This window comes from Metapseudomonas boanensis (assembly GCF_018704125.1).
Taxonomy (GTDB): Bacteria; Pseudomonadota; Gammaproteobacteria; order Pseudomonadales; family Pseudomonadaceae; genus Metapseudomonas; species Metapseudomonas boanensis.
The window spans coordinates 1-114,082 of the sequence record NZ_JAGTIS010000003.1; the positions used below are offsets into that span (position 1 = coordinate 1).

A 114,082-nucleotide genomic window follows, 5' to 3' on the forward strand; every position below is an offset into this window, starting at 1 on the left:
GAGGTGCTCGCGGCAGCGAAAAAGAGCGTGAAGCGCAACGGATCTGGGTGTTATGGATCGAGTGGACGCTTTCAAAAACGGCAGGCGCTGAAGTTAGCCAGAAACGCATGGCTACTTCAGACCATCCTTAGTGCTTGATACAACATTTCGTATTTATGCTAATGAATTATATGATGACCGCCTCATTCTAAAGCAGAGTGGATGCGACTACTTTGTCATAGATGACACAGGTAAGACTTGGCCGACGCACGATATGAAGGCTAGCTTAATAAGCTACTCCAAAAAATGCGCCAGACTCTTTGAGTTAATTTATGACGAGGTTTATCTGTGTCATTCTAGATTTACAATGCTCGTGTTCGAAAGGCTTTTCGAGCAGACGCTCAGTCAGGGAATATCGAAGAGTATTCATGATCCTGTGAGGGTGCGCCATTCATATCTGTTGAATAGAATGAATAACACGATTGCTATTCCAACAACCGACAGGACGAGTGCTTGCCTGCCTTTGGAGTGGTTTCAGGTTAAATCGGAACGAATTGCCGATCTCGATATAGTTGAATATCTCGCAGTGAAAGATGTTCATGTGCTACCGGGGAGGTTCTTCTATTGGGAGGACAGTAGTAGGCCGCCGTGCACCGCGTTTCGAGTATCGCTCTCAAGAACAAAGCAACGGTTATACAAGAGCGTAGAGCATCTCCGGGCTGCGATTGTTGACTTCGAGCATGAGCGAATTGTGGAGGGTGCAAATGTATTCTCCTAAGCTGTTCCCAGAATTGTCGAAAGTTCCATCGGGCTTTTCAAGTGGAGAAGTGCTGGTAGAGCCGTTATCAATTACACATGCGATTATCGACTTTGAAGCTGTCTTTGTGAGCAAAGATCGTCTTTATGCAAAATATAAGTCTGATAGTGGATGGCCGCTCAATATAACGCTGCACGACAATATTGTGGATTTGGGGTGGCATGAGAAAGAGTTTAGAGATGGAAGTTCATTTGCCTACACGGTAACGAATCATACACGAAGCAAATGTTTTGGATGTATATATGTCTTTCCAAGTAATGGAGAGGCAATTATGTCGTTCTGGCTTCGTGAGGATGGTGTCTCTCCGATAGACGAAGTTGAATTTGCCGAGCTTCTAGTCCAATGGATCGCTACGGAATGGCGCGGCGTACATATAAAAATTACGTAAATTAGGGAACTAAAATGTGCGGCGTGTTTGCCTCGTTTTCTCGGCGTATGTGCTCGAATTTAGGTCATTGGCGTAATGAAGGTTTAAACGCACTGAGGCACCGAGGCCCAGACTTCCTTGACTGTTATACCAGTTGCGATGAAAGGGTCTTCCTGGGACATACTCTCCTTTCAATCTCCACGTCCACCTTAGGAAATGGGAAGCAGCCAATGAAGACCGACAGGTCTGTAATGGTCTTCAATGGAGAGCTCTATAACCATAAAGCGCTCCGCGAGAGATTAGTTTCTCAAGGCATAAATTTAGATGGTGACTCCGATACGGAGATTCTCCTACGAGGAATCGAGAGCCATGGCTGGGCATTTCTTGATGCGGTCGAGGGGTGCTGGGCAGTTATCCTATATGAGCTGGCCACAGGTAAGCTCTATTTCTCTCGTGACCCCCTGGGGGAAAAGCAGCTCGTATACAAATTGGATCATAACGGGCTGATTCTTGCGTCGGAGGCTAAATCAATCTTGGTGACCCAGGATGAAGTGCATTTGGACGCACCTCGAATCCTCTCGGATCTAGTCTTCGACTTCTTTTCAAATCGGGAGTGTACTTATTTTCATAATATAAAGAACTGCCAGCCAGGCAGGTTCTACAGTTACGATGTAAATGGAAATTTACAAGAAATATATAGCTGCGGTATTGGGGCTCAAAAGCCTGACTTGCCACTTAGGCGAAAGCTTGCCCACGCAGTTAGCTCTATGGTTCCTGAGCATCATGCATGTGCTGTGGTTCTGTCGGGCGGCTTAGATAGCAGCATTATTGCGAGCCTCCTTAAAACAGAAACGCGTAATATGCCATTTGTGGCGGTAACTGCTGCTTACGACGAAGGTAGCAATGATGATATTTATTACGCTCGACAATTGGTTGAACATCTAGGTGGTGTTGATCATCAGGAATTAAAAGTTGACAAAAAGTCGGTCGAGCAAAATTTTGTGACGGTTCAGGCTGTGCTGGAGGAGCCATTGCATGATCAGGTGTATATAACGCAGTACTTGATCTACCGGCATATAGCTACTCTGGGCTTGCGGGTCGCTCTGAATGGGCAGGGCGCCGATGAGTTTTGGGGGGGATATTATTATCACTACGGCTTGCACGATCTTTATTCCGCTGATATCGAGACGGCGATAAGATACTTTCACAAGCAGGCGAATAATCGAGGTTTACATAGTTTACTGACTCAGGCTGAGCTAATTCGACTAATTGAGGATAACCTTGCTCCACGGTGGGCGAAGTCTACTGCGTTGCAAAACATCCTAATGGAGGGCCATCTACAGGCAATGATTAGTCATGAGGATAAGTTGTCAATGGCATCAGGTGTCGAGGTTCGGCTGCCCTTTCTTAATCAAGCTTTAGTCAAGCACGCACTTAATTTGTCAATTGAAGAGAAAGTTCATTTGGGGGTAGAGAAGGCCCCCCTTCGCTACGCCATGAGCGGGATACTAAATGATCAAATACGCGTAAGACGCAAGCAGGCGTTCCCTGATACACCTAAGAACGCATATATTGGCTCAGACTTTTTATCGGGCTTGGGCGGACATAGAAGTTTGTTCTCGAAAAATGAGATCAAGGCCGTTTCCAAATGCTGTCCAAAACTAGAGTGGCGTATGAACGCGATAAATGCGTTTTCTGGTGTGGTTACGAGGGCGTGCTGAAATGGACGTAACATCCAAGGAGATTCTTCGCCGAGCGTTGCCATTAGGCCTGGCAAATATGTCAGTGGTGCTCATGCCTTTATTGGATTCGGTGATGCTGGGTAGACATGATGTTTACAGCATGGCATCTGGTGGCTTAGCCATGCAGATCTACCTGATTTTATTTATGTTGGGAGAGGGTATTGTCTTTGGTTTCGGCCCTATCTACGGCAGGTATTTGGATGCGGGCGATGAGCAAAAGATGGCAAGCAGCAAGTTGGCAATTTACTTCCTCTTGCTGGTGTTCGGTGTGCTTGCTTTGTTTGCATTGCTATTTGGCCCAGAGATATTGTTGAGTCTTCAACAGTCACCCCGTCTGGTTGATGAGGCTAGGGGCTATCTGATTTGCCTTGGGCTATCGATTCTACCCAACCTATTGTTCATCCATTATTGGGAGATTCTCGCATTTCACGATAAAGGGAAGATAGTGGTTGCGGGCGCCACAATTCAGTTGGTTGTCGATATTGTTCTCAACTATGTGTTGATCTATGGCAAGTGGGGGGCGCCTGAGTTGGGATTGCTGGGTGCCGGGATCGGTACTCTTATTGGAGCAATGGTAGGGGCGAGCGTGCTCTTCGTGTTCATGTCTTGGCATACATCTAGCCCAAGAGTTGACATTCGAGAGCTAAAGAAGGTTTCTACTCTTGTTCCTTACATGCTGGAGACATTAAAGATAGGCGTGCCTATTGGCTTTAGCATTATAAGCACTGTTGCATTCTTGTCTGCCTCCGTTTTTCTCATGGGGTGGTTCAGCGAGGAGGCTCTTGCAGCACACTTGGCAATCCTTCAGGTGAACGAGCTTATTGTCGTTTTTATTCTAGGATTTAATGAGTATTGTGCGATTCACGTCTCGTCAAATGCAAGCCGTGTAACAGGAAAATCTTTGCGTGCCTTTTTATATAAGGTGAGCATGACAGCATTTATATTTATTGCTGTGCTCTTGCTTGCAATGTTTGTATTTCGTCTTCAGATTTTCTCTCTTTTCTTGGGTGCGCCAACAGAAGGAACATCTCCGGTTTATGCGCATATGGAGGATTTCTTCTCCTTTGCCCTTCCATTTCTTTTGGTCGACGCGTTCATCCTGCTGCTTACAGGGGTGCTCCGGGGCTGTGAGGTTACTCGTTGGCCACTTGCAATTAATATTATCGGCTTTTGGCTATTTGGGTTGTTAACACAACTTTTGTTAGTCGATGCATATCCAACAGTGCCGTTGGTGATTTGGGTTGGCATGCAGGTTGGTTTTGTTGTCACCGCCATTGGATTGGCCGTGTTCTTTATGCGGTTTAGTTCGAAGTCGCAATTCGGAATGTATTCAGCCACGCATTAATAGGGAGATTAATAATGGGTAATAAAGTTACCAACATCGCAATCCTAGGGATGGGGACAGTTGGTAAGGTGCTTGCGTCTGCCTTTGCTAAGAAATACCAGGATGATGGCTATTCTTTGCATCTGGTCGCTCGTACTGACGCTTCGGCAGAGCTGGTAGCCAATCAAGTAGCGAGTAAATACGGACTAGCCGCTAAGCACTATGGCTGCGACGTACGTGACGTCGAAAGTCTTGTGTCTGTTTTGCGTGAAGCGGGGGCCAACATTGTCATTAATGTGGCAACGCCGGATACACATATCGATGTAATGCGGGCCTGCTTGACCGTCGGCGCGCATTACATTGATACGGCGCTCTTCGAAAATGGCACCGACTACAACGTACCGCCGCCTTGGTACTCTCGCGAGCTAGAGTTGCGAGAGGAATTCAAGAAAAAGGGTCTCACTGCTATCCTTTCAATTGGTTTTGATCCAGGTGTTGTTAACGTGTTCTGTAAGAAGGTACAGAATGATTACCTAGACAGCATCGACACTATCGATGTTCTTTGTGCGAACGCGGGTAGCCATAATCAATTCTTTGCAACCAACTTTAACGCGGCAGTATTCCTGAAGGAACTCTGCGAGGATACTGTTTACTGGCAAGGAGGGTCGTGGCATTTTGCGCCTCCATTCTCGCGTCATATGGAGTTTGATTTTCCGGAAATTGGTCGGCAGAAACTATATTCCGTCGGGCATGAGGAAGTTCATTCGCTATCTATGAATATGCCACAGGCAAAAATTGAATTCTGACTGCGAGTTGGGGATAGCTTTAGGTCGACTTTTGAGACTCTACAGAAAGTTGGCCTGCTTTCGTTAAAGCCAATTGATATCGGAGATTTAAGCATCGCGCCACTTAACTATGTCGCGAAGGTCATGCCTGCCCCTGAGTCATTTGCAAGCGAATACCGTGGTACTGTTTGCGTTGGAGCATTGCTAAGTGGGAAAAAGGGAGGTAGGTCATCGAAGATATTCATGCATAGCATCTGTAATCACGAAGATTGCTATGACGACCTAGAAACTCAGGTAACAGCGTTCACGACGGCCATTCCAGCAATGGCGGCGGCAATACTCATTATCACTGGGCAATGGGATGCTGGGACAATGGTTCATCCGGAAGAGCTTCCCCCGGATCCCTTCCTTAATAAAATTCGTGAGTTAGGTCTTGATTGGCGCGTGACAAGCATTCCTGTGCCCAATGAAAGTTTTGATAGCGTGGAGTTGGTCGGGCTGTAAAGTCTGGCGCTTGAAAGGGAATTATAAATGAAACTCGACACTCAGTCTTTCACGTATGGCCTAGAGTCTATCTATAAAAATTCTCGCATGGAAGTGCAGGAAGACAGCTACGATACGCTCGAAATTCAGAAACATATACGCCAAAGGTGGATCAATGAGAAAGTTGATCTTCTGGCTCGAAACAAATGGACGACCCAGCAAAAGCTGAGCTATGCGCTTCCGAAGCTTTCCAGTGTTGTAGACTATGCCTTTGAGAATATCCCGTTCTACCATGAATTTTACAAGTCTCATGGATATAAGTTGGGAGAGATTCGCTCAGTTGATGACTTTAAGTGCCTCCCGTTGCTCAACAAAGGAATACTTCGTAGTGTAAAAACTGAGGATTTCATTCCTCGGGGTATTTCGAAGGACTCTCCAGAGTTCTTTTGGTCTAGCACTTCGGGGTCGAGTGGTGTTGCCTTGCCAATTCTTCGTGATATAGGTTCGGTCTCTAATAATGTGCTGAGCTACTATCGTATGTTTCAGCAGTTGGCTGGAGACGAGTTCAGTCCAGATCGCTGGATTTACAATATCCACCACATTAGAAGTTGGACGTCCTCAATGTGCGGGGATTATCCAACATTTACGCTTAACGATATTGTTGAGCCAGAGGAGTTCGTGCGACACCTAGAGCAGATCCGTCCCGTCATTCTTAACCTGTTGCCAAGTTACCTGCCTGTTTTGGAACCCTACGCCACGCGCATTTCAGCGCTGAAAATGAAAGCGATCATAACAAACTCCGAAGCTAGTTCAAGGCATGAGCGCGAGTACTATTCAGCGATTTTCAACACCTATGTTCTTGATGAGTACTCATCTGAAGAGGTCGGAATAATAGCTTTGGAATGCCCTCACAGGCATTACCATCCTGATCCCGACCAAGTGTACGTGGAGCTTGTGGATATTGAATCCTCCTCTGGAGATGCAAATCTGGCCAGTGTGTACTGCACGGATTATCTCTGCCGCACAATGCCTTTTATTCGATATGATCATGGCGATATCGTTTCCACAGGCGGTCATGATGCCTATCAATGTAAGTGTGGAAAGTACGGTCGAACAATCGAGCGTGTTGAGGGTAGGAAGGATGATTGTCTCAAGACTTTGGGTGGGCACTACGTGCCTACTGCGATTGTAACCAATACATTAGACAGTCATTTCAACGCGACGCCGCATGTTGAGTCGTTTCGGTTGGTTCAGAAGCGTAATATTTCTGATCTGGATTTCTTGTATGTCGGATCGGATGTTAATCTTGTGGAGGCATTAGTTGCGTCATTTGCTTCCGAGTTGAAACGAATCCTTAAGATGGACGTCAATCTGAAAACGATACGAGTTGACGCACTTCCGACTACCGCGAGCTACAAGCGCAAAAAAATCATCTGTGAGGCTTAATTAGCCTCACTTACTAGGTCGCCAGGAATAGGAGTTATCTACGGTTAGTAGTAATAGGGGACTAGTAATAGGGGACAGACCACGATTTAGTGGTGCGCCTCCTTATGGAGCATGCAATGAAAAGGAGATTCAGCCATGCCACGTCGCGCCAGACTGCAGCTTCCAGGCGCCACTCTGCACTTGATTCAACGGGGCAACAATCGCTCGGCTTGTTTCTATGCAGACGAAGATTATCTCTATTACCTGAAAATTAATTGGGGTCTGCCCACTATTGTTCCCTATTGTTTAAGCGCAAATGGAACTCGACATGGTTGAGCAGATTCGTAGTGCCACAAATGGAAACTACGCCCTTGGCAGTCCCCGCTTCCAAGCTGAAATAGCTGCGGCGCTCAAGCGAAGGGTGACAAAGGGAACAGCGGGCAGGCCAAGACATTCGAAGCCTGATGAAGAGGATCTCTTCTAATTAATTGGGGTCTGTCCCCTATTGTTCCTATTGTTTCGGCAACTCGTCAAAGAAAGACGGGGTTTATGGAGCGGATACTGTACAAGGCGATCCGCAAGATCGAGAAAGCCAAGGCCCAGGTGCGGGCGAAGGTCGAGCATCCGTTTCGAGTGATCAAGCGGCAGTTCGGCTACACCAAGGTGCGTTTCCGAGGGTTGGCCAAGAATGCCGCGCAAATGGTGACGCTGTTTGCCCTGTCAAACCTGTGGATGGCGCGCCGGCATTTGCTGGCCAGCGCAGGAGAGATGCGTTTGTAATGCGGGAAATGGCCGCCGCGCAGTGCTCGCGGCGGCGAAAACATAGAGAAAAGCGGGTGCTCTGGATAATTGAGATCGTTTGGCCGCTTTCAAAAATCAGCGGGCGCTGAAGCCAGCCAGCAATACGGGGCTATTTCAGACCATCCTTAGAGCGTGTTCCCCTCTGGTTACGAGATCGTGAGCTCCGGTGAGGAGCAGAAGCGTCCCCGCCGGGCTATCGTCAATCATCACCGGCGATTGGCTGGGCTTCAGATCACGACCGCACAAGGAGGCCCCATGAATCCAAATCAAGAACTCTGGGAAAAAGGCGACTTCACACGTATTGCTGAAACCATGCGCGAGAGTGGAGGAGCGCTTGTCAACGGTTTCGGAATCCGCAAAGGCCTGAAGGTCCTGGATCTTGGATGTGGCGACGGAACGACGGCTCTGCCAGCGGCAAGGCTGGGAGCGGACGTGCTAGGCGTGGATATCGCGAGAAATCTGGTCAATGCCGGAAACAAGCGTGTCGAAAAAGAAGGTCTCGCGAATTGCAGGTTCCAGGAAGGCGATGCGACCAATCTGCACGAACTCGCGGACCATTCGTTTGATCTGGTTGTATCTATTTTTGGCGCCATGTTTGCACCAAAGCCGTTTGACGTCGCGAAGGAGATGGTGCGGGTAACTCGGCACGGCGGTCGAATCATCATGGGCAACTGGATTCCAAACGATCCGACATTGGTGGCGCAAATCTTGAAGATCAGTTCCGCCTACACGCCGCCTCCGCCTGAAGGCTTCATCAGCCCGATGTTGTGGGGAAATGAGAGCAGCGTTATCGAACGTTTTGTCGGCGCTGGAGTTCCTGCTGAAAACATCTCCTTCGCTCGGGACACGTTCACGTTCAACTTCCCTGGTCCCCCTGCGGCGTTCCTGGATGAATTCCGAAAATATTACGGGCCGACCATGAATGCCTTCGAAGCGGCGGAAAAGAATGCCCAAGCCGCCGACCTGCAGAAGGAATTGGAAGATCTGTTCAACCGACAAAACAAAAGTTCGCAGAAGGATGCCACATCCATTCCCGCAACGTTCTTGCGCGTTACAGTTGCGCTTTAAAAAGTCGCGGCCTATAGCGAAAGAAACCATGGTGAGCCTGATAACATGCGGCAGCGGACGTTGGGGCAGATCACTGGAGCAGTGATGTCAGCGGCTCAATGATCGCTGTCGCTGGTTGTGGCGATTGTCGGTTTTATCGGCAATCCTGAAACATAGGCGCACACACATCCGTTCTTGCTCGTGGCTGATCAAGCTACCGGCCTCGCCATCGTTTGCAGCATCGGCTGAATGACTGCCAATGCCCCTTGAAAGTCCAATTGATCCATTGCCAGGTCCAGCACGGTCAAATCATTACTGCCCAGTTCAGCAAGCAATGAAGGTCGCATGCGGTTGTAGAGTTGGCAGGCATCCAGGTTCTGTTGCTGCAGCAGGGCGTAAAGCTGAGTTATCTGGGCGAGATCGCAATCCGAGGGAACATGCTCGCTGGTTTCAGAGGCTGCTTGCCTTGCGAGCCAGAGTTTTGCAGCCCTCAGCGTGGCTTCCAGATTCCGTGTGACCACCGGGAACAGCGCATCGACACGTGCGCGGTCGTTGTCGTTGATGGCCTGTTCGATTTGCAGGGCGGTTGCGGCAAAAGACTGCGCCCCTAACGTACCCAAGGATCCTCGCAACGTATGGAACAGCCTCGCCGCATCGGGATTCCGCCCTTCCTGCCATGCGAGATGCGCGTCGGAAATGGGGGTGAGACCATTGGCTACGGCCCTCCTGATCAACGCAATGAGGGTATCAAGATAGGCCTGGTCGACCTTGCCAACGCTGAGCAACGGGCCAACATCAAAGACTTCCAGGGTCTCGATCTGGCGCGGCGGGGCCATTGCGGGCCTGGATGGTGTCAGCGCATTTGCTGCCTGGTTGGCAGGACGCAAGTGTTGACGGATGGTGGCTAGCATCTGCTCGTCATCAACGGGCTTTGCAATGAAACCATCCATGCCAGCCGATGCGCACTGCTCGCGTTCGTAATTCAACACCCCAGCGGAAATGGCCAGTATGGGCAATTCCAGTCGCAATTCATTGCGGATTACACGGGTGGCAATAAAACCATCCATGACAGGCATGTGCACGTCCATGAGCACCAACTGATAACGCTGCGGATCGGCGCGCAACCTGTCGACAGCCTGCTGGCCGTTGTCGGCGACTTCCACGATCGCGCCGGCGTGTTCCAGCATGCGCTTGGCTACGAACTGGTTCAGTGAGTTGTCTTCGACCAGCAGCAGGCGCACGCCTTGCAATGGATTACTTGATGCTGAATTCACCGTATCAGGGTGGTCGGAAATCTTCGGATCCATTCGTGCCGCCTGCACCTCATGCAGGGTATCGAACAGGTTGGAACTGGTGACGGGCTTGATCAATACAGCATCTATGTCCGCCGACTCGGGTGCTTGCGTGAGTGTGCTGTGATCAAAGGCACTGACCATGACGATAGCGGGAATGGCCCGCATCGGGAGCAACGCGCGGATGTCCTGAACGGTGCCCAGACCATCCATTTCCGGCATCTGCCAATCTGCGATGACCACATCATAGAACTCGCCGCGTTGGGCCTGCGTACGCACCCGCTCCACTGCCTGTTTGCCGGACGCCACTCCATCGACTTGCCAATGCCAGCCGGCAATCGCTTTGCATAGATAGTCAAGGCTGGTCGGGTTGTCATCAACGACCAGAATGCGCAGATCGCCCACGCTGCTTCGAGACCGAGTCGTGTCTTCAGTGGCTGGGCGTTGCTGCCGCACAAGCGGAAGCACAACGCGGAACTCGCTACCGGTGCCAACCGTGCTGTCAACGGTGATGGTTCCGCCCATGAGAGACACCAACTGTTTCGAAATTGCCAGCCCCAGCCCCGTGCCACCAAAACGACGGGCGATGGAACTGTCAGCCTGGGTAAATGGAGCGAACAAGCGCGCCTGCTGCTCGGCCGTTATGCCGATGCCGGTATCGCGTACCCGGAAGCACAGGCTGACGGTCTCCGCATCGGCGCCCACCGACTGCACGAGTAAAGCGACCTCCCCGTGCTCGGTGAACTTGATGGCGTTGCCAACCAGGTTGACCAGCACCTGCTGCAACCGCTGCGCGTCACCGATGAAAGCGACCGGCACATCGGGTTCGACCCCGATCACCAACTCCAGATCCTTGTGGGCAGCGTTGACTGACATCACGGTGGCCAGCGCACTGAGCACATCGTCCAAGCGGAACGGAACGGGGGCGATTGCCAAATGCCCAGCCTCCAGCTTGGAGAAGTCCAGCACATCATTGAGGATGGTGAGCAAGGATTCGCCCGCCCCCCTGAGCATCTGTAGATATTTACGCTGGTCTGCGGACAGGGGGGTGCTCGACAGCAGTTGGGTGATGCCCAGCACCGCATTCATCGGGGTGCGAATCTCGTGGCTCATGCTGGCGACGAAATCGCTTTTCGCACGACTGGCATCTTCAGCTCGCTCCATGGCGTTGCGTAACTGCTGCGCCGCTTCCTTCTCATGGCTGATATTTTTGGCAATACAGAGGAAACCCATGATCTCGTCCGCCGAATCACGCACGGCGGTAACCGTAAGCTGCACGGGGAGCCGTGAGCCATCCTGGCGCACATAAGTCCATTCGTGCGTTTCGGCCCGACCTTGGCGTGCCATGGCGACAAGCACGTCGAAACCTGTAACCGAGCTGCCCAGAACCTGACTCAATTCAGCGCCGCGTGCTTCCACTTCCTCGCGGTCATGAAATACGGATGGCGTCTGCTGATTGACGAGGTCCACGTCGCGGTAACCCAGCATCTGCTCGGCCCCGGTGCTGAATACCTTGATGGTGCCACGGACATCGGTAGCAATGATCGCGAACTCACTGGCCGCATTGACCAGCGTGCCAAATCGGATCTCTGACTCGGTAAACGCGACGGTCAATTGCTCGGCAAGCGCCTTGGCGTCCTCACGCAAGGTGGTCAGATTTCGCACTACAAAGAACAGCAGGAGGCTGATAAGCGAGCCTCCAACCAGCACAACAATCGATTTCTGACGGTCTATCGACGTTTCAAATGCCGGCAGGGTCGTGACCTTGAGCGTCCATTGATGCTCAGCAAGCGATATCGGGGTTTGCCGGGTGAGCGGGTTGGGATATTCGGCCTGTTGCTCAGGTGAGAGCGAGCCACTGGAGTACATCAGGGCAGATTCGGTGGTCTCATTGCCATCAAAAATCTGCACGGCAATTTCTGCGGTATTCATGCCGAGCGTGCCAGCCATGAAATCGTTCATCCGGAAGGCGCTATACACAAAGCCTTCCAGCGCCTGGCTGCGCTCGACTGGCGTCGCGAGCGGTGCACCTTTACGGTAAATCGGCAAGTACAGCAGGGCACCGGTCTGTACGTCGTTATCTGTCTCCTGCACCAACCTGACCTTGCCCGAGAGGGCGGCCCGGCCCGAGTCTCTTGCCTGGGCCAGGGCGGTGCGGCGCACCGGTTCGGTCAGCATGTCGAAGCCAAACGCGCGCAGGTTGCGCCCGGTAAACGGTTCAAGAAACAGGACCGAGGTGTATTCCTCGCGCTCGCCCACGGGCCAAACCCGAAAGTCCGGGAAACCCTCACCCCGCACGCTGTCCTCCAGCGCGGCCTTCTGCCCAGGCGTAAAGCGTTTGGCGTAACCGATGCCCTGGATACCCGGATAGCTCTGCGCGAGGTGTTGGGCCAGCACGAACTCCCGCCATTCCTCTCGTTCGACCGAGGTGGATGCGCGGAACAGGCCTTGGCCGCTGCGCAACACTTGTTCATAGGCTTTCAGGCGCTCGTCGATACGCTGCTGAACGTCACTTACCAGGAATTCAAAACGATCATGAGCTTGAGCCTGCGTTCCCGACGCCACGAAATGCCAAGCCAGCACGGTCAGGCCGAGGCTGATAAGCAGCGCCAACCACTGTGGGCGAACCTGACGAAACGGTACCGTGCCCAACGTCCCCCGGAGGGCTTTCGCCCGTTCTGCGAGGTCAGCTGCCAATACCAGACCTGTGACACTGGCGAGTGCAATAAAGACCTCCAGAGTCAGCAAGGACTCATTCAGCGTGCCGGTCGCAAAGGGGCCGTAACCCTGTGTCGTGCTCCAGACGGCGCTACCGGTGACCAGCAACAAGACCACCGTGACGCCACGCAATCCGTACCGATAGGCGGTCCATGCAATGGCCGGCAACAGCAGATACACCAACGCCCGATTTCCGGCATCGCTGGGTAGACGTTGGCCGAACAGGACCAGTAGTACCAGCGCCAGCGCCAACGCTGACAGTGCGATTTCGACGGCTGACCGCGCGGGGCCGGGTGGCCCGAATCGGGCGGCCCAACTGACCAATAAGGGCGTCAGCATGACAATGCCGGCGGTATCGCCCAACCACCAGGTCGTGAAGATGACCGTGTGCGCGGCTTCCGGCGCGATGCCGCTGAGGATCAGGCTGCTGGTGCCAACGCCTGCACTGACCGTGCACATCAGCAGGGTGATCAGCACAAACTGGGCGACCGATAGCGGTGTCGCCAGGAAGTGTTCGGATTTCACCCAGGCATGCAACAAATAGCAGCCGATCACGGCTTCGAGGGTGTTACCAATGGCAATGGCCAATGACACGACGATCGAAGTGCTGCCAGCGGCAACATGATTTGCGGCAAACACGGCGAAGTTGGCAGCAAAGGCACCGATGGTAATTCCAGGCCAGACGCGATAACCGAACAGCAGCAAGGCAGCGAAGGCAATGCCCGACGGTGGCCAGACCGGGGACGCGTTGGTGTTGGCAAAAGCCAGCACAAGCCCGAGTCGGGCTGCTGCATAGTAAATGCCGGCCAGCGCAAGGAGCGTGACCAGCCATTGCACGTGAGTCGTTGGGCGCAGCGCGTCATGCCGCATGGGGAAAGCCCCTTCCGGTCTGTCTGGCAATCATGGCCAGTTGTTTACGATGGCTCGGTTGCGACCAGCCGTTTTCGCCAGGTAAAGCGCCTGGTCGGCTGCAGCAATCAGCTGTTGCGCGGAGCCCTCGACAGGCGGCACCACCGCGGCCAAACCGACGCTGATGGTGACCGTAGGTGCGGTTGCTGAACTTTGATGGGGGATTTGTAGATCCCGTACGAGCTGGCAGAGCCACCGGCCGTACCTCTCGGCGCCAGCGGCGTCGGTGTGCGGCAGGATGACCGCGAATTCTTCGCCGCCGTAACGCGCCACCCGTTCACCCGGCCGGCGGGCGACGGTGCTGATGGCAGTAGCCACGCTCTGCAAGCAGACATCTCCCTGAGGGTGGCCGTAGTGATCGTTGTAGGCTTTGAAATGGTCGACGTCGATGATCGCCAGTGCCAATGGCAATTGCTGTCGTCGGTGCCGCTCGAACTCCAGCGACAACACCTCATCGAGGTAGCGACGGTTGTACAACCCAGTCAAACCGTCACGGTTGGCGAGCTGGCGCATCATGGCCGTGTGTTGTTGCAAACGCAGGTGAGTCTGAACGCGGGCCCGCACCACAGGCGGATTGAAAGGTTTGGTAATGAAGTCCACCGCACCGGCTTCCAGCGCGGCGATTTCGTGTTCCATACCGGTGTTAGCAGTGACAATGATGACGGCGCAATCTTGGGTAGTTGGATCGGTCTTCAGCGCGGCACAGACCTCGTAGCCGTTCATGCCGGCCATTTCCACATCCAGCAAGATCAGTGTCGGCTGCTGCATCTGGGCCAGCCGTATGCCCGTTTCACCATTGGTAGCAAACAGGATCTTGCCTTGATCCTTGAGCATGCTGCTCAGCAAGCGAATGGTATCGACGCTATCGTCGATGATCAGGATCAGGTTCGATCCGGCGTCAAGCTCCGGCATTGAGACATCCCTATCGTTAGGCTCGTTGGCCGTTACGGCGACACCTCAGCCGAACTGTAAAGTATCGCCAGGCGCACTCTTCCCATCGTTCTGCAGTCGTGCGGGCCGGCGTGATGCCGCCACCAGGTCAAATCAACCCGCCTCAAACGTGTTGTGCCAACCGGTAAGTGCAGGCAGGCGTCATGGGTCCCTATCGGTCCGGTAACTTCCGGGTCAAACAGACATCCGGGCAGCGATGTCCGTCACAGTGAATACCCGGAAATCATGATTCCGGCCACCTGTTCCAGTGTAGATACATTTCTACTCTGCTTGCGATTGGCGTTGTGCGGCTTTGCTGGTGCCAGTTGCTGCAACAACGGAGGAGACGATTCTACTTGGTACACCGCCACATTGTGGTGGGCCGGACGCTCATCTCCATCTCCCGTCGATCTGTCCCGGGAGCAACTAGGAATCAATGGCCGGGCTGAGAGCCTTGTAGGAGCTGGGGGACGTTGAGTTCCTACAAGGAATGCCGCCACTTGCAAGACTCAACGCAGACAGAGCCGTCCCATTCGCTGCCCGCTGCAAGAGAAAGGAAAATCAGCTGTACTGAAGACTCCCGGCACTTTGGAAAGAGGAGGTTATGTCATGCCAAATCTTCGGTTTCCTACTTTGGTAGCTGCAATGCTCCTGGTGGCTTCGACAGGAGCCTCCTGGGCCACAGAGCAGGCCCAACAACGTCGTGCTGCGCGGGAGGTCCGTCAGGAAACGCGTCAGGATGCGCGCCAGATAAAGCAGGAGTGCCGCGCCGCCGACCAGCAGAGCAACCCCCAATGCCGGCAGGACAAGCGGCAGACTAAACAGCAAGGGCGGGAGAGAGCTCGGGATATCAAGTACTGAGTAGCGAGTACGAATCAGCGAACATGGAAACCTCTGACGACGTACCCAAGAGGAGAGCGGCATTGCGCGCCCGATGCGACTGACAGTGCGCAGCGACCCGTACAGCCGCTGTAATCCGGATTTCGCTCCAGGCTACATCAACGCCCTGCAGATGAACGGTGCCCTGATCGCCGCGCAATTTGCCGACGCGCTGCCGACAAGCAGGCAGGGACCCGCTGGCGAATCTCGATCCGGGGCGAATTGTGGAGCAGCTCGATATCGCCCCGATCGCCCTCCCCTCCCTATCCCGCGCCGGTCACGGTCAGTCCCATGGCCGGGTGTGGCAGCCCGAACGCAAGAGGTGCAATTGCGCCTTCCAGGTGTATGCGGAAGCAGCGGATTGCTTCTGCAGGCCCGAGTTCGCCTGCAGCTTTTGGCTGCACCGCTCTAAAGCAGATCGCGTGGGGAGACCCGCGTGGTCTGCCAGGTCCTCTTGCCTCAGTCTGTCAACCCTGCGCGATCTGCCACCCTTCGTTTGACACGTGTTGGGTTGCGAAGCCAGTCAACTGCAAGAGGAATTCCACCACGCATGATGGATACCCCCCATCGTCTTCGCCCGCCACGGACCACCAACTGCGTGCGGTGATGATCGATCACCAGCCCTGGTTCGTCGCCCACCACTTCGCCTGCCTGACTGGCGCCCGTCGTCCCTATCGTCTGCCCCAACGCGTGAACCCGCACCAGCGTCGGGCCATCTGGTTGCAGTACGCCTGCGGTGCGGTCGAGGAGCTGGAGGCGATCAATGACGCCGGGTATACCGCGCCCTTTACCGCTTCAACCATCCGGAGCACCGCTGCATCAGCCTGTGGATCAGCGACGAGGTGCTGCCGGGGCTGCACGATTACTATCGCGAGCCGGATGCCAGCCCGCAGCGGGCACTGATGACCTGGGCCAACCGACGAATCGACGTGCTCAAGTGACAAGGCGAGGTGTGGATTCCACGGCGGGATGTGCCGCGCTTTCTGGCCACGCAGGATGAAGGGCTGGACGACGGGCCGAGCTCCATGAGCGCTGAGCAGGGCAATTCGGCGCGGCAGGCATGAAGCGCACCGACTCCTGACTGGGTATGCGGCTGGCGCGACGGGTCACTCGTCCCCGACCATCGGTTGTACCGCCCGTGCTTTTAGGTTGTTGGTTCTAGCCCGGCAGGCGGACCCTTGCCCCCGAAACATGCCTCCAAGAAGAACAAGGCACGTGCAGTCACACACACCACTGCCGGATCGAACCAGGGGGTCACCCCCCGGGGAGGAGCCATGCGTATACGTTGCTTTCTGCTGGGTTGTATCTGGAATGACGGTTTTCACACTGAGGTCGGCTCAGAACCCATGATCTGCCAGCGATGTCGACGCTGCGGCGCCCATCGCTATGTCAGCCAGCCGACACCAGAGGTCCGTACCAAGTCCGCGGCCTGAGCCACGCCGGGCGTTCCTGGCTGGAGCACCCGGCGCTTTTTCGTTATTTGAACTCTTTCATTAATAGCAATTTGACAGCACGCCGCAACCCTCTAGTTTTATCTGGCATCGCCGATGGCCTGAACAAGGCCCGTTCGTGCGGCCGCCATCCTGGCTAGGGAGTGCATGATGTCCACCCCGTCTTCCGCTAACGCGTCCCTGCAGGATCTCGCCCTGCATTCCCTGGTCTGGCTCGCGTGCGCCGGCATGCTGGCTGCAGGGCTTCCCGAATGGTTGGCCTTGGGCGCTGGCTGGGTCGCCAGCCTGTTGCCGGTCTGGCTGCGCGCCTGCTCGAACGCATGGTGAGGCTGCTTCGGCCTGACGGTCTATTCTTTGCAGGGCACTCGGAAAGCTTCGTCCAGGCCAACCACCTGGTGAAGCTGGTCAACCGGACTGTTTACCGACCCGCACAGCAAGGAGCACCCGCATGAAAGGAGACACCCCCGGCGCCATCGCGGCGAACCGTTACTACGACCCCGACTTAGGCCTCCCGGCCGTCAAAATCCTCCCCGGCGAGCACTACGCGACAGGCGAAGACCGGGTATTGGTCAGCGTGCTGGGCGCCTGCATTGGCGTGTGCCTGCTGGACCCCGAGTGCGCTGTCGGTGGCATGAACCACTTCCTCCTGCCCGACACCGGCACCAGGGTGCGTGAGGCCCACGATGCCGCCGGGCACGGCAAGCTGGCCATGGATCAGCTCCTCGATGCCCTGTACAAGCTCGGCGCCCGGCATGAGCGGCTGGAAGCCAGGGTCTTCGGTGCGGCCAATCTGCCCAACGCGCTGCTGAGCCCTGACGCCGCCCTGCGGGTCGTGGAGTTCGTTCACTCCTACCTCGACAGCGAAGGGATACCGCTCATCACCGAGGACGTGCTCGGCGAATATCCGCGCAAGATCTACTTCTTTCCGGCCAGCGGCAAAGTGCTGCTGAAAAAGCTCAAGAGCCTGCACAACGAAACACTCCTGCAACGCGAACTGGAATACATCCTCTACCTCAAGCGCGCCGAAGTGCTGGGTCCCTACGACCTGTTCCAGGAGTGAGCCGTGCCGAAGAAGGTCAGGCCGTCCATGCGTGGCAATCGGGTGTAGCGCAACGGCCCGCGCCACCTGCGGGCATTCATTCGCAATACAGGCCACCGGCCTGCCCTCGGAGACTCTGCCCAACCCCACCCCTCTCCCAGAGGGAGAGGGGCTACCGGCGTTTCCCCCCGCTCCTACAAGGAATGCAGCCAATTGCAACACTTGACGCAGACAGCCCAATTCATTCGCAAAGCGCGACCACCAGCCTGCTCCGCATTTCCTCCACGCAACTGACGCTGTTTTAAGCTCCTACCCTGCATCCATAGTGACAAGCTCGCCTCGGGAGCCCGTCGTCATGCTCCAGGGCATGCTTTGCCTGCTCGTCTTCCTGTTGCTCGCCTGACGAACAACACACAAGAAACTGAGGACTTCACCATGGTTGCCTTGCATCTGCTCGACCACCCCCTACCCGCCGAGGAGCTGGGCGCCCGGCTGCTCAATGGCGAGATTCTGGTCTGGCGTGAGGTGGAGGCGCTCGCCGAGCTGCGCATCGAACTGGACCGGATAATCCGCCAGACATTGGCCGACGATGCCCCCACCACTGCGGAAAAGCGTCTGCCGGGTGAGGTCTTCATCGAGCGCATTCGCCAGTTACGCAGCCAGGTCATGAAAGACTTGAACCTGCACCGCCCGATGAAGGCCGCAATGGAATACGTCGGCCTGGATCTCGACGACAGCTACTGGGATGCGCTGCAACTGCGGGTAGTGCCCTCCGCCGCCAGCCATCAGGCGCGGCGCATCATGCCGCTGCCGATGCATCGAGATAACTGGGGCTCGAACATCGCCCAGCAACTGAACTGGTGGACGCCGATCTACCCCACTGACGCGGACAACACCTTGGCTTTCTACCCGGCGTACTGGAGCCAGGCAGTCGAGAACGACAGCGCGAACTGGGACTACCTGGCGTTCAAGCAGCGCATGCGCGAAGGCAAGGCCGCCTCCCACCCGGTGCTCCCAACGCTGACCGAACCCCTGCCAGCGGCGCAGTTACTGCCGCTGGTGATCCAGCCCGGCGACCTGCTGGCCTTTTCCGGCCAGCACCTGCACGGCAGCATCGCCAACGCCCACGGTCGTTCGCGCTTCAGCCTGGAAACCCGCACGGTATCGCGCGACCACCTCACCACCGGCCTCGCCGCGCCCGCTCCGGACGGCGCAGCGCCGTACCGGGTCTGGGAATGGTTCAAGCACATGTGCGATGGCACACCATTGGGTGAAACCGAGCGGCTCTGAAAGGCGCGCACCCGCCAGCAACTGTTCCGAACTCCCGGCCCCCAACTGCGCCTGTTCAAGGCACTGACCCAGGGCTAGGCTGCACGCCCACACTACCCAGGGAGTGGTTCATGGACGCGGAAACGCTACGTACCGCACTGACGTTGATGGCCGCCATCGGGGTTTCGCTCGGCGTGCGCTGGTACTTGATCCATGGCTTGGCGGGGGAGGACAGGCCTGAAAGTGGCGATGACTGGATGGCGTGAGGACTGAGGGTGCTGTTCCTGTGGGCCATTATGTGGGAGTTCATTCGCGAAGCAGATAGCAGCCCGCCAACTCGAGCATCCCTCACCCCAACCCTCTCCCAGAGGGGGAGGGGGCGACCCGCGTCGGGGGTCCGCGTGGGGGCTGGGTCTTGCATCCCACGCAGGCCGCGGTCGGGTGAGGGAAGCCGGCGACCCTCGGTTTCCCTCAGGTCGGCAACACCTCACGCTGGCGCGACATGGTCAGCGCCAGGTCTTCGATCATGTCTTCCTGGCCACCCACGGTGCCGCGACGGCCCAGCTCCACCAGCAGCTCGCGAGCCTGGATGCCGTACTTCTGCTCGGCACGCTTGGCGAACAACAGGAACGAGCTGTATACGCCGGCATAACCCAGGGTCAGGGCATCGCGATCGACGCGGATCGGCTGATCCATCATCGGCACCACCAGGTCCTCGGCCACGTCCATGATCTTGTAGAGGTCGATACCGCTCTTCACGCCCATGCGCTCCAGCACCGCGACGAACACCTCCAGCGGAGTGTTGCCGGCGCCAGCGCCCAGGCCTGCCACCGATCCGTCGATACGCGCAGCGCCGGCCTCGATGGCCGCCAGCGAGTTGGCAATCGCCATGCCCATGTTGTGGTGGCCATGGAAACCGACTTCAGTCTTGGCATTCAGGCCGGCACGCAGCACGCCGATCTTCTCGGTCACTTCATCCGGCAGCATGTAGCCGGCCGAGTCGGTGCAGTAGATGCAGTTGGCGCCGTAGCTTTCCATCAGCCGGGCCTGCTCCAAGAGTTTTTCGGCGCTGACCATGTGCGCCATCATCAGGAAGCCCACGGTGTCCAGGCCCATCTTCGCGGACATGCCAATGTGCTGGCCGGAGACGTCGGCCTCGGTGCAATGGGTCGCGACGCGGATGGTGGATACACCGCAATCGTGGGCCATCTTCAGGTGATCGACCGTGCCGATGCCCGGCAGCAGCAGGGCCGAGACCTTGGCCTGTTTCAGCTTGGGAATCACCGCGTCGAAGTATTCTTCATCGGTATGGGCCGGAAAGCCGTAGTTCAGCGAAGAGCCACCCAGGCCGTCGCCGTGGGTGATCTCGATCAGCGGAACGCCAGCGGCGTCGAGGCCGGTGGCCACGGCCACCATCTCTTCCAGGCTGATCTGGTGGCGCTTGGCGTGCATGCCGTCGCGCAGGCTCATGTCGTGCAGGCGCACGCGCTTACCTTGCAGGTTCATGTCAGGATCTCCAATCAGCGGGAAGGCAGTTGCAGGGCGCCCTTATGGGCTTCTTCGGCGAACATCTCGGCGGTACGCAGACCGGCGGCCGTCATGATGTCGAGGTTGCCGGCCGACTTGGGCAGGAAGTCGCCCAGGCCCTCGACCTCGATGAAGATCGACACTTTGCGGCCGTCGAACACGGGGCCGTTGATCAACTTGTAGCCAGGCACATAGCGCTGCACTTCCTTGACCATGTGCAGTACGGACGCGCGGATTTCGGCCTGGTCCGGTTCGCCTTCGGTGAGGCAGTGGATAGTGTCGCGCATCATCAACGGCGGTTCGGCCGGGTTGATGACGATGATCGCCTTGCCACGCTTGGCGCCGCCGATCTTCTCTACCGCGCCTGCAGTGGTACGGGTGAACTCATCGATGTTCTGGCGGGTGCCCGGCCCCACGGAGCGGGAGGACACGGTGGCGACGATCTCACCGTACTCCACCGGCTGCACACGGGACACCGCCGCCACCATCGGGATGGTAGCCTGGCCGCCGCAGGTGACCATGTTGACGTTGAGTGCGAGCTTGGCCGCGTGCTCCTTGAGGTTCACCGGCGGCACGCAATACGGGCCGATGGCAGCCGGGGTCAGGTCGATCATGATTACGCCGAGCTCGTTGAGCTTGCGGCTGTTCTCGGCATGCACATAGGCCGAGGTGGCATCGAAGGCGATGCGGATGTCATCGTCCAGCACATGCGGCAGCAGGCCGTCGACGCCTTCGGCGGTGGTCTTCAAGCCGAATTCGGCGGCACGCTTGAGGCCTTCCGAAGTGGGGTCGACACCAACCATCCACACCGGCTCGATCCATTCGGAACGGCGCATCTTGATCAACAGATCGGTGCCGATATTGCCCGGCCCGATGATGGCCGCCTTGAGTTTCTTGCTCATCTTCACTCCCCCGGAGTCAGGCGCGGAACGACACCCGGGCGGAGCCCAGGCCGTCGATGGTCAGTTCGAATTGGTCGCCGGCACGGGCCGGCTCCAGTGGTACCAGCGAGCCGGAGAGGATGATTTCCCCAGCCTTGAACGGGATGCCGAAGGCGCCCAGGGTGTTGGCCAGCCAGGCCACCGCGGTGAGCGGGTTGCCCTGCACGGCCGAACCCAGGCCTTCGCTGATCTGCACGCCGTTCTTGAATACCTTCATGCGCAGGTTCGGCAGGTCCAGCTCGCGCGGGTCGGCTGCCTCACGGCCGATCACGAAGACCCCGCAGGAGGCGTTGTCGGCCACGGTGTCCTGGATGCGGATCTTCCAGTCGTGGATGCGCGAGTCGACGATCTCGAAGCACGGCATCACGCATTCGGTGGCGTCCAGCACGTCCTGCTCGGTGACACCCGGCCCCACCAGGTCCTTCTTCAGCTTGAAGGCGATCTCGCCCTCAGCACGCGGCTGGATCAGGCGATTGCCGGAGAGGGAAATCTCGTCGCCATCGTCGAACCACATGTCGCGGGTGATGAAGCCGAAATCCGGCTGGTGCACGTTGAGCATCCGCTGCACGGCTTCGGAGGTGACGCCGATCTTCTTGCCGACGATGGCGTCACCGGCGGCAACTCGACGCTCGATGCTGTAGAGGGAAATGCGGTAGGCATCCTCGATGCCGATATCCGGCCAACGGGCGGTCAGCGGTTGCAGGGTCTGGCCATTCAGCAGCGCCTGGTAAAGCTCCTCGCCATATTGGCGATGCAGGACCTCGCTCATCGCCGGCCCTCCGCCAGGAAGTCCAGGCAGGTGCGGTTGAACAGCTCGCGATGCTCCACCATCACCCAATGGCCGCACTCGCTGAGCATCACGAAGCGGATGTTGCGACAGGCTTCGAGCATCGTCTGGGCGCCGGAAGACGGGCAGAACTTGTCGTTCATGCCCCAGAAGCCGAGGATCGGGCAGTTCAGCTCGCCGAGGCGCGCCGCCATGTTCGGCACCTGCATGGTGGTCAGCACGCAGCGCGGCTGCTGTTGCACCACGGCTACCCGTTCAGCCACGGTTTCATCGCTGATCAGCGAGGCGTCAAAGAGTTGCAGGCTGAGCAGGCGGCGCATGCCGACGGCATCGTTGAGCTCACCATTGGCGAAGGCGGCGCCCATTTTCTGGATGCCTTCCATCTGCAGGTAATACTGTTCTTTCTCCATCAGGCCACCCGGTGCCATCAGCACGAGGCGGCTGACGCGCTTGGGCTGGTCCAGCGCCATCTTGAGCGCGATAGCGCCGCCCAGAGAGTTGCCCACGAGCACGCAGCGCTGTATGTCCAGGGCGTCCAGCAGGCTGCTCAGGGCGTTGACGAAGAAGTCCAGGGTGTAGGCGGTTTCCGGCTTGTCGGACGCGCCGTAACCCGGCAGGTCCGGCACGATGACGCGGTAGCCCGCGCTTTCGAATACCGGGTAGTTCTGCTTGAAGTTGCTATGGCCGCTGGCTCCTGGGCCGCTGCCATGGATAAAGACCACCGGCTCGCCCTCGCCAGCCTCCAGGTAGTGCAGTCGCAGGCCATCTGGCAGCGTGACGAATCGCCCTTGTGGTAGCGCGCCCATGGGACTCTCCTCGGCTTGTTGTTTGCCGGGATTATTCGGGTGCCCCACCGGGCCAACATCGTCCGAGAGGACTAGCAACCCACGCAGCAGGCCAGCTTTTCCGTGGGGGCGATTTCAATCGCTATGCAGACCGCAGGTCTGCCCTTCAAGGCCGGATGGGACAGCTGCGCTGCCCTTGGCGAATGAATTCGCCCCCCATAACAAGGCACGCTCCTCCCTAGTCCTCTCGGACGTGGGCGAAGCCATCGGCAACCCCTAGCCTGCCGCTATCGATAATTCACAGACGAGGCAGCCATGGGCAGCGTGTTGGACTTCACCGGCAAAGTGGTGCTGGTAACGGGCGGCGGCAAGGGTGTGGGACGGGGCATCAGCCTGCGCTTCCTGCAGCAGGGCGCCGAGGTGGTGATCTGTGGGCGCCTGGCGCCGGAAAGCCTGCCCGAGCACGGCGGCCGTAGCGCCTACTTCGTGCCGTGCGATGTGCGCGACGTCGACCAGCTCCAGGCCTTGGTGGAGGGCATCAAGGCGCGCTTCGGCCGCCTCGATGTGCTGGTGAACAATGCCGGCGGAGCCCCCCATGCGGATGCGGCCACAGCGTCGCCGCGCTTCTCCGAGTCCATCGTGCGCCTCAACCTTCTGGCCCCGCTCAATCTCTGCCAGCTGGCCAACCGGGTGATGCAGGAGCAACCCGAGGGCGGCGCCATCATCAACATCTGCAGCGTCAGCGCGATACGCCCCTCCCCCGGCACCGCCGCCTATGGCGCCGCCAAGGCCGGGCTGCTCAACCTGACCCGCTCCCTGGCGGTGGAGTGGGCACCCCGAGTCCGGGTAAACGCCGTGACCGCCGGGCTGATCCTCACCGAGCAGGCCGAACTGCACTACGGCGACGCCGAAGGTGTTGCCAGGGTGGCCGCAAGCATTCCGCTGGAGCGGATGGCCAACCCAGGCGACATTGGAGACGCCTGCCTGTACCTGGCCTCCCCCATGGCGAGTTATGTCAGCGGAGTGGATATCTGCGTGCACGGTGGCGGGGAGAAGCCAGCGTTTCTGGAAGCGGCGGGGGTGAATTGAAGAGCTGATGGGTATCGCTCCGCTCCACCCATCCTACGGAGTGCCAAGTAGGATGGGTCGGGCGGCGTTCCGCGAGCGAAGCGAAACCCATCAGGTCCGCGCAGCGGACTCCACCATCGAATGCGCCCTGAACGCCGTCTCGACGATCTTCCACTGCCCGTCGATACAGCGATAGCGATCCTGATAGACCCCACCCAGCTGCCGTGTGGCGCCGGTCTCGGCATCGAGGTTGAAGTAATACAGTGCCCAGCGTGCCTTGGCCTCATCCTCGGTGACCAGTTCGATCTCCGGATTGGCACCGTGGTGCAGGTCGATCACTCGCTCATTGCACGCCAGCGATTCGTAGAGCGCGACGAAGCTGTCGCGGTCCTTGAAACTGCCGACGGGGCCGTAGTCGATGTTGATTTCGCCCGTGGCGAAGCAGTCGCGGATCTCCGCCACCTGCTTCAGGTCGCAGGCGTTGAGGTAGCGATGCTTGAGCTGGCGGATGGCCTCCAGCGCTTCCAGGCGAGCAATGCGGTGTTCCAGGGTCATGGCTGTTCCCTCGCGATCATGTTGGATTCGCCCCAGTAGGCTTTCATGGAGCGGATGCGGCCTTCGGCGTCGAACTCCATCACGTCGATCACCTCGATGGTGCGGAGGCTGCCGCCCCAGTCGAGGTCGACGCAAAAGGGCACGGCGCCGCAGTTGCGGGTGGCGCGAATCGAGCCGTCGAGGCGGGCCGTGGCGTCCAGGCGCCCCAGCCCCTCGCGATAGAAGCGCGAGATGGCCTCGATGCCCACGTAGGGCGGCTTGCCCACCGGGTCTTCGACCGTGGCGTCCTCGGCATAGAGCGCGAGGATGCCGTCGATGTCCCCGGCGCCCACCAACTCGACATAACGGGCAAGACTTGCCCGCACTTGCTCTTCACTGATCATGCAAGCCTCCTCAAGCCACTTCGAACAGCGCAGCGGCGCCCATGCCACCACCGATGCACATGGTCACCACCACGTAGCGCAGACCGCGGCGTTTGCCCTCGATCAGGGCGTGGCCAACCATCCGAGCGCCGGACATGCCGAACGGATGACCAATGGAAATGGCGCCACCGTTGACGTTCAGGCGCTCGTCGGGAATCCCCAAGGTGTCGCGGCAGTGGATCACCTGGCAGGCGAAGGCCTCGTTCAGCTCCCACAGGCCGATGTGGTCCATCTTCAGGCCGTGGCGCTTGAGCAGTTTGGGAATGGCGTAGACCGGGCCGATGCCCATTTCGTCGGCATTGCAACCGGCCACTGCCAGGCCGCGATAGATGCCCAGCGGCTCCAGGCCACGACGTTCGGCCATCTGCGCGCTCATCAGCACCGAGGCGGAGGCGCCGTCGGAGAGCTGCGAGGCGTTGCCGGCGGTAACGAAGCGCCCTGCGCTGGTCCACTGACCGCCCTGCCATACCGGCTCCAGGGCCTGCAGGCTTTCACGGGTGGTGTCGGCGCGGTTGCATTCGTCGCGGGTCAGGGTCACCGATTCGTGGCGGCTCTCGCCGGTGGTCTTGTCCAGCACCAGCTTGCGCACGGTCAGCGGCGCCAGTTCGGCATCGAACAGCCCGGCGCTCTGTGCCAGCGCGGTACGCATTTGGCTGTGGTAGCTGTACTCGTCCTGCTGCTCGCGGGAGATGCCATACCGTTCGGAGACGATCTCTGCCGTCTCGATCATCGGGATATAGGCACGCGGGTCGCGCATCAGCACCGCTTCGGACTGGTTGCGGTAGCTGTTCTTGTGCTTGTTCTGCACCAACGAGATGGACTCCAGGCCACCGGCCACTGCGATGTCGATCTCGTCGCACATGATGCTCTTGGCCGCCATGGCGATGCTCATCAGGCCCGAGGAGCACTGGCGCTCCACCGCCATGCCGGAGACGCTGTTCGGCAGACCTGCCGCAACCGCGCAAAGGCGGCCGAGGTTGTAGGCCTGGGTGCCCTGCTGAGCAGCGGCACCGATGATCACATCATCCACTTCACCCGGTTCGATGCCCGCCCGGCGCACCGCCTCACGCACCACATGGCCGCCCATCAGCGGCGCCTCGGTGTCGTTGAAGGCGCCGCGGAAGGCCTTGCCGATGGGAGTACGGGCGGTGGAAACGATTACGGCTTCTTTCATCCTGGGTTCCTCTGAATAAGTGGGGGGAGGGGCATCCCTCATCCGAACGCAGCCCGCCCCGACCCCGCTCCCGTGGGAGAGGGGAAAAATCTTGTAGGGGCGAAATCATTCGCCAAGCAGGCCGAAGGTCTGCCCTGCCTGATCTCAGGGGGCAGCGGCGCTGCCCTTGGCGAATGACTTCGCCCCCACAGGAAAAGCGAAGGCCTCTCGTGCTAGGCCGGGTAGTAGCGGCTGATGGTGTCCACGACGCAGCCGGGGCGCTCTTCGCCCTCGATCTCCACGCTGACGCGGATGGTCGCCTGCACACCGCCCTTCACTTCTTCCGCTGCCACCAGTTGCGCGCTGCCGCGCACCCGGCTACCGGCGCGGACCACATTGGGGAAGCGGACCTTTTCGCAGCCGTAGTTCACGCCCATGGATATGCCACGCACTTCGACGATCTGCGGCAGGAAGAGATTGACCAGCGCCAGGGTCAGGTAGCCATGGGCGATACAGGCGCCGAATGGGCCGTTGGCGGCGCGTACCGGGTCGACGTGGATCCACTGGTGATCGCCCGTGGCCTCGGCAAACTGGTCGATGCGCGATTGCTCCACGCTGATCCACTCGCTGTGACCCAGTGCCTCGCCCACGCGCTCGAGCAGCTCGGCGGGCGTCTCGAAAATCATCGTCATGCTCAGGCCCTCTGGCTGGAAACCGACAGCACTTCGCCGGTCATGTAGGAGCTGTAGTCGCTGGCCAGGAACATCATCACGTTGGCCACTTCCCACACCTCGGCGGCGCGGCCGAAGGCCTCGCGGGAGGCGAGCTGGTCCAGCAGCTCCTTGGGCGCGGACTTCTTGAGGAAATCGTGCAGGGCAATGCTCGGACTCACCGCGTTGATGCGGATACCATGCTCGGCAGCCTCGACCGCCGCACAACGGGTCAACGCCATCACCCCGGCCTTTGCGGCGGCGTAGTGGCTCTGTTCTTTCTGCGCGCGCCAGCCGAGTACCGAGGCGTTGTTGACGATCACGCCGCGCTGGCGCTCGATCATCTTCGGCAGCATGGCGCGGGTCATGCGCATGGTGCCGGTAAGGGTCACGTCAAGGACGCGGTTCCACTCCTCATCGCTCATTTCTACCAACAGGCGGGAGCCGCCGAGGCCGGCGTTGTTGATCAGCACGTCGACGCCGCCCAGGTCACGCTCGGCGGCAGCCACCAGGGCCTGCACCTGCTCTTCCTGGGTGACGTTGCACTCGCGGGTAAACACCTGGTCCAGCCCGGTGGCTTCGCGAATTCTCAGCGCGGCCTCCTGCAGGCGACCTTCATGGATATCGCTGATCATCAGCGCGCGGCAGCCTTCTTCGGCAGCGCGCAGGGCGGCGGAGTAGCCGATGCCGGCACCAGCGGCGGCGGTGATCAGCACCGATTTGCCGCGCAGCAGACCGTGGCCGGGAACATAGTTGGGAATACTGCTCATGATTCTTCCTCGACTCAGGCGCGCACGCGCGGTTCGCGGGGCATGCCCAGCGCGCGTTCGGCGATGATGTTGCGTTGGATTTCGTTGGTGCCGCCGTAGATGGTGTCGGAGCGGCTGAAGAGGAACATCGACTGCAGGCGGTCGAGCTGGTACGGCGCGCCCTCCAGCAGCTCGGCCTCGGCGCCGAGCACGTCCATGGCCAGCTTGCCCAGGTCGACGTGCCAATTGGCCCAGCACAGCTTGTAGATCATGGCCTCGCGACGCAGCGAGCCGTCCTGCGCGCCAGAGAGCATGCGCAGCGAGTTGTAGCGGAGGATGCGCAAACCGCTCCAGGCCTCGGCGATGCGCTGGCGCAGCAGCGGGTCCTGCGCAGCGCCGTTAGCCTTGGCAATGCGGATGATTTCCTCCAGTTCGTTCTGGAACAGCATCTGCTGGCCGAGCGTGGACACGCCGCGCTCGAAGCCCAGCAGCGCCATGGCGATCTTCCAGCCGTCACCGGGCGCGCCAAGGATGTTCGTCGCGTCGGTTTCAGCGTCGTCGAAGAACACCTCGTTGAACTCCGAGGTGCCGGTCAGCTGCTCAATCGGGCGCACCGTGATGCCCGGCTGGGCCATGGGCACCAGCAGGAAGGACAGGCCCTTGTGGCCGACACTGCCCGGCTCGGTGCGGGCGATCACGAAGCACCACTCGGATTCGTGGGCGAGCGAGGTCCAGACCTTTTGCCCGCTGATTCGCCATTTCCCACTGGCCTCGTCGAGCGTGGCGCGGGTTTTCACGTTGGCGAGGTCGGACCCCGCACCCGGTTCGGAATAGCCCTGGCACCAGAACTCGGTGCCGGCGACGATCCCAGGCAGCAGCCGACGCTTTTGCTCTTCGGTGCCGAAGGCGGCGATGGTCGGCCCAGCCAGGCCTTCGCCGATATGGCCCATGCGGCCAGGCCCACCGACGCGAGCGTATTCCTCGTGGAAGATCACCTGCTGGCTGATGGACAGGCCGCGTCCGCCATGCTCCGGCGCCCAACCGACGCAGGTCCAGCGGCCTTCGGCGAGCTTGCGCTCCCAGGCTTTGCGTTCCTCGGGGAAGCTGTGTTCATCGCCCGGTCCACCGCGAAAGCGCAGCGGCTCGAACTCACCACAGAGGTTCTCCGCCAGCCAGGCGGCCACTTCGGCGCGGAAGGCTTCATCCGCGTCGCTGAAACTGATCTTCATGCGGATTCTCCCAATAGCGCAGCGGCGATTCGCTCGCGGTGCCAGGACGGCGAGCCGAGGAAGGCCTCGCTGGCGCGAGCGCGCTTGAAATAGAGGTGCGGGTCGTACTCCCAGGTGAAGCCGACACCGCCATGCAACTGGATGGATTCCGCCGCGCAGTGGAAGAACGCCTCTGAGCAGCGCGCCTTGGCCAAGGCGGCGGCCAGCGGCAGCTCGGCGGCCACCACGGCATCGCCATTGGCGGCCAGGGCTTCCTCGGCCACGCAGGCTGCGTAGTAGGCGGCGGAGCGGGCGCATTCCACTTCCAGCATCATGTCCGCGGCGCGGTGCTTGATGGCCTGGAAGCTGGCGATGGATCGGCCGAACTGCTGACGCTCGGCGGTGTAGGCCAGGGTCAGGTCCAGGGCCTGCTGGGCGCCACCGGTCTGTTCGGCAGCCTGGGCTGCGCAGGCGAGTTGCAGCACGGTCTGCAGCAGTGTCGCGCCCTGCCCCACTTCGCCCAGCAAGGCGTCTGGCCCGACGTAGACTTGCGACAGCGTCACTTCGGCGAGCTTGCGGGTCTGGTCCAGGGTTGGCTTGAGGCTACGGGTAACGCCCGACGTGGCAGCGTCCACGGCAAACAGGCTGATGCCCTGCTCGCCCCGCGCGGCAACGACCAGCAGGCCGGCGCTGTGGCCATCGACCACATGGCGCAGCACACCATCGAGGACGAAGCCCTCACCTTCGCCCCGCACCGTCGCCTGCACCGCGTCCACACCCCAGCGGTTGTCGGAGGCATAGGCCAGGGTGGCGGTCAGACTGCCGTCAGCGATCTGCGGCAACCAGCGGGACTTCTGCGCTTCGCTGCCGGCCAGCAACAGTGCGGGCGTGGCCAGGCAAGCGGTGGCAAAGAATGGGGAGCAGAGCAGGCGCCTGCCCATCTGCTCCAGGAGGATCGCCAGTTCGACGAACCCCAGGCCCAGGCCACCGTACTGCTCGGGAATATGAATGGCCGGCCAGACCATCTCGCCACACAGGCGTTGCCAGAGCTTCGGATCGTAGCCCAGCTCGGTGACCATCGCCGCACGCACGGCGACGGAATCGGAAACGTCCGCGAGAAAACCCTCGGCGGACTCGCGGATCATGTCCTGCTCGTCGCTGAACGCGAATTCCATAAAGCTGCCTTCTTTTTGGTCGTGGGAGCGCCTGCCATCCGCGCCCCGGTGCGGTGAGTCTGGCGGCTTGCGGAAGGCAGGGAATCGTCCAGATGGACGACGAGGAGAGCGAAGAGGTGAAGGAGAAATCCTGTGGGGGCGAATTCATTCGCTAAGCAGACCGAAGGTCTGCCCTTCAGGGGTGGATAGGGCAGCTGCGCTGCCCTCAGCGAATGAATTCGCCCCCACGAAATGCTTCGCCGCTGGAGGGGGCGGGCGGAGCTCCGCGGGGCGCAACGCACACCCCGTCCCCCGAGCTCGCTCAGGACTGGATCGGGCGCAAGCGCCCCTGGGCGCCGGTGCTCGCCGGATGCGCCTGCTCCACCCCCAGCCAGACGGCCAACGCCGGCAGCAGGAAGATGGCGCCCAGCACGTTGACCAGGAACATGAAGGCCAGCAGGACGCCCATGTCGGCCTGGAACTTGAGCGCCGAGAAAGCCCAGGTGCCCACGCCGATCGACATGGTCAACGCGGTGAACACGGCTGCGGTGCCGCGCTGGCGCATCGCCTCATAGAAGGCGTCTCGCAACGGCAGACCGTGCGCCATCTCATGCTGCAGGCGTTCGTAGATGTAAACGCCGTAGTCCACACCAACCCCCACACCAAGGGCAATCACCGGCAAGGTGGCCACCTTGAGGCCGATGCCAAGCAAGGCCATGAGCGCATTGCAGAGGATGGTCACCAGGACCAGCGGCACGATTACGCAAAGCACCGCACGCCACGAGCGGAAGGTCAGCCAGCACAGCAGCGTGATGGCGGCGAAGATCGAGGCGAGCATTTGCACTTCTGCCTGCTCGACGGCTTCATTGGTGGCAGCCGCAACGCCGGCGTTGCCCCCACCGAGGCGAAAGCGGATGTTGGGGGTGCTCTCTTCGGCGATGAACTTCTCCACTTCGCCGGTGACATGCTTCAAGGTCGCGCCCTGGTGGTCATTCAGGTACACGAGCAAGTTGAGCGTCCGGCACCCTTCGGTGTTCAACCCCAACTCCGGATTCGCCGCACCGCCACCGATGCGCAATGCCGACTCCGAGCGCTGCAGCGCTGCCCAGCGCGGATTGGCCTCGTTGTTCGCCGCAGCGAACAGCTTCACGCCCCCGGCGACCGTGCTGACCGATTGCACCCCATCAACCCCACGCAGACGCAGGTCGAAACGCTCGATGGCGTTCATCACCTCCCAGTTCAGGCAGGCTTCTTCCAGGTTGGAGGTCTCGGCATAGACGGACAGCACGTCCATGCTGATCGAGTAGCTCTTGATGATGGCAGCGTTGTCCTGGTTGTAGCGGGATTCCGCGCGCAGTTCGGGGGCGCCAACGCCTACGTCGCCCGTCAGCAGGAAGCGCGAGTGGTAAGTGCCGGCAGCCAGGAGTGCCGCCATGACAGCAAAACTGGCCAGCGCCGGACCGGGCTCCGCGAGCGCCGACACCGCCCACCAGACCCGATGCTTGCCCCCAGGGGTTGACGATGCTCGGGCCATCGGTTCGAGATAAAGATGGGACAGGATGATCGGCAGGAACATCTTGTTGGTGACGATCATCAAGGCAACGCCCAGGCAAGCGGTCAGCCCCAGTTCATGGACGATCGGAATATCGATGACCATGATCACCAGAAAGCCCAGGGCATTGGCCAGCAGGGCAACGGTCCCTGGAATGGCGAGCTTGCGGAAGGCAGCCTCCGCCGCCTCCTGCGCAGAAACCCCGGCGAGCACGTCCTGCTTCCAGGCGTTGGTCATCTGCACCGCATGGGATACGCCGATGGAGAAGATCAGGAACGGCACCAGCACGGACATCGGGTCGATGCCATAACCCATCAAGGGCAGCAAGCCGAGCAGCCAGATCACCGGCAGCAGGGCGACGCTGAGCGCCAGGATCGTCAGCTTCAGCGAGCGGGAATATAGCCACAGCAGCAGCGCGGTAACGCCGAAGGCGATGGCAAAGAACAGGACGACGCCCAGCAGCCCGTCCATCACCTCACCCATGACTTTGGCGAAGCCGACGATCTGGATGTCGATCAGATCGCTTGCGTAGGTCGCACGGATCGACTCGAGCTTCTGCGCCACTGCCGCGTAGTCGAGTTTCCGGCCGGTTTGCGGGTCGATCTCCAGCAGATCGGCCTGGACCATGGCGGAACGCAGATCGTTGGCGACCAGTTGCCCGATCTCTCCCGACTTGGAAACGTTGGAACGAATCTGCGCAAGGCCGGCTGCGTCCGCTTCGAAGCGCGAGGGTACGACCACGTCGCCGGTGAAGCCGGACTCGGTCACCTCGATGTAGCGCACGTTCGGCGTGAACAGGGAGCGGACACGGCTGCGGTTTACACCCGGGGTGAAGAACACTTGATCGGTGACCTTGCGAAGCACACCGAGGAACTGCGGGTTGTACAGATCACCAGCCCCCTTCCAGTGCACGCTGACCATGATGCGGTTGGCGCCGGAAAAGGTCGTGCCGTGTTCCTGGAAAGCCGCCATGTAGGGATGCGAGAGCGGAATCAGTTTGTTGAAACCCGGGTCAAGCCGGGTGTTGAGGGCCGATGTGCCGAGGCCGATGGTCAGCAGCAGGAACAGGAGGCCCAACGGCAAACGCCACGCAATCAGGCCTCGGGCCAGGGCAGCGACCAGGCGCTCGGTTCGGGTCGTAGGGATCGAGGTCGTCATTACGGTGTTCCCTGATGGGACGAGGTGATCGGGGATTGGGCCGCAGTCAGCCCGTCTGCGGCCGACAGGGCGAGGGTGCGCAAACCGGCGTCACTGGCAAGCAGCCAGGGGCCCGAGGCTGGGACGAAGATGTCGGTCAGGTTCTCCTGGCCAGTCTCGCGCAAGACTTCGAACGTCAGGCCCCGGTCATCGCTGGCCAGGACAACGCCGCCCTGGCCGGCAAGCAGCAACCTGCCGTCAGGGAGCACGGTGTCGGCGTAGAGGGAGACTGGCCTGGGCATCTTGACAGCGGACCAATTGAGACCGTCATCCGTACTGCGGAACACCTGGCCGCGCATGCCATACGTGACCCAGGTGGAAGCGCCCAGGCTGACGGCGCCATACAACGAACCGTTGTAGAACGGCTCAACCACCTGCCAGTGCTGGCCACCGTCGAGCGAGCGCAGGAGCGTCCCCGCCTCGCCGACGATCAACCATTGCCGGCGATCCGCCGAGAACGCGATAGCATTCAGGTGCCAGTCCGTCAGTCCCGGTATCGACTCGCTCTCCCACCGCTTGCCACCATCGCTGGACCGCAACACACGGCCGAAGGCGCCGACGGCCAGCCAGTCGCCGGAAGGCAAGCGGGCGGCGTCCAGCAATGGCTCACCGCCCTCCTCCTGAAATGCCGCCTCCTTCCAGTTCCGTCCGCCATCGGCCGTACGCAGGATCCATCCTTCATGCCCCAGGGCAAGGCCATGGGTATCGTCGGCAAATACCAGGCGGGTGATCAGGGCCTGGCGTGCCGAGGCGGTTGTCGCGCTCGACCAGGACCGTCCCTGGTCGCGCGATATAAGGATGTGCCCCAACTCCCCGGCGGCGACCCAACCAATGCGCGTTTCCTCGATACCATTGAGCTGCATATGCTCGAGGGGGACTTCCGTTGGCCGCAGCGTGGGCATGGAACGGGGGGAAAAGGCCAATGCGCCTGCCAGCCCCACCAGCACCGAGACCCCGAGCCCTACTAACACTTTCATGGAGAACTCCTTGATGCATGGCGGGTCATGCAGGCCGCACCATGGCCAAAAGGCCACAACGCTTCCGGCATGCCCCACCACAAACTCGGTCAGAAGCTGTACTTGGCACTGATCGCCAGGTAATCGCGGTCAGCCAGGGGTCGCTTCTCCAGGTCGGCATCACCGAGGAAGGCGTTGTAGCTCATGCCCAGCTCCAGGTTGTTCAGGTACTTGGCGTTGACTCCGACGCTCGCGCGCTTGTCGCCCTCGCCGACCAGGCTGCCGAAAGCCCCGCCCACGGCGGCGGCTCCACGGACCTGGTGAGCGAAGGTGATCGGCATGTTGAGATCCCAGCCGTCGACGACGTTGTTCCAGGAAGGGGTCATCAACAGCTGGTAGGCCCAGGAGTTGCGATCGAGGGTGAGCTCATCGGATTGTTCGCCAGCGAACTCGAACGGGTCGACGTCGTTCACGTGCAGGTAGCTGACTTCACCGATGAAGGTGGTCTGGTCCGACAGCACCATCGGCCCCATCAGGTAGATGGCGGACAGGTTCCCCTGAGTGGCATCGGCGCGCGTTGCCGACGGGCCAATCAGCGAATCGACCAAGACCGGCACGCCATCCTTGTAACTGACCTCGCCGGCGACGTTGAAGTCGCCCAGGCGCGTCGAGAAACTGGCTCCGGTCAGCGCGATGTCGTCGAAGTACACCACGTTGTAGTCGGTCGGGAACGGGCCATCGAAATTCATCACCACATTGGGATTCTTGTCGTGGTAGCGCAGGTAGTAGAGGCTCAGCTCGCTCTCATTGCCCAATGAGAAGCGGGTGCTCACCCCCCATTGGCCGCTGTCGCGGGGCTGGTCGTCCGGGGACCGTGGAATGTTGAAGCCCGGAGCTGCGCGAATGAACTCCGCACCTGGCCCGACCACGTCGGTGTAGGAGAAGTAGGTGCCGACCGGGTCCAGCTCGGTGCGCTTGTACTCATACTGGTAATACGCCGCCACGCCGAAATCCGGAGTCAGCTGCCACTGGCCCGAGAACTGTCCGACGGGCAGCAGAATGTCCTTCACCTCGGTGCCCGGCACGTTGGCCTTGGTGGCATCGGCGGGTGATTGGGCGCCCGCGATATTGGGGAAGAACAGGCTCTCCCCCCACTGCACCACCTGCCTTCCTGCGCGCAGGTTGAGCATGGATTGCTCGGCGGTCTGGAAGCTGCCGTAGACATAGGCATCGAGGAAGCGGCTGCGACTGCCCGCCAGGTTCTGCGCATGGGTGGTGAAATGGTCGTGGGCACCGCTCTTGTTGACGGTGGCAGGCGAGTCGTTGTCGTTGGGATGCTGGTACACATCGTCGTAGAAACTGCTGGCGCGGACGAAGGCGCCGTAGTTTCGGTACTTGATGTCCATCTCGCCCAGCAGCGAAAGACGGTTGTTGATCAGGCTGCCCTGCTTGAAGTTACGGTTGCCATCATCGGAGTTGACCGTGGTCGGCAGGCCGCTCGCCGGATCGATCGGGCCATCCACCAGGGCCCGCGATGGGTCATTCAGCCGGTAGGCCGCACCGTAGGTCACGTTGAGCAGGTAGTCGACATTGACCTCCTCTCCCACGCTCAGCGAGCCCGCCCACACCGAAGCCCCCAGCGGCGCCACACATAGTCCGAACATCCAGGGGCGCAACAGCGAGCCCCGCATCAACTGGCTTCCCCGTACTACCTTGCCTGCAAAATGGTTCATGTACCGCCTCCTGTTCGTCGGTCTGCGCGTTTGCCCCGCCGTGGCAGAGCCCCCATCGCGCAGCCGAGCACCCTGGCGACGGGCGTGCCGTCGCCAGGGATGCTGTCTCGTAAAAAAGGTCCGTTAGGAAAATTCGTGTCCGAGCGCTAAGTCCGCTCCACTTACCTGCCCGATTGGCGCAGCAGGTCGGTGGTGAACATGAAGGGCTTCAAGCGGTCGCCATTGACCAGCGGCGGATCGATCTCGTTGGTCAGGCGGTCGGCCAGGTAGGCCCCGGACACCAGGTCGTGATAGACGGTGACGCCGGAATGGAACAGCTTCGCGCCGTAGGCGTAGTAAGTGTTCATGAAGTTGGTGCGCCACAGCTCGCCGTGCGCGTCATAGTTGTCCGCCATGACGGCAAGCCAGGTGTCTTCGTCGACGTACAGAACGCGCTTGGCGTATTGATGGCGGAACCCTTCCTTCAGCGTCGCTTCCAGAACCCATACGCGGTGCGGCTCATAGCGCATCAGCTGCGGGTCGATACTGCCGGGACGCAGCAGGCTCACGTACTTGACCCCGGCGTTCTCCAGCCGATAGCCGTTGTAGGGGATGAACAGCTCGCGCTTGCCGACGAGTTTCCAGTTGTAGCGCTCGGGCGAACCGTTGAAGAGGCGGTCGTCATCGATAGTGCGGAATCCGCCGACACCCAGCGGCATGTCGAAACCGAAGCCGGGAGACTGGCGGACACGACGTGTGCCGGGGTTGTAGGTCCAGCTCGTCTGCGGGTTCTTCGCTTCATTGAAGTAGGTGTAGGTGAGCATCACCTCGCCCTTCTGGCGCTCGGGCTTGAGGATGGTCACCCGCGAGTAGGCGAAGATGCCCTCAGTCGGCTTGCCAAGGTCGTCATGACCACTGGTCTGGTCGAGGATCTCCATACGCATCTGCCCCCAGGCGATGTTGCCGTTCGGGTAGACCACGGCCTGGTCGTACACGGCATCTTCCTGGTGGGCGAAGACCGGCAACAGGATGTTGCGCAGCAGCTCGTCGCCCGTCTTCGGCATCGGGAACGGAATGCCTCCCTTCAGCGCACGCACACCCATGTTGCCGTCTTCCAGCACCGAGCTGACGGCATTCTTGCGGTTCAGGTCGCAGCGGTAGTCTTCGTAGCGGAAATCGCGATGACTGGGGTAGACAGGAATCGAATAGCTGTCGGGATACTTCTTCAGCAGCGCCTTCTGCCCGTCGGACAGCCTGTCCGCGTACTGCGCCATATTCTGCGCGGTCACCACGAACTGCGGTTTTTCCGCGGCATAGGGATCAGGGTGGCGTGTGCCAAGCCCACCAAACTCGACGCCGGGCGGCGTGCCCAGCCACTGCCCACCAAATGCTGGGATGGAGCCATCGGCATTGGCGCCCTTTTCTGCGCCAAAGCAGGTGAGCTCAGTACCGAGCTTCGCCGCCTCGACTTCGGTTGTCACAGCCCCGGCCCCCTGGGCAACCAGCATCAGCGTTGCCAGCAGGGGCAACGTCCTACGGAATTTCATGTTCATGGTGTCCTCTATCCTCTTGCAGAGACCGGACTTCCCCCGGAAGGCGATCTCATCGTGATCATCAGGCAGTTCCAGTGCGCTCCCGGACTTCAGGCAGCGCGGACTTTCCTCAGGCGTAGAGATCGCGCTTGAGCACCGTTTCGGTCTCGATCAACCGGCCACCGGTCTCCTGTGCAAAGGCGCGCACATAGGCCTCCGCGTCCAGGCAGACTTCGGGCGCCAGCAGGCCCTTGCCGGCCACGCCACCGGCCAGCCAGGCCTCGATGACCAAGCGGGCGCAGGTCGGCGTCGGGTCGGCAGTACTGTCCTCGGCCTGCTCGGTGGGCAGGTCCAGGTGATGCTCCAGTACGCAGCGCACTTCGGCGCCGCTGCGCTCGCCCACCACCTCCACACGGGAAGCGACGGCCCAAGGCTCGTCCGAAAGGTCGACGGTCACGCTCTTGCGACCGACATCGCTGGACAGGTGATGAGTGAGGAACTTGAGCGGCGAGATGCCGAGCCCCTCGATCACCTCGGAATTGCCCAGCCCCAGGTCGATCAGAGAACGCCAGACTTCAGCGCCGGCTTCGGGGAAGAAGGCGATGCGGTTGGTCACCTGATCCAACCCCTTGATGAAGTGCGGCAGGGTGACGGTTTCGCCGTGGCCTATGAAGAAGGACGGATAGGCCTTGAAGGGTGCTGCATAAGGCACCTCGAGCCGGCCGCCCCAACCCGGCATCTTGCGGTACTCCCCGTCGACGAACTGCACCACCTCTCCGGCAGTGATGTGCATCATGTGGTCGATGACCGCCGGCGACAGCAGGTCCGGCACGAAGGGCACGGCGGTGGCCAGATGGATCTCGCGCACCTTGTCGAGGCGGTCGGCGAGCATCCTGGCCATTACATTGGTCAGCCCCGGTGTCGAGCCGCAGCCGATGACCAGTTTGATCCCCGCCTCCAGGGCACGCTGGTGGTATGACGGATCAAGGAACAGCGCCTCGGCGACATCGTGATCGTCATTGATATCGATGTAGTCGACACGCGCACGCAGCGCAGCCTCGATGACCGGCACGGCACTGCGGTAGAACGGCCCGACAGCGTTGAACACCAGGTCGACACCATCGAGCAGCGCATCCAGGCGTGCCGGGTCGCGAATGTCGGCGCTGACTGGGGTCGCCCTGGGGCCGAGTTCGGCGGCCAGCTTTTCGGCGTTCGCGAGGTTGAGGTCGCCGATGATGCACTCGATCTCGGGGTGACGGGGCACCAACTGGCGCGCAACGTTCGCACCGACGTTGCCGCAGCCCAGTAGCAAGATTTTCATTGTTCAATCTCCAGCTTTTGTTTTTGTGTATTGGCGATTCGATGCCGCCGGACCACTCCATCCCAGGCGGGACGTCCTTGCCCATTGGTCCGCACAGGCGTTCTTGCAGCTACCTACCAACGCGTCCGTCAAACCAGATTCAGCTTGTCGGCCCACCTCGCTGCGGGAATCAGCACGCGTCGGATCTTGGTTTCGAACAGGCCCGGGAAATGCACGGCCTGCGGGGTTTCCAGCGGGAGCAGGAAGTCCTGGGGGCGATCGCTGGCCAGCGCCTGGCCCAGGTTGGCGCCCATCATCGGGCCCATGACGTTGCCCCATGAGCCGAAATTCATCAGGGCCAGCACCCCATCGGCCACCTGGTACAACTTCGGGTAGGCCGCCTCGTAGAGGGAGGACGAATTGGCCGTCATGCCCGTCCAGTAGGACTCCAGTTCGATGTGGGTGCCGCGAAGCCGCGGATAGGTGCGATGCAGATATCTCAGGAAATAGGCGAAATAGGTTTCCGCCCTCTGGGCACGGCCAGGACCCGGAATGGTCGCAGTGATCAGTCTATTGCGGCCGTCGATGATCAACGGATACAGGCCGGCGGGATGCTGCATGAGGCTGACCCGGGCCGGATTGACGATGTCCAGCACCGACTGCGGCAGTGGCCGCGTGGCCATCCCGCAGGCCACCAGCGGGAACTGGGTGCGGGCAAGCTCCGGAAAGAAGGCATTGCCGGCATGGCCGTTGGTGCAGATCACCACCTGCTGTGCGCGCACACTGCCGGTGGCCGAACGGACCCGCCAGTGCGACCCGATCCGTTCGCAGCCGACCACACAGGTATTGCCATGAACCCTCGCGCCCAGGCGGACGGCGGCGCCAATCATGCCGTTGGTGAAGAGGTAGGGATTGACCCGGCCGCCCTCGCGCCAATGGATGCCGTAGCCGTATGCATCAGTGCCCAGCAGTTCCTTGAGCCGGGCAGCCCCGACGATGTCGACGTCATAGCCGAACGCCTTCCACTGGCTCACCTTGTTCTCGAGCGCGGCATGCTTGCGATAGGCCGCATCGACCATGCCGGACTTCACCGCATCCGCCTGCAGTCCGTGTTTTTGGCAAAGGTCGAAGACGATGTCGCGGTGCTGGATGAAGTACTCGGTGAAACGCTTCCCCTGGTCGGCGTGCGCCCGAAGTGGCTCAACGGAACCCAGGTAGGGCTGCACATGCCCGGCATTGCGACCGGATGCACCGCTACCGGGTTGATCCGCCTCCAGAACCACCACACGTACACCACCCTCGGCCAGATGCAAGGCCAAGGAAGCCCCAACCAACCCGGCACCGACGACGACCACATCAGCTTCGATGTCCTGGTCCAGTGCTGGGTAGGCAGGGCCTTGCTGTGACAAAGGCCAGCCGCTGAAGCGAATGGGCACCACACCCGACTCATACGCGCCTGCAATCGGAAAGACCGGAACCTGTCCCGCTGCCGCACGCCGGTATTCTCTCCAGCTCACTACTGCCTCCTCGAATTCATTCCAGAAACCTCATTTCGGACTGATCGAGGCTGAACGGGGTCGACCCGCTAATGCCTGCCACAGCGTGATCGATCCTATTGAGAGAGCGAATGAACGAACCAGTACCAACTGGTACTGGAGCAAGAGATCGACGGACAACTAAAGATGCCTAGCCCCAATGGGCGATATCCGGTGGTCAGGCGATGGATAGACTCCGGACGCAAAGTCCCGACCGATAACAACAAGAGAGCTTCGATATGGCGCGTTTGCAAAACACTGTGGTTGGGCTGGATATCGACGCGGTAGCGGCGGACCGCACTGGCCCGTCCACAAAGGCTGAGAGCCACCCGAACCAGCGCCAGGGTTGGACCCTAGTCCTTGGATTGGCGGTGGTACTGTGCATCATCTTCGGCACTACCCTGAACGCCATCAGCGTATTCACCCTGCCGATCACCACGTCCCTGGGATGCACCAACGAAGAGGCCGCGCGCCTGGCCACCGCGTTCATTTTCAGCATGACCCTGGCAATGCCCGTGGCGGGCTGGCTGCTCGATCGCATCTCGCCGCGGCCGGTCATGACAGCGGGCGCCATCTTGGCTGCGCTGGGCTATCTGCTCGCCTCGCGGAGCCCTGACATCACCCAACTCACGCTTGCCATGGCGTTGAGTGGCCTTGGCGTTGGCGCCTCGACCTATGTCCCGGCCATCACCCTGGCCACGCGCTGGATAGTGCCAAACCGGCAAGGCCTGGCCTTCGGCATCCTGCTCTCAGGCGCCTCCATTGGCGCCATGATCTTCCCCATACTGCTCACCCACACCATCGCTGAGGTGGACTGGCGCAGTACGATGCAGGCTATCGCCGGCATGATTCTGCTGATCTGCGCTCCATTGCTGCTATGGCTGGCACGCATGCCTGGCAACACATCGGTCGTGGGCCTGCAGCCGGCGGACGAGCCCCTTGGTCATGGAATCGGCCACGCGTTACGCATGCCGCGGTACTGGATGTGGATCGCCATGCAGCTGCTGCTGACCCTGAGCAGCCTCGGCATCTTCATCGCGCTCGTTCCCTATCTCATCTCTGCCGGATATTCGGCCCAGGACGCTGCCGTCTTTTACGCCGGTATCGGCGCTGCTGCGTTGATCGGCAATTTCACCTTCGGCTTGTTGAGTAACCGCTGGAGGGCAAAGAACATCCTGCTGATCGGCACCGTCATCGGTACCGCAGGCATCCTGTGCCTCCTGGGAGCGAACGATCCGGTATTGGGCCTGGGAGCAATCGCGCTTTTTTCCCTGACCTGGGGCACCACCTTCAACCTGGTCAACCAACTCTCACCCTTGCTGCTGGTGGAGGCGATGGGGCAACGCAACTTCGGTAGCCTGCTCGGCATCGGCAACCTGATGGCCGGCCTCGGCTCCGCGTTCAGCCCGGAAGCCGTCGGTTACCTCGTCGACACCACGCACACCTATACCCTCCCCCTGCTGCTCTGCGGCGCCCTGGCGGCCACCGCCCTGCTGCCAATTGCCTTGCAACACCGGCCCCGCGCCTGATCGAGAACGGCTCGAGGGTCAGCGCAGGAGGGCAAAACTCTTGCACACGATCCGCACGAGGTCGGTCTGGCCCTTGATGCCCAGCTTCGCGTAGATGTTCTTCGAGTAGTTGCGCGCGGCGGTCACCGCAATGCCCATCTGCTCAGCCGCTTCGCTGATGGTTCGGCCCGCGGCCAACAAGGCGGCGAGCTTGGCTTCCTGGCGGGTCAGGTCAAACAGCTGGGCGATCAGGTCCGGAGGGGCGCTCTTCGCAGCCTGCAGCGCCGCAAAGCTTTCGGTCAGTTCCGAGAGGTAGATGATGACGCTGGGCACATGCTTGCCCTGGTAGTACGGAGCCAACGGTACCGGCGTGACCAGCATCCCCAACAGCACGCCATCCTGGGCGTGCAATCGCACCAACTCACCGTGGCAGCCCCCACCGCGCTGCATTCTGGATGCAATGGCATTGGCCATGGCCTTCTCGAGCACCCGTTGCATCATGCGGTCCTGCAACTGCACCCGTTCATGGTTCAGTTCAATACCCGGATACTTGTCGATGATGGCCCTGGCGGCGCGATTCACGCATATCACCTTCGCATCGCCATCGAGCACCAGGCAGCCCAGCACCAAGTGATCCAGGCTGCCTTCATAGATCGACTTTTCTGCCTCCTGGCGCTTGATCCGTGCATAGAGTCCAAGGGCACGGGTGAGATGGGGCAACAAGCCTCTGATCAATTCCAGGTCTGCGGAGGAGAAAGGATGCTCCGGTGTCCTGCGGGCACGTATCACATCAACCCAGCAGCGCATGCCCCCCGGCTCGGCAAAGCAGGTCCTGAGGCAACTGGCGATATTGAGAGAATCCAGGAAAGCGGCGCAATCGGGCTCCACATCCGTGGGGCCGAACACGATGACATCGCCCGGCAGCACCGATTCGGGTCGAACCAGTTCGATGTGGGTAAAACGCTCGCGGTGAATCTGTTCCGCAAGTAGCCAGTCGGTATCGTCATCCTCATCGACGGACATCACCTGCACATCGCAAGGCAGGTCGTCGGAGTGGTGCAAGGTGACCGTGACATTGAGCGCCGCCCACAGATGGCGGAGCCGCTCGGCAAAGCTGTACCACGGCGTGGCCTCGTTCAGGCCTTCATAGACGAGGCCGATCAGCTCGGACAGAACGTCGCCCGCTCCAACTTGCGCCAGCAGCGCATGCGCCGTGGGAAGCCTTGTCTCCCACCCAGTTGCAGGCGCGGGTTGCGCAGATCCTGCGCAACCCGGCACGGGCCTGAAGGCAACGGCAGGCTTAGCTGCCATACACCTTCTGCGCCGGCACCGCCTCGGCCAGCAATTGCTCGACGACCCCGCCCAGTTCCTCGGGAACGAAGCGCGCGCCCTTGTCAAACTCGGGGCCACGGCGCCAGCCATCGCCGATGGACAGCTTGCCGCCTTCCACCTCGAACATCCGCCCGGTGATGGCCTGGGAGGCTTCCGAGCCGAGCCAGACCACCAGCGGCGCGACGTTTTCGGGTGCGAAGTAGTCGAAGCCTTCTTCCGGCTTCTTCATCACGTCGGCGAACACCTGCTCGGTCATGCCGGTGCGAGCGGCCGGGGCCAGGGCGTTGGCGGTGATGCCGTAGCGCGCCAGCTCAGCGGCCTGGACCAGCGTCAGCGAGGCGATACCGCCCTTCGCCGCGGCGTAGTTTGACTGGCCGATGGAACCCTGCAGGCCGGCGCCCGAGCTGGTGTTGATGATCCGCGCCTTGACCGCGACGCCGCCCTTGGCCTGCTCGCGCCAGTGCTTCACCGCGTGGCTGGCCAGGCAGAAATGACCCTTGAGGTGCACGGCCATCACCGCATCCCAGTCGGCTTCGGTGAGGCTGGCGAACATGCGGTCGCGGCAGATGCCGGCGTTGTTCACCAGCACGTGCAGGTCGCCGTAGGCCTCTACGGCCTGGCGCACGATGTCGCCGGCGGCGGCGTAGTGGGTGATGTCGCCGTTATTGGCCAGGGCCTCACCGCCTTGTTCGCGGATATCGGCCACCACGGCCTCGGCGGCTTGCAGGTTGATGTCGTTGACCACGACCTTGGCACCCTCGGCGGCGAAAGCCAGGGCATAGGCCCGGCCCAGCCCGCCGCCGGCGCCGGTGATGATGACTACGCGGTCTTTGCAGATTGGCATTTTGGTTCTCCGGTGATTCTGAATTTGGGGTCGGCTTTGGCTGCCCTCTCCTCTTCAGGGAGAGGGTCAGGGGAGAGGGTCGACAGATTCAAAGCCGCTCGATGATCGTCACGTTCGCCTGCCCGCCACCTTCACACATGGTCTGCAGGCCGTAACGCCCGCCACTGCGCTCCAGTTCATGGAGCAGCGTGCACATCAGGCGGGTGCCGGTCGCACCCAGGGGGTGGCCGAGAGCAATTGCGCCGCCGTTGGCGTTGGTGCGTTCGTGCGGGTAGCCGGTTTCCTTGAGCCAGGCCATGGCCACTGAAGCGAAGGCTTCGTTGATCTCCACCCGGTCGATGTCACCCAAGCTCATACCGGCGCGCTTGAGCGCGTAGGCAGTGGCCGGGATCGGTGCGGTGAGCATCCAAACCGGGTCTTCAGCACGCACGCTGATGTGGTGGATGCGAGCACGCGGGGTGAGGTTGTAGCGCTTCAGCGCAGCCTCGGAGACCACCAGCATGGCGCTGGCGGCGTCGCAGGTCTGGCTGGAGACGGCAGCGGTGACGCGGTCGCAGCCGAACAGGAATTCCAGCTCGGCCATCTTGTCCAGGCTGGTCTGGCGCGGGGTTTCGTCATGCTGCACACCGGCCAGCGGGACGATTTCGCGAGCAAAACGGCCCTCCTCGATCGCGCGCAGGGCACGACGGTGGGACTCCAGCGCATAGGCTTCCAGCGCCTCGCGGGACAGGCCCCACTTCTCGGCGATCATCTGCGCCGAGCGGAACTGGGTGGGCGGCTGTTTGCCGTAGCGACGCACCCAGCCTTCGGAACCGGAGAAAGGATCGGTGAAGCCCAGCGGCTCGGCTGCGGTCATCGCCGAGGAGATGGGGATCTGCGTCATGGTCTGCACGCCGCCGGCGACCACCACATCCTGGGTGCCGCTCATCACCGCTTGGGCGGCGAAATGCACGGCCTGCTGGGATGAGCCGCACTGGCGGTCGATGGTGGTGCCGGGCACGGCGTCGGAAAGGCCAGCGGCAAGCCAGCTGGTGCGGGCGATGTCGCCGGCCAACGGGCCAATGGTGTCGACGCAACCGAAGATCACGTCGTCGTATTCGTCATCGGGAATGCCATTGCGCGCCACCAGCTCACGCAGTACGTGGGCGCCGAGGTCGGCGGCATGGATCTGGCTCAGGCCGCCCTTGCGCCGGCCAGTTGGGGTGCGCAGGGCGTCGACTATGTAGGCTTCGGGCATGGGGTACCTCGGGTCTTGAAATTTGGAGTGAAGCGGAGCTTCCCTCTCCCCCAGCCCCTCTCCCGGAGGGAGAGGGCTGGGGTGAGGGATGCCGTATCAGAAGGTGTTGCCAGCCCCCGGCAGAATCGCCCCGCCAAACAGCGCCTCGCGAATCCGTGCCTTGTGCCAGCCGCGGTCGCCCCAGACCTTGTCCAGGGCCCAGGCGCGTTTCATGAACAGCTGCAGGTCGACTTCCCAGGTGTATCCCATGGCGCCATGGGTCTGGATGGCGTTCTTGGCGGCCAGCAGGGCTGCTTCGGTGCAGGCCAGCCGGGCGTGGGAAACTTGCGCGTCCTGCTCCGAAAGCCCGTTGGCAATGGCATAGGCGGCGCGGTACAGGGGACCCTTGGCGAACTCGATCTGCACGGCCACGTTGGCCATCAGGTGCTTGATTGCCTGGAAGGAGCCCACTGGCTTGCCGAACTGCTTGCGCTCGAAGCTGTAGTCCACGGCCAGGTCGACCATCCGTTTGGCGAGGCCGAGCAATTGCGCGGCAGTGGCCAGAGCGCCGCGATTGACGGTATCGGCCCACAACGTGCGGCCCTTCTCACCCGCGGCCACGCAGGTGGCGGCGGTGGGCGTCCAGTCAACGCGAAACAGTTGCCGGCTCGGGTCTACCGAAGCGTTGCGCACCAGTGCCACGGCTGCGCGCGGCACGGCGTGCACTTCATCGCCGTGGGGCAGCAGCAACAGGTCGGCCACATGGGCGTCGGCCACCAACGGGTTGCCGGGTTGGCCCACGGCCAGGCGGGCCTTGCCTTCGGCAATGCGGGTCAGCCATTCGCTCTGCAGGTCGAGCTGCTCGTTGCCCAAGGCAGCGAGCAGCGGCACGCCGACCAGCACGGTGTCGACCAGCGGCTCGGTCAGCGCCGCGTAGCCGCACTCCTGGGCCAGCAGGATGAAATCGAGTTCGTTCATGCCCAGCCCGCCGAAGCCATCGGGCACGGTCATGGCCGGCAGCCCCAGCTCGGTGAGCTGGGTCCAGAGGTAGTCGCAACGGCCGCTCTCGGTTTGCCAGAGGTCGCGGATGCGCTCGGGCGTCACTTCATTGGTGAGGAAAGCCCGCACATTGTCCTGGAACAGCAGTTGGTCGTCACTGAAGGTAAAGTCCATGGTGCCCCCGTTATGCGCGCGGCATGCCGAGCATGCGCTCGGCGATGATGTTGCGTTGGATCTCGTTGGTGCCGGCGTAGATCGGACCGGCCTGGGCGAACAGGAAACCATCCAGCCAGTGGCCGACGTCGCCGGCGTCTGGCGCTTCGGGCAGCAGTTCGCCTCGCAGGCCGAGGATCGACAGCGCGGTCTCATGCATGCGCTGGTCCAGTTCGGACCAGAAGATCTTGTTGGTGGAGGATTCCGGACCGATCTTGCCGCCCTTCACCAGGCGCGAGGCGGTCATGTAGGTGTTCAGGGTGTAGGCCTCGGCATCCAGCCAGGCGCGCATCACCGCTTCACCGATGGCTGGGTCCTGGTCAGCCGCTTCGCGGTTGGCCTGGTAGAGCTGCACCAGACGGCGTGCGGTTTCCTGGAAGCGCGCCGGCGAGCGCAGCATCAGGCCGCGTTCGAAACCGGCCGTGGACATCGCCACGTGCCAGCCCATGCCCTCCCCGCCCAGCACGTTTTCCACCGGTACCTTGACGTCGTCGAAGAAGATTTCAGCGAAGCCCGGCAGACCATTGAGCTGTGGGATCGGTCGCACGGTGACGCCCGGACTGTTTAGCGGCAGCAGGATGAAGGTGAGACCGTGGTGACGGCTCGAACTCGGGTCGCTGCGGAACAGGCCGAAAAGCCAGTCGGCCCATACGGCGCGGGTCGACCAGGTTTTCTGGCCGTTGATAACGAAGTGGTCCCCCTTGCGTTCGGCACGGCAGCGGATGGCCGCCATGTCGGAGCCGGCGTTCGGCTCGGACCAGCCCTGGGCCCAGACTTCCTCGCCCGTGGCCATCTTCGGCAGGAAACGCGCCTGCTGCTCGGGGGTACCGAATTCCATCAGGGTCGGGCCGAGGAGAAAGATACCGTTCTGGTTGACCCGAGCCGGGGCACCTGCGCGGTAATACTCTTCCTCGAAGATCAGCCACTCGATCAAGTCGCAGCCGCGCCCGCCCAGCTCCTTCGGCCAGGTCACCATGCCCCAGCGGCCCTCATTGAGCTTGGTTTCCCAGGCGCGATGCTGGGCAAAGCCCGCTTCGCTGTCGAAGGACTGCAGCGGCTCGGCCGGCACGTTGGCCGCCAGCCAGGCGCGTACCTCGTCACGGAAGGCCTGTTGTTCCTGCGTATAGGTCAGTTCCATAGGTTTTCAGCCCTTGAAGTTGGCATCGCGCTTGTCGACGAAAGCATCGCGGGCTTCCTGGGAATCCAGCGAGCGGTAGGCCTGCAGGGTGAAGCCTTGCTCCCAGCGGTATTTGTCTTCGAGATTGCCGTCCTCTATACCGGTCAGTGCCTCCTTGGCGAGGGCGATCATGGCCGGGCTCTTGGCGGCGATCTGGCGGGCGATCGAGAGGGCCGCATCGCGCAGATCCTCGCGCTTGACCACGCGTTCAACAGCGCCCAAGCGGTAGGCCTCGGCGGCATCGATCATCTCGCCGGTGAAGTACATGTGGCGCACCTTCTGCACCGGGAACAGGCGCTGCAGGTGAGCGCCGCCACCCATCGCGCCGCGGTCCACCTCGGGCACGCCGAAGCGCGCGCATTCGGAGGCGACCAGGATGTCCGCTGCGCCGCACAGGCCAATGCCGCCGCCGAGAACGAAGCCATGCACGGCGATGATCACCGGCTTGGGATTACGGTGGACGGCCTTGAAGCTGTCGTAGTTGCCCTTGTTCACAGCGACGATCAGGTCGCCGTTGGCCGCCAGTTCCTTGATGTCGACCCCGGCGCAGAAGCCTCGTCCCAGGGCGCGGATGACGATGACCCGTACCTCGGGCGCCTCGCCCAGGCGTTCCAGCTCGGCGGCGATGGACGCCCAACCCTGGCTGTCGAAGGCATTCACCGGCGGACGGTCGAAGACCATCTCGGCGATGCCGTTGTCGAGGCTGACATGAAATGGTGTTGCCATGGCCTTCTCCCCCTCAGGATGCACGGCGGCACAGCTCGGCGAGACGTTGCTCGGCCTGCTGCACGATGGATTCGATGAGTTCGGCGCAGCCCGGCAGGCTGTCGATGCTGGCGGCGACCTGCCCGGCGGGCAGCACGCCCTCTTCGGGCTGGCCGTCGACCATGGCCTTCTGGATCACCATGGGCGCGTTAGCGGCCATCAGCGTCTGCGCGGCGGTCAGGCCGTCGCTGCCACTCATCTTCAGGGCGCTGCCGAGCAGCTGGGCGATGCTGGCGCCGCTGTGCCGGCGATAGGCCAGGGCACTGCGCAGGGCCAGGAGCAAGCGGCGCAGGCCACCCGAGCGCTCCAGACGGTCGAGCAATTCGTTGCGGATCATCCGCTGCGGCATGCCGTCGATGGCACGGCTGACGATGATCGCCGCGGGGTCGCGGACGGCCAGGTAGCGCGCCAGGGTCGCCTGGGGCACCGGGCTGTCGGCGCTCATCAGGAAGCGCGTGCCCATGGCGATGCCTTCGGCGCCGAGCGCCAGGGCCGATACCAGACCACGCCCATCCTTGAAGCCACCCGCGGCGATCACAGGCACATCGACCGCGTCCACCACCTGGCCGAGCAGGATCGAAGTGGGCACCGAGCCAGTATGGCCACCGCCCTCCCCGCCTTGCACGGTCACGGCGTCGGCCCCCATTTCCACGGCTTTCACCGCGTGTTTGAGGGCGCCCACCGTAGGGATGCAGACCACGCCGGCATCCTTGAGTCGGCCGATCATCGCCTTGCCCGGCGAACGGCTGTAGCTGACGGCGCGCACCTTGTGGCGCAGCACCAGTTCGACGATCTCGGCGGCGTTGGCCTGATACATGTGGAAATTGACGCCGAAGGGGCGGTCCGTCCGTGACTTGGTCTGGAGGATCGCAGCCTCCATTTTGTCCGGTTCGATGGTGGCGCCGGCAAGGAAGCCGAAACCGCCGGCATTGCCGGTGGCGGCAACCAGTTTCGGGTCGGCGACCCAGCCCATGGCAGTCTGGATGATCGGGTAGCGGCAACCCAGTAGCTGGGTCAGGCGGGTATCGAGGGAAATCGCCATCACGCCTCCGCCGATTTGCGCTGGGACTGGGCCATGGCGCGGGCGTCGTAGCCGCCCAGCTTGTCGCCACTGACCAGTTCGTTGTGCACATGAGCGAAGTGATGCAGCCCGAACACCATGTCCATGGTGGCGCGCTTGCCCATCAGGTCCTCGGCATTGTTCACCGCCTGCTTGGTCAGTTGCAGGCCCAGGCGCGGCATCTGCGCGATGCGCCGGGCCACGTCCATCGTCACGTCTTCCAGCACGTCGCGCGGCACTACCTTGTTGACCATGCCCATCTGCCAGGCGCGCTCGGCCGGCATGCGCTCGCCGAGGAAGAGGAACTCCTTGGCGATGCGCGGGTTCAGCTCATGAACGTGGGCGAAGTACTCGACGCCGGGAATACCCATGCGCACCACCGGATCGGAGAAGTAGGCGTCATCCGAGGCGATGATCAGATCGCAGACCCAGGCCAGCATCAGGCCACCGGCGATGCAGGCACCCTGCACCATGGCGATGGTCGGCTTGGGCATGTCGCGCCAGCGCCGGCACATGCCGAGGTAGACCTCCTGCTCGCGGGCATAGAGGAACTCGCCGCCCGGCTTGTTCACGTGGTCGTACCAGAGGCTGGCGCGGTCGAAGCTCTGATTGACGTCACGGCCCGGCGTGCCGATGTCGTGCCCGGCTGAAAAGTGCTTGCCAGCGCCCCGCAGGACAATGACCTTCACGGCATCATCGTCACAGGCGCGCTTGAAGGCGGCATCCAGGGCATAGGTCATCCGCGAGTTCTGCGCGTTGTGGTACTCGGGGCGGTGCATGGTCACCAGGGCCACCGGGCCCTGCACCTCGAAGAGCACCACTTGATCGTTGTTATCTATGTTCTCGTTCATCTGCGCTGCTCCGTCTCGCGGGACTTCAGGCCTTCTTGTCGTTATTCATTGCGGGGCGCGGACGCCCGGCGGATTGTCCTTGATCTGGCTGGCACGCAGGTTGTGCGGGTCCAGTTGCTGGATGAGGATGAGTTGCTCCAGGGTCGGCGCCGCCGTGGTCGGGATGGACTCCGGCAGGTGCAGCGGGAAGCTGGTGGCGGCCTGGACTTCGGCAGCGGTCACGCCCGGATGCAGCGAGCGAACGCGCATCTGCCGGTCAGGGCCCTGGAAGTCCATGACGCAGAGGTCGGTGATGATCAGGCGAATGTCGATCTCGTCCATCGACCAGCCACGCGCCAGGCGCGCCGGGTTGTAGCCAACGGACGACACTACATCCACCTCGCCTTCGACGAAGACCCGCTTGTTGTGGCTGGGCACCAGGAAGGAGTTGGCATGGTTGATCGAGTTGCCGGGGAAACCACGCACGCCGAGCATCTGCGACTTGGGCTTGGCGTGGTCACCGATGCAGGAAATGTTTGCCTGGCCGAAGCGATCGACCTGAACCGGACCTACCAGGGCATGGCGGCGGCCGCTCCAGACGTTGTCGAAGATGCGCGAGAAGCCCATCCAGCTGTCGCATTTCGGCTGGTAGCCGCCACGCGGGCCCAGCGGCACCGGTTCGGCGACCATGAAGGCCTCGGAGTCGGTCATCATCAGCTCCGAGTTGCTGTTGAGCATGGCCAGGGACGCGGACAGGCGCTGCAGCACGCCGATACCGGTGGCAAGCACTTCGCCATCGTCGCGGAACGTCTCGGAGGCGGCGCAGATCATCAGCTCTGCCAGGCTGTAGGCTTGATTGGTCGGGGTCATCTGGGCGTCCTCAACTCTCGTATTCAAAAAACCGGGAGCGGCAGTTTGCGAATGGCTTCCAGGCCACCCACGCGGGCGAGGTATTCCTCTTCACCGCAGTTCACGTACTGCTCGACATAGGCCTGCCAGCCATCCGGCTCGCCAGCCGACGCGTTGTAGGCCTTGAAGTGGGCCACGTCGAAGCCGTACAGCGGTGCACAGGACGAGGGGTGTGCCCCACCCGGCAGGTGCACGACGCCGGTGGTGCGGTTGCGTTCCCAAAACACCTTGCGGGCGTTCTCGGGGTCGGCGTGGAAGAAATCGCTCGGTACCAGCTCGTCGCAACTCACGTAGGCCTTGTCGGCGGCGCGTACGAAAAGGTCATCCATGTAATGGTCGGGCCCGGCGATCTGGCACACGCCACGGGCGTCGGCACGGTCGACGTGGATAAGCGCGGCATCCAGCTTCAGCGCCGGCATGGCGACCCAGTCGCGGCTGTCGTCGTAAGGTGACGCCACCAGCTTGAGCTGCGGGTTGATTTGCAGCACATCAGTACCCAGGCCAAGGGCGGTGGGGATGAAGGGCGCGCGCATGGCGGCAGCGCGCAGGCCGAGCAGGAGCATGCCTTCGTCGATTTCCATCACCTCCACCGCCGCTTCCTGGCGGGCCTTGCGGAAGTAGGGTTCTAGCGGGATGAAGTCGAGCGAGACGAAGGCGTAGACCAGTTTCCTGACCTTGCCGGCAGCGCAGAGCATACCGATGTCGGCACCGCCGTAGGCGACCACCGTGAGGTCCTTGAGGTCTGAGCGGAGGATCTCGCGGACCAGCGCCATGGGCTTGCGCCGCGGGCCCCAACCGCCGATACCGATGGTCATGCCGTCGCGTAGCTGGCCGACCACGTCGGCCGCTGTCATTCGTTTATCCATTCTCTGATCTCCCTTAACGACGACCGACGCTGAAATCGTGGCCCCAGTAGCTCACCACTGTGCTCTCGAACGGCAGGTGGCGATCCCAGTCCATGACCTTGCCGCCGCAGCCGTACTCCAGGTCGAAGCCGCCCGGGGTCTGCATGTAGAACGAGGTCATTTCGTCATTGGTGTGGCGGCCGAGGGTGGCCGAAAGCTTCACGCCGCTGGCGTGCATACGGTCGAGCGCACGACCGACGTCATCCAGCTCCCGTACTTCCACCATCAGGTGTACGCAGCCGGACGGAATTGGGCACTCGAACAGCGCCAGCGAGTGGTGGCGGCCGTTGTTGCAATGGAGGAAGTGGATTCGCTTTTCCGGCTCGGCGGGGTCGGGCGTGAAACGCACCTTCATCAGGTCGGAGAGGCCGAAGCCCAGGACCCGCTCGTAGAAGTCCAGGCAGCGGTCGAAACTCGGCGCTGGCAGCACCGCATGCCCCATCCCCAGATCGCTGGTGATGAAGCCGCTGACGCCGGCCGGGGAGACGAACGGAGCGAAGTCCTGCCGCGCCCCCCAGAACAGCTCGTGGCGGTTACCATCCGGGTCGCTGAAGCGCGCCAGCTCCTGCACCTTGCGCAGGCTCGCATCAGTCGCCGAGCCGCGCTGCACCTCGACATCAGCCTGTTGCAGCTCGGCGATGGCCTGCTCGAAGGCTGCCTTGCCGGCCACTTCCCAACCGCAGGCGCCGTAACCGTCACGATCGGCCTTCTCAACCAGGATGCGGTAATGGCGCTCGTCCATCTTCAGGTAGAGCGCGTCTTCCGAACCGGCCTCGACCATCATGCCGAGCACCCCTGCGGCGTACTCGCGCCAACGGTTCAAGTCAGTCGAGGCTACGGTGACGTAGCCCAGGCCACGGATATCCATGCGGTTCTCCTCATTAGCGTTATCGCCTCACGCACCGGGCGTGGGGCTCTATGAGGAGGGATTAAATCGGCTCGCCATGGGGGTGGCATCGTCCGATGAGACTAGCGCGCAAGGCCCGTGGAATGGGGGTTTGCGAAGTGTGAGGAAGGTTGCCGCCGGGTGGCCGATGACCGCGTGTCGCCGGGTGACGAAACAGGCTGGGATTACCTCCTTGGTTTCGCCAACCGCCCCCCGGTGAGACGCTTGGCAAATGCGTTGGCTCTGTCCCAGTTAAGTGTTGTCACTGGCTGGCTCCCTGATAGGAGCCAGCTTGCTGGCGAACGGGCTCATTTCGCGAGCAAGAACTCGGCGTCCCCCTCGCTCCTACAGGGCTCTCAGCCCGACCGTTGATGGCCAGCAACAGCTAACGCCGACATAGCCAATGCGTTCGCCCCCACAAGTATGGGCCCTGAGATGACCGTCAAAGCCTCCGCCCCATCAGGCAAACACACCGGCCGGAAGGCAATCCGTAAACCCAGCGCAACACCTGGAAAACGGTCTGTCCTTTATTGGATCACTCAGCCCCAAAAGAGGATCTGAAGAGCCCTGAAAACGAGCATAAACCATGGAATATTCCATGCCATTCAATGGTTTATTGCCGTCCATTCGTCTTGAACAGCTCCATACGTCAGAGATCTGTCGGTTCCACTGGCAATGCGCTCAGACGCTCTTAGAATCTGCGTTCGGGGGAAGTGGGGATCAAGAGGAAGCCGTCATGAAATCGACATTCACCACACAAGCCCTTTCCGGCCTGTTACTCACCTTCGCAGCTGTAACCGCCATGCAGGCAACCGCCGCCCCCCCCGTGATGCTCGCGGAAAACGGTAGTGATCGCCTGAGCGACTATCGCGTCATGCAGGAACAGCGGCTCCAGGCAAGAGAAAATGCAGGCCAGAACTTCATCCAAATGGTCGAGGAGGAACCGTCAGCAGCAGGCCCGCAATTCAGTTCCGAAGAAGCAGAACCGGCGACGCAACCGGCACCCCAGTACAGATCCTTGATTCATCAACAACGGATCGAATACGGACATTGATCGAGTTGCCCCGTCCCTCCGTATGCGCCCGATCTGTCCGCGCATCGGGGGGACTCCAAAGGTTATCCACAAGCTCTTCCGACGACCGGTTGCCAAGGTCACACCGGCAGAAGCCGCACGCTAGAGCCCACCCGTCACTTCTCGGCTCGAGCACTCACATTGGCTTCCGACCACAGGTCGGCGGGCTGCTTGCGAAGGCGTTTTGAATGACGCTAACGTGCAGCCATCTTTGATCTGGCGGAGGTCTTCTCGCGCCAATCACCTGCTCAACGGATTGATCCACCCGTTTGAACCCGGCCCAGGCCGCTTTCTTGGAGGTTGAATCCGTTGCTCCAGTCTGTCTCTCGATACAGTTTTTCCAATGTCCTCTGGCGGGTGATTGCGATCACCACGCTCAGCACCGGCATGCTGTTCGGCGCCGCCGAAGCCAAGGCAGCCTGGAGTTTCGACCAGGTGCTGCGCAAGGCAGAGAAACGCTATGGGCGCACGGCCCCGGCCAAGGATCGCCTCCAGGCCTGGCACGACCTGATCGAGAACAGCTCGCCATTGTCCGAACTGGACAAGCTCCATGCGGTGAACCGCCACATCAACCAGCAGGTGAGCTTCAGTGACGACCTCGCGCTGTGGAAGCGCAAGGATTACTGGGCCACCCCAGTCGAAACCCTGGCCAAGGGTGCGGGGGACTGCGAGGACTTTGTCCTGGCCAAGTACTTCAGCCTGCTCCAGCTCGGCATTCCCCAGCACAAGCTGCGCATTACCTATTCCCGGGTACTGAAGCAGAATCAGGCGCATATGGTGCTGACCTACTACGCAAGCCCCGAGTCAGAGCCCCTGGTGCTGGACAATCTGGTGGACAACATCCGCCCTGTCTCGGAGCGGGACGACCTCGCCCTGCTCTACGCCTTCGATGCAGAACAACTCTTCTCCATCGACGCAGGCCGCTTCCAGCACGTGGGCGACACCTCGCGCCTGCCGTTCTGGCAGGCGCTGCTGGAGCGGATGCGCCACGAAGGTTTCAACCTGGCGCAACTGCAAGGCGCGCCGGGAGGTGCCTGATCGTCAACAGCGCAGCTCGCCCTTGAGCACCTTGCCAGCCGCGTTGAGCGGCAAGGTTGTGACGACCTGCACGCTGCGCGGAACCTTGTAGTTGGCCATCCGGTCGCGGCTCCAGGCGATCAACTCATCGGCCGCCAGGCTGGTGCCAGGGCGCACTATCACATAGGCCTTGCCGACTTCCCCTAGGCGCTCATCGGCAATACCGACCACAGCCGCCTGGGCGACCGCCGGATGCTCCATGAGCAGGCGTTCGACCTCTGCCGGATAGCAGTTGAAACCACCGACGATGAACATGTCCTTGAGCCGATCGGTGATCCGCAGGTAACCGCACTCGTCGAGCACGCCCACATCGCCGGTATGCAGCCAGCCCTGCGCATCGATAGCCTCCAGGGTCGCCTGCGGGTCATTGAAGTACCCCTTCATCAGGTTGTAGCCACGGATCAGCACCTCGCCCGGCTGGCCGGTCGGCACCGGATTGCCCTCGGCATCCACGCAACGCACCTCGATATCATCGAGTGGCCGGCCACAGGTACTGGCAACGGTCTGCGCATCGTCACCGGGCCGGCAAACAGTCGTCAGGCCACAGCTCTCGGTCAGGCCATAGGCCGTGACCACGCTCTTGAAGCCCAGCTCCTCGCTCATCCGCTGTACCAGGATAGGCGGCACCGAAGCAGCCCCCGTGACGGCCACGCGCAACGAGGACAAGTCGAAATCGCCGCGACGAGGATGGTCCAGCATGGCGGAATAGAGCGCTGGCGGCCCGGGCAGGAAACTCACCCGATCCTGTTCGATACGCTGCAACACGGCTTCAGCGTCGAAGGTCCGCTGCGGCAGTATGGTCGCCCCACGGATGAGAGCGGCAAGCCAGCCGGCCTTGAAGCCGAAGGCATGGAAGAACGGGTTGACGATCAGGTAACGGTCGCCGGCCTGGAGGCCAACGATCTCGCTCCAGTTGTCGAACAGTCGCAGGTTCTGGCCATGGGCACAGAGCACGCCTTTGGGGTAGCCCGTGGTGCCGGAGGTGAACATCAGGTCGGAGAGGCTGTCGCCATCGAGGGCGGCGATACGCTGCTCCAGCGCTTGATCGGGCACCTCCTCGGCCAGGGCGAGGAAGCCCTGCCAGGTAAAGTCGCCTTCCCGCGCATGCTCGAAGACAATTGTCTGCATGAGGCCGTCCAGAGACTGCTCCGCCAGCAGGTCGGGGTAGTAACTGCCGAGAAACTCGCCAACGCTGAACAGCACGCGCGCACCGCTACGCCTGAGAATATCCGCGGCCTCGCCGCCCTTCATGCGGGTACTCAGCGGCACAAGCACGGCCCCTGCCATCAGGCTTCCCAGGGCGGCCACCAACCAGTGATGGCTGTTCGGCGCCCAGATCGCGACGCGCTCGCCCGGCTCTAGGCCGAGGCTCAGCAATGCCCGGCCGGCAGCGCGGCTGAGGCGCTCCAATTCCGCATAGCTGATCTTGAGCTCGCCATCATCGATGGCGAGCTGTTGCGCATGACGACGGGCAGACAGCGCGAGCGCAGCGGGAATGGTTTGGGGTTTAGCGGCGGGCAGACTCATGTACGGAGGTCCTGCGTGTTGGCGACTTCACCCAGGGCCGGATAGTCGGTGAAACCGCGAGCACCTGGGGTGTAGAGCGTGGAACGATCGAATTCGGCGAGCGCGCGCTGCTTGCGCAGGCGCTCCACCAGGTCGGGGTTGGCAATGAAATGACGCGCGAAGGAAACAGCCTCACCCATGCCGGCGTCTATGGCCTGCGCGGCACTGCGGCCATCGAATCCGTCGTTGAGGACCAGCGCCCCCCGGAAATGGCGGCGGGCCAGGGCAAAGGCATCGAGACCTGGCTGCGGTGAACGGCTGACCTGGACATAAGCCAGGCCCAGCGGGTCAATCGCGTCGAGCAGGGCACCGTAGGTGGCAGCCGGGTCATCGTCCTGCATGTCGTTGTAGGGGTTACCGGGAATGATCCGCAGGCCGACCCGGCCGGCACCGATGGTTTCGCTCAATGCCTCGAGGGTTTCAACCACGAAACGGATGCGCTTTTGCAGCGAGCCGCCATAGCCATCCTGCCGCTGGTTGCTGCAGGCCATGAGGAACTGCATCGGCAGATACCCGCTGCTGCAGTGCAACTCGACACCATCGAATCCCGCTGCACGGGCATTCTGCGCAGCCTGCCGATACTCCTCGATCACCTTGACGATCTCCGAGGCTTCCAAGGCGCGCGGCACGTCCATCGGCACCATGCCGTGGCTGTCGCTGAACAGGCTGCCGCGCGCGGCGATAGCCGATGGCGCGACGGTTTCGGCGTCAGCCGCCTTGTTGTAGCGGGTGGCGACACGCCCCACGTGCATCAGTTGCAGGACCGTGCTGGCCCCGCCCCGCTGCTGCACCTGCGAGGTAACCCGGCGCCAGCCATCGACCTGCTGTGGCGTGACGATTCCCGGTGTGCGGCAGTAACCCTTGCCGTCCGGGCTTGGATAGGTGCCTTCGGCCACGATCAGGCCAGCATCCGCACGCTGGCCGTAGTAGGCCACATGCAGCTCGCTCGGCGCATCGAAGGCGTCTGCGCGGCTGCGGGTCATTGGCGCCATGACGATGCGGTTGGCCAGGCGCAACTCGCCCAGTTGAACCGGTTCGAACAGCCTGTCGAGGCTGGCTGGGGCAAGGCTCGACATCAGCGGACCCTCACCTTCGGCGCAGACGAACCGCGCCGCATCCGCTCGAGGAAGGCATCCAGCGGAGCCGGCTCGGCGACTTCCGGCAGCGCATCGCCGGGCTTGTTGTTCCAGAAAGTTTTCCAGCTAGGCCAGAGCTCATGCCAGGAACCGTCATAGGGCTCACGGCCCGGCCAGCGCATCTTCTTCTCGCCAATCGGCGGGCGATTCAGGTCGCTGGCATACAGGTAGCACGGCAGGCGGCGACGGAAGTACCAGCGTCCGTCGATGCGCTGGTAGTCGTCCCAATAGAGCATCTGCATGATCACCCAATCGGGCCCGGCCTCGTGCTCGTTCTTCGAATAGACCACGCCACTGGCGTTGTCCGGATCCTTGAACTCGATGATATGGCCACCGATATGGTGCGAGGTGGTGCTGAACTGCAGGCGCAGGGTGTCGTCGATCCAGGCCTTCAGATGGGCGCGGCCGATCTTGTCCTGGCCCACCTTGATGTCTTCGGGGAACAGCCCGACCCAGGCGTCGAGGTCGCGCATATCCAGGGCCAAGGCGTACTTGGCCGGCAGCATACGGATTTCCTCCAGCGACTCCAGGCGGTCCAGCCGGGCCTGCAATGTTGGCTCGTTCATGGCGATCTCCCGGATCAACGCTGCGAGGAAATGTTGCCGCCGTCGACAACGATTTCCGCAGCGTTGATGTAGCTGGCCTCGTCGGACAGCAGGAAGCGCACTACGCGGCCGATTTCCTGCGGCTGGCCAAGGCGGCCGAGGAGAATGCGCCGCTCGAAGAAGCCAGGTCGCGCAGCTGCGATCGGCTCGACCATCGGCGTGAGGATCTGCCCCGGCGACACCGAGTTGACGCGGATGCCATCGGCGCCAAGGGCATCGGCCATCGAGCGAACCATCGACAGCATCCCGCCCTTGGAGGCGCTGTAGGAAGGAATCAACCCATTACCCAGGGTGGCGTTGATCGAGGCGATGCCGACCACGGCGGAACCCGGATTGGCGCGCAGATCAGGCAGCATCGCCTGCACCAGCAGCGCCATGGCGCGCAGGTTGACGTTCAACACCAGGTCCCAGCTGTCCGCCGTCAGATTTTCCAGGCCAGTCTGGTCGACCACCCCAGCGGCGTGCACCAGACCGCCCGGCGCCCCGAGTTCCGCACGGGTCTGTGCCAGCGCCGGGGCGATGGCCGCCGGATCACGCAGGTCGATGCCCAACCCCAGGCACGGCACGCCGTACTGCTCGGAAAGCCGTGCAGCCACGGCTTGCGCCTTGTCGGCCTGCAGGTCCCAGATGGCGACAGGGCGCTTCACCGCTGCCAGTGCCTCGGCGGTGGCCTCACCGATACCGGAGGCGCCACCGGTCACCAGCACCGGGCTAGCAGGAGAATTCAGTTTGATATCCATGGGTCACGCCTCACTTGGAATTGATCTGATTTCAGTGGAGGTCGCCGAGGTGTAGTCGCTGGCGCCAACGTTAAGTTCACAGGTCTTGCCACCATCGACCACCAGGGTCTGGCCGGTGATGTAGGAGGATTCGTCCGAGGCCAGGAAGAGAATCGCGTTGGCGACTTCCTCGGGCTCGCCGATGCGGCGCAGCGGCACAGCCCGCGCCGTCCCCTCGATCATCTGTTCACTGCGCATCGCCTCACGGGTGCCCTCGCTCCAGACGATGCCGGGAATGACCACGTTGACGCGGACTTTCTCGACCGCGCCCTCCAGGGCCGCCGCGCGGCTGAAGTTGACTACCCCGGCTTTGGCCGCGCCGTAGGCGCTGAGACCCGGACTGCCGAGCAGGCCGGCGACGGAGCCCATATTGATGATCGAGCCGCCCTTGCCCTGCATCACCCGCATCGCCGCGCGGGTGCCGAAGAAGGCCACATCGAGGCTGCCGCGCAGGCTCTTGTGCCACTCCTCGGTGGAAAGGCCCACCAGCGGACCCCAGGTGTAGTTCACCGCGTTGTTGACCATGATGTCGAAACGACCAAAACGCTCCAGGGTGGTGCTGACGGCGCGATCCACCGCCTGCTCATCGGTGACGTCGGTCTGCACCCAGTCGGCGTCCCCACCCTGCTCGCGTATCTCCGCCACCACAGCTTCCAGCGGTGCCTGGCGGCGTCCGCAGAGCATCACCTTGGCGCCCTGGGCGGCGAACATCCTGGCCGCCGCGGCACCGATCCCAGTCCCCGCGCCACTGATCAGCGCCACCTTGCCTTGCAGTCGTCCAGTCATTCGAAAGTCCTCTTAGAGCATCATCATGCCGCCGGCGGCGGCGAGGGTTTGTCCGGTAAAGGCGCTAGCATCATCGCTGGCCAGGAACAGGCAGGTGCGGGCAATCTCCTCCGGCTCCAGCAGCCGACCCAGTGGGATGGCGCGTTCCAGGGCCTGCTGCCACTCCTTGGAGATCGACTGCATCATCGGCGTGCGGGTCGGCCCCGGGCAGATGGTGTTGACGCGGATCCCGCGCGGGCCGAGGTCGCGCGCCAGGCATTTGCCCAGGCCGATCATGGCGGCCTTGGACGCGCAGTAGGCCAGCGGCCCTTCGCCACTGAACGCCGACAGGCTGGCGATGTTGATGATCGAGCCGCAGCTGCCGCCGGCGATCATCAATCGCACCGCCGCGCGGCTGCAGTAGAAGGTGCCATTGAGGTTGATATCGACGATCCGCTGCCAGCCGGCATCGGTCAGGTCGACGATCATGTCGGTGAACACGTCGGGCTCAGCGCCCGCCGCCAACTGCTCGCTGCGCTTGGCCAGGCGCTGCTGGTACTTGTCGAAGCCATCACCCGGCACCTGGCCGAGGCCGGCGTTGTTGACCAGCACGTCGAGTCGGCCGTAGCGCTTTTCCACTTCGGCAAAGAGCCGCACCACTGACTCGCCGTCAGCGATGTCACAGGCGGCGGCCAGGCAATCCTCGCGATTGGCCAGTCCTGCCACGGTGCGCTGTGCCGCAGCCTCGTCGATATCCACCACCACCACGCTCGCCCCTTCGGCGGCGAACAGCTCCGCCGTGGCGCGCCCCATTCCCGATCCTGCGCCGGTGACCAGCGCCACCTTGCCTTTGAGCTTCATGTCGCTCCCCTTATGTTTTTTGTTCTGAAATGCCGTGCGCCTGAAGCTGTACTCAGATCAGGTGCAGCTGGCTGCGGGCCTGTTCGGGCACTTCATCGAGCTGGCGCCAGACGCCACCCTTGCTCTCGAAAACTTTCTTGCTCGGGGCAGGCAGATCGGCGACATCGGTGTAGAACTGCTCGTACCACTCGCGCAGTTGGTACACGGGGCCATCGCCGTCGCAGAGAATCGGCTTGTCGATGCGGGTTTTGCTGTGCCAGATCGCCACGTCCTGGAAGAACGACTTGTGCGCCTGCCCCGCGTAGCCCTCGGCGATGGCCTGGTTCTCGGCTTCGGAAAGGTGCGGCTGTTTCAGCACCTTGATCGCATAGCGCAGCTCGAAGCTGTTCTGGTCGATCGGTACGTGGCAGTTGAGCAGCAGCGTGTCGACCGTCTGCCCGCCCGTCTTCGCAGTCATGCGGGTGATGTGATAGGCCGGCCCGAAATAGGCGCTGTCCGCGCGCAGGCCGCTGCCGAGCAGTTCGCTGTCCTCGCCCTGGAACATCTGGTAGCCCAGGTGACCGTCGAAGGTGTTGCAGAAGTAGCTGGCCGGCGAGCCATGGACCGGCCCGAAGTGCGCAACATCGGCGAGGTTGTCCACCAGTTCGCGGCAGTTGGTCTGGATCACCATCTTGCGCATCATCCATTCGGTCCAGTCGGCCGAATAACAGGCCTCGATACGGGGAATCTCGACCGCCGGGTCCGGCGCATTGCCTTCTGCGTCATGCCAGACGAACAGCAACTGGTTCTTCTCCAGAGTCGACCACGCCTTGACCTTTGCCCGTGCCGGCACGCGCTTGCAGTACGGAATGGACGTGCACTTACCATCGCTACCCCACTTCCAGTGGTGGAAGGGGCAGACCACGCTGTCGCCCTCCACATGCCCACCGGCGAGGTCCGCGCCCATGTGCGGGCAGTAGCCATCGAGGATGTGCATCGCGCCATCCTCGCCCCGGAAAGCCACGAGCCGGGTGCCGAAGATGTTGAGCGGATGGGGTTTGCCGTCGGCGTAATCGGCCACCAGGCCGAGGCAGTGCCAGCCGCGGGCGAAGCGTCGTGCAGATACGGTGCCATGATCGGGAGTCGACCGTTCCATGCTGCTCTCCTGAAGGTGATGGATGTCGACTCGAACTATTGTGCAATGCCAGGCCCCGAACATCCCTGCCAGGGACTAGCCCACACGGGTTAGACCTCGCACAGAAGCCGCGCGCCAGAGCCCTACGGACCACCCTGCGCACTCCGCCTCAGGCGCGAACTTGCTCGCGAACATGAAACCGCTTTCGCCAGCAAGCTGGCTCCTACAACGCCTGCCGACATCCCCCCCCCGTAGGAGCGAGCTTGCTCGCGAACCTGCTCTCCCGGATTCGCCAGCAAGCTGGCTCCTACAGGGCTGCGTGAGGATAGGCCTGAAGGAACTGCCCGACGAAGTCTTGCAGGTCCTCGGCCGCTAAGCGGTTGATGCCGGCGGCCCGCTTGCGCCCGCCACCGGTGGCGAAGCTTCGGCAGAAGGCATCCGCCTCCAGGCTGGCAGTGGCCGGTACGCGCAGACTGAAAGTCCAGTCGCCATCAGCTCTGGCACTGAGCAGGCCGAGCGCGCGCTGCGGATCCCGCGCCGCCAGCTGGTTGGCCAGCACACCGCTGACCCGCCGCGCCCAGGGCTCAGCCGGCAGGCGATAGAGCAACGCCCCCGCGCCCGCCTGCCAGGGATCCAGGCTGGCCGCAGCCGCCATGTCAGCCGCATATCCTTCGCGCAATCGGACAAAGCTGAGGCTATCCCGTACGAAGCCCAGGGGATCGTCATAGGGCAACAACTTCGCCGCCAACAGCACCGGATCGAAGTGCAGGTCGGCGAGGCTTTCGCCATAGGCGTTGTAGTTCAGCAGCAGGCCCAATTCTTCCAGGCCGCCGATGTCCTCCTCCCCAAGCCCATGACGCGCGGCCAGCGCCCGGGCCGGGCCCGGCATGCCATCGCCGAAGGCCGCCGCCACCGCCCAGCGATGGAATCGCCCCTCCAGGAAGCGATCCACCAGCAGGCTGGTGCAGACATCTGCAGCCGTGTCGATGAAGGACTCGAACCCTGGGTGCTGCGGCAGCGCACCGGCAAAGTGATGGTCGAAGTAGCGAATGCGGACACCGACCTCGAGAAGCCGCGCGACATCCGAGCGGTTCTGCTCATGGGCGATATCCAGCACCGTCACACGCTCGCCAGCGCCCGCCTGCACGCGCTGCAGCAGGCCAATGTCGCGCTTCACTCCGCTGACCAGGCGCACCGCAGCGTCCAGCTCCCCGGCCAGGCGCAGTTGCTGCAAGGCGCAGAGTCCGTCCGCGTCACCATTGAAGGCACAGTGATCGAGCATTTTCATATTCCTCGGATTCGAATCTGTAGGAGCCAGCTTGCTGGCGAATTCGGCGCCAGGCCTTTCGCCAGCAAGCGGGTTCCTACATGCAATCAGCGCATCAGTTCGCCACCGTTGGCGTCCAGTTGCACACCGTTGATGGCGCTGGCGTAGTCGGAGGCCAGGAACAACGCCGCACGGGCACATTCCTCGTCGCCCGGCATGCGCCCGCCGGGAATCCCCGCGCTGCACTCGGTCCGCACCAGCTCTTCGCTGATGCCCCGCGCAGCCGCAGCCTCGCGCACATGGGCCTGCACCGGCTCGCCCCACATCCAACCACAGGCCAGGCCGTTGACCCGCAGGCCATGTTCAGCCAGCTCGTTCGCCAGGTAGCGCACCGCCACCGCCAGAGTGCCTTTGGAAATCGCGTAGGCGCCGCCGCCCGCATAGGGCTGGTGCACGCCCAGGGTGTTGATCATGACGATGGCGCCGGAGCGTTGGGCCTTCATCTGTGGCAGCACGGCACGGGTCAGGTGCAACGAGCCGAACAGATTCACGTCGAGGGCCTCCTGCATCAACTGATCGGAGCAGTTTTCCAGCAGATCGAAGCCGCCATGGGCATAGGCGCTGTTGACCAGAGCATCGATACGCCCGAAGCGCGCCACCGTGGCCTCGGCAAATGCCTGGCAAGCCTTGGCGTCGCTCACGTCGGTGGGCACCCAGAGCACCTGGCTGTCGGTGCCGATCGCACGAACGCGCTCTTCAGCCTCGCGCAGGCGCGCTTCATTGCGGGCGCAGATGGCCACCGCACGGGCGCCCTCGCGGGCGGCTTCCAGTGCGAGCTTGATACCCATTCCCGGGCCGATACCGGAAATCATCACAACCTTGTCTTTCAGCAACATGTTCAGTTCCTCTTGTTGTTATCGATCTGCTGTTCGTAGGTACACGGGGGGACGCCTGGTTCTTGCTCGCGAACTCCGGGGGTCCCCTTCGCGAGCAAGCTCGCTCCTACACACAAAAACCGACGCCAGCCCCAGCAGCGCATTCGCCAGCAGGCCGGCGCCGGCCGGTTCAGGCCAGATGGCGGGCGCGGTAATCGCCGTAGTCGCGTTGCAAGCGTGCCTCGTCGAGGCCGAAGGAGGCCGGGTCGTAGTGGTGCGCCGCACGCTTTTCGCGGCTATTGCGCGACAGCCAATCGGCCATCGCCTCACGCACGGGGGGCGTCAGCTCCAGCCCGGCGAAGCGGTAGATGCGCTCGACCACGCCCAGCGGCTGGCTCACGGTGTCTTCGAAATGCACGTCGAGGAAGGCGCCGGCCGGCATGTCCTCGCGTACCGCCATGCTGTGGCGCAGGGCGCGGGCCATGCGCTGGCTCCACTGCTCGCCGACCTGGGCCGGGTCCGCCTGGTCGCTGTAGATCTGCCAGAGGGTGTGGATGAAGCTGGCCAGCGAAGGAATGGTCTTGGCCGGGTCGCGGTGCGTAAGGATCACCTGGGCCTTTGGGAAGACCTTCAGCAGCAGTTCCAGGGTATGCAGGTGCTGCGGGCTCTTCAGCAGCCAGCGGCGCCCCTGCGCAATGCCACGACGTGCCTGCTGCCATTGCAGGAACTGCAGCATCTTCTTCAGGTAGGTGTAGACCTGGGTCTGATCCTGGCAGTCGAGCCAGGAGGTGTAGGCCGGCACGTTGACGTAGGAATCCATGGCGCAGAGGAACGAATGCTCCATGAGCATGAACTCTTCATCCGGCTGCTCGGCGTCAAGCGGGTGGATGGCGAGGATCTGCGGCACGAACTCGATCATCCCGGCCACCTCGGCGCGCGCCCGCTCGATTCGTACCTGAGGCTGCTCCAGGGTTTCGCCGGGCAGCGGCGCCGGGTAGCGGGTTTCCCACCACTGCGCCTTGCTGAACTGCGGGTCCACCGACAACACGCGCTGCAGCAACGTGGTGCCGGTGCGCGGCAGGCCGACGATCACCAACGGGTCATCGATGGGCTGCTGGAGAATCTCCGGGTAGCGCTTGCAGTGGTCCTCGATCACCAGGCGGTTGACCAGTTGCGCGACCAGTTTTTCCCTGAGCAGGGCACGGCCTTGGGCGCAGAGGCGGGCTTCGTCATGCAGGGCACTCTCCAGAACCTGGAGGGCCTCGCGGAAATCACCGGGGCCAAAGTCGTCGAGCCCGCCGGCACGCGCGCGAGCCTCGGCCAGAAGGCTGTGTGGAGCGAACTCCTCGCCCGTTTCAATGGGGTTGGTCATTGCAGCTCCTTGAGGTGGTCGAGCTTGACCACGCGCGTGGTGGGATGGACCGGCTGCTCGGCGCCGACCCAGCGCAGGCAGAGGGTGCCGTCGGCATGGCCGGCAGTTTCCAGCCAGTTCGGCAGGCCGGGGTCACGGTGACTCAGTACCATGCGCACCCCGCCACGCGCGTCCGACTGCGCCGAATGCTTGTTCAGGCAGATGCGGTGATGGCGGTAGTCGAGGGACTCCATCCAGTAGTTGTTGATCTGCAGGTTCCAGAAGTCGCAGGCAGGCACCTGGTCGACTTCGATCAGCAGCGCCTCGTCGTCCGCCAGGGACCAGTAGCTGTGGTAGTAGAAGATGTTCGGATCACCGCCCACAGACTGGCACAGGGCCTGGTCCGCGGGAGGTAGTTGGTTGGTGTGGGCCTGGTAACCTTGGGCCCAGTCAGCAAATAGCCGCGAAGTGTTCTCTACGAAGCTGGCGACCCTTCCCAGGCTCTGATGCAGGCGCTCGGCACTCAAAGGCTCCGGCTGCTGGCGGCTGTCCAGGCGCTCGATGCGCAACTGAGCGGGCTGCTCGCTGGTGCGGTCGAGAAAGGTCTGGCGGACGATCAGCGCATTGCTCTCGGGCTCCAGGCGCAACCAGTTGCCCTGCGCTACTGGCTCCTGACTGAGGATGATCTCGAAGCTGCCATCGGCCTTCAGTTGAAGCTGGCTGGCATCGATGAATCCGGTCTGGATCATCTTCCCGTCGCTCTCATACCCGCCCTTCTGGGTGCCGAAGCTGAGGTAGGACACGCTGCCGCGACGACCGCTGACGCGGTACTGCCGCTCGCCATTGAGACGTGCGTATTGGTAGAGGTTGTCCGGGTTATCCGCGCCGATCTTCGCCGTCTCGTGAGACGGGGAGAAGAATCCGGGGAAGTCCGGGTCGGCAAACTCCAGGTGCATTTCCAGGGCAATGCGCAGCAGGCGGCTGAGGTAGCGGAATCCCTCGGCGCGGGTTTGCGCATCGTTCGGCGCCTCAGCCCGCAATATCTGCTCGCCACTGCGTTTGAGCTGGTCGCAGAAATCGCTCCAGACCTGCCCGCTGAGCACCCGTTGTTCGATTCCATCTGTCGCCATGTCGGTCTCCTCTGGTCCGGCGGACACCCCGCCACTGCAGGCACCTTAGGGAGGCCGACGGTCTGGGTTCTTCGTCTGAGCGGACTAAAAAGCGCGGGGCGTTGGGCTTCGCTTCACACTGCGGAAACCTGCTCAGTGCTACCCCGCAGCCTCGTAGGAGCGAGCTTGCTCGCGAAAGCCGCCGCCCATTCGCCAGCAAGTTGATCCGTACAACGAGGGAGTACGAGCGCCCTAGTCCGCCTGGACGAGGAGCCGCGCGTGACGCACTGGGAGGATCGCTCGGGAACGGCGCTGCACCCCGCAGCGCCGCGCACTCAGCCAAGGAATTCCCAATGCCTGACGAAAAGAACCTGGTCCGCTCGCTGACCGTGGATATCGCCGCCCCCGCCGAGCTGGTCTGGTCGGTGCTCATCGACCTGGAGCGCTACCCGCAATGGAACCCCTTCACGGTCAAGGTGGAATCCAGCCTGCGCCTGGGCGAGCCGGTGAATCTGTACCTGCCCGACCCCGCCCGCCCCGGCGAGTTGGTGCATGTGATCGAAGAGCTGGTCGCCTTCGATCCGCAACGCTTGCTGTCGTGGGAAATGTTCTCCAGCGCCAGTAATCCGGATGCCGCTCGTCGCGACCAGGTCATCGAAGCCACGGGCCCCGCGAGCTGCCGCTACTACACCACCGACCTGTTTCTCGGCCCGACCGCCGATCAAGTGATGGCGCTGCACGGCCCCTGGGTCAAGCAGGGCTTCGATGCGGTGGCCCTGGCCGTCAAGGCGCGCGCCGAATCCCTCTTTGCCGCGGGTCGCTGAAACTTCGTCCGCTCAGACGAAGAACCCGCAGTGGCGCTTTCCCTACCGTGGAAAAAAGCCGGGCCGGCCATACCAGGCCGAACCCGGCTCCATCCAAGGAGGCAAGCAATGCTGACTCATCTACAACGGCTGGAAGCGGAAAGCGTCCAGATCATCCGCGAAGTGGTAGCCGAGTGTGAAAACCCGGTGATGCTCTACTCCATCGGCAAGGACAGCGCAGTGATGCTGCACCTGGCGATGAAGGCCTTCGCCCCGGGCAAGCCGCCCTTCCCCCTACTGCACGTGGACACCACCTGGAAGTTCCGCGAAATGATCGCCTTCCGCGACCAGACCGCCCAACGCCTGGGACTGGAACTGCTGGTGCACATCAACCCGGAAGGTCTGGAACGCCAGATCGATCCGTTCACCCATGGCTCGGCGCTGCACACCGACGTGTGGAAAACCCAAGGATTGAAGCAAGCCCTGGATCTCTATGGCTTCGACGCGGCCTTCGGCGGTGCCCGCCGCGACGAGGAGAAGTCCCGAGCCAAGGAACGGGTCTTCTCGATCCGCTCCGAGCAGCACCGCTGGGACCCCAAGCAACAGCGCCCGGAACTCTGGCGCTTGTACAACACGCGCAAACGCAAGGGCGAAAGCCTGCGCGTATTCCCGCTGTCGAACTGGACCGAGCTGGATATCTGGCAATACATCTACCTCGAACAGATCCCCATCGTGCCCCTCTACTTCGCCAAGGAGCGCCCCGTGGTGCGCCGCGACGGCACGCTGATCATGGTCGATGACGAGCGCCTGCCGCTGCGTCCCGGCGAAACACCCGAACTGCGCAAGGTGCGCTTCCGCACCCTCGGCTGCTACCCGCTGACCGGCGCCATCGACAGCGAGGCCGACAACCTATCGGCAATCATCCAGGAAATGCTGGTGAGCCGTACTTCCGAGCGCCAGGGCCGGCTGATCGACAGCGACTCGGCCGGCTCCATGGAGAAGAAGAAACAAGAGGGGTATTTCTAATGAGCGCCATTACCAACCTGGACCAGTACCTCGAACAGCAACAGCACAAGGACCTGCTGCGCTTCATCACCTGTGGCAGCGTCGACGACGGCAAGAGCACCTTGATCGGGCGCCTGCTGTACGAGTCGAAAGTGCTCTTCGAAGACCAGCTCGGCCAGCTCGAAGCGGACTCCAGGAAGCTCGGCACCCAGGGCGGTGAGCTGGACTTCGCCCTACTGGTGGACGGCCTGGCCGCCGAGCGTGAGCAAGGCATCACCATCGATGTGGCGTACCGCTTCTTCGCCACCGACAAGCGCAAGTTCATCGTCGCCGACACCCCCGGCCACGAGCAGTACACGCGCAACATGGTCACCGGCGCCTCCACCGCCGACCTTGCGGTGATCCTCATCGACGCACGCCAGGGCTTGTTGCCACAGACGCGCCGGCACAGTTACCTGGTGTCCTTGCTGGGCATCCGCCAAGTGCTGGTGGCGGTGAACAAGATGGACCTGATGGGCTATTCCGAGGATGTCTTCAACCGCATCGAGGCTGATTACCGCGCCTTCGCCGGGCAACTCGGGCTGACGGACATCCAGTGCATCCCGCTCTCGGCACTCAAAGGCGACAACCTTCTGGAGCCCAGCGCCAACATGCCCTGGTACCAGGGCCCGTGCCTGCTCCAGCACCTGGAAAGCGTGCCGCTGGAAGCTGCCGTGCCCGGCAACGCCGCGTTCCGCCTGCCGGTGCAATGGGTGAATCGGCCGAACCTCGACTTCCGCGGCTACTCCGGTAACGTGGCAGCGGGCAGTATTCGCGTGGGCGAACGGATCCGCGCGCTGCCGTCGGGCCAACAGAGTCGCATCAGCGGCATTCTCGGAATGGCCGGCGCGCAAGAAGAGGCCATCTGCGGCCAGGCCGTGACCCTGACCCTGGAAGACGAGATCGACATCAGCCGTGGCGACCTGATCGCCCTGGCCGATGCGCCACCTGCCGTGGCCGACCAGTTCGAGGCAACCCTGGTGTGGATGGGCGAGGAACCGCTGCTACCCGGTCGCCCCTACCTGATGAAGGTCGGTTGCCGCACCCTCGGCATGAGTTGCGCCTCCCTCAAGCACAAGATCAACGTCAACACCCTGGAGCAACTGGCAGCCAAGACCCTGGAGCTGAACGAGATCGGCGTGTGCAACCTGAGCCTGGACCAGCCGATCGCCTTCGATGCCTATGCCGAGAACCGCGATACCGGCGGCTTCATCGTCATCGACCGGCTGAGCAACCAGACCGTGGCCGCCGGCATGCTGCACTTCGCCTTGCGCCGCGCACAGAACGTGCATTGGCAGGCCATCGACGTGAATCGCCAGGCCCATGCCGCACTCAAGGGACAGACCCCGCGCATCCTCTGGCTCACCGGTCTCTCCGGTGCCGGCAAGTCGACCATCGCCAACCTGGTGGAACGCAAGCTGCACGCGCTGGGCCGGCACACCTACCTGCTCGACGGCGACAACGTGCGCCACGGTCTGAACCGTGACCTGGGCTTCAGCGAAGCCGATCGGGTAGAGAACATCCGCCGGGTGGCCGAAGTGGCGAGGCTGATGCTGGACGCGGGGCTGATCACGCTGGTGTCGTTCATCTCGCCCTTCCGCGCCGAGCGGGAACTGGCGCGCAGCCTGGCCGGTGAAGGGGCCTTCCTGGAGGTCTTCATCGATGCGCCTCTGGCCCTGGCCGAGCAGCGCGACCCCAAAGGCCTCTACCAGAAGGCACGGCGCGGCGAGCTGAAGAACTTTACCGGCATCGATTCGCCCTACGAGCCGCCACTGGCGCCGGATATCCACATCGACACAGGAAGCGAAACGGCGGAAGCGGCCGCCGAACGCATCGTCGAGCGGCTGTTGATGCCTTAGCCGGGATTGCCGCCCGGCCGTTCGCCAGCAAGCTGGCTCCTACAGGGCCTGCCACCCTCCCGCCCCGTAGGAGCCAGCTTGCTCGCGAAGGCCCCGCCATTGGCTAGGCCGAACGGACGATTTGCTCAACGCCCGAGCCACCAATACTCGCCCCATCCAGCCCGACAACCACAACTAGAGAGGCGAGGATGCACGACCTTCGACACGCCCATGAACTCGCGGGCATCAGTGGCCCGGATCTTAGCGAACTGCTGGCACTGACCTACCGGGGTCCGCTGGAACCTACCCCCTGGGCCAGCCTGCTGGAGGCGCTGCGCCAACGCATCGGCGCGAGCTTCCTCACCCTGGTGCTGCGCAACCCTGCCCATGAGCGGCCGGGACTGATCGTCAACGCCTCGATCCATGGCCCGCACCTACCGGGCGAACCCTCCTATAGCGAGCACTACTACTCGATCTGCCCCTTTCTGAACTGGCCCGCCGACCAGGTGGTCAGCGCCGACGAAGTGATGGGCGCCGAGCATTGGCTGGCCCATGACTTTTACCTGGCTTACCTGCGCCCGCTCGACCTGCGCTATGTGCTGGTAGCCAATATGCGCACGGCGGCCGGCATGCACTGCGCCCTGTTCGCCTGCCGGGGGCACGCCGACCAGGACTTCACCGCTGCGGAAATGGCCCTGGTGCGCCTGTTGCTGCCGCACCTGCAGCAAGCGGTGGACTTGCACTCGACCGTCGATCAGCTGGATTCCGAGCGCCTGCTCTACGCCGCCACCATCGATCGCCTGCTGGTGGGCACGGCGATCCTCGACGAGACCGGCAAGGTGATGCGCAGCAACCAGGCGGCGCAGCGCCTGTTCGCCGCCCATGATGGCCTCGAATGCCGGCAGGACAAGCTCTATGCCTTTGCCGGCCAGGACAACCGCAACCTGCAACGGGCGATCCTGACCGTGCTGCAACACCACCAGCACGGCAAGGACGACTGCATCGAGGTGCTGACCCTGGCGCGCCCCACGGGGGAAGTGCCGCTCAATGTGCTCTTGCGCCCCATTGCCTTGAACTACGAGGGTCAGGGCATCGATCGGCGACCCGCGGTCGCTGTGTTCATCCGCGACCCAAGCGACTCGCCGCAAGCTTCGCGTCGCCTGCTTCGCAGCCTGTTCCAACTGACCCGCACAGAAACCGAGGTAGCGATGCTGATGATGGATGGCCTGACCCTCGACGAAAGCGCCGAGCGCCTGGGCGTGTCGCGCAATACCGTGCGCGCGCATCTGCGCGGTGTGTTCGCCAAGACCGGCGCCACCCGCCAGGCGCAACTGGTGAAGACCTTGCTGAACAGCGTGGCTTCATTGGCTTGAACGATCTATGTGCGGTAATCGATTCCAACTGTGCAGTTGGTCTGCAGGTGGCTGCCGCCCAGGCGACCCCGTGCTAAAAAAGCCTCGTCCATCCGAGGGATGCACTGGCGAGCCATCCAGGCGACCCTCCGCCCCAAACCAGCGGTGCTGCGTAGGGTGGACGATGACTCTCGCTACGCCCCAGGGGTGAATAACAACTATGAATGCATCCGAACTCTCGCTGGATGAACTCAGTGAACTCATCGAGCAGATCTACGAAGGCGCCAGCGAAGACGTGCCCTGGCAACGCAGCCTTGAGCAGTTGCGTACTGCACTCCAGGCCAACTACGTCACCTTGATCCTGCGCCCTAGCACGCCGGGCGACCCCGGCTTCATGGTCAACGCGGGGCCCGTCGAGACCTGGGCGATATCCGCGTACAGCGAAACCTACTATGCCCTTGACCCCTTTATCGGGCTGCCGTCCGGAGAGGTCCATACGATCGCGGAGCTGCTGGGCGAGGAACGCTGGCTCGAATCGGCCTTCTATCAGCAGTTCAATGCGCCGCTGGATGTGTTCCACGTCATGGGCGCCGACCTGCATACCACAGACGGCATCGAGTGCCGGCTGCGTGTCTGTCGTCCACACGGGGTACCCGGGTTCAACGCAGCGGACAAGGCCTTCTGTGCACGCTTGCTGCCCCATCTGCGACGGGCCGTGAACCTCCATGGCCAGCTCAAGCGCAGCGAAGTCGAGCGCCAGCTCTACGCCTCCGCTGTCGAGCGCATGCAGATCGGCACGGTGATCCTCGACAACAACCTGAAGGTGTTGGAAACCAACCAGGCGGCCAAAGAGCTGCTGGCCGAGAACGACGGCCTGAGCCTGTTCAACGAAGGCCTCAGCGCGGCCTACCGGCGCGACAACCAGGCCTTGCAGCGCTTGATCAAGCAGGCGCAGGAGGAGCGCCTGAAACAGGGCCCGCAAATTGCCGAGGCCATCACCTTGCAGCGCCCATCCGGCCGCAGCAGCCTGGGCGTGGTGGTGCAGAGCCTGCCTAGCCAGGAAAGCCTGGAAGGCAAGCAACCCGCCGTGGCGGTCTTCCTGCGCGCCCCGGAGCGCAGGGCTTCCGTACAGCAGCAGCCGCTGCGCCAACTGTTCGGCTTCACCCCCGCAGAAGCCGCGCTGGCGATCCAGCTGGCCCATGGCAACTCGCTGGATGAAGCCGGCGCACAGCTGAACATCCGGCGAAACACGGTGAAGGCGCACCTGCGCTCGATCTTTTCCAAGGCCGGCGTCACCCGCCAGAGCGAGCTGGCTTATGTCCTTCACAGCAGTGTGGCGGTTCTGGGTGGCCGCGCCGATGGTGAACGAGACACAGCCAGTAGGATGGGTGGAGCGTAGCGATACCCATCGCCATTGTTGGGTTTCGTACTTCAACCCATCCTACGACTCCGGCAGACGACCGACCCCATCCGATAGAACCTTGGTGCGCGAGGCGCACCCTACAGGGTTACGAAGCGGCTTCCGTCAGCTTGCGCAATGCATCCTTAGTCACCTTGCCGGCAGCATTGAGCGGCATGGCCTCCAGCAGCAGCGCGCGGCGCGGCACCTTGTAGTTGGCCATCTGCTCGCGGCACCAGGCGAGGAACGCCTGGGTGTCCACGTGCTGACCCGTGGCGGGTAGGAGGAAGGCCATGGCCACTTCACCCAGGCGCTCGTCAGGGATGCCGATCACGGCGGCTTGCGCCACGCCCGGATAACGCAGGATGACTTGTTCGATCTCCGCCGGGTATACGTTGAAGCCGCCGGTGATGAACATGTCCTTGAGGCGATCGGTGATGCGCAGGTAGCCCTGTTCATCCAGCACGCCGACGTCGCCCGTGTGCAGCCAGCCCTCGGCGTCGATGGCTTCAGCGGTCGCTTCGGGATTATTGAAGTAACCGCGCATCAGGTTATAGCCGCGCACCTGGATTTCACCCGCCACACCCGGAGGCACTGGCTGGCCGTCACCGTCCACACAGCGCACTTCCACATCAGGGAAGGCGCGGCCCGAGGTGTTGGCCACCAACTCCGGGGAATCGCCCGGACGACAGATGGTGACGAAGCCGCAGGCCTCGGTCAGGCCGTAGGCGGTGACGATGGTTTCGAAACCCAGTTCGCTGCGCATGCGCCGGACCATTTCGACCGGCACCGAAGCAGCGCCGGTCACCGCCACACGCAAGCTCCCGAGGTCGTAATCCTGGCGGTTCGGATGGCTGAGGATCGACTGGTAAAGCGTCGGCGGGCCAGGTAGCACGGTGATGCGCTCGCGGGTGATACGCTCGAGCATCACAGGTACGTCGAACACCTGCTGCGGCAGGATGCAGCAACCGCGCATCAGCGCCGCCAGCCAACCGGCCTTGTAGCCGAAGCTGTGGAAAAACGGGTTGACGATCAGGTAGCGATCGCCCCGGCGCAGGCCGACCATCGCGCTCCAGTCACGGACGATGCGCAGGTTCTGACCGTGGGCGGTCATCACGCCCTTGGGTTTGCCGGTGGTGCCGGAGGTGAACAGCAGATCGGACAGGCTGTGCTCGTCCACCTCCGCTTCACGCACATCCAGTTCCGCCGGCGACACCCCGTCACCCAGCGTGAGGAAGGTCTCCCAACCCAGGCAACCCTCGACTTCGCTGCGCAGGCTGATGCGATGTTGCAGCTCGGGCAACAGCTCGTCCGCCAGCAGCGTGGGGTAGCGGGTGCCGAGGAACTCGCCGATCAGGAACAGCGCGCGAGCGCCGCTCTCACGCAGGATGAACCCGGCTTCGGCCCCCTTCATCCGCGTATTCAGCGGCACCAGCACCGCACCCACGCTCTGCAGGGCGATTGCCGCGACTATCCACTCATGGATGTTCGGCGCCCAGATCGCCACGCGATCACCCACCTTGACCTCCAGGGCCAACAAGGCGCGCGCAGCCTGGCGACGCAACTGGTCGAGTCGGTGGTAACTGAGGCGGCTGTTTTCCTCCTCGATGGCCATCGACTCACCGTAGTGCGTCGCAGCGGCGGCCAGCAATTGCGGGATGGTCAGGGCGGATTCCAGGCTGGACATGAAGAATTTCTCGCAGAAACGGAAAAACGGGGCCGGGCAGGCCCCGGCCCGTTGCAATCAACGATCAGAGTTTCGGCGGCGCGAAACGGCGGCCAGCGGAGAAGCCGCCGTCAACGCAGATCATCTGGCCGCTGACGAAGGAGGCTTCGTCGGAAGCGAGGAACAAGGCCACGTTGGCGACCTCCTCCGGCTGCCCCGCGCGGCTGAGCATGTGCTGCGAGGCGAAGAAGGCATAGAACTCCTGCTGGTCCTTGATCATCTTCGTCATGGGCGTGTCGATCATGCCGGGGCAGAGGCCGTTGACGCGGACGTTGGCATAGCCGTAATCGATAGCCATGGAGCGGGTCAGCTGGCTGATGCCACCTTTGGAGACGTTGTACGCCGAGTTGTCGCCGCAACCCTGCTCACCGAAGATCGAACCGATGTTGATGATCGAGCCGCTGCGCTGGGCCAGCATCGGTGGCAGGGCGTGCTTGCTGGTGAGCATGCTGCCGGTGAGGTTGATGTCCAGTACACGGCGCCATTCCTCGGTGCTGCTGTCGGTGATGCTGCCGATGCTGCTCACGCCTGCGGCATTGACCAGGACATCGATGCGGCCGAAGCGGGTGATCACCTCCTGCATCACACGTTCGACATTGGCCTCGTCACGCACATCCAGCGACATGAACAACGGCGCCGGCTGCAAGCCCTCGAGGCTGGCAATGACGTCAGCACGCGGCTCACCAACATCCAGCCCGATCACCTGTGCGCCTTCGGTGGCGAAGCGACGCACACAAGCCAGACCAATACCCGAAGCACCACCGGTGACAACCGCAATTTTGTTGGGCAGACGAGCCATGGAGAGAACCTCTCTAGTTGTTCTTGGAGTGGGGGTTTCAGCGGAGTGTACCTAACCCGAATGGGTGAGATGATCGTCCGTTGGGACTAAGCGCAGGCTGCCAACCATACAAAAAAATACCCGGCCGAAGCCGGGTATAAAGGCACAGACATACACGCTCAGTGCAGCCCAAAGGGGCAGCAGCTCCCAGTCAATCCGGGAACTTCAGTTTCAGCCGGGCCGAGGCCGGGCGGCCCTGGCAGGCCAGGGTCCAACCCTCGGCGATTTCCGCCGGGCTGAGAATATCGTTGCGAGAAAGGCGCACCTCGCCCTCCTCCACCTTGCACATGCAGGCGCCGCAGAAGCCTTCCTCGCAGGAGTAAGGCGCGTCCAGGCCGGCGCTGCGCATGCTCTGCAGCAGCGTTTCGCCAGGCTGCCAGCTGACTTCATGCTGCTGCCCATCCAGTTCGACGAAGACGCTCTCGACCGCAGCGGCATCCGTATCGACGGGTGCCACCTCGGCCAGGACCTGGTCCGGGTCGGGCGGCGAGACGAAGCGCTCCACATGGATGCGAGCAGTGTCTTCGCCAGCAGCCAGGAGGGCCTTTTCCACGGTGTCCATGAAAGGCCCTGGACCGCAGATGTAGAACTCCGCGCCGGCATGCCCGCGCACAAGCTGGCGCACTTCACCTTCGCTCAAGAAGCCCTGTACCGAGTCCAGCACGTGCACCACTTCCAGGCGCTCGGTGTTGGCCTTGGCGATGGCGCGCAACTCGTCGCGGAAGATCACCGACGCCTCGTCGCGGTTGGCATACACCAACTTGATGCGCCGCTGGCTGGTCTTGAGTGCCGACTTGAGGATGGAGAACACCGGGGTGATTCCCGAGCCGCCACCAAACAGCACCAGGTCATGTTCGCCAGGCCGCAGATGGAAGTGCCCTGCCGGTGGCAGCACATCCAGCAGGTCACCCGCACTCACCTGATCGTTGAACCAGTTGGACACCCGCCCACCGTCCACCCGCTTGATGGTGACCTTGGGCAAGGCGTCGCAATCCGGCGAGCTGGACATCGAATAGCAGCGGGTCAGCCGCTTACCCCCGATATCCACGCGAAAGCTGAGAAACTGCCCCGCCTTGTAGCGGAATCGCTCTTCCTGCCCGGACGGGATACGCAGCACCAGCGAGCGGCTGTCATGGGTCTCGTTGATCACCTCGGCCACTTCCAGCCGGAAACCACCGGACTGCTGGGGCTCCATCGTCATTGCCAGTTGCTCGGCGCTACCCATGCTTCGATCCCCATCAAATCCCGCTGATCAACTGCGCATTGTCGATGCGCATTTCCGCACCACTGACGAAGCGCGACTCGTCCGATGCCAGGAACAGCACCAGGTTGGCGATATCGCGCGGGTCGCACATGCGATTCATCGGGTCCTTGTCCAACTCCTCCTGCGGAATCGGTTTCACGCCGCCAATGGCCTGGGTCATCGGGGTATTGATGCCGTCTGGATGAACGCTGTTGCAGCGGATGCGATAGCCCTGATGCTTGCAGTGCAGCGCCACGGCGCGTGTCAATGCTGCCACCGCACCCTTGGAGGCGGAGTAGGCGCAGAACATCGGCATGCCGGCCAATGCCGCCACCGAGGACATGTTGACGATGGAGCCACCGCCGCTGTCTTTCATCGCCGGGATGGCGTACTTGCAGCCGAGGAAATAGCCGTCGCTGTTGACCCGCTGGATCTTCTGCCACAGCTCCAGGCTGGTGTCCTCGATGCTGCCAACGGCGAGAATACCCGCGTTGTTCACCAGCACGTCGAGACGGCCGAAGGTTTCCAGGGTTGTCTTGATGACGTTCTGCCAGTCCGCCTCGCTGGAAATGTCGTGGCGGATGAACAGCGCATTGGCGCCAATCTCGGCGGCAACCTGGCGACCGGCTTCATCGTTGAGGTCAGTGAGCACCACCTTGGCGCCCTCGCGGGCCAGCAGCAGCGCGTCCTCACGGCCCACCCCGCTGGCAGCGCCGGTGACGATGCAGACTTTGCCTTCGACTCGATTCATCGTTGTGCTCCTTGGGCCGCCTGGGCGGCACGGACGAGGCTTGCCACATGGGCACCGACACGGCGCCCGGAGTGGACGCAGTCGGCCAGCGACAAGCCGGATACATAGAAATTGGAAGCGACGCCCACCGCATTGCGGCCGGCGCTGTAGAGACCGGGGATCGGTTGACTGGCGTCATCCAGCACCTGGCCGCTCTGTTCGCACACGCGCAGGCCGCCGAGGGTGATCACCGGGCACGGATACAGCTTGCTGTCGAACGACAGGTCCAGTGCATACCAGGGCCCGCGCTCCAGCGAGGCGAGAAAGCCACGTGACTTGCCCCAGGCGTCTTCACGCTCGCCACGGGCGGCGGCGTTATAGGCCACCAGCGTCTGCTCCAGCGCCGCACGCGGCAGGCCGGTGCGTTCTGCAAGTTGGCTCAGGGTGTTGCCACGGCGGGCGTTGAACAGCAGGTTGAGCAATGCTGGCAGGCGCTGGAACGACCAGACCTTGCCCGGCCCGATCTGCACCAAGGCTTCCTTGAACAACGCACGGTTGATGATGAGGATCGCTCGACCGCCCTGTTCTTCCACCATCGCGTGGCCCAGCTTGGCGCCGTAGACCTCTTCGTTGCAGTAGCGCCGCCCGGCGGCGTTGACGATCACCCCACGGGCCCAGGCCAGCGGCGGATTGATGAAGCGCCAGGCGCTGACCTTTTCCATGCGGTCCATCGCGCCACCGGAGCTGTGGCCCAGGCGGATGCCGCTGCCGTCGCAACCGCTGGTGCCCAGCGGCAGGCCGTCGAGATAGCGCGGTGCATGCACCGTGACCATCGCCCGGTTGAACACGAAACCGCCAGCGGAGAGCAGCACGCCATGGCCCGCACGAATCAGGCGTCGCTCGGCATGTTCCAGTTCCAACACACGCACCTTGCGGCGCAGGCGTTCGGCCAGTGCCGGAGCGTAGGGATGCACGGCATCGGTCCAACGCGCCAGGCGTGCATGGCGCTTGGCTGCACGGCTACCGGCCGGGAGCTGCCAGGCTTCAACGCCAACCACTTGACCACTGCCGTCCACTACCAGACGGCGCACTTCGCAGCGAGTGCGCAAGCGCACACCCTGGCGCAACGCGCTGGCCTTGAGCGGAGCGTAGAGGTTGCGGCCGGACATGCCGCTACCCAGCGCGCGGTGCCCGCGAGGTGCCGGCTTGGCTTGGGCGGCGTAGCTCGGCACAGCCTCGTTGCCGGAGTAATAGAGGTAGTACTGGTCGCTGGGGTAGGATGTTTTCACCGGCGGCACGCTGCCCTCGAAGGCTGCGCCCTGGCGCTCCAACCAAGCGAGGTGATCACGACTACGCTCGCAGAACTCGCGCAAGGCTCCGGCGGAGACGGCATCACCGACTTCCTGCTGCAGGTAGTCGAACATCGCCTGGGGCGAATCCTCGACGCCGGCATCGGCCTGCTGCGGCGTACCACCGCCGGCATAGACCACACCGCCGCTGCGCGCGGTGGCGCCGCCACCCGCAAAGCGCTCGAGCGCCAGCACTGACAGCCCCTGGCCACGGGCCTCAAGGGCCGCACAGACACCCGAGCCTCCGAAACCGACGACCAGCAAGTCGGCGCTGTCGTCCCACTTCACCTGCCCGGCATCGGCGACTCGCAAAGGCGCGTTCGGATGCTGCTCCATCGCCGTCATGGCCCGTTCTCAGCCGACAGCTGCCAGCGAAGGCGCCGGTGCGGTGGTGGTGTACGTGCCGTCGAGGTACACCAGCGGACTGATACGCGTGCTGTTGTGAATCTGCTGGATGCGACCGATGAAGATGGTATGGGTGCCGTAGCTGAACTTGCCGTCCTGGCGACAGAGGATCGCTGACTGGGCGTCACCGAGGTACGGGATACCGTCGACGCTGTTGCGCCAGTCACCGCGCTGAAAGCGCGCCTCGCCCTTAACCGGGCCGCTGCACAGGTGCGACAGCTCTTCCTGCTCATGACCGAGGATGTTCACGCAGAAATCCGCACCGGCATCCAGCACGGCATGCAGGGAGGCGGTCTTGTTCACACAGATGAGCAACGATGGCGGCTCGGTGGACAACGAGTCCACGGCCGTGGCGGACATGGCGAAACGCTCCTGCCCGTTGCTGGTGGTGATAATGGTCACGGACTTGGCCAGACGACGCATCGCCTGGAGCATTTCGCTTTTCAGATCGGCCTGGCTCATCGCACTGCCCTCTTGTTGTTCTGGACGAGGTTCGTGGAGCCGATTCTTGCGAAGGTACCTGGGCGCAACATCGTCCGAGGGGACTAGTCCCGCGCGGGTTGCAGCGTTGACACATGTGGGGGCGAATTCATTCGCAAAGCAGGCCAGCGGCCTGCCTTGGAACTTCCGCGGGGCCGCTGCGCGACCCTTTGCGAATGAATTCGCCCCCACAGAAGAGCAGTCCTCATATAGAGCGCACTCGCATATGGTCCGTTTGAGGGATGTCCGTCTTGTTGCCTGTTGTTTGAATGCCTCGCGATGGGTGGAAAAGCCTTCAACAGGAGAACAACAACATGCTCGACCACGACCTGATTCGTCAGCGCCTCAAGCAACGTGCCCGTGAATTGGTCCCGGTGCTGCGCGAACGCGCACCCCTGGCCGCACAGAATGGCCAACTGCCCGAAGAAACGATCCGCGACTTCCAGGAAGCCGGCTTCTTCCGCATCCTCCAGCCTGCCCGCTGGGAAGGTTACGAGCTGGAGCCGAAGGACTTCTTCGAGGTGCAGATGACCCTCGCCGAAGGCTGCATGTCCTCCGCCTGGGTGCTGGGCGTGGTGGCGATCCACAACTGGCAGCTGGCGCTGTTCGACGACCGTGCTGCCCAAGATGTCTGGGGCCAGGACTCGAGCGTGCTGATTTCCTCTTCCTATATGCCGGTGGGCAAGGTCACCCGCGTCGACGGCGGGTTCCGCCTGAGCGGACGCTGGGGGTTCTCCTCCGGCAGCAAGCACTGCCAGTGGGCTTTCCTCGGCGCCGTGGTGCCACCTGAGAAGGAAGGCGATGCGCCGGACTACCGCACCTTCCTGGTGCCACGTCACGACTACAGCATCATCGACAACTGGAATGTGATGGGCCTGGAAGCCACTGGCTCACACGACGTGCTGGTGGAAGATGTATTCGTCCCCGAGTACCGCACCCACCGCTCCCTCGACGGTTTCATGCAGAACAGCCCTGGCAATGCGGTGAACACTTCGCCGTTGTTCCGCCTGCCGTTCGGGCAGATATTCGTGCGTGCCGTATCCTCCTCCACCATCGGCGCGCTGCAAGGCGCCATTGACCTGTTCATCGAGGCCAACAAAGGCCGCGTGGGCGTCAACGATGGCCGCCGGATCATCCAGGACCCGGGCGCCCAGACCGCGCTGGCCAATGCCATGGTTACGGTGGACGAATGCCGCACGGTCCTGCTACGCAACTTCGAGATGATGATGCACCGCGCCAATGCCGGCGAGTCGCTGACCATGGCCGAGCGAGTGAAGATGCGCTACGACTCGGCCATCGTCCCGGACAAGTGCGCGCAGGCCGTCGAAGCGCTGATGTACAACAGCGGCGCCTCGACCATCTTCCGCACGCACGGCATCAATCGCGCGTTCCGGGATATCCACACAGGCCGTGCCCACGTGGCCAACTGCCCGGGCAAGTATGCCCTCAACCTAGGCGGCGTGAGCATGGGCCTGGACAGCACCGACTTCTTCCTTTGAGACACTGACCGCCCCCCTGCTGCAAGGGCGCCATTCACCAGCAAGCTGGCTCCTACACAATCGTTTTCCCTTTGTGGGATCACGCCGCACCATCGACGACGCCCGCCTCTGCGCGGGCGTTTTCGTTATTGCGAAAAGGCCATACGACGGGGCTTGCAGCCCATTCCAAGTAGTCTGTTTGGAGGATTCAGGCCCATCGTCTATCCCCCAACATGCACGCAAGACCTGGGCAGTCCAGGTTCGACTGAATCCAGAACAAGAAGGACCACGCGCATGAAATTCTCCTTGATCTACGAGGCCCAGACGATCGATTCCAGCCGTGAAGGCGACCGTCGCATCTTCGACGAAACCGTCGAACAGGCCGTACTTGCCGACAAGCTCGGCTTCGACACCTTCTGGTGCGTAGAACACACCGCCCTGACCAACTACTCGCACATGTCCGCACCGGAGACCATGCTGGCCTTCGTCGCCGGCAAGACCGAGCGTCTGGGCATCGGCCATGGCGTGGTCTGCCTGCCGCCGGCCATGAACCACCCGGTGAAGGTGGCTGAGCGCATCGCCACCCTGGACCTGCTGTCCAAGGGCCGTGTGCATTTCGGCGTCGGCAAGGGCGGCACCCAGCAGGAGTCCGGCACTTTCGGCTACGACCTGGCCACCCTGCAGCCGCAGATCGACGAGGCCATGTACCTGATCCCGAAGATGTTCGTGCAGGATGAGATCGAGCATAACGGCGACTTCGTGAAGATCCCCAAGCGTCCGATCCATCCCAAGCCTTACCAGGATCCGCACCCGCCGATGTACCTGGCGTGCACCAACACCGAGTCGCTGAAGAACGCCGGCGCACGCGGTATGGGCGCCCTGGTGCTGGGCTTCGGTGGCCCGGAAGAGATCGCCAAGAAGGTCGCCGTGTACCACGAGGCCTGGGACAACCGTGACGAAAAGGATCAGGTCGGCTTCCGCCCCAACCGCCACATCGCCGCCCTCTGCCCGGCCATCGTCCTTGACGACAACGAGAAGGCCCGCCAGATCGGCATCCGTGGCCAGCGCTACTTCATGGAGTCCCTGGCCTACTGGTACGCCGGTGGCGAGCGCCCGGATCCGGAGAAGTGGAAGGACGACACCTACATCGACGGCAACGGCCAGGCGGTGATCAAATCGCGCTTCGCCTCCGAAGAAGTCTCCGTGGACTTCTCCGACCCGACCCTGGCGATGATGAACCCGAACCATGCCTACGGCACCGTGAACGACTGCATCGGCTACGTGCAGCGCCTGATCGATGCCGGCGCCGACGAAATCCTCTTCATCTGCCAGATGGGTACCGTCCCGCAGTGGGCCCAGCTGGAAACCCTGAAGAACATCGGCGAGCACGTGATTCCCTACTTCCGCAAACAGAACGGACTGGCCTGAGCGGCGGCAGTAAGGAATTGAGAACGGGCCTTCGGGCCCGTTTTCTTTTTCAACAGTGCAACTGCCCCTACAACAGCATCATCTGCTGCCGGCAGGTAACTTATTTAGCCGACAGAAAATCCTCGATCTCGCGCGCCACCAGGCCCTGGATTCGCCACAGATTACGATCCCGGATGCCATGCTCCTCCAGCATGGTCACTGTGCGAAACAGGTACTGGGCAGCCGAGCCCCAGTGGCCGGCGGCGCGGGCCAGGACATGCGCGACGCTCTCCGGCGGCAGCTTACCGGCATAGGCATTGCCGCCACGCGCGGCCACGAAAGCCAAGGCCTTGACGACTCCGGCCTCGGACTTCACCGGAATCCAGCGTGGGACATTGGTGGGTGGATTGGCATCGATTTCCCGTTCCATCAACAGCGCCAGCTGCCTGAAGTGGTCCTGCGCCGGCAGCTTGTAGAGCATCCCCTTGCAGCTCCCGCCCCGGTCCAGCGCCAGCATCAGCGCAGGCAGCTCGCGAGTGCCACGCCAGCGCGTAAGCGTCAGGCAGAACGAGCGGTGCCAGCCATGGGCGGTGGCGCGCAGGCTCTCAACGACCTCGAATTCCGGGTTCCAGATCAGCGAGCCGTAGGCGAAGATCCAAAGATCCCTCGGCGTGTATTCCAGCAGCAGGGACTCCGCCATCGCCGCAAACTCGGCCTGGGTGTGCTCGCGAGTCCCCGGTTCCGGCCCCGGGTCAGGCTCGAAACGTTCGACTCGTGCGACCAGTTCCGCAGTCAGTCTGCGTTGTTCGATCGGTAGGATTCGCTTGTCGTCCATCTCCGCGGCTCCTGCGTCAACCACCCTCCGGCTCGCCCACAAGGGAAGTGCATCAGCCCGACTTGCGCACGATCGCCTCGGCAATGCTGGCCGGCGCTTCAGCGTAGCGGGCAAACTCCATGGAGAAGCTGGCCCGGCCCTGGGACATGGAGCGCACGTCGGTGGCGTAGCCGAACATCTCGCCCAGCGGCACTTCGGCGCGGATGATCTTGCCGGAGATGCCGTCGTCCATGCCGTGAATCAGCCCGCGCCGGCGATTGAGGTCGCCCATGATGTCGCCCATGTATTCCTCGGGCGTCACCACTTCCAGCTTCATCACCGGCTCCAGCAGCACCGCACCGCCTTTCTGCGACAGCTGCTTGGTGGCCATGGAAGCGGCGATCTTGAAGGCCATCTCGCTGGAGTCCACATCATGGAACGAGCCATCGAAGACGGCAGCCTTGAGACCGAGCAGCGGGTAGCCGGCAACCACGCCATTTTTCATCTGCTCCTCAATACCCTTCTGGATAGCCGGGATGAACTCACGGGGAATCGCCCCGCCGACCACGTCGTTGGTGAACACCAGGCCTTCCTGGCCCTCGTCCGCCGGGGCGAAGCGGATCCAGCAATGGCCGTATTGGCCGCGACCGCCGGACTGGCGGACGAACTTGCCTTCCAGTTCGCAGGTCTTGCGAATCGCCTCGCGGTAGGCCACTTGCGGCTTGCCGGTGTTGGCCTCGACGTTGAACTCACGGCGCATGCGGTCGACGATGATGTCCAGGTGCAACTCGCCCATGCCGGAGATGATCGTCTGCCCGGTTTCCTCGTCCGTCTTCACCCGGAATGAAGGGTCTTCCTGGGCCAGCTTGGCGAGGGCGATGCCCATTTTCTCCTGGTCGGCCTTGGTCTTGGGCTCGACGGCGATGGAGATCACCGGCTCGGGGAAGTCCATGCGTTCGAGGATGATCGGCTTGTTAAGGTCGCACATGGTGTCGCCGGTGGTGACGTCTTTCATGCCGATCAGCGCGGCGATGTCGCCGGCGCGCACTTCCTTGATCTCGGCGCGGTGGTTGGCGTGCATCTGCACCATGCGGCCGACCCGCTCCTTCTTGCCCTTCACTGAATTGAGCACTGCATCCCCGGAGTTCAGAACCCCGGAGTAGACTCGGATGAACGTCAGGGTACCGACGAAGGGGTCGGTGGCGATCTTGAAGGCCAGTGCCGAGAAAGGCTCGTTGTCGTCCGCGTGGCGCTCGTCCTCGCGCTCGGGATCATCCGGGTGAGTGCCACGGATGGACGGAATTTCGGTGGGCGCCGGCAGCAGTTCGACCACAGCATCCAGCACCAGCGGCACGCCCTTGTTCTTGAAGGACGAGCCGCACACGGCCGGCACGACCTCGCAAGACAGGGTACGAATGCGCAGCCCGGTCTTGATCTCCTCCTCGGACAACTCACCTTCGTCGACGTATTTGTCCATCAGGTCTTCGCTGGCCTCGGCGGCAGCTTCGATCATGTTGTTGCGCCAACGACGGGCTTCCTCCAGCAACTCGCCGGGGATCTCCTCTTCACGGACGGTGGCGCCCTGGTCCGCATCGTTCCAGTAGATGGCCTTCATGCGGATCAGGTCGATCTGGCCCTGGAAGTCTTCCTCCTGGCCGATCGGCAACTGGATCGGCACGGGCGTGTGCCCGAGGCGCCGCTTGATCTGGTCGACCACGCGCAGGAAGTCCGCACCAGCCCGGTCCATCTTGTTCACGTAGGCGATGCGCGGCACGTGGTACTTGTCGGCCTGGCGCCACACCGTCTCGGACTGCGGCTCCACGCCATCGGCGCCACTGAATACCACCACCGCGCCATCCAGCACGCGCAGGGAGCGCTCCACCTCGATGGTGAAGTCGACGTGACCGGGGGTGTCGATGATGTTGATGCGGTATTTGTCCAACTGCTTGCGCGAACCGGTCCAGAAGGCAGTGGTGGCCGCCGAGGTGATGGTGATGCCGCGCTCCTGTTCCTGCACCATCCAGTCCATGGTCGCGGCGCCATCGTGCACCTCGCCCATCTTGTGGTTCACGCCGGTGTAATAGAGCACCCGCTCGGTGGTGGTCGTCTTGCCGGCGTCCACATGGGCCACGATGCCGATGTTGCGGTAATGGCTGATAGGCGTTGTGCGGGACATGGCGTTCACCTCCGTGCGGGTTCATGGAATGGGGCAAACCTGTATCGGCAAGTCACAGCTCTCCCGACGGGGCCGGACAGGCTTCGCGGGGAAACGGCGGATTCGTCGGAAGCGGCAGCAACTGCCGGAACACCGGTCAGCCTCGGCCGGAGGATCTTGCCCACGGGGCGCACGCAGCCCCCTGGCCGGCGCACCTTTTCATTAACGCTAGCACCGCCTGCACAAATCGACCGCACGAGAGCCAGCCGCTCATCCGGTGCCTGGTTGGCAGGTCGTTAGTCTGATCAGACGATGTATCGCAGCGCCGCCCGGAGCAAGGTCTGCGGGCCTGAGCGCGCCTGTGCGCCGGCAGCCCGATCACAACAACAGCCGAACGAGGGCCCCTGACAGTGGAAAAAATCATCTACACCCTTTGGCGCTACCAGCAGACCAGCCGCGAGGCATTCTCCGAGAACCTGCGTGGTGAGATAGCGGAACAACTTTTCAGCCTGGGCGGACGCGGCCTGCAGGTGAACCTGGCGGATGCCGATGTGGACCCTGCCGCTGGCCTGCGCCAGGAAAACAACCGCCCGCTGCCGGATGCCACCCTGTCGCTCTGGGTCGACAGCGCCAATGACGAGGTGCGCAAACCCTTCGACCAGGTCCTGGCTGGCGTGACTAGCCGCCTGGCGGCCTACCTGGTGACCGAGTCGGTGGCGATTCGCAACACCCGCTTCCCGACTACGCCCGGCCAGCGTACCCACGGTTTCGCCCAGATCGCCTTCCTCACCTGCCCGCCGCGCCTCACTCGCGACGCCTGGCTGGACATCTGGCGCGGCCATCACACCCGTGTGGCCATCGATACCCAGGACAACTTCGCCTACGTGCAAAACCTGGTGGTACGCCGCCTGACCCATGGCGCGGCCCAGCTGGATGCAATCGTCGAAGAATGCTTCCCGCCAGCCGCCATGACCGATCCGATGGCGTTCTTCGACGCGGTCGGTGACGAGGAGAAATTCCAGAAAAACCTGGCCGCCATGATGGACAGCTGCAACCGCTTCATCGACTTCGACAAGATCGATGTGCTGCAAACCAGTCAGTACGTACTGAAGACTGCTTCGGCCTGATCCCGGCCCGGCGCAAGCTGGCCGGGGGTGTTGCGTGACTCGCGACACCTCCGGCCCGCCGATGCCTGGGGTCAGGTGATACTGCTCAGGAAACCGCGGAACTCCTGCTCCGAATATCCGCGCAACGTCTGAGTCCTGACGTTACCCAACGAAGCTGTTTTCAGAAGCAAGGTAACGGCAGCCTCCTCTGGCCCCTCGACGATCAACACCAGATCATAATTGCCGACGGTCCAGTACACCGCCTTCACGGAAATGCCCATCTGTTCAGCCATAGCCTTGAACGCTGCGGCCCGGTCCGGGGAAGCCTTGACGTTGCGGATGCCTTGGTCGGTAAAACTCGCCAGCGTGATGAATGTAGCCATGATTTCGCTCCTGTTCGGATTGCAGGGCGACGGTCCACGGTTCGGAGGCCACTTCAGGGAAGAAGGCCGCCACTCTTCCAACTCTGCGAACCTCCATCGTGTAGGCATAGCAGCCCCGGAGCGAGACACTTGACCACTTATCCCCTGGCTGCCGGGCAGGTTCGGGCCGCGGACCTATACTTCTATCCCCGGCCGACCTGCGGCGCATGCACAGGCCTGTGCCGCAACCGTGGCCGCCACAATGGCAGGCCCCCAGCCAGCCACCTGAATGGAGGTTGATCATGGCAATCCGCATTGGCGACGAAGCCCCTGACTTCACCGCCGAAAGCACTGAGGGAACCCTGCACTTCCACGAGTGGATCGGTGACAAGTGGGCCATCCTCTTTTCCCACCCGAAGGACTTCACCCCGGTCTGCACCACCGAACTGGGCTATATGGCCCGGCTCAAGCCCGAATTCGACAAGCGCAACACCAAGGTAGTGGGACTCTCCATCGACCCGGTCAGCGACCACCGCAAGTGGGTGGGTGACATCGAGGAAACCCAGGGTTGCGCGGTGAACTATCCGCTGATCGGCGATGAAAACCTGGTGGTGGCCAAGCTCTACGACATGATTCATCCGAACGCCAGCGCCGGCCCACGTACCGCCGTGGACAACGCCACGGTTCGTTCGGTGTTCATCGTCGGCCCGGACAAGAAGGTCAAGGCCATGCTGGTCTACCCGATGAGCGCCGGGCGCAACTTCGACGAAGTGTTGCGTCTGCTTGATTCACTGCAGCTGAATGCCAAACACACCGTGGCCACCCCAGTGAACTGGCGACCGGGCGATGAGGTAATCATCCCCACCTCGGTGTCCGACGAAGACGCGCACAAGAAATATCCACAGGGCTTCAAGACCCTCAAGCCCTACCTGCGCTACGTCGACCAGCCGGAGTAACGCCCATCCCCTCCTCCGCCTTCGGGCGGAGGAGCGGGTGCAGCTGCCTATACTCTCCTGCATGGTCAGCGCCACATTCCGCTTCTATGAGGAGCTCAACGACTTCCTGCCCGCCGAACGGCGGCGGCAGGCCTTCACCTGCCCCTGTGCGCGGGCGGCGACGGTCAAGCACATGATCGAAGCCCTTGGCGTGCCCCACACCGAAGTGGAACTGGTGCTGCTCAATGGAGAATCCGTAGGCTTCGAGCGGCTGATCCTCGATGGCGACCGGGTGGCCGTCTATCCCAAGTTCGAGGCGCTGGACATCAGCCCGCTGCTCAAAGTCCGCTCCCAGCCGCTACGGCTGCTGCGCTTCATCGCAGATGCCCACCTGGGTGGCCTGGCCAGCCTGTTGCGGATGAGCGGCTTCGATACCCTCTACGACAACGCCTTCGAGGACGGTCAGATCGCCGAGATGGCCGCCCAGCAAGGGCGCATCGTGCTGACCCGGGACCGCGAACTGCTCAAGCGCCGAATCATCAGCCACGGCTGCTACGTGCATGCCCTGAAACCAGCGCTGCAACTACGCGAACTGTTCGAACGACTGGACCTCGCCCGCAGCGCCAAACCGTTCAGCCTCTGCCTGCACTGCAATCGGCCACTCTCCGACATTGCCCCGGAACTGGCCCGACCAAGGGTGCCGCCCCGCGTAGGCGCGCTTTATTCGCGCTTCCTCATCTGCGTCAACTGTGACCGCCTGTACTGGGAAGGCTCTCACTGGCGCAGCATGTGCGACTTGCTCAAACCGCTCCTGGACGGGGGGAACTCGGGCTGAGCAGCGCGTTCCTTTACCCACAAAGACCGTGGATGAAGCTGTGGATAACCTGTAAGGCGATGGCCAAGAGCCACAATCCGCGGGGGCTGACTTTGGATGGGTCAATTTATGAGCGATACCATGCAGTTGCCCGGATGGTCTGGGCGGTGGATCCTATGTTCGAGAGCAAGCCCGGAGGTAATCCGGAATGGCCTTGCCGCGGTCGCTGCTCTAAGCTGCCGGCTTCCTTCTGAACCACCGATCAAGGCACGCCATGACCCAGACACCGAAAGACCCGCTGCATGGCGTCACGCTGGAAAAACTGCTCAACGAACTGGTAGCCCGCTACGGCTGGGACGGGCTGGCCAAGCGCATCGATATCCGTTGCTTCAAAAGCGACCCCAGCATCAAGTCCAGCCTGGCCTTCCTGCGCAAGACGCCTTGGGCACGCGAAAAGGTCGAGGCCTTGTTCATCCAGTTGCGTCAGCGCCAGGGCTGAATCCGCCTGCACTCAATGGCCGGGCACAGGCACGGGCAGCTCTGTAGCACAGACTTGGGTTGGCGCTTTGCCTGGTGGGCGCGAGCTCATTCGCCCCCACACAACATCAACACATGCCAATTCGTCCTACGAGTCCTGCAGCGCTTGACCGCGTTCACCAGATCAGTAATCCGACGAAGATGGCAAAACGCCTTACCGCTGACATTTACCCTTCGCGTGTGCTGATCTTTAGTCATGTGATGACGATGTGCGCATTCTCGAAAAACGAGTTGCAGGACCGTAACCGTCAAGCTTGTTGCGCTTGAGCAAGAAGCATCCATGATGCCGACCATTCATGGCATGCGGAAAGCGCAAAACTGCGAGGGGGGAGGTGGTTATGAAAGATGAAAGGCAACAAGTGGAGACCTCGGGCATACCCTTCTGAACCGGCAGCCAGCGGTAAAGCAAGACGTTCGTTTCTGAAACTCTCAGCGGCGGCAATCGCCGCTCCGTTGCTCCCCTGGTCCCGCGATAGCGAACCCGAAGAATGGGTCACCACCCCCCAACCGATCTTCCCTCCCAGCCCGGCCACCCGGCCATGGATGGAAGAACTGCCCCCCACAATCACTCCGATCGCCCCCGTCACAGCTCTGAGCCCTGCCCCCACCGTGCAGGCCAATGTCGCAGCGGGTGAAGCCGGCCGGTCGCCGCACCAGCGCTACGATGAGCTGATTGCCGCACGGGGCGCACCGGAACTCTATGAACTGAAGGTGGTGGAGAACAATCAGTGGATTACCCATCCTGACCTGCCGCCACAAAAGGTCTGGGCGTACCGAGGGGGCAACCCGGACGCCACCGTGCCGGCCACCATCTTCGCCCGCTATGGCAAGCCGATCCTTTGCCGCATCCACAACGAACTGCCATCGGATCACGTCGGCTTTGGCACCCCGGAAATCTCCACCCACCTGCACAACCTGCATGTCGGCTCGGAAAGCGACGGTTTCCCAGGGGACTACTACAGCAGGAACAAGGCAGGCCCGACCCTCGACAAAACAGGGCCATTCGCGGGCAAAGGCCACTTCAAGGACCACTTCTACCCCAACATCTACGCGGGCTACGACCAGATGCAGAATAGCATCGGCGATTATCGCGAAGCCTTGGGAACGCTGTTCATCCATGACCACACCCTGGACTTCACTGCCCCAAACGTCTATCGCGGCCTGATCGGGTTCTATTTCCTTTTCGACCACATCGACTCAGGCCAGGAAGATGATCCCAACCCGAGCGCGCTGAGGTTGCCGGGCCATCCCTACGACTATCCGTTGGCCTTTGGTGACCGGCGCTTTACGCCTCTCCCGGATGGCCAGTTGTTCTACGACCAGTTCCACGTGGAGGGGGTGCTGGGCGACAAGGTAGTCATCAACGGCAAGATCGAGCCAGTGCTGCGCGTTGCCGCCCGCAAGTACCGCCTGCGCTTGCTCAACAGCGGCCCCAGCCGCTTCTACGAGTTCTATCTGGTGAACTCGAGCGGTACCGTGCAGCGATTCACCTACATCGCCAACGACGGCAACCTGCTGCCCGAGGCACTCTTCAACCAGAGCAAGGTCCGCCTCGGCGTGGCCGAGCGCGCCGACATCGTGGTGGATTTCTCCAGGTACCCGATCGGCACCGAGCTCTTTCTGGTCAACCGGCTTCGCCAGGAAAGCACTCGCAAGCCAAAGGATGTGAGATCTCCCGGGACGCGGGTGCTGAAGTTCATCGTCGACCGCTACCCGCCAACACAGGACGTCAGTCAGGTTCCGAGGTACCTCCGGCCGATGCCGGACCTGCCGACTGCAGAAGAAATCGCCAAGCTACCGGTGCGACGCTGGGAGTTCGATCGCAAGAACGGCCTCTGGATGATCAACCAGCAACTGGTCAACGTATTGGCTCCCCGCCTGACACTGAAAAAGGGGGATTACGAAGTCTGGGAATTCATCGGAGCCGGCGGTGGCTGGTCCCACCCCATCCATGTTCACCTCGAGGAGGGCATCATCCTTGCCAAGTTCGTCGACGACGTCCAGGTACCTATCCCGCCGCACGAGCGTGGCCGCAAGGATGCCTTCGTGCTCGACCAGACCATGACCATCAGAGTGTTGATGCGCTTCCGCGACTTCCAGGGGAAGTACGTAATGCACTGCCACAACGTGATCCATGAAGACCACGCGATGATGCTGCGCTTCGACATCAAGGCCGATGACCAGTGAGGCCCGGCTCGGAGAAACGCCATGAACACACGCAGAGATCTATTGGCCGGTGCAGGTCTGATTGGCGCCGCCACGCTCGGCTGGGCCGCCTGGCGCGGTGTCGGCGAGGCGACGAAGCACAATCGCGACACGACTACCAGCCGCAGCCGGCTGCCGAACCCGCCACTGCTGACCCATGAGGGCAAGACGGTACGCTTCTACGACTATCTGATACGCGGCAAGGTGGTTGCCATCAACATGATGTACACGTCATGCACGGGCACCTGCCCAACTGCTACAGCGAACCTCCTGCAGGTGCAGAAAATGCTGGGCAAGCGCATCGGGCGTGATGTCTTCATGTACTCGATAACCCTGCAGCCCGAGCTGGACACACCGCAAGCCCTGAAGGACTACGCCGAGCGCAACAAGGTAGCGCCCGGCTGGTTGTTTCTGACGGGTTCGCCAGCCGATATCGAACAACTACGCCGTAGCCTCGGTTTCTACGACCCCGACCCGCAGGTCGACGGCGACAAGGCCACCCATTCCGGCATGTTGCGTATTGGCAACGACGCCTTCGATCGCTGGACCATGGCACCTGCCCTGGGCGCTCCAGAACAGATCCTCGCCACCATCGACCACGTCGATGAAGATGTCCCGCGGGGAGCTTAGGGAAGGATGCACTGATTGTGGGGGAGGCGATCGATCTGTCTTGCCCCTTCGCGAATGGATTCGCTCCCAGCGGTAAATCCAGGCGCTCACAACGGCATGCGTGTTCGGCGCGATTGCTGGCCAAGCGGTGTCGCAGCAGGCTGACGGATCAGCGCGGCGCGCCATTGGGCGCAGGTGAGCGCATCGGCTTCCTGCAGCAGCGCCACCTTGCCGGCCACCAGCGTGGCGACCGGCACGCCGTCACGGAACAACAGGCGATTGCCTGCCAGGGCCGGCACCTTGGTGCCATTGAGCAGGGTGCCCAGGAGGTTCAGCGGATCACTCGCGCAGAGCCCGATCAACGCGCCCTCCCCCGGCCGCTTGCGGATCTCGCGCAGCAGCCCGACAGCTTCCGGCAGAGCGAACTGCTCGCCCGATATCCCCGCCACGAAACGCCCTCCGCGAATCTCGCCCCGCGCCTCCAGGCGGTGATAGACCCGTAGCAGGTCGCGCCAGGGTGGCAGCCAGTCGGCCTCCCGTTCCAGCAGGCGCCAGCAGACCACACCGTACCGGCGGAGCAAGGTGCGCGCGACATGCTCCAGCGCCTCAGCCGGAACCTTGCCTGGAGGCGTCTCAGCGCGCCCGCGCAGCAGGGCCCAGCGCCCGGCATCCTGCATATTGGCCAGGGCCAGCCGCGCACGTCGGTCGTGGCGACTGCGCCGGGCCGCCGGCAACAACAATGAGCGCAATCCGGCAAAGCTGTCGGCGTTGGCCAGGCCGAGGGCGACCAGTTCGCCCAGGCAGTCCTCCAGTTCGCTGCGCAGCAGGTGCGCCTCGTCCATCAGTTCGTCGAAGAACAACGCTCCCTGCCCCGCCAACACTTCGCGCACCCGTCCGGCGCGAGCGGAGAGCTGCTGTTCAGGTGCATCCAGCAGGCAGGCACGCCACAGGCCCAGGCTCTTGCGTGGCAACAGCACGATGGGGGTTCCGCGTACCGGCCCCACCGCGGCCTTGCCCCGTCCGCCCAGGCGGCACCAGACCACTCGACCGGCCCGGCACAGGTCGTCGAGCCAGTTGATACCGTAGTCGGCCACCCGGCTGGGCAATATCTCGCTCTCCCAGGCGCCAGCCGCCGCCTGGAAACCTTCCAGCTGCCCCAACACACCGGCCAGCGCCTCGGCGCCACGCACCTGCGCTGCAGGCGCGACGCGCTGCCAGTCGAACAAGAAGCGCATGAAATCCGCCCGCTCCACCGGCTCGATCTCGCGGCGCAGGCGCTTGACCGTGTAGCGGTGGATGCGCGCCAGCAGATGCCGCTCGCACCACTCCTCCTCCACCGCGCCGGGGGTGAAGCGACCGCGCAGCACATAGCCCTCGCGCTCCAGGCTGGCCAGGGCGAAAGCGACGACCGAAGAGGGTTGAAGCAAATCATCCGCCAAGCGCTCCAGAGTCAACGGGCCAAAGCCGCCAAGCCGGGCACGCACCAGCTCCAGCAGCGCAGGCTCCGCTTCCCAAGGGTTGGTGAAACCCTCGGGCGCGGTGATGGCCGGCTTGAACACCGCTTGTGGATAAAGCGCCTGTAACTGGCACAGCCGCTCCGCCGCCAACCAAAGCGCCGGCTTGTGCTCTATGTTCAGGCAGGTGGCGCGCCGGGTCTTGGTCAGCTTCACCAGCCAGTCGACCCAACCGGCATTGGCGCTCGACTCATCCACACGGACGCAGCCCAGCGCCAGCAACGCCTCGTGCATCTCGTCGGCGTCACGCACCAATGGCCAGGCCTCCTCCCGCACCGCCGCCACCGCATCGGCGTCCAGTGCGCCGAGATCGTCGGCGGATTCCGGGTCGGTCCAGCGACGGCTCTGCACCGCCTGCGTCCGCCGTTCCTCCAGCGGCGCATCGTCGAGGAAGGCGTAGGGCCGAGCACTGAGGATTTCTCCCGCCAGGGCCGAGGGCGCCGGCAGGTCGCGGGCGACCAGTTGCACCTCGCCGTTCTCCATGCGCCGCAACAGGGCCAGCCAGCCCTCGGCGTCCATGGCCTCGTGCAGGCAGTCGTCGAGCGTTTGCGCCACCAGCGGGTGATCGGGGATCTCACGCTCGCCCACCAGGTTCTCCTGGCAGGCCACCTGGTCGGGAAAGACGCTGGCCAACAGGTCTTCGCTACGCATGCGCTGGATCTGCGGCGCCACCTTGCGGCCACCGCTGAAGCGCGGCAAAGCCAGGGCGGTGGAAGCGTTCCAGCGCCAGCGCGCGCCGAACAGCGGCGCATCCAGCAGCGCCTGGATCAGCACATGCTCGGCGCTGTTGGAATGCAGGTAGCGCCAGACCTCATCCAGTGCAAAGCTGTGGCTGGTGGACAGCGAAAGGATCAGTGCATCTTCCGTTGCCGCCGCCTGCAGCTCGAAGTTGAAACTGCGGCAGAAGCGCTTGCGCAGCGCCAGCCCCCAGGCGCGATTGATGCGGCTGCCGAACGGCGAATGGATGATCAGCTGCATGCCGCCGGATTCGTCGAAGAAGCGCTCCATCACCAGACGCTGCTGCGTCGGCAAGGCCCCCAGCGATGCCCTGGCCCGCGCCAGGTATTCCACTATCTGCCGCGCCGCCGCCTCGCTGAGGCCGATCTGCTCACGTAACCAACTCACCGCGCGCTCGGATAGCTCCTCTCGCCCCTCGGGGGAGGGGCTGAGGGTGGGGAATTCCCGAGCCTGCCCGGACGCTCCGAGCAATCGCTCCACCTCCCCCCTCAAACGCGCCACGCCCGCCGACAGCTCATCACTACGCCCCGGCGCCTCACCCAACCAGAACGGAATAGTCGGCGGCTGGCCCTGGGCGTCCTCCACCCGTACCCGCCCGGGCTCCACCTTGAGGATGCGATAGGACTGGTTGCCCAACTGGAAGATGTCCCCGGCGATGCTCTCTACCGCGAAATCCTCATGCACGCTGCCCACGGTCAACCCCTGGGGCTCCAGCAATACGCTGTAATCGGCGGTTTCGGGGATGGCGCCGCCGGAGGTGATGGCGGTCAGCCGAGCCGCACGGCGCCCGCGCAGCCGATGGTTCACCGCATCCCGGTGCAGGTAGGCGCCACGTACGCCACGACGGCCCGTGTAGCCCTCGGCGAGCATCTTCACCAGGGCATCGAAACTGGCACGTGGCAGGTCGGCATAGGGCGCGGCGCGGGTCATCAGTTGATAGAGCTCGTCCTCGCCCCACTCCTGCAACGCCACCTCCGCGACCATCTGCTGGGCGAGCACGTCCAACGGCGCATGGGGAATCACCAGGGCGTCCAGCTCATCACGGCGTACGCAGTCGAGCAGCGCCGCGCATTCGATCAGGTCATCCCGCGATTGTGGGAACAACCGTCCCTTGGGCGTGCCACCCACGCTGTGGCCGGAACGCCCAACGCGTTGCAGGAAGGCGGCGATGCTGCGCGGCGAACCCAGTTGGCAAACCAGCTCTACCTCGCCAATGTCGATGCCGAGCTCCAGCGATGCGGTGGCCACCAGCACCTTCAGCTCACCGCGCTTGAGGCGCTGCTCGGCATCCAGGCGCAGCTCACGCGCCATGCTGCCATGGTGGGCGGCGACCACAGCATTGCCCAACCGCTCGGACAGGTGCCTCGCCACGCGCTCCGCCAATCGCCGGGTGTTCACGAACACCAACGTCGTTCGGTGCTGCATCACGAGTTCGGCGAGGCGGTCGTAGACCTTCTCCCACACCTCATTGCTCATCACCGCTTCCAGCGGCAACGGCGGCACCTCGATCGCCAGATCGCGCTTGCGGCTGTAGCCAACGTCGACGATGGCGCAGCCAAACGCCTCCCGCCCGCCAGCTCCGGATGGGGGAAGCGCCGCTCCATCCCGCTGCCCCATGAGGAACCGCGCAACCGCCTCCACCGGCTTCTGCGTAGCGGACAGGCCAATACGCTGCAACCGCCGACCGCACAATGCCTCCAGCCGCTCGACGCTGAGCATCAGGTGGCTGCCGCGCTTGCTGCCGGCAATCGCATGTATTTCATCGACGATCAGACTGCGGCAGCCGGCCAGCATCGCCCTGCCCGAGTCGGAGCCAAGCAGGATGTAGAGGGATTCCGGCGTGGTGACCAGGATATGCGGCGGCCGCTTGCGCATCGCGTTGCGCTCGGCCTGGGTGCTGTCGCCGGTGCGCACCGCCGTGCGAATATCCACATCCGCCAGGCCCTGGCGCGCCAGCTCGGCGCGGATGCCGGCCAACGGCTCCTCCAGGTTGATGCGGATGTCATTAGAAAGCGCCTTGAGCGGCGATACATAAACCACAGTGCAGCGGTCCTGCAGGCCGCCCTGTTCCAGCCCCTCATGCACCAGTTCGTCGATGGCGGCGAGGAAGGCTGTGAGCGTCTTCCCCGACCCCGTCGGCGCCGCCACCAGCGTGCTGCGCCCGGCGCGCAGCAACGGCCACGCCTGCGCCTGGGCCTCCGTAGGCGCCGCGAAAGTCGCACTGAACCAGGCCGCGACGGCGGGGTGAAATCCCGCCAGCGCCGTTACGCTGGAGGTTGGCGGGGAAAGTATTTGAGTCATGCGCTCAAATATGGGCGCGAGAGGTGGCGGCCTCAAGGTCCGCTGATCGTTGAGGCAACCAGGTGGAAAGTCGAATGCGTCCGCTCAACGGTATCCACGGTTGTCAGATAGCGGACGACGCATTTTCGATCAGCGCCATGCGGGCCCATTCTTACGGGCTTCGGTGCTGTGGCATACGCCACACTGGGCAGCAAACAGGGACTGACCCTGGGTAGCCTCGCCTTGGTCCAGGACCAACGGCGAGGCCAGCAGCAGGCTGGCAGCGAGCAGTTGCTTGCGAAGCATGATATTTCCCACACATGAAAAGGCCTCGCCGGGTTCACCCCAACGAGACCTTGGTGCCTTTAGAACTTGTTGGCGAGGTCGATGCCCGACTTGCCCGGAGCCAGGATGTTGTTCGGGTCCAGGGCCCGCTTGATGGCATGCTCCACCTTGCGCTTGACGGTACCGTAGCTCTGCGCCACGCGCTCCTGGAACGCTGTGTTGACACGGTATACGGCATAACCGTGCTTCTCGAACTCATCCAGCAGTTCGGCGAAGCAGGCGTTGGCACGCTTGGTTTCCTCGGGGTTGGTGCGGTCGTACAGCACATCGATCACGTGGTGCATGTCGCGCCAGCCGACAATGAACTCGCCGACGTAGTCCAGGCCGTACTTGTTGAGGACCTTCTTGGCCAGCGCCTGCTGCTTCTCGCACTCGCTGCCGCGGGCCTGGCTCACCGGCGCGAACCACATGGAACCGCCGCCCCCACGCCAGTTGTACAGGCCGAATTCCTGCAGGTTCGGCACGCCGGACATCAGCTCGGCGCGGTACTTGAACGGCTGGGTATCGCCGGCTTCTTCCTGGGTGACGATCTTGCCCTTGCCCAATTGCTTCAGGGCACCGGTGACGATATTCCAGTTCACGTCGACCTGTTCCTGGGTGCCGTACAGGGCGGCGTAGACGTTCCAGGCACCGAGGTTCTTGTCCTTCTGGATTTGCTTGAGGATGGCATCGGGGGTCGCGCCCGGCTCGGTGGTGTAGTCCGAGCGGCGGGTGTTGCAGGTCGAGGCCTCCCAGAGGACGCCGGCGATCACCACGGAGTTCGGGATGACCTGGGCGATACGCAACGGACGAATGAATTCGACGATCTCAGCGATGTCGGTCTCGTTCTCGAACTTGATCTCGAACGGCTTGAACACCGGCGGTTTCGGCATCAGCCAGAAGCCCATCTTGGTGCAGATGCCGTAGTTGGCCTGGGTGAACATGCCATCCAGGGTTGGACCGTAACCCCACTTGAACACCTGCCAGGCGTTGTCGCCTTTCACGCCGCCCATGCCGGTGCGATACACATCACCGTTGGCCAGCACCAACTCCATGCCGCACTGCATGAGGAAGTGTTCACCGTAGGGGGTGTAGCCCACGCCACGGTCCATGGTGTTGCCCAGCGGGCCGGCGATGGCCGACGGCGCGGAGAATGACAGCATCAGCGGCAGGTTGTTTTCCTGCAGGTAGTCGTACAGCTGCTGGTAGGTCACGCCTGGCTCGACCAGGGCGGTGCACAGGTCCGGGTCGACGTGGAGGATCTTGTTCATCTTCTTCAGGTCGAGGATCACCTGGCCGCGCTGGCCCGGTGCCGCCGAGCCGTAACCGAAGTTGCGGCCGGTGGAGATGGTCCATACCGGGATCTTGTGCTCGTTGCAGATTTTCACCACGCCCTGCACCTGCTCGACGCTGGTGGCGGTGACGGCGGCGGACGGCGCGTGTTCGGCGTTATCCACTGCCATCATGATCTTGCCGTAGGGGATCAGTTGCTCGTCCTTGACCAGGACGTTCTCCTCGCCCAGCAGCTTGCGGAATTTGCTGAGCGCTTGCTGGAAGTTGGCGTCATCCACGCCGCGTGGGAGCAAGGAACTCTTGTTTTGCTCGGTCATTTGAATTAGCTCCTTCAAGCCTCGATCGAGAACGAAACGAAATTGCCGGTCAGCGGCGACTGGCGGCTGACAATCAGCGGTGCCTGCCCGGTATGGGTGGTCCCCAGCATGGCCAGGCTGTATCCCAGGGTGGCGGCCCACTGATCTGAACCGGCCTTGCTGCGCGCGGCCGCGGTCAGATGGAGGGGCGGCTGGTGGCCGTGGGGGCGCTGCTCGGTGAGATTGAATCCGGTGCCACAGGCGTTGAGCTGGAGGCCCAGCTGCATAGCGCAGCCATGGGCGGCGTCGGCGCTGAGCAGGCGGTGCTGCGAGGCACTGACGTTAGCGCTGTGCTGGCCGAGCCACTGCACGCGAGCACCGCTGCTGCGGGCCAGGTCCACGATCAGTGCAGCGCTGGCGTCATCCACCAGGCCGATGATGCGTTGCGGTTTGCCGCTCAGCAGGCGTTTTTCCAGCGCCAGGATGAAGTCCAGACTAAGGTCCGTGCGCTCTACGGTGACCGTCCTGGCAGCCGGGCTGGAGGCAATGCCCTCGAGGAAGGCGGACCCGGCCGCCGCTTCGTTGACCAGCACCAGGGTCGGGGCAATCCGGGATGCGGGAGCTGCCATGGCGTTGGCCAAGTACAGGTTGGAGCTGCCCATGGCAACACCGACCAGGCCGCCCAGAGCCATGCCTTTGAGCACGGCACGACGTTCGACGTTCATGCTGCGCTCCTCAGGGTTTGGCCGCGGGTGCAGGCGCTTTGGAGATGTACTCGGCGACCTGCTGAAGAGCCTTGTCATCGATGAACGAGGCCGGGAAGGCCGGCATGGCGCGGAAACCGCTGCGCACGACGGCGGTAATGTACTGCGGCGGCAGTTGGCGCCCCTTGATCACGGGGCCCACAGTGCTTTCGTGGCAGTGGCCGCAGACCTTTGCGTAGACGTTTTCGCCATTTTTCCAGACGCCGTCGCCATCGGCGGCGGCATGGCCTGCCAGCAGGGTGAATGGCAGGGCAAGACAGGCCGCAAGGGACCTTTTCACAGCTGAGCTGTTGAGGAGTGAGGACATTTCGTACTCCGTTTTTTATTGGGGGGCGGGTTAATCGGAAGCCGGTCTCGGATCAGAACGGATAGGGCCGGGGAGCGTGCTGCAGGGTGATCCAGTGATCCGTGGTGAATTCCTCGATCGCCCAGTCGCCGTTGAAGCGGCCGAGGCCCGAGTTCTTCTCGCCACCAAACGGGGCGTTGGGTTCGTCGTTGACCGGGATGTCGTTCACGTGGGTCATGCCGGCATGGATGCGCTGGGCGAACTGCACACCACGCTCCAGGCTGGAGGTGAACACCGCGCTGGAGAGGCCGTACTCGCTGTTGTTGGCCAGTTCCAGGGCATGCTCGGCGTCGCGGGCGGACTGGATGCCGACCAGCGGACCGAAGATTTCCTCGCGGGCGATCTCCATGTCCGGGGTGACATCGCCGAACACGTGTGGCGGCATCACGTTGCCCGTAGGCTCGCCGCCGACCAGCAACGTGGCGCCTTCGGCTTTGGCGGTGGCGACTTTCTCCTGCAGACCGGCCAATTGCTTGGCGTTGATCACGGGGCCGACCACGGTCTCGGGCTTGCGCGGGTCGCCGCAGGGCAGCGCCTTCACGCGCTCGACGAAGCGGCGGGTGAACGCCTCCAGCAGCGGCTGCTCGACAATGATGCGATTGATCGCCATGCAGATCTGACCCTGGTGCAGGAATTTGCCGACCACGGCCGCACTCACGGCCTGTTCAACGTCAGCGTCGGCCAGGACCACGAACGGGCTGTTGCCACCCAGTTCCAGGGCCACATGCTTGAGATGTTCACCGCCGCTGGCGATGCGGCCGATGTTGCGGCCGACCTGGGTCGAGCCTGTGAAGGAGATAAAGGCCGGAACCGGGTGCTCGACGAAGGCATCGCCGATTTCCGCGCCGGAGCCAACCACTACGCTGAGCACCCCCGCCGGCAGGCCGGCTTCTTCGAAGATATGAGCCAGCAGCAGGCCGCCGGTTACCGGAGTGTCGCTGGCTGGCTTGACCACCACTGCGTTGCCCAGCGCCAAGGCCGGAGCCAGGGAACGGGCGGTCAGGTGCAGAGGGAAGTTCCACGGGCTGATGACACCAATCACGCCCAGTGGCGCGCGATACACCCGGCTTTCCTTGCCTGGAATGTTCGAGGCGACGATGCGGCCGTGCACGCGGTTCGGCAGGCTGGCCGACTCCAGGGTGATGGCGCGTGCGGCGCCCCATTCGATCTGCGCCTTGATCCGGGTGCTACCCGACTCGCGGATGATCCAGTCGATGATCTCCTCACGACGCTCGTCGAAGATCCGGACGGCGTTGAGCATTACCTGGGCCCGCTCGGCGGGCGCCTTCGCGGCCCATTCGGCCTGGGTCTCACGCGCCGTGCGGTAGGCGGCGTCGAGATCCTCGCGGTTAGCCAGAGTGATCTGCAGCAGGCTTTCCTGGGTGAAGGGGTCGAACACTTCCAGCTGACGACCGGCGCTACCGGCGCGCCATTGTCCGGCGAGCGGCTGCAGTTCAAGGTTCTGATAGGCAGGGCGACTGGTGTTCATGGAGCTCTCTCTTGTTTGGTCGAATGGCCGCAGGCAAGCAGCAGGGGGAACCGGCCAACGGGCTTCCGGTGGATGTGAAGGTACGCAGAGGCAAAGCGTCAGACTTGGAGCGAGTGCATCCAGGCCGAGCCATGGCCTGCACAATCGGATACCAACAACATAGTTGCTGAGTCGGTCAGGTGACCTGAGTCAGAGAGGGATTCGGCAGTGTTCATGCAGTCGTCACCTGGTTGTCGTTATCTGTAGTGCTTGCCGAAATGTCTTTAACAACTATCGTGCCAGACCGGTGTTAATATTTTTTCTTTTAAAAACAATAGCTTATAATTACTTACAGACATGACGAGGCGCCGCCACCTGAATTACGTGGCAGCTGTGCGGAAAATTCTGCAGAGAAGTATTTGCGCTGAAGAAAGTTCAACGCCGGACGAGTGGAAAACTCGGTGCGATTATCGGGCGGCGAACTTGGCTGGCTGGTTGCCCGGCGATTGACCCGCATTGAGGCGTGAGCATACTGAAATACTATTTTCCTGCCGCGTACTTATGACCATGACTCGTGCAACTTCCAGCAAGCCTGGCCGGGCGTTAGGGGAGGAGTTCCTCAAGCAGATGCTCGGCCAGCAGAAGCGCCTGCTCGTCGACCGTGCCAGTCAGTTCGGTGCCACGGGCCTGCCTTCGGCCGAGCAATTGGCTGAAACCGTCGCTTTCGCCCCACAGGACGGGAATATCTGGCTGTGCGGCCAGCGGATGATGTTGTTGCAGGGAGCGGCTTTTGGCGCCATCCGCCGCGAGTTGATCGAGGCGCTGGGTTTCGACAAGGCGCGCGGCTTGCTGACGCGTATCGGTTGGCAGGCCGGTGCCCGCGATGCCGCCCAGGTCAGCGCACGCTGGCCGGAAGGCGATCACGCCAGCCTGTACAGCGCCGGACCACGCCTGCACATGCTCGAAGGCATGGTCAACGTCGAGGTGGTGCGCTTCGAGATCGACTCCAGCATCGGCCACTTCTATTCGGAGTTCTTCTGGCACAACTCACTGGAGGCTGATGAACACATCGCTCTCTATGGGTTGGGCAGCGAGCCCGCTTGCTGGATGGAAGTAGGTTACGCCAGTGGCTACGCATCTTCGCTGCTCGGGCGCCTGGTGGTTTTTCGCGAGGAGCAGTGCCGTTGCATGGGGTATTCGGCCTGTCGCATTGTCGGCAAGCCCGCCGAGCAGTGGGAGGACCTCGACGTCGACTTGGCCTACCTGGATGCCGATGATTTCCTGAGCCGCAGCACCTACGGCTCAGGTGGCGAAACCGAAATCGCCCAACTCGAGGAGGCATCCGACGATCAGGTCATCGTGGGGATTTCCGCAGCCTTCGTCGCTGCCACCCAGCAGCTCTATCGTGTGGCGCCAACCCAGGCGACCGTTCTGCTTACCGGGGAGTCGGGGGTAGGCAAGGAACTGTTCGCCCGTACGCTGCACCAGGCCAGCCCCCGCCGTAACACACCGCTGGTGGCGCTCAATTGCGCAGCCCTGCCGGAAAACCTGGTGGAGGCCGAGCTGTTCGGCGTAGAGCGCGGCGCATTCACCGGGGCTGAACGCTCGCGTCCGGGGCGATTCGAGCGGGCCCATGGAGGTACGCTGTTTCTCGATGAAATCGGCACCCTCAGTCTCAGTGCGCAGAGCAAGATCCTGCGGGTGTTGCAGGAGGGCGAGATCGAGCGAGTCGGTGGCACCACATCGATCAAGGTTGACGTGCGGGTGATCGCCGCCACCAACCTGGACCTGCGGCGCGAGGTCGAGGCCGGGCGCTTCCGAGAGGATCTGCTCTATCGTCTCAACGTGTTTCCCATCCATCTGCCGCCGCTGCGCGAGCGTCGGGAGGATATCCCGCTGCTGATGAGTTACTTCCTGCGCAAGTTCAGCGGCCGTCATGGCCTCAAACCAGCGGGCTTCAGTAGCCGGCTGGTCAATACGCTGTTGACCTACAGCTTCCCCGGCAACATCCGTGAGCTGCAGAACCTGATCGAGCGTGGGGTGATTGCGGCAGGTAACGGTGAAGTGATCGATGTCGTGCACCTGGCCGAGGCCGGGGAACCCCTGAGGTCGACGGCGATTGGCCTGACGTCTGAAGGGCGCCTGTCCACTCCGACGCCGAGTACTGCCACGCCCGAGGAGGAGCCAGTATTGGCCGGTGGTAGCAGCGGCAAAGACGAGACCAAGGTGGGAGAGCCGGAACTGGCCAGCCTGCAGGCTTTCGTTTCAGGACGGGATCAGGCGCTGAGCACATCATTGAAGGATATCGAGCTGCGCCTGGTGCAGCTCGCCCTGGAGCGCTCCGGCGGCAATATCACGGCGGCCGCACAGATGCTGGGCATGAGCCGAGCTCAGGTGAGCTATCGCCTCAAGGGTGATTGAGCCCAGACCCAGCACTTGGGATTAAAAGCCCCGCGGCCTGACAGTCGCGGGGCTTCTTGCTGGGATACCGGTTCGCCCTAGAGTGGCATGGTGAACTTCAGCCAGTAGGTCTGTCCTTCGGCTCGGTTGCGCACGCCGCTTTCATCCTGCCACTTGGCGCTGAGGAACCAACCGTTCTTGCTGGTGTACTGGACGGCCGGGCCGATGGAGAAGGTGCGGCCACGGTTGCCATCGGTGGCATCGACCAGGGCGGCGGCGGCGCAGTTCGAGGCACTGCACTTGTCGTCACTGATCTGCTTGTAGGCATGCCCACCGACGCCGACCACCCATCCGTTGCCCAGGCCCCAACCCAGGGTGTAGTCGGCGTGCAGTTCGCGGCCGGACTGGTAGTTGGTGTCCTTGTTCTCGAAGTTGTAGTCGTGCATCAGGCGTACGTCGGCATTGAAGCCGTTGGGGTCCATGTAGGTCATGGCGTACACGGCCTGCACGGTGTAGTAGTTGTTGCCGAGGTTGATCAGGTCGTCCTTGTCGTATTCGCTGCCGGTCGGCAGCACGAAATCGACGCCGACAGCAGTATGGAACTTGTCGCTGTGGTGGAAGCCGACCACCGGACCCAGGTGGGCGTCGCCGATGCCACGTTTATGGTCGTGCGGACCGTTCTTGATGTTCAGGCGTATGTCATTGAGCGGCAGCAGAGCATGGAAACCGAGGTTGCCACCGAGGACCTGCTGCTCCGTGACCCAGATGAAGCGCGGAACAACAGTGGTGACGCGCAGGTCGATGTCGGCCGCCTTGTCGCCGGAGTTGTCGCGCACGTTGTCGGCGAGGTAGTTGCCGACGAACACCTGACCGTAGGTCCCGGGGGGAGGCAGGATACCCATGCCGTATATTTCGATCCCCATTGGCCAGGACGACACGCCACCTTCGGTGGCCTGAGCCAGGGAGACGCCTCCAGCCAAGAGCAAACCAGTGGTGACAGCAAGGGCAGTGGAGTGGGGGGATTTCTTGTGCATGAAAAGGCCAACCTTGTTGTTATTGGGGAGCAACTTCTGGGCGTTGCGCAAAGGCTGTCCTAAACAAATGTTGTGCCAGTTGTGAATTCTTTGATAACCACAGATTTTTCAATGAGTTACGCGATAACCCATGCCGCCTCCCGCTGATCCTAAGTCGGGATGACAGGAACCTGTTAAGAAAAATCCGCAGGCTGGAAAAAACTCGACACTACTCGACGTCGACATCGTGTCCGACGGAGTGCCTGAAAGCATTGGGTGACTGACCGCTGAGCCGACGGAAGAAGCGCGAAAAATAGGTTGGATCGCTAAAGCCCAAACTGTCGGACAGCTGGCTGATCGTCATTCTCGTGTAAATCAGGTTGCGCTTGGCTTCCAGCAGAAGGCGCTGATGAACGATCTGCAGGGCCGTCTGTCCGGCCAGTTGGCGGCAAAGAGTATTGAGGTACACGCTTGACATGCCGAGGCGGTGGGCAAAGGTTTCCACCGTCAGGTGCTCGCGATAGTGCTGCTCCACCAGTTTGATGAAGCGCCCCAGCAGTTGGCGGTTGCGTTCGTCACGATTGTCTGGCGGCACGTTCTGCTGGTTACGCCGACTGATCCACACGATCAGTAAGTTGACCAGGGAGTGCAGCAGCACGTCGCGAGCAGGCGCGCTGCCTTCGTATTCCTGGTGCAGTAGGGTGAAGAGCATGTTTATGTAGCGGCGGTCGCGTCCCACCGGGTAGCTGCCGGATGAGGCCAGAACCGTCAAAGGGGCGCCCAGTTGCTCCTCCAGCTGTGCCACCAGCGGCGCAGCGATGGTTAGCACATAGCCCTCGATGTCTTCCGAGAACTGGAACCCATGCACGCACAGCGGCGGCGTGACCTGGATCGCTGCTTCCAGAACCTCGGTGCGCCTGCCTTCAACCTCTACGACCGCCTGCCCGCGCTGGACATAGAGCAACTGGAACAGATCGGCGTGCCGATGAGGCTTGATTTCCCAGTGGTGAAGACTACTGCGCTTGGGAATCGACTCGCAGTGCAGCAGGTCTGGTGTTGGCCAGTCCAGGTTCTCGCCATAAAGCTTGAACACGGGAATGCCGGTAAGGATGGTTTTCATACTGGGTACGAGGGTGCAGTGGGTGGGTGAAGGCGTCTGGTACCGGTCGATAATCGGACGCAGTTTTCAAAAGTGCAATTCATGACGGAAATATCACCTTCTATTGGAGGCTCTGTCAGAAAAAAATGCAGGGAAACCCTAACCCTACCTAATCCAGTCACTGCCTGATCACCGACTGGATTGCACATGTGAGAGAACAAGAATGAACACTCAGGTTGCCATTATCGGTGCTGGTCCTTCCGGTCTTCTGCTCGGCCAACTGCTGCACAAGGCCGGTATCGACACCATCATCCTGGAGCGTCAGACCCCTGACTACGTGCTCGGCCGTATCCGCGCCGGCGTGCTGGAGCAGGGCACTGTCGACATGCTCCGCGAAGCCGGCGTTGCCGAACGCATGGATGCTGAAGGGCTGGTACACGAGGGTGTCGAGCTGGTGTTCGACGGCAAGCGTGTTCCGATCAATCTGAAGGAACTGACTGGCGGCAAGACCGTCATGGTTTACGGCCAGACCGAAGTCACCCGTGACCTGATGGACGCTCGCACCGCCAGCGGCGCCCCGATCGTCTATTCCGCCGAGAACGTTCAGTTGCATCAGCTGAAGGGTGAGAAGCCTTACGTCACCTACGAGAAGGATGGCCAGACCCATCGTATCGACTGCGATTACATCGCCGGTTGCGACGGTTTCCATGGCGTTGCGCGCAAGAGTATTCCGGCAGGTGTGCTGACCGAGTACGAGCGCGTCTACCCATTCGGCTGGCTGGGTCTGCTGTCCGACACCCCGCCGGTCCACGAAGAGCTGATCTACGCTCACCATGAGCGCGGATTTGTGCTGTGTAGCCAGCGCTCGCTGAGCCGCAGCCGCTACTACCTGCAAGTGCCGCTGACCGACAAGGTCGAAGAGTGGTCCGACGAGCGCTTCTGGACCGAGTTGAAAGCACGCTTGCCGCAAGACGTGGCGAACAAGCTGGTCACCGGCCCGTCGCTGGAGAAGAGCATCGCACCGCTGCGCAGCTTCGTAGTGGAGCCGATGCAGTACGGCAACCTGTTCCTTGTGGGTGACGCCGCCCACATCGTGCCGCCTACCGGCGCCAAGGGACTGAACCTGGCCGCTTCGGACGTGTGCTACCTGTATCGCATCCTGGTCAAGGTCTACAAGGAAGGCCGCACCGACCTGCTGGAGAAATACTCCGAACTGGCCCTGCGCCGCATTTGGAAGGGCGAGCGTTTCAGCTGGTTCATGACCAACCTCCTGCATGACTTCGACGGTCATAAAGACGCCTGGGACCTGAAGATGCAGCAAGCCGACCGTGAGTACTACCTGAACTCCCATGCCGGACTGGTCAACATCGCCGAGAACTACGTTGGCCTGCCCTACGAAAACGTCGAGTGAACCACGCGATGCCTCGCGGCAATGCTGCGGGGCACGTGCTACCTGATAGAGGAGGACAGTCCATGGGGTTGTTCGATTGGAAACACTGGCTGGTTTTGCTCGTGGTCGTGCTGGTGCTGTTTGGCGGCAAACGGCTGAAAAGCCTGGGCGCTGACCTGGCCGAGTCGATCAAGGGCTTTCGTCGCTCGATGGCATCCGAACTCGATGCCTCGGCAAACACCGAGTCGCCGTCGCGCCTGGGTGTCGGCAGCGACCCGGCCAGGCGGTAGAGCCCTTTGGTGAAGGAGCCCGCAGCCGTTTACTGGCTGATAACGTGTCGCCCCTTGGGCTGCGTTTTTGCTTTCAGCTTTACGCCGCGACCGAACGCTTAGTACGGTCGCGGCGACACTGGCGCAATCGCGCCCGGAGTACGGGCTAAACCCGGCCACGGGATTGGCAGTGACGGGGCGCAGGATAGGCAGACTGGCGATCAAGCAGGCGCCAGCACGCTGGCTGGTAGTGGGCAGAACGCATGGCAGATGGCCTCGACCGTCCACTCGGGGAAGGCTGGGTCGAACCAGCGGTCCACCCAGCCCCAGTGGAACGGATGCAGCAGGTACTCACCGTGCAGGTCGCCCTCCTCAGCGAACTCCTGCTGCCAGACGTGGCTCCAGTGGCTCGTCGAGGTGACCCGGCCGAGTTGCCAGTTTCGGATGCCACGCATGTAGCCGGGCATGGCCAGCAAGTCGCGCTCCAGGGCCTCCACCTGGTGCGCCGGAGCTTCAGGACGCACGCGCAACAGCAGTGTCCGCAGCACGCCTGCGACCAGGCCGGGCGCACGTTCGCCGCCGCCTATACGTATATGGCTGAGCCGATCTACTCGCGCCACCCCGGGCAGTTCTTCAAGGCTGGCCCCGCCGAGTGCACGCAGGTCAACGCTGAAGTCCCCTGCCCCCCAGCAACCGGGCAGGTTGCGGCCAGCAAAGGCAAGAGGTGCCGCCTGACACCAGCGGTCCAGGGCACGCTCGAAGGTGGGAACGTCGGCATCGGCAGCAAGATAAATCTGGGCGACTTCAGACGACATGATTCAGCTCCCCGGATACCGGCAGCCGGCAGTCTGCGCTGGCGAGGATGTGGCGCCGGCGATGGCGGCAGAGGCGGTCCAGCTTCGGCCAGACGACCGACGACGCTCCGGGATTTGCCCGCATACGGTAGTACGACGGCACGTCTGGCAACTGCCACAGCAGCCAAAGCGTGGTGGGTACATCTGGCACCACCACGGGTGGCGAGACCCAGCGGTTGAGTAGTACCGGCAACGGTTCTGGAAGGCCCGGCAGGTATTCGTCATCGATCAACGCCAGCACGCGCGGTACCTCGCTCGCGTCCAGGGTGATTTCATCCAGCAGGTGAATCATCGGTCGGCCCCTTGCCAAGATTGCGTGCAGTTCGCAGGTCGGCGTCTTACCATCCGGCAGCGGACGGGACGCCTGCGACCCGACTGGACGCCAGTGCCATCCTGCACGGTGGTGTCCGGTGGAACCACTACCCGGCCGATCAGCCAGCGCCATCACAACGCTCAGAGCCCGACTCGTATGCCGCGACCCCGCACACCGCAGTCCCCTACCCCGAGCCTGGGAACACGGCTGCTGGATGAGCTGCGCCGCAGCGGCGCCGATGGCGCGACGATGGCCGATGCAGCAGGGCACCTGTCGTCCGGCGCCTTCGCCACGTTGTACCGCTCGGCCATCGAGCGGCTGGAAGCCCAGGTCGCGCAGGGCGACAGCCATGCGCCGATGCGCAAACGGGAGGTCGACCTGCTCTGCCGTTGCCTGCTGAGTTGCCGGACCCTGGACGATGCCATCCTTTGCGCAGCCGACTTCTGCGCGATGCTGCACCCGCGCGCCGGGGCGCTGAGCCTGTCGACGGAAGATGGCGTAGCGCTGTTTCGCATGGATTCGATGCGCCGCCGTCACAGCCCGGCGGCCTGCCTGGTGGATGTCACCGGGCTGCTGTTCTACCTGCGTCTGTTCGCCTGGCTGATCGGCGAACCATTCCGGCCAACGCGAACCTTCCTCGGCCACCCTAACCGCGAAGACGCCATTCCCTTTCTCAGCCTGTTCGAAGGCCCCGTAGACGTCGGGCAACCGACCTATGGCTTCGCCTTCGATGCCGCACTGCTGGCGCGACCGGTACGGCGGCGCCCTGCTGAGTTGGAGGCCTTCCTGGTCGACTTTCCGTTCCGCCTGGCTTCCAGCGAGCCGGCCTCGGCCGTATCGCTGACGCAGCAGGTTCGCAGCTTCATCGACGCCGCCCTCGCCCGCCAGGTGCCCCTGCCGACCCAACGGGAGCTCAGCATCGCGCTGTCCATCAGCGAGGCCACATTGCGGCGGCGCTTGCACGCCGAAGGCAGCGGCTACCGGGCCCTGCGCGAACATTGCTTGCTGGAGGCTGCGCAGCATTACCTGCGCAGCACCGACTGGTCCATCGAGCGCGTGGCCGGCCACCTGGGCTTCAGCAATGCCGCCGCAATGCGCAGGGCCATGGTGCGGTTGACGGGTTATCCACCGAGCCATTACCGGCACGCTCACTGAGCGATCCGGTAGCGCTCGCTGAGTGACCGGGCGACGGTTGCGGGCAGCACGTGCACACACAATCGGCTCATCCAAACCCGAGGAGATGAGCCATGCCCCATACCCGTACGCCCAAGCTGAGCGGCAAAATCGCGCTGGTCACCGGCGCCAGCCGCGGCATCGGCCGCGCCATTGCCCAGCGCCTGGCGGCTGAAGGCGCCACTGTCGTCGCTGTGGCGCGAAGCCTGGAACATTCAGCCAGCATGAGCGGGACGCTGGCCGAGACGGTGGCCCTGATCGAGCAGGCCGGTGGCCGGGCAATCCCCCTGGCGCTGGACCTGACCAATGCGGCCGACCGAGATGCACTGCCAGCCCTTGCCGCGCAGCTGGCTGGTGGGCTGGACATTCTGGTGAACAATGCCGGAGTGGCGGATTACAGCCGTGTCGAAGAAATGCCGCTGGAGGTTTATGAGCGCACCCTGGACCATTACCTGCGCATTCCCTTCGCGCTGAGCAAGGCAGCGATTCCGCTGATGCGCCAGCGTGGCGCTGGCTGGATCGTCAACCTCGGCTCCGTTACTGCACTGCCGCCCCTGAAACCGTACGACGACTTCGCGCGCGTTGGCGGGACCAGTATCTATGCCGCCGCGAAAGCGGCACTGGCGCGCTTCACCCAGGGGCTGGCGGCGGAGCTGGAGGCCGACAACATCGCCGTGAACCTGGTGGCCCCAAGCACTGCAATCCTCACCCCGGGCGCCGCGCGTTACATCCCGGAGAGCTACCCGACCGAGCGGGTGGAGTACCTGGCCGAAACAGCACTGGCCCTGTGTCACCTGCCGGCCCGGGAACGCACCGGGCTGATCACCCACAGCTTGCACTTTCCCCTCTCCGCCGGATTGACCGTCCATTCGCTGGACGGCCGCGAAATACTGCCGGCCCCTGCCCTGCCCGACTATGCACATCCCGGCATCGAGGCGGTTCTGGCCTGAAGTGTTGGAGCTGTGGCCCGTGAAGCGGAGAGCCGCCTGGACCAACAAGCAGGAAGGAGGGCCGCGTCGGGTGTCCGGGCCTAGGCAGATTGGTCGCCGGTGGCTTGTCTGCGGCATGGAAGTGCTTGACCAGCGCGCTTGCTTCGGACCTGCCTGCTCTCATTGGCAGAAGAAGCGGTAGCGAGGCATGCTGGCCTGCGCATTTACGCGCTACCGCTGGAGCTACCCAAAAGAAGGTGATGCAAATCTGGCATGAGCGCACCGACGCCGACCGCCTGCGGGGCTGGCTGCGTCGGTAGATCCAGCGAGTGGCCGGGGACCGTCAAGCGCATTGGTCCAGTCGCTGAAGGATGGGTTAGCTGGGCGTTTCCTGCGGGGTCGCTTGAGGATCGGTGGACGCCTCCGGAAGTGCACTGCGCTGATGCCCCCTCGCCCAGGGGGTCTTGGACTTTTCGCCCGTTGCGCCATGCGGGACGCTTTGGATTTCCCCTCCGTTGGAAAGGAAAGACGCTACTTGTTCTTCCAAGGCCGCCCTGGCCCGGTCAATCACGGGATTCGTCATGATGGTTTCCTTTAGCGAGCGGGCAGAATTTCGGTACAGCGTCCTAATGAATCAATTGGACAAATGGTCCCACACATTCTGCCTCCTGACCGAGTATGCGCTTATCCTGGCGACAGGATGCTCTTTTAAGTGGGTGGGCGTTTTGCCGGGTGCCTCCTGCCGCTGCCCGCCGGTCTCACAGGTCAGATCGCTGGTTTATCCCTGACTCAGCAACATCAGGATGTCGGCGTACCACACCGCGTTGAGCCCCAAGGCCTCGTCCTGCAGCGCATCACGTGAGCCTTCATCCAGGCGGGCTGAATGCACCCCAAGCAATATCCAGGGAAAGTCCGCCTCGAACGGCGCTGTCGCGCGCATGACGACAGGGGCACCGCTACTTCCCCGGTGAGTGCGGGCATCGACCAGAAAGTACCCCTTGCCATGGAAGCGCAGCCCAAAGGCTGACGCGACAATGCCGTGCCGTACCACCGGTGTGCGGTGCAGCGCGTCGTGAAAACCGAGCGGATAACCGATTACCAGCAACGAGGTGCCCACCTCGACCTGGTCGCCCGGCTTGAGCAGTTGGCGTTCATTGAAAGACCGGTAGAGCGCGGAGGCCGGCAAAAGGCTTCGATCCAGCTCGAGCGTTGCCACATCGACCTGGCCGGAACTGTCAGTGGCCTGATGCCAGAGGCCACGCCCCTCGCAGTAAAGCGGGACCCACACTTGGGCCACCTCCGCCAGGTTTTCCGCACTGGTGTGCAGTTCCACGGTCAGGTGGCTGGGGAAATGGCCACTCGGTTCATCGAACAGGACGTGTCCGCTGGTCACCAGAAACAGTCGCTCGCCTCGGGTGAACAGGAATCCAGTGGCATTGGTCAGGCCTCGTTCACCATTGAACGTGCGGATCAGCACGGTGCTCAGCAGCAGCGGGTCTATTGCGGGTTTAGCCACGCTCTCGCTCCTTGCGCCCCGCTCGTTGCCCCACCGGGTGCAGGACACAGGGCAAGCACGGGGTCAGGAAACCCCGCGCAGATGAAACTCGGTTGATGCTCAGGCGAGTTGGACCTGATCAGCCTGCAAACCCTTTTCACCCTTGGTGACCACGAAGGTCACGGCCTGGCCTTCAGCCAGCGTCTTGTAGCCCGAGCCTTCGATGGCGCGGAAATGCACGAACAAATCGGGGCCCTCCGTTGGCGTAATGAAGCCGTAGCCCTTCTCTTCGTTGAACCATTTGACGGTGCCGCTTTGACGATTGGACATTTTGAATCTCCGGGGTGGTTGGACGACCGGCGGCGACCGGACGCGGCCTGCCGGGCTGAATGCAAAGAATTAGAGGAAAACCGAGGAGATGAGGAAAGCGGACATCAGATCAGCATCGCGGTGACAATTTGCAGAACAGCGAATTGACTATAGAGCTTTCATCAAGCGCTGCCCGGCTAATTGCCGGGAAACTGCCGAAAGGTGCCTTGGCTCCTCGGCGTTTCTGCTTCCGTGACCCGCAAGACGACAAACCAGCAGCGTGGGGCGCCCCCGCGCCGGCGCCTGACAATTACGCGCCCGCTTGATGTAGCGCAAAGCTGATTGTTCCGGACGGTCTAGGCTTTTGAATCAGTACCATTGATCTGCATCTGCCCGAAGGAGTGAGACGATGAACACTCAGTTGAAACTGCTGGTCGCTGCGGCCTTGGCCAGCGCTACGCTGGTTGGCTTTGCGGCAGAAGAGCCCAAGACAACCGCACCGGCCGAAACGACCGCATCGACCCCGGCTGTGACAGAGCAGGCGATAGCCGAGCAGATGAAGAAGATGCAAGCCGCCCACGACAAGGTCGCCGCAGCCAAAACGCCGGAGGAACGCCGCGCCGCCATGCAGGAGAGCATGATCGTCATGCGCGAAAGCATGGGCATGATGTCTGCCCAGGGCGGCGTCAACTGCCCGGGGATGGGAATGGGTATGAGCAAGGGGATGGGGATGGGCGGCGGCCACATGGGCATGGGTCAGATGATGATGAAAATGATGGACCAGCAGTCGCATATGATGGGCATGCCTATGAAGTAGTAGGGACTCACCTGCGCAGAACGTGAATCTCCGCCTGCCCCCGTACGTTGGGGAGAGGATAGCCGTGCCCGAGGCACACAGCGCCCCAGCGGCGGCGCCTCATACGTGGACTGAAATCAGGGCCGCTGGATAGGTCCTACACTCTTGATCGGTCACTTCCTACGCCCCACTTCTGATCTCCAAATTCCTCGATGTGTCGAGAAATTTCATACAACCATTTAGTCTTGAGTGCTTACAGACGCCCTCGCTAGAGTGCCCGTCCGTCGTGGCTCAGGCCACGACACGGGTGTCGCAACCCGGGACTCATGCAGGGCGCGGTAACGCCATGATCTCCAGGCCGAAGTAGCCATCGACCTGATGTTCTCGTTCGTCCATGGCGGGCCGTGCAGGGAAGGCTCAGGCCTTGCCGGGTTGTTCCTCGCGTGACCGGTTTGCGACCCCTGCATTGGCCCGCCACCCTATCGTGTCGCAACGGTATCTGGCGGCTCCTCAATCACGCGAGGAAGCATGGATATGCACGTCTCACCTTCTACATACACGCCCCACCACTGTTCGCCCTGCTCCACCTGTTGGCGTTGCGCCCGACGTGCAGTCACTGGCTGCACATCACCTGGCCAAATCCTGTACATATCGTGCGAAGCCAAAGTCCGGAGGCAGCCGTGATGACAACACCCCCGGTCTTTCCCAAGCCTGACGATTTTCCCGATGACATTCTGGTGGTGGACGCTGACTCCCCTGCGGAGGAAATCCGCGCGCTCGGTACCTATAGGTTGGTCCAGGTCACTCAGCTCATCCAACGTATGCGGACGCTCTGTGCCAAAGGGCGGCAGGAAGCTCAGGAATTCGGCATGGCGTTCGATGGCGTAGAAGCCCTGCTGATGGATGCCCATCTGAAATTTGAACAAGCTGCGTCGAAGCCCATGCCGTTCCCAATCCAGGATGACAGCGCGGGCCTGAAGGTGGAGAAGCTGACCGTTATCCCGGCCACCGCCCATTGCCGCGAACTGCCGCTGAACCTCTGGCAGGCTCGCCACGTCGACGACCTCCA

At 62.4% G+C, this 114,082-nt stretch carries 100 protein-coding genes and 1 pseudogene (1 of these 101 cut by a window edge); 38 read left to right on the top strand and 63 right to left on the bottom strand.

All coding sequences use genetic code 11. From position 1 onward, the window contains the following. Positions 1–743: 743 nt before the first annotated feature. The 8 genes from J7302_RS07545 (at position 744) to J7302_RS07580 (ending at position 8,791) form a co-directional block, all read left to right on the top strand. Entirely contained in the window at positions 744–1,184 is a 441-nt protein-coding gene (locus tag J7302_RS07545; RefSeq protein ID WP_215372534.1) for a hypothetical protein, read from the top strand. A 14-nt stretch (positions 1,185–1,198) separates the two neighbouring features. Further along, positions 1,199–2,884: an asparagine synthase (glutamine-hydrolyzing) gene (asnB, locus tag J7302_RS07550; protein WP_215372537.1), complete on the top strand. Its 1,686-nt coding sequence runs from the start codon at positions 1,199–1,201 to the stop codon at positions 2,882–2,884. Further along, entirely contained in the window at positions 2,850–4,250 is a 1,401-nt protein-coding gene (locus J7302_RS07555; protein WP_215372540.1) for an MATE family efflux transporter, read from the top strand. The genes asnB and J7302_RS07555 overlap by 35 nt, the downstream gene beginning before the upstream one ends. Positions 4,251–4,264: 14 nt before the next feature. Further along, positions 4,265–5,035 carry a saccharopine dehydrogenase family protein gene (locus J7302_RS07560; protein WP_215372543.1) on the top strand — a complete coding sequence of 257 codons (771 nt, stop codon included), beginning with the start codon at positions 4,265–4,267 and terminating at the stop codon, positions 5,033–5,035. Further along, positions 5,036–5,518 (top strand): saccharopine dehydrogenase family protein, encoded by a 483-nt coding sequence (locus J7302_RS07565; protein WP_215372989.1) that lies wholly within the window; start codon positions 5,036–5,038, stop codon positions 5,516–5,518. A 27-nt stretch (positions 5,519–5,545) separates the two neighbouring features. After that, entirely contained in the window at positions 5,546–6,943 is a 1,398-nt protein-coding gene (locus J7302_RS07570; RefSeq protein ID WP_215372545.1) for a phenylacetate--CoA ligase family protein, read from the top strand. A gap of 462 nt (positions 6,944–7,405) precedes the next feature. Next, a complete protein-coding gene (locus J7302_RS07575; RefSeq protein ID WP_349814435.1) occupies positions 7,406–7,702 on the top strand; it encodes a transposase in 297 nt (98 codons plus the stop codon). A 276-nt stretch (positions 7,703–7,978) separates the two neighbouring features. Beyond that, positions 7,979–8,791 carry a class I SAM-dependent methyltransferase gene (locus J7302_RS07580; protein ID WP_215372547.1) on the top strand — a complete coding sequence of 271 codons (813 nt, stop codon included), beginning with the start codon at positions 7,979–7,981 and terminating at the stop codon, positions 8,789–8,791. Positions 8,792–8,979: 188 nt separating this feature from the next. Here the strand turns inward: J7302_RS07580 and J7302_RS07585 are convergent, their stop codons facing one another. Further along, positions 8,980–13,650: a CHASE domain-containing protein gene (locus J7302_RS07585; RefSeq protein ID WP_215372549.1), complete on the bottom strand. Its 4,671-nt coding sequence runs from the start codon at positions 13,648–13,650 to the stop codon at positions 8,980–8,982. A 30-nt stretch (positions 13,651–13,680) separates the two neighbouring features. Beyond that, positions 13,681–14,601 carry a diguanylate cyclase domain-containing protein gene (locus J7302_RS07590; RefSeq protein WP_215372560.1) on the bottom strand — a complete coding sequence of 307 codons (921 nt, stop codon included), beginning with the start codon at positions 14,599–14,601 and terminating at the stop codon, positions 13,681–13,683. 2,171 nt (positions 14,602–16,772) lie between these two features. On the opposite strand from J7302_RS07590, the gene J7302_RS26790 reads away from it, so the two are divergent. The 6 genes and pseudogenes from J7302_RS26790 to J7302_RS26795 all read left to right on the top strand — a co-directional run bounded on the left by J7302_RS26790 (position 16,773) and on the right by J7302_RS26795 (position 19,523). Then, positions 16,773–16,931: a PSPA7_2676 family Cys-rich small protein gene (locus J7302_RS26790; protein WP_285899531.1), complete on the top strand. Its 159-nt coding sequence runs from the start codon at positions 16,773–16,775 to the stop codon at positions 16,929–16,931. A 168-nt stretch (positions 16,932–17,099) separates the two neighbouring features. Beyond that, positions 17,100–17,276 carry a hypothetical protein gene (locus J7302_RS07595; RefSeq protein WP_215373031.1) on the top strand — a complete coding sequence of 59 codons (177 nt, stop codon included), beginning with the start codon at positions 17,100–17,102 and terminating at the stop codon, positions 17,274–17,276. After that, positions 17,255–17,401 (top strand): annotated as a pseudogene (locus tag J7302_RS07600) (chemotaxis protein CheR); the annotation flags it as partial. The gene J7302_RS07595 and the pseudogene J7302_RS07600, both read left to right, overlap by 22 nt. Further along, positions 17,398–18,009, top strand: a complete 612-nt coding sequence (locus tag J7302_RS07605; protein WP_215372563.1) for a chemotaxis protein CheD — start codon at positions 17,398–17,400, stop codon at positions 18,007–18,009. The pseudogene J7302_RS07600 and the gene J7302_RS07605, both read left to right, overlap by 4 nt. Before the next feature lie 414 nt (positions 18,010–18,423). Further along, entirely contained in the window at positions 18,424–19,278 is an 855-nt protein-coding gene (locus tag J7302_RS07610) for a phytanoyl-CoA dioxygenase family protein (protein WP_215372565.1), read from the top strand. 110 nt (positions 19,279–19,388) lie between these two features. Then, positions 19,389–19,523 (top strand): hypothetical protein, encoded by a 135-nt coding sequence (locus J7302_RS26795; RefSeq protein ID WP_285899532.1) that lies wholly within the window; start codon positions 19,389–19,391, stop codon positions 19,521–19,523. Between the two features lie 205 nt (positions 19,524–19,728). On the opposite strand, the gene dmpG is transcribed toward J7302_RS26795, so the two are convergent. From dmpG to J7302_RS07630, 4 genes are read right to left on the bottom strand one after another with little or no spacing between them, the layout of a single operon-like run. Beyond that, a complete protein-coding gene (dmpG, locus tag J7302_RS07615) occupies positions 19,729–20,763 on the bottom strand; it encodes a 4-hydroxy-2-oxovalerate aldolase (RefSeq protein WP_215372567.1) in 1,035 nt (344 codons plus the stop codon). A gap of 14 nt (positions 20,764–20,777) precedes the next feature. Next, the gene (locus tag J7302_RS07620) at positions 20,778–21,686 is read right to left on the bottom strand and encodes an acetaldehyde dehydrogenase (acetylating) (RefSeq protein WP_215372570.1); all 909 of its coding nucleotides are present in this window, start codon (positions 21,684–21,686) and stop codon (positions 20,778–20,780) included. Between the two features lie 16 nt (positions 21,687–21,702). Then, positions 21,703–22,494, bottom strand: a complete 792-nt coding sequence (locus tag J7302_RS07625) for a fumarylacetoacetate hydrolase family protein (RefSeq protein ID WP_215372579.1) — start codon at positions 22,492–22,494, stop codon at positions 21,703–21,705. After that, positions 22,491–23,318 (bottom strand): alpha/beta fold hydrolase, encoded by an 828-nt coding sequence (locus J7302_RS07630; RefSeq protein WP_215372582.1) that lies wholly within the window; start codon positions 23,316–23,318, stop codon positions 22,491–22,493. The genes J7302_RS07625 and J7302_RS07630 overlap by 4 nt, the downstream gene beginning before the upstream one ends. Positions 23,319–23,612: 294 nt before the next feature. Here J7302_RS07630 and J7302_RS07635 point away from each other — a divergent pair, with 294 nt between their 5' ends. Then, a complete protein-coding gene (locus J7302_RS07635; protein ID WP_215372585.1) occupies positions 23,613–24,386 on the top strand; it encodes an SDR family oxidoreductase in 774 nt (257 codons plus the stop codon). A gap of 90 nt (positions 24,387–24,476) precedes the next feature. Here the strand turns inward: J7302_RS07635 and J7302_RS07640 are convergent, their stop codons facing one another. The 13 genes from J7302_RS07640 to J7302_RS07700 form a co-directional block, all read right to left on the bottom strand. Continuing rightward, positions 24,477–24,920, bottom strand: a complete 444-nt coding sequence (locus J7302_RS07640) for a nuclear transport factor 2 family protein (protein WP_215372587.1) — start codon at positions 24,918–24,920, stop codon at positions 24,477–24,479. Then, the gene (locus J7302_RS07645; RefSeq protein WP_215372589.1) at positions 24,917–25,303 is read right to left on the bottom strand and encodes a nuclear transport factor 2 family protein; all 387 of its coding nucleotides are present in this window, start codon (positions 25,301–25,303) and stop codon (positions 24,917–24,919) included. The genes J7302_RS07640 and J7302_RS07645 overlap by 4 nt, the downstream gene beginning before the upstream one ends. A 10-nt stretch (positions 25,304–25,313) precedes the next feature. Beyond that, positions 25,314–26,516, bottom strand: coding sequence for an acetyl-CoA C-acyltransferase (locus tag J7302_RS07650; RefSeq protein WP_215372591.1), 1,203 nt, complete (start codon positions 26,514–26,516; stop codon positions 25,314–25,316). A 212-nt stretch (positions 26,517–26,728) separates the two neighbouring features. Next, positions 26,729–27,187: a MaoC family dehydratase gene (locus J7302_RS07655; protein ID WP_215372593.1), complete on the bottom strand. Its 459-nt coding sequence runs from the start codon at positions 27,185–27,187 to the stop codon at positions 26,729–26,731. A gap of 2 nt (positions 27,188–27,189) precedes the next feature. Next, a complete protein-coding gene (locus tag J7302_RS07660) occupies positions 27,190–27,975 on the bottom strand; it encodes an SDR family oxidoreductase (protein ID WP_215372595.1) in 786 nt (261 codons plus the stop codon). 14 nt (positions 27,976–27,989) lie between these two features. Beyond that, the gene (locus tag J7302_RS07665; protein WP_215372598.1) at positions 27,990–29,183 is read right to left on the bottom strand and encodes an acyl-CoA dehydrogenase family protein; all 1,194 of its coding nucleotides are present in this window, start codon (positions 29,181–29,183) and stop codon (positions 27,990–27,992) included. Continuing rightward, complete coding sequence (locus J7302_RS07670; RefSeq protein WP_215372601.1) at positions 29,180–30,337, bottom strand: acyl-CoA dehydrogenase family protein; 1,158 nt, start codon at positions 30,335–30,337, stop codon at positions 29,180–29,182. The genes J7302_RS07665 and J7302_RS07670 overlap by 4 nt, the downstream gene beginning before the upstream one ends. A gap of 301 nt (positions 30,338–30,638) precedes the next feature. Next, entirely contained in the window at positions 30,639–33,026 is a 2,388-nt protein-coding gene (locus tag J7302_RS07675) for an efflux RND transporter permease subunit (RefSeq protein ID WP_215372603.1), read from the bottom strand. Further along, positions 33,026–34,042 carry a WD40/YVTN/BNR-like repeat-containing protein gene (locus tag J7302_RS07680; protein WP_215372605.1) on the bottom strand — a complete coding sequence of 339 codons (1,017 nt, stop codon included), beginning with the start codon at positions 34,040–34,042 and terminating at the stop codon, positions 33,026–33,028. The genes J7302_RS07675 and J7302_RS07680 overlap by 1 nt, the downstream gene beginning before the upstream one ends. An 89-nt stretch (positions 34,043–34,131) precedes the next feature. After that, a complete protein-coding gene (locus J7302_RS07685; RefSeq protein ID WP_215372607.1) occupies positions 34,132–35,754 on the bottom strand; it encodes a DUF1302 domain-containing protein in 1,623 nt (540 codons plus the stop codon). A 161-nt stretch (positions 35,755–35,915) separates the two neighbouring features. Then, on the bottom strand, positions 35,916–37,286 hold the full coding sequence (locus tag J7302_RS07690; RefSeq protein WP_251701943.1) for a DUF1329 domain-containing protein: 1,371 nt from the start codon (positions 37,284–37,286) through the stop codon (positions 35,916–35,918). A 109-nt stretch (positions 37,287–37,395) separates the two neighbouring features. Beyond that, the gene (locus tag J7302_RS07695) at positions 37,396–38,586 is read right to left on the bottom strand and encodes a saccharopine dehydrogenase family protein (protein WP_215372609.1); all 1,191 of its coding nucleotides are present in this window, start codon (positions 38,584–38,586) and stop codon (positions 37,396–37,398) included. 128 nt (positions 38,587–38,714) lie between these two features. Next, entirely contained in the window at positions 38,715–40,082 is a 1,368-nt protein-coding gene (locus J7302_RS07700; RefSeq protein WP_215372611.1) for an NAD(P)/FAD-dependent oxidoreductase, read from the bottom strand. 257 nt (positions 40,083–40,339) lie between these two features. On the opposite strand from J7302_RS07700, the gene J7302_RS07705 reads away from it, so the two are divergent. Next, positions 40,340–41,629 carry an MFS transporter gene (locus J7302_RS07705; RefSeq protein ID WP_215372613.1) on the top strand — a complete coding sequence of 430 codons (1,290 nt, stop codon included), beginning with the start codon at positions 40,340–40,342 and terminating at the stop codon, positions 41,627–41,629. A gap of 18 nt (positions 41,630–41,647) precedes the next feature. Here the strand turns inward: J7302_RS07705 and J7302_RS07710 are convergent, their stop codons facing one another. From J7302_RS07710 to J7302_RS07760, 11 genes are all read right to left on the bottom strand, one after another. Continuing rightward, positions 41,648–42,919 (bottom strand): helix-turn-helix transcriptional regulator, encoded by a 1,272-nt coding sequence (locus tag J7302_RS07710; protein WP_215372616.1) that lies wholly within the window; start codon positions 42,917–42,919, stop codon positions 41,648–41,650. Then, on the bottom strand, positions 42,909–43,784 hold the full coding sequence (locus J7302_RS07715; RefSeq protein ID WP_215372618.1) for an SDR family oxidoreductase: 876 nt from the start codon (positions 43,782–43,784) through the stop codon (positions 42,909–42,911). Before J7302_RS07715 ends, J7302_RS07710 begins: the two co-directional genes overlap by 11 nt. Positions 43,785–43,872: 88 nt before the next feature. Further along, complete coding sequence (locus J7302_RS07720; protein WP_215372620.1) at positions 43,873–45,021, bottom strand: acetyl-CoA C-acetyltransferase; 1,149 nt, start codon at positions 45,019–45,021, stop codon at positions 43,873–43,875. A gap of 96 nt (positions 45,022–45,117) precedes the next feature. Then, on the bottom strand, positions 45,118–46,173 hold the full coding sequence (locus tag J7302_RS07725; protein ID WP_215372623.1) for an acyl-CoA dehydrogenase family protein: 1,056 nt from the start codon (positions 46,171–46,173) through the stop codon (positions 45,118–45,120). A 10-nt stretch (positions 46,174–46,183) separates the two neighbouring features. Further along, positions 46,184–47,350 (bottom strand): acyl-CoA dehydrogenase, encoded by a 1,167-nt coding sequence (locus J7302_RS07730; RefSeq protein ID WP_215372626.1) that lies wholly within the window; start codon positions 47,348–47,350, stop codon positions 46,184–46,186. 6 nt (positions 47,351–47,356) lie between these two features. Further along, positions 47,357–48,115, bottom strand: a complete 759-nt coding sequence (locus J7302_RS07735) for an enoyl-CoA hydratase family protein (RefSeq protein WP_215372628.1) — start codon at positions 48,113–48,115, stop codon at positions 47,357–47,359. A gap of 13 nt (positions 48,116–48,128) precedes the next feature. Next, the gene (locus tag J7302_RS07740; protein ID WP_215372630.1) at positions 48,129–49,196 is read right to left on the bottom strand and encodes an NAD(P)H-dependent flavin oxidoreductase; all 1,068 of its coding nucleotides are present in this window, start codon (positions 49,194–49,196) and stop codon (positions 48,129–48,131) included. After that, positions 49,196–50,065: an enoyl-CoA hydratase gene (locus J7302_RS07745; RefSeq protein WP_215372632.1), complete on the bottom strand. Its 870-nt coding sequence runs from the start codon at positions 50,063–50,065 to the stop codon at positions 49,196–49,198. Before J7302_RS07745 ends, J7302_RS07740 begins: the two co-directional genes overlap by 1 nt. 45 nt (positions 50,066–50,110) lie before the next feature. Next, positions 50,111–50,914: a CoA-transferase subunit beta gene (locus tag J7302_RS07750; RefSeq protein ID WP_215372634.1), complete on the bottom strand. Its 804-nt coding sequence runs from the start codon at positions 50,912–50,914 to the stop codon at positions 50,111–50,113. Between the two features lie 23 nt (positions 50,915–50,937). After that, a complete protein-coding gene (locus J7302_RS07755) occupies positions 50,938–51,819 on the bottom strand; it encodes a CoA transferase subunit A (protein WP_215372635.1) in 882 nt (293 codons plus the stop codon). Positions 51,820–51,832: 13 nt separating this feature from the next. Beyond that, on the bottom strand, positions 51,833–52,726 hold the full coding sequence (locus J7302_RS07760) for a VOC family protein (RefSeq protein WP_215372638.1): 894 nt from the start codon (positions 52,724–52,726) through the stop codon (positions 51,833–51,835). A 754-nt stretch (positions 52,727–53,480) separates the two neighbouring features. Between J7302_RS07760 and J7302_RS07765 the strand changes: the two genes are divergently transcribed. Together J7302_RS07765 and J7302_RS07770 are read left to right on the top strand one after the other, a co-directional pair. Beyond that, entirely contained in the window at positions 53,481–53,798 is a 318-nt protein-coding gene (locus J7302_RS07765) for a hypothetical protein (RefSeq protein WP_215372640.1), read from the top strand. Positions 53,799–54,125: 327 nt separating this feature from the next. Further along, positions 54,126–54,854 (top strand): transglutaminase-like cysteine peptidase, encoded by a 729-nt coding sequence (locus J7302_RS07770; protein ID WP_349814430.1) that lies wholly within the window; start codon positions 54,126–54,128, stop codon positions 54,852–54,854. Between the two features lie 3 nt (positions 54,855–54,857). Here the strand turns inward: J7302_RS07770 and J7302_RS07775 are convergent, their stop codons facing one another. The 11 genes from J7302_RS07775 to J7302_RS07825 all read right to left on the bottom strand — a co-directional run bounded on the left by J7302_RS07775 (position 54,858) and on the right by J7302_RS07825 (position 66,342). Next, positions 54,858–56,420 carry a FadD3 family acyl-CoA ligase gene (locus tag J7302_RS07775; protein ID WP_215372643.1) on the bottom strand — a complete coding sequence of 521 codons (1,563 nt, stop codon included), beginning with the start codon at positions 56,418–56,420 and terminating at the stop codon, positions 54,858–54,860. Beyond that, complete coding sequence (locus tag J7302_RS07780; protein WP_215372645.1) at positions 56,417–57,535, bottom strand: alkene reductase; 1,119 nt, start codon at positions 57,533–57,535, stop codon at positions 56,417–56,419. The genes J7302_RS07775 and J7302_RS07780 overlap by 4 nt, the downstream gene beginning before the upstream one ends. Continuing rightward, positions 57,535–58,161 carry a nuclear transport factor 2 family protein gene (locus J7302_RS07785; protein WP_215372647.1) on the bottom strand — a complete coding sequence of 209 codons (627 nt, stop codon included), beginning with the start codon at positions 58,159–58,161 and terminating at the stop codon, positions 57,535–57,537. The genes J7302_RS07780 and J7302_RS07785 overlap by 1 nt, the downstream gene beginning before the upstream one ends. Positions 58,162–58,175: 14 nt before the next feature. Further along, complete coding sequence (locus J7302_RS07790; RefSeq protein WP_215372649.1) at positions 58,176–58,940, bottom strand: SDR family NAD(P)-dependent oxidoreductase; 765 nt, start codon at positions 58,938–58,940, stop codon at positions 58,176–58,178. A 3-nt stretch (positions 58,941–58,943) separates the two neighbouring features. Beyond that, complete coding sequence (locus tag J7302_RS07795) at positions 58,944–59,765, bottom strand: SDR family NAD(P)-dependent oxidoreductase (RefSeq protein ID WP_215372651.1); 822 nt, start codon at positions 59,763–59,765, stop codon at positions 58,944–58,946. 12 nt (positions 59,766–59,777) lie between these two features. After that, positions 59,778–60,605, bottom strand: coding sequence for an SDR family NAD(P)-dependent oxidoreductase (locus J7302_RS07800; RefSeq protein ID WP_215372654.1), 828 nt, complete (start codon positions 60,603–60,605; stop codon positions 59,778–59,780). Positions 60,606–60,657: 52 nt separating this feature from the next. Then, on the bottom strand, positions 60,658–61,740 hold the full coding sequence (locus tag J7302_RS07805; RefSeq protein WP_215372656.1) for a Rieske 2Fe-2S domain-containing protein: 1,083 nt from the start codon (positions 61,738–61,740) through the stop codon (positions 60,658–60,660). Between the two features lie 286 nt (positions 61,741–62,026). Further along, the gene (locus tag J7302_RS07810) at positions 62,027–63,001 is read right to left on the bottom strand and encodes an acetyltransferase (RefSeq protein ID WP_251701944.1); all 975 of its coding nucleotides are present in this window, start codon (positions 62,999–63,001) and stop codon (positions 62,027–62,029) included. A gap of 92 nt (positions 63,002–63,093) precedes the next feature. Next, entirely contained in the window at positions 63,094–63,882 is a 789-nt protein-coding gene (locus tag J7302_RS07815; protein ID WP_215372660.1) for an SDR family oxidoreductase, read from the bottom strand. A gap of 169 nt (positions 63,883–64,051) precedes the next feature. Beyond that, positions 64,052–65,233, bottom strand: a complete 1,182-nt coding sequence (locus J7302_RS07820) for a sulfotransferase family protein (RefSeq protein ID WP_215372662.1) — start codon at positions 65,231–65,233, stop codon at positions 64,052–64,054. Continuing rightward, on the bottom strand, positions 65,230–66,342 hold the full coding sequence (locus tag J7302_RS07825) for a DUF1214 domain-containing protein (protein WP_215372664.1): 1,113 nt from the start codon (positions 66,340–66,342) through the stop codon (positions 65,230–65,232). Before J7302_RS07825 ends, J7302_RS07820 begins: the two co-directional genes overlap by 4 nt. Positions 66,343–66,674: 332 nt before the next feature. On the opposite strand from J7302_RS07825, the gene J7302_RS07830 reads away from it, so the two are divergent. From J7302_RS07830 to J7302_RS07850, 5 genes are all read left to right on the top strand, one after another. Then, positions 66,675–67,145, top strand: coding sequence for an SRPBCC domain-containing protein (locus J7302_RS07830; RefSeq protein ID WP_215372667.1), 471 nt, complete (start codon positions 66,675–66,677; stop codon positions 67,143–67,145). Between the two features lie 108 nt (positions 67,146–67,253). Then, positions 67,254–68,150, top strand: coding sequence for a sulfate adenylyltransferase subunit CysD (cysD, locus tag J7302_RS07835; protein WP_215372670.1), 897 nt, complete (start codon positions 67,254–67,256; stop codon positions 68,148–68,150). Beyond that, positions 68,150–70,027 carry a sulfate adenylyltransferase subunit CysN gene (cysN, locus tag J7302_RS07840; protein ID WP_215372672.1) on the top strand — a complete coding sequence of 626 codons (1,878 nt, stop codon included), beginning with the start codon at positions 68,150–68,152 and terminating at the stop codon, positions 70,025–70,027. Before cysD ends, cysN begins: the two co-directional genes overlap by 1 nt. 188 nt (positions 70,028–70,215) lie before the next feature. Continuing rightward, positions 70,216–71,379, top strand: coding sequence for a helix-turn-helix transcriptional regulator (locus J7302_RS07845; protein ID WP_215372674.1), 1,164 nt, complete (start codon positions 70,216–70,218; stop codon positions 71,377–71,379). 199 nt (positions 71,380–71,578) lie between these two features. Next, positions 71,579–72,757 (top strand): helix-turn-helix transcriptional regulator, encoded by a 1,179-nt coding sequence (locus tag J7302_RS07850; RefSeq protein ID WP_215372676.1) that lies wholly within the window; start codon positions 71,579–71,581, stop codon positions 72,755–72,757. A 109-nt stretch (positions 72,758–72,866) separates the two neighbouring features. Here the strand turns inward: J7302_RS07850 and J7302_RS07855 are convergent, their stop codons facing one another. The 6 genes from J7302_RS07855 to J7302_RS07880 form a co-directional block, all read right to left on the bottom strand. Further along, complete coding sequence (locus J7302_RS07855) at positions 72,867–74,444, bottom strand: FadD3 family acyl-CoA ligase (protein ID WP_215372679.1); 1,578 nt, start codon at positions 74,442–74,444, stop codon at positions 72,867–72,869. A gap of 64 nt (positions 74,445–74,508) precedes the next feature. Further along, the gene (locus J7302_RS07860; RefSeq protein WP_215372681.1) at positions 74,509–75,282 is read right to left on the bottom strand and encodes an SDR family NAD(P)-dependent oxidoreductase; all 774 of its coding nucleotides are present in this window, start codon (positions 75,280–75,282) and stop codon (positions 74,509–74,511) included. A gap of 190 nt (positions 75,283–75,472) precedes the next feature. Beyond that, positions 75,473–76,546 carry a ferredoxin--NADP reductase gene (locus J7302_RS07865; RefSeq protein ID WP_215372683.1) on the bottom strand — a complete coding sequence of 358 codons (1,074 nt, stop codon included), beginning with the start codon at positions 76,544–76,546 and terminating at the stop codon, positions 75,473–75,475. A 13-nt stretch (positions 76,547–76,559) separates the two neighbouring features. Further along, positions 76,560–77,315, bottom strand: coding sequence for a glucose 1-dehydrogenase (locus J7302_RS07870; RefSeq protein ID WP_215372686.1), 756 nt, complete (start codon positions 77,313–77,315; stop codon positions 76,560–76,562). Further along, positions 77,312–78,988 (bottom strand): FAD-binding protein, encoded by a 1,677-nt coding sequence (locus tag J7302_RS07875; RefSeq protein WP_215372688.1) that lies wholly within the window; start codon positions 78,986–78,988, stop codon positions 77,312–77,314. Before J7302_RS07875 ends, J7302_RS07870 begins: the two co-directional genes overlap by 4 nt. 9 nt (positions 78,989–78,997) lie before the next feature. Then, positions 78,998–79,510, bottom strand: coding sequence for a flavin reductase family protein (locus J7302_RS07880; protein WP_215372691.1), 513 nt, complete (start codon positions 79,508–79,510; stop codon positions 78,998–79,000). A 332-nt stretch (positions 79,511–79,842) separates the two neighbouring features. Between J7302_RS07880 and J7302_RS07885 the strand changes: the two genes are divergently transcribed. Together J7302_RS07885 and J7302_RS07890 are read left to right on the top strand one after the other, a co-directional pair. Continuing rightward, positions 79,843–81,027 (top strand): flavin-dependent monooxygenase, encoded by a 1,185-nt coding sequence (locus tag J7302_RS07885; protein WP_215372693.1) that lies wholly within the window; start codon positions 79,843–79,845, stop codon positions 81,025–81,027. Positions 81,028–81,300: 273 nt separating this feature from the next. Next, positions 81,301–82,434, top strand: a complete 1,134-nt coding sequence (locus tag J7302_RS07890) for an LLM class flavin-dependent oxidoreductase (RefSeq protein WP_215372695.1) — start codon at positions 81,301–81,303, stop codon at positions 82,432–82,434. A gap of 100 nt (positions 82,435–82,534) precedes the next feature. Here the strand turns inward: J7302_RS07890 and J7302_RS07895 are convergent, their stop codons facing one another. Next, entirely contained in the window at positions 82,535–83,248 is a 714-nt protein-coding gene (locus J7302_RS07895; RefSeq protein ID WP_215372697.1) for a gamma-glutamylcyclotransferase, read from the bottom strand. A 52-nt stretch (positions 83,249–83,300) separates the two neighbouring features. Further along, entirely contained in the window at positions 83,301–85,403 is a 2,103-nt protein-coding gene (gene fusA / locus J7302_RS07900) for an elongation factor G (protein ID WP_215372699.1), read from the bottom strand. Positions 85,404–85,792: 389 nt separating this feature from the next. Here fusA and J7302_RS26925 point away from each other — a divergent pair, with 389 nt between their 5' ends. After that, positions 85,793–86,509 carry an EthD domain-containing protein gene (locus J7302_RS26925; RefSeq protein WP_215372702.1) on the top strand — a complete coding sequence of 239 codons (717 nt, stop codon included), beginning with the start codon at positions 85,793–85,795 and terminating at the stop codon, positions 86,507–86,509. Between the two features lie 71 nt (positions 86,510–86,580). Here J7302_RS26925 and J7302_RS07910 read toward each other — a convergent pair whose 3' ends face one another. Continuing rightward, positions 86,581–86,871 (bottom strand): GYD domain-containing protein, encoded by a 291-nt coding sequence (locus tag J7302_RS07910; protein WP_215372704.1) that lies wholly within the window; start codon positions 86,869–86,871, stop codon positions 86,581–86,583. 281 nt (positions 86,872–87,152) lie between these two features. Between J7302_RS07910 and J7302_RS07915 the strand changes: the two genes are divergently transcribed. From J7302_RS07915 to J7302_RS07935, 5 genes are all read left to right on the top strand, one after another. Further along, complete coding sequence (locus J7302_RS07915) at positions 87,153–87,806, top strand: peroxiredoxin (RefSeq protein WP_215372706.1); 654 nt, start codon at positions 87,153–87,155, stop codon at positions 87,804–87,806. Between the two features lie 61 nt (positions 87,807–87,867). Further along, a complete protein-coding gene (locus tag J7302_RS07920; RefSeq protein ID WP_215372995.1) occupies positions 87,868–88,620 on the top strand; it encodes a Mut7-C ubiquitin/RNAse domain-containing protein in 753 nt (250 codons plus the stop codon). Positions 88,621–88,873: 253 nt separating this feature from the next. Beyond that, a complete protein-coding gene (locus tag J7302_RS07925) occupies positions 88,874–89,098 on the top strand; it encodes a VF530 family protein (protein ID WP_215372707.1) in 225 nt (74 codons plus the stop codon). A 581-nt stretch (positions 89,099–89,679) separates the two neighbouring features. Next, entirely contained in the window at positions 89,680–91,323 is a 1,644-nt protein-coding gene (locus tag J7302_RS07930) for a multicopper oxidase family protein (RefSeq protein ID WP_251701945.1), read from the top strand. Positions 91,324–91,344: 21 nt separating this feature from the next. Then, the gene (locus tag J7302_RS07935; protein ID WP_215372712.1) at positions 91,345–91,971 is read left to right on the top strand and encodes an SCO family protein; all 627 of its coding nucleotides are present in this window, start codon (positions 91,345–91,347) and stop codon (positions 91,969–91,971) included. 86 nt (positions 91,972–92,057) lie between these two features. Here J7302_RS07935 and J7302_RS07940 read toward each other — a convergent pair whose 3' ends face one another. The 6 genes from J7302_RS07940 to pchA form a co-directional block, all read right to left on the bottom strand. Further along, positions 92,058–96,503 carry a DEAD/DEAH box helicase gene (locus J7302_RS07940; protein ID WP_215372714.1) on the bottom strand — a complete coding sequence of 1,482 codons (4,446 nt, stop codon included), beginning with the start codon at positions 96,501–96,503 and terminating at the stop codon, positions 92,058–92,060. 129 nt (positions 96,504–96,632) lie between these two features. Then, positions 96,633–96,788, bottom strand: a complete 156-nt coding sequence (locus J7302_RS07945; protein WP_215372716.1) for a hypothetical protein — start codon at positions 96,786–96,788, stop codon at positions 96,633–96,635. 59 nt (positions 96,789–96,847) lie between these two features. Next, on the bottom strand, positions 96,848–98,416 hold the full coding sequence (locus J7302_RS07950; RefSeq protein ID WP_215372718.1) for an FAD-binding oxidoreductase: 1,569 nt from the start codon (positions 98,414–98,416) through the stop codon (positions 96,848–96,850). Positions 98,417–98,430: 14 nt separating this feature from the next. After that, the gene (locus J7302_RS07955) at positions 98,431–99,120 is read right to left on the bottom strand and encodes a hypothetical protein (RefSeq protein ID WP_215372720.1); all 690 of its coding nucleotides are present in this window, start codon (positions 99,118–99,120) and stop codon (positions 98,431–98,433) included. A gap of 10 nt (positions 99,121–99,130) precedes the next feature. Beyond that, the gene (locus J7302_RS07960; RefSeq protein ID WP_215372723.1) at positions 99,131–99,466 is read right to left on the bottom strand and encodes a c-type cytochrome; all 336 of its coding nucleotides are present in this window, start codon (positions 99,464–99,466) and stop codon (positions 99,131–99,133) included. Positions 99,467–99,518: 52 nt separating this feature from the next. Next, positions 99,519–100,994, bottom strand: a complete 1,476-nt coding sequence (gene pchA / locus J7302_RS07965) for a 4-hydroxybenzaldehyde dehydrogenase (protein ID WP_215372725.1) — start codon at positions 100,992–100,994, stop codon at positions 99,519–99,521. Positions 100,995–101,540: 546 nt separating this feature from the next. Between pchA and J7302_RS07970 the strand changes: the two genes are divergently transcribed. Beyond that, on the top strand, positions 101,541–103,394 hold the full coding sequence (locus J7302_RS07970) for a sigma-54-dependent Fis family transcriptional regulator (protein WP_215372727.1): 1,854 nt from the start codon (positions 101,541–101,543) through the stop codon (positions 103,392–103,394). A 77-nt stretch (positions 103,395–103,471) separates the two neighbouring features. Here J7302_RS07970 and J7302_RS07975 read toward each other — a convergent pair whose 3' ends face one another. Then, positions 103,472–104,407 (bottom strand): SphA family protein, encoded by a 936-nt coding sequence (locus J7302_RS07975; RefSeq protein WP_215372728.1) that lies wholly within the window; start codon positions 104,405–104,407, stop codon positions 103,472–103,474. A gap of 208 nt (positions 104,408–104,615) precedes the next feature. Then, a complete protein-coding gene (locus J7302_RS07980; RefSeq protein ID WP_215372729.1) occupies positions 104,616–105,506 on the bottom strand; it encodes a helix-turn-helix domain-containing protein in 891 nt (296 codons plus the stop codon). A gap of 202 nt (positions 105,507–105,708) precedes the next feature. Here J7302_RS07980 and pobA point away from each other — a divergent pair, with 202 nt between their 5' ends. Next, entirely contained in the window at positions 105,709–106,896 is a 1,188-nt protein-coding gene (gene pobA / locus J7302_RS07985) for a 4-hydroxybenzoate 3-monooxygenase (protein WP_215372730.1), read from the top strand. Between the two features lie 62 nt (positions 106,897–106,958). Further along, positions 106,959–107,165: a twin-arginine translocase TatA/TatE family subunit gene (tatA, locus tag J7302_RS07990; RefSeq protein ID WP_215372731.1), complete on the top strand. Its 207-nt coding sequence runs from the start codon at positions 106,959–106,961 to the stop codon at positions 107,163–107,165. Positions 107,166–107,365: 200 nt separating this feature from the next. On the opposite strand, the gene J7302_RS07995 is transcribed toward tatA, so the two are convergent. Beyond that, the gene (locus tag J7302_RS07995; RefSeq protein ID WP_215372732.1) at positions 107,366–107,959 is read right to left on the bottom strand and encodes a Dabb family protein; all 594 of its coding nucleotides are present in this window, start codon (positions 107,957–107,959) and stop codon (positions 107,366–107,368) included. Further along, positions 107,949–108,290 carry a hypothetical protein gene (locus J7302_RS08000; RefSeq protein ID WP_215372733.1) on the bottom strand — a complete coding sequence of 114 codons (342 nt, stop codon included), beginning with the start codon at positions 108,288–108,290 and terminating at the stop codon, positions 107,949–107,951. The genes J7302_RS07995 and J7302_RS08000 overlap by 11 nt, the downstream gene beginning before the upstream one ends. 177 nt (positions 108,291–108,467) lie before the next feature. Here J7302_RS08000 and J7302_RS08005 point away from each other — a divergent pair, with 177 nt between their 5' ends. Both J7302_RS08005 and J7302_RS08010 read left to right on the top strand, forming a co-directional pair. Further along, on the top strand, positions 108,468–109,466 hold the full coding sequence (locus tag J7302_RS08005; protein WP_215372734.1) for an AraC family transcriptional regulator: 999 nt from the start codon (positions 108,468–108,470) through the stop codon (positions 109,464–109,466). A 92-nt stretch (positions 109,467–109,558) separates the two neighbouring features. Beyond that, positions 109,559–110,434 carry an SDR family NAD(P)-dependent oxidoreductase gene (locus tag J7302_RS08010; protein ID WP_215372735.1) on the top strand — a complete coding sequence of 292 codons (876 nt, stop codon included), beginning with the start codon at positions 109,559–109,561 and terminating at the stop codon, positions 110,432–110,434. A 355-nt stretch (positions 110,435–110,789) separates the two neighbouring features. Here the strand turns inward: J7302_RS08010 and J7302_RS26930 are convergent, their stop codons facing one another. From J7302_RS26930 to J7302_RS08020, 3 genes are all read right to left on the bottom strand, one after another. Continuing rightward, positions 110,790–110,996, bottom strand: a complete 207-nt coding sequence (locus J7302_RS26930) for a hypothetical protein (RefSeq protein WP_349814431.1) — start codon at positions 110,994–110,996, stop codon at positions 110,790–110,792. Positions 110,997–111,191: 195 nt separating this feature from the next. Beyond that, positions 111,192–111,929, bottom strand: a complete 738-nt coding sequence (locus J7302_RS08015; RefSeq protein ID WP_349814432.1) for a trypsin-like serine peptidase — start codon at positions 111,927–111,929, stop codon at positions 111,192–111,194. A gap of 99 nt (positions 111,930–112,028) precedes the next feature. Further along, the gene (locus J7302_RS08020) at positions 112,029–112,238 is read right to left on the bottom strand and encodes a cold-shock protein (protein ID WP_215372736.1); all 210 of its coding nucleotides are present in this window, start codon (positions 112,236–112,238) and stop codon (positions 112,029–112,031) included. A 388-nt stretch (positions 112,239–112,626) separates the two neighbouring features. On the opposite strand from J7302_RS08020, the gene J7302_RS08025 reads away from it, so the two are divergent. Next, positions 112,627–113,034 (top strand): hypothetical protein, encoded by a 408-nt coding sequence (locus tag J7302_RS08025; RefSeq protein ID WP_215372737.1) that lies wholly within the window; start codon positions 112,627–112,629, stop codon positions 113,032–113,034. A gap of 662 nt (positions 113,035–113,696) precedes the next feature. Beyond that, a protein-coding gene (locus J7302_RS08030; RefSeq protein ID WP_251701959.1) for a LasR-specific antiactivator QslA crosses the window boundary here: on the top strand, positions 113,697–114,082 show its 5' portion. The gene runs 193 nt beyond the window's last position; only the first 386 of its 579 coding nucleotides appear in the window; the start codon lies at positions 113,697–113,699; its stop codon lies beyond the right edge, outside the window.

What these genes read in the sequence shown, in the direction of transcription:
- J7302_RS07545 (WP_215372534.1), top strand. Translation starts at nt 744, where the DNA reads ATGTATTCTCCTAAGCTGTTCCCAGAATTGTCGAAAGTTCCATCGGGC.
- asnB (WP_215372537.1), top strand. Translation starts at nt 1,199, where the DNA reads ATGTGCGGCGTGTTTGCCTCGTTTTCTCGGCGTATGTGCTCGAATTTA.
- J7302_RS07555 (WP_215372540.1), top strand. Translation starts at nt 2,850, where the DNA reads ATGCGTTTTCTGGTGTGGTTACGAGGGCGTGCTGAAATGGACGTAACA.
- J7302_RS07560 (WP_215372543.1), top strand. Translation starts at nt 4,265, where the DNA reads ATGGGTAATAAAGTTACCAACATCGCAATCCTAGGGATGGGGACAGTT.
- J7302_RS07570 (WP_215372545.1), top strand. Translation starts at nt 5,546, where the DNA reads ATGAAACTCGACACTCAGTCTTTCACGTATGGCCTAGAGTCTATCTAT.
- J7302_RS07580 (WP_215372547.1), top strand. Translation starts at nt 7,979, where the DNA reads ATGAATCCAAATCAAGAACTCTGGGAAAAAGGCGACTTCACACGTATT.
- J7302_RS07585 (WP_215372549.1), bottom strand. Translation starts at nt 13,650, where the DNA reads ATGCGGCATGACGCGCTGCGCCCAACGACTCACGTGCAATGGCTGGTC.
- J7302_RS07590 (WP_215372560.1), bottom strand. Translation starts at nt 14,601, where the DNA reads ATGCCGGAGCTTGACGCCGGATCGAACCTGATCCTGATCATCGACGAT.
- J7302_RS26790 (WP_285899531.1), top strand. Translation starts at nt 16,773, where the DNA reads ATGCGTATACGTTGCTTTCTGCTGGGTTGTATCTGGAATGACGGTTTT.
- J7302_RS07595 (WP_215373031.1), top strand. Translation starts at nt 17,100, where the DNA reads ATGTCCACCCCGTCTTCCGCTAACGCGTCCCTGCAGGATCTCGCCCTG.
- J7302_RS07605 (WP_215372563.1), top strand. Translation starts at nt 17,398, where the DNA reads ATGAAAGGAGACACCCCCGGCGCCATCGCGGCGAACCGTTACTACGAC.
- J7302_RS07610 (WP_215372565.1), top strand. Translation starts at nt 18,424, where the DNA reads ATGGTTGCCTTGCATCTGCTCGACCACCCCCTACCCGCCGAGGAGCTG.
- J7302_RS26795 (WP_285899532.1), top strand. Translation starts at nt 19,389, where the DNA reads ATGGACGCGGAAACGCTACGTACCGCACTGACGTTGATGGCCGCCATC.
- dmpG (WP_215372567.1), bottom strand. Translation starts at nt 20,763, where the DNA reads ATGAACCTGCAAGGTAAGCGCGTGCGCCTGCACGACATGAGCCTGCGC.
- J7302_RS07620 (WP_215372570.1), bottom strand. Translation starts at nt 21,686, where the DNA reads ATGAGCAAGAAACTCAAGGCGGCCATCATCGGGCCGGGCAATATCGGC.
- J7302_RS07625 (WP_215372579.1), bottom strand. Translation starts at nt 22,494, where the DNA reads ATGAGCGAGGTCCTGCATCGCCAATATGGCGAGGAGCTTTACCAGGCG.
- J7302_RS07630 (WP_215372582.1), bottom strand. Translation starts at nt 23,318, where the DNA reads ATGGGCGCGCTACCACAAGGGCGATTCGTCACGCTGCCAGATGGCCTG.
- J7302_RS07635 (WP_215372585.1), top strand. Translation starts at nt 23,613, where the DNA reads ATGGGCAGCGTGTTGGACTTCACCGGCAAAGTGGTGCTGGTAACGGGC.
- J7302_RS07640 (WP_215372587.1), bottom strand. Translation starts at nt 24,920, where the DNA reads ATGACCCTGGAACACCGCATTGCTCGCCTGGAAGCGCTGGAGGCCATC.
- J7302_RS07645 (WP_215372589.1), bottom strand. Translation starts at nt 25,303, where the DNA reads ATGATCAGTGAAGAGCAAGTGCGGGCAAGTCTTGCCCGTTATGTCGAG.
- J7302_RS07650 (WP_215372591.1), bottom strand. Translation starts at nt 26,516, where the DNA reads ATGAAAGAAGCCGTAATCGTTTCCACCGCCCGTACTCCCATCGGCAAG.
- J7302_RS07655 (WP_215372593.1), bottom strand. Translation starts at nt 27,187, where the DNA reads ATGACGATGATTTTCGAGACGCCCGCCGAGCTGCTCGAGCGCGTGGGC.
- J7302_RS07660 (WP_215372595.1), bottom strand. Translation starts at nt 27,975, where the DNA reads ATGAGCAGTATTCCCAACTATGTTCCCGGCCACGGTCTGCTGCGCGGC.
- J7302_RS07665 (WP_215372598.1), bottom strand. Translation starts at nt 29,183, where the DNA reads ATGAAGATCAGTTTCAGCGACGCGGATGAAGCCTTCCGCGCCGAAGTG.
- J7302_RS07670 (WP_215372601.1), bottom strand. Translation starts at nt 30,337, where the DNA reads ATGGAATTCGCGTTCAGCGACGAGCAGGACATGATCCGCGAGTCCGCC.
- J7302_RS07675 (WP_215372603.1), bottom strand. Translation starts at nt 33,026, where the DNA reads ATGACGACCTCGATCCCTACGACCCGAACCGAGCGCCTGGTCGCTGCC.
- J7302_RS07680 (WP_215372605.1), bottom strand. Translation starts at nt 34,042, where the DNA reads ATGAAAGTGTTAGTAGGGCTCGGGGTCTCGGTGCTGGTGGGGCTGGCA.
- J7302_RS07685 (WP_215372607.1), bottom strand. Translation starts at nt 35,754, where the DNA reads ATGAACCATTTTGCAGGCAAGGTAGTACGGGGAAGCCAGTTGATGCGG.
- J7302_RS07690 (WP_251701943.1), bottom strand. Translation starts at nt 37,286, where the DNA reads ATGAACATGAAATTCCGTAGGACGTTGCCCCTGCTGGCAACGCTGATG.
- J7302_RS07695 (WP_215372609.1), bottom strand. Translation starts at nt 38,586, where the DNA reads ATGAAAATCTTGCTACTGGGCTGCGGCAACGTCGGTGCGAACGTTGCG.
- J7302_RS07705 (WP_215372613.1), top strand. Translation starts at nt 40,340, where the DNA reads ATGGCGCGTTTGCAAAACACTGTGGTTGGGCTGGATATCGACGCGGTA.
- J7302_RS07710 (WP_215372616.1), bottom strand. Translation starts at nt 42,919, where the DNA reads ATGGCAGCTAAGCCTGCCGTTGCCTTCAGGCCCGTGCCGGGTTGCGCA.
- J7302_RS07715 (WP_215372618.1), bottom strand. Translation starts at nt 43,784, where the DNA reads ATGCCAATCTGCAAAGACCGCGTAGTCATCATCACCGGCGCCGGCGGC.
- J7302_RS07720 (WP_215372620.1), bottom strand. Translation starts at nt 45,021, where the DNA reads ATGCCCGAAGCCTACATAGTCGACGCCCTGCGCACCCCAACTGGCCGG.
- J7302_RS07725 (WP_215372623.1), bottom strand. Translation starts at nt 46,173, where the DNA reads ATGGACTTTACCTTCAGTGACGACCAACTGCTGTTCCAGGACAATGTG.
- J7302_RS07730 (WP_215372626.1), bottom strand. Translation starts at nt 47,350, where the DNA reads ATGGAACTGACCTATACGCAGGAACAACAGGCCTTCCGTGACGAGGTA.
- J7302_RS07735 (WP_215372628.1), bottom strand. Translation starts at nt 48,115, where the DNA reads ATGGCAACACCATTTCATGTCAGCCTCGACAACGGCATCGCCGAGATG.
- J7302_RS07740 (WP_215372630.1), bottom strand. Translation starts at nt 49,196, where the DNA reads ATGGCGATTTCCCTCGATACCCGCCTGACCCAGCTACTGGGTTGCCGC.
- J7302_RS07745 (WP_215372632.1), bottom strand. Translation starts at nt 50,065, where the DNA reads ATGAACGAGAACATAGATAACAACGATCAAGTGGTGCTCTTCGAGGTG.
- J7302_RS07750 (WP_215372634.1), bottom strand. Translation starts at nt 50,914, where the DNA reads ATGACCCCGACCAATCAAGCCTACAGCCTGGCAGAGCTGATGATCTGC.
- J7302_RS07755 (WP_215372635.1), bottom strand. Translation starts at nt 51,819, where the DNA reads ATGGATAAACGAATGACAGCGGCCGACGTGGTCGGCCAGCTACGCGAC.
- J7302_RS07760 (WP_215372638.1), bottom strand. Translation starts at nt 52,726, where the DNA reads ATGGATATCCGTGGCCTGGGCTACGTCACCGTAGCCTCGACTGACTTG.
- J7302_RS07765 (WP_215372640.1), top strand. Translation starts at nt 53,481, where the DNA reads ATGAAATCGACATTCACCACACAAGCCCTTTCCGGCCTGTTACTCACC.
- J7302_RS07775 (WP_215372643.1), bottom strand. Translation starts at nt 56,420, where the DNA reads ATGAGTCTGCCCGCCGCTAAACCCCAAACCATTCCCGCTGCGCTCGCG.
- J7302_RS07780 (WP_215372645.1), bottom strand. Translation starts at nt 57,535, where the DNA reads ATGTCGAGCCTTGCCCCAGCCAGCCTCGACAGGCTGTTCGAACCGGTT.
- J7302_RS07785 (WP_215372647.1), bottom strand. Translation starts at nt 58,161, where the DNA reads ATGAACGAGCCAACATTGCAGGCCCGGCTGGACCGCCTGGAGTCGCTG.
- J7302_RS07790 (WP_215372649.1), bottom strand. Translation starts at nt 58,940, where the DNA reads ATGGATATCAAACTGAATTCTCCTGCTAGCCCGGTGCTGGTGACCGGT.
- J7302_RS07795 (WP_215372651.1), bottom strand. Translation starts at nt 59,765, where the DNA reads ATGACTGGACGACTGCAAGGCAAGGTGGCGCTGATCAGTGGCGCGGGG.
- J7302_RS07800 (WP_215372654.1), bottom strand. Translation starts at nt 60,605, where the DNA reads ATGAAGCTCAAAGGCAAGGTGGCGCTGGTCACCGGCGCAGGATCGGGA.
- J7302_RS07805 (WP_215372656.1), bottom strand. Translation starts at nt 61,740, where the DNA reads ATGGAACGGTCGACTCCCGATCATGGCACCGTATCTGCACGACGCTTC.
- J7302_RS07810 (WP_251701944.1), bottom strand. Translation starts at nt 63,001, where the DNA reads ATGCTCGATCACTGTGCCTTCAATGGTGACGCGGACGGACTCTGCGCC.
- J7302_RS07815 (WP_215372660.1), bottom strand. Translation starts at nt 63,882, where the DNA reads ATGTTGCTGAAAGACAAGGTTGTGATGATTTCCGGTATCGGCCCGGGA.
- J7302_RS07820 (WP_215372662.1), bottom strand. Translation starts at nt 65,233, where the DNA reads ATGACCAACCCCATTGAAACGGGCGAGGAGTTCGCTCCACACAGCCTT.
- J7302_RS07825 (WP_215372664.1), bottom strand. Translation starts at nt 66,342, where the DNA reads ATGGCGACAGATGGAATCGAACAACGGGTGCTCAGCGGGCAGGTCTGG.
- J7302_RS07830 (WP_215372667.1), top strand. Translation starts at nt 66,675, where the DNA reads ATGCCTGACGAAAAGAACCTGGTCCGCTCGCTGACCGTGGATATCGCC.
- cysD (WP_215372670.1), top strand. Translation starts at nt 67,254, where the DNA reads ATGCTGACTCATCTACAACGGCTGGAAGCGGAAAGCGTCCAGATCATC.
- cysN (WP_215372672.1), top strand. Translation starts at nt 68,150, where the DNA reads ATGAGCGCCATTACCAACCTGGACCAGTACCTCGAACAGCAACAGCAC.
- J7302_RS07845 (WP_215372674.1), top strand. Translation starts at nt 70,216, where the DNA reads ATGCACGACCTTCGACACGCCCATGAACTCGCGGGCATCAGTGGCCCG.
- J7302_RS07850 (WP_215372676.1), top strand. Translation starts at nt 71,579, where the DNA reads ATGAATGCATCCGAACTCTCGCTGGATGAACTCAGTGAACTCATCGAG.
- J7302_RS07855 (WP_215372679.1), bottom strand. Translation starts at nt 74,444, where the DNA reads ATGTCCAGCCTGGAATCCGCCCTGACCATCCCGCAATTGCTGGCCGCC.
- J7302_RS07860 (WP_215372681.1), bottom strand. Translation starts at nt 75,282, where the DNA reads ATGGCTCGTCTGCCCAACAAAATTGCGGTTGTCACCGGTGGTGCTTCG.
- J7302_RS07865 (WP_215372683.1), bottom strand. Translation starts at nt 76,546, where the DNA reads ATGGGTAGCGCCGAGCAACTGGCAATGACGATGGAGCCCCAGCAGTCC.
- J7302_RS07870 (WP_215372686.1), bottom strand. Translation starts at nt 77,315, where the DNA reads ATGAATCGAGTCGAAGGCAAAGTCTGCATCGTCACCGGCGCTGCCAGC.
- J7302_RS07875 (WP_215372688.1), bottom strand. Translation starts at nt 78,988, where the DNA reads ATGACGGCGATGGAGCAGCATCCGAACGCGCCTTTGCGAGTCGCCGAT.
- J7302_RS07880 (WP_215372691.1), bottom strand. Translation starts at nt 79,510, where the DNA reads ATGAGCCAGGCCGATCTGAAAAGCGAAATGCTCCAGGCGATGCGTCGT.
- J7302_RS07885 (WP_215372693.1), top strand. Translation starts at nt 79,843, where the DNA reads ATGCTCGACCACGACCTGATTCGTCAGCGCCTCAAGCAACGTGCCCGT.
- J7302_RS07890 (WP_215372695.1), top strand. Translation starts at nt 81,301, where the DNA reads ATGAAATTCTCCTTGATCTACGAGGCCCAGACGATCGATTCCAGCCGT.
- J7302_RS07895 (WP_215372697.1), bottom strand. Translation starts at nt 83,248, where the DNA reads ATGGACGACAAGCGAATCCTACCGATCGAACAACGCAGACTGACTGCG.
- fusA (WP_215372699.1), bottom strand. Translation starts at nt 85,403, where the DNA reads ATGTCCCGCACAACGCCTATCAGCCATTACCGCAACATCGGCATCGTG.
- J7302_RS07910 (WP_215372704.1), bottom strand. Translation starts at nt 86,871, where the DNA reads ATGGCTACATTCATCACGCTGGCGAGTTTTACCGACCAAGGCATCCGC.
- J7302_RS07915 (WP_215372706.1), top strand. Translation starts at nt 87,153, where the DNA reads ATGGCAATCCGCATTGGCGACGAAGCCCCTGACTTCACCGCCGAAAGC.
- J7302_RS07920 (WP_215372995.1), top strand. Translation starts at nt 87,868, where the DNA reads ATGGTCAGCGCCACATTCCGCTTCTATGAGGAGCTCAACGACTTCCTG.
- J7302_RS07925 (WP_215372707.1), top strand. Translation starts at nt 88,874, where the DNA reads ATGACCCAGACACCGAAAGACCCGCTGCATGGCGTCACGCTGGAAAAA.
- J7302_RS07930 (WP_251701945.1), top strand. Translation starts at nt 89,680, where the DNA reads ATGGAAGAACTGCCCCCCACAATCACTCCGATCGCCCCCGTCACAGCT.
- J7302_RS07935 (WP_215372712.1), top strand. Translation starts at nt 91,345, where the DNA reads ATGAACACACGCAGAGATCTATTGGCCGGTGCAGGTCTGATTGGCGCC.
- J7302_RS07940 (WP_215372714.1), bottom strand. Translation starts at nt 96,503, where the DNA reads ATGACTCAAATACTTTCCCCGCCAACCTCCAGCGTAACGGCGCTGGCG.
- J7302_RS07945 (WP_215372716.1), bottom strand. Translation starts at nt 96,788, where the DNA reads ATGCTTCGCAAGCAACTGCTCGCTGCCAGCCTGCTGCTGGCCTCGCCG.
- J7302_RS07950 (WP_215372718.1), bottom strand. Translation starts at nt 98,416, where the DNA reads ATGACCGAGCAAAACAAGAGTTCCTTGCTCCCACGCGGCGTGGATGAC.
- J7302_RS07955 (WP_215372720.1), bottom strand. Translation starts at nt 99,120, where the DNA reads ATGAACGTCGAACGTCGTGCCGTGCTCAAAGGCATGGCTCTGGGCGGC.
- J7302_RS07960 (WP_215372723.1), bottom strand. Translation starts at nt 99,466, where the DNA reads ATGTCCTCACTCCTCAACAGCTCAGCTGTGAAAAGGTCCCTTGCGGCC.
- pchA (WP_215372725.1), bottom strand. Translation starts at nt 100,994, where the DNA reads ATGAACACCAGTCGCCCTGCCTATCAGAACCTTGAACTGCAGCCGCTC.
- J7302_RS07970 (WP_215372727.1), top strand. Translation starts at nt 101,541, where the DNA reads ATGACTCGTGCAACTTCCAGCAAGCCTGGCCGGGCGTTAGGGGAGGAG.
- J7302_RS07975 (WP_215372728.1), bottom strand. Translation starts at nt 104,407, where the DNA reads ATGCACAAGAAATCCCCCCACTCCACTGCCCTTGCTGTCACCACTGGT.
- J7302_RS07980 (WP_215372729.1), bottom strand. Translation starts at nt 105,506, where the DNA reads ATGAAAACCATCCTTACCGGCATTCCCGTGTTCAAGCTTTATGGCGAG.
- pobA (WP_215372730.1), top strand. Translation starts at nt 105,709, where the DNA reads ATGAACACTCAGGTTGCCATTATCGGTGCTGGTCCTTCCGGTCTTCTG.
- tatA (WP_215372731.1), top strand. Translation starts at nt 106,959, where the DNA reads ATGGGGTTGTTCGATTGGAAACACTGGCTGGTTTTGCTCGTGGTCGTG.
- J7302_RS07995 (WP_215372732.1), bottom strand. Translation starts at nt 107,959, where the DNA reads ATGTCGTCTGAAGTCGCCCAGATTTATCTTGCTGCCGATGCCGACGTT.
- J7302_RS08000 (WP_215372733.1), bottom strand. Translation starts at nt 108,290, where the DNA reads ATGATTCACCTGCTGGATGAAATCACCCTGGACGCGAGCGAGGTACCG.
- J7302_RS08005 (WP_215372734.1), top strand. Translation starts at nt 108,468, where the DNA reads ATGCCGCGACCCCGCACACCGCAGTCCCCTACCCCGAGCCTGGGAACA.
- J7302_RS08010 (WP_215372735.1), top strand. Translation starts at nt 109,559, where the DNA reads ATGCCCCATACCCGTACGCCCAAGCTGAGCGGCAAAATCGCGCTGGTC.
- J7302_RS26930 (WP_349814431.1), bottom strand. Translation starts at nt 110,996, where the DNA reads ATGACGAATCCCGTGATTGACCGGGCCAGGGCGGCCTTGGAAGAACAA.
- J7302_RS08020 (WP_215372736.1), bottom strand. Translation starts at nt 112,238, where the DNA reads ATGTCCAATCGTCAAAGCGGCACCGTCAAATGGTTCAACGAAGAGAAG.
- J7302_RS08025 (WP_215372737.1), top strand. Translation starts at nt 112,627, where the DNA reads ATGAACACTCAGTTGAAACTGCTGGTCGCTGCGGCCTTGGCCAGCGCT.